The sequence below is a fragment of the Sphingomonas sp. Leaf357 genome (assembly GCF_001423845.1).
GTDB lineage: Bacteria > Pseudomonadota > Alphaproteobacteria > Sphingomonadales > Sphingomonadaceae > Sphingomonas.
Genome location: NZ_LMPM01000001.1, coordinates 1,664,540 through 1,779,882, shown reverse-complemented (window position 1 = coordinate 1,779,882; position 115,343 = coordinate 1,664,540). Strand labels below are relative to the sequence as shown.

96 protein-coding genes and 4 pseudogenes (2 of these 100 running past the window's edge) are annotated in these 115,343 nt (G+C 65.0%); 40 read left to right on the top strand and 60 right to left on the bottom strand.

Annotated features, from left to right (window positions below):
- Positions 1–424, top strand: the 3' portion of a protein-coding gene (gene rph / locus ASG11_RS08160) for a ribonuclease PH (RefSeq protein ID WP_055777561.1). It extends 293 nt beyond the left edge of the window; the window shows 424 of its 717 coding nt (coding positions 294–717); its start codon lies beyond the left edge, outside the window; it ends in the stop codon at positions 422–424.
- Entirely contained in the window at positions 421–1,059 is a 639-nt protein-coding gene (gene rdgB / locus ASG11_RS08155; RefSeq protein ID WP_055777558.1) for an RdgB/HAM1 family non-canonical purine NTP pyrophosphatase, read from the top strand. The genes rph and rdgB overlap by 4 nt, the downstream gene beginning before the upstream one ends.
- Positions 1,060–1,178: 119 nt before the next feature.
- Here rdgB and ASG11_RS08150 read toward each other — a convergent pair whose 3' ends face one another.
- From ASG11_RS08150 to ASG11_RS08140, 3 genes are read right to left on the bottom strand one after another with little or no spacing between them, the layout of a single operon-like run.
- Positions 1,179–2,396 carry an MBL fold metallo-hydrolase gene (locus ASG11_RS08150; protein ID WP_236697427.1) on the bottom strand — a complete coding sequence of 406 codons (1,218 nt, stop codon included), beginning with the start codon at positions 2,394–2,396 and terminating at the stop codon, positions 1,179–1,181.
- Positions 2,397–2,429: 33 nt separating this feature from the next.
- On the bottom strand, positions 2,430–3,350 hold the full coding sequence (locus tag ASG11_RS08145; protein WP_055777555.1) for a DMT family transporter: 921 nt from the start codon (positions 3,348–3,350) through the stop codon (positions 2,430–2,432).
- Positions 3,347–4,870, bottom strand: coding sequence for a fumarate hydratase (locus tag ASG11_RS08140; protein WP_055777552.1), 1,524 nt, complete (start codon positions 4,868–4,870; stop codon positions 3,347–3,349). The genes ASG11_RS08145 and ASG11_RS08140 overlap by 4 nt, the downstream gene beginning before the upstream one ends.
- Before the next feature lie 134 nt (positions 4,871–5,004).
- Here ASG11_RS08140 and ASG11_RS08135 point away from each other — a divergent pair, with 134 nt between their 5' ends.
- A complete protein-coding gene (locus ASG11_RS08135; protein ID WP_055777549.1) occupies positions 5,005–7,653 on the top strand; it encodes a putative bifunctional diguanylate cyclase/phosphodiesterase in 2,649 nt (882 codons plus the stop codon).
- 18 nt (positions 7,654–7,671) lie between these two features.
- Here the strand turns inward: ASG11_RS08135 and ASG11_RS08130 are convergent, their stop codons facing one another.
- The 7 genes from ASG11_RS08130 to ASG11_RS08110 form a co-directional block, all read right to left on the bottom strand.
- Positions 7,672–8,349 (bottom strand): hypothetical protein, encoded by a 678-nt coding sequence (locus ASG11_RS08130; RefSeq protein WP_055777546.1) that lies wholly within the window; start codon positions 8,347–8,349, stop codon positions 7,672–7,674.
- A gap of 72 nt (positions 8,350–8,421) precedes the next feature.
- Entirely contained in the window at positions 8,422–8,865 is a 444-nt protein-coding gene (locus ASG11_RS08125) for an ExbD/TolR family protein (RefSeq protein ID WP_055777543.1), read from the bottom strand.
- A gap of 76 nt (positions 8,866–8,941) precedes the next feature.
- Positions 8,942–9,592, bottom strand: coding sequence for a DUF4893 domain-containing protein (locus ASG11_RS08120; protein WP_082472671.1), 651 nt, complete (start codon positions 9,590–9,592; stop codon positions 8,942–8,944).
- Positions 9,593–10,430: 838 nt separating this feature from the next.
- The gene (locus tag ASG11_RS18380; protein ID WP_201781296.1) at positions 10,431–11,009 is read right to left on the bottom strand and encodes a Swt1 family HEPN domain-containing protein; all 579 of its coding nucleotides are present in this window, start codon (positions 11,007–11,009) and stop codon (positions 10,431–10,433) included.
- Positions 11,006–11,653, bottom strand: a complete 648-nt coding sequence (locus ASG11_RS18700; RefSeq protein ID WP_156363700.1) for a DUF5343 domain-containing protein — start codon at positions 11,651–11,653, stop codon at positions 11,006–11,008. Before ASG11_RS18700 ends, ASG11_RS18380 begins: the two co-directional genes overlap by 4 nt.
- A 20-nt stretch (positions 11,654–11,673) precedes the next feature.
- Entirely contained in the window at positions 11,674–12,732 is a 1,059-nt protein-coding gene (locus ASG11_RS08115; RefSeq protein WP_055777537.1) for a ribonucleotide-diphosphate reductase subunit beta, read from the bottom strand.
- Between the two features lie 51 nt (positions 12,733–12,783).
- Positions 12,784–12,984 carry a hypothetical protein gene (locus tag ASG11_RS08110; protein ID WP_055777534.1) on the bottom strand — a complete coding sequence of 67 codons (201 nt, stop codon included), beginning with the start codon at positions 12,982–12,984 and terminating at the stop codon, positions 12,784–12,786.
- 59 nt (positions 12,985–13,043) lie between these two features.
- On the opposite strand from ASG11_RS08110, the gene ASG11_RS08105 reads away from it, so the two are divergent.
- Positions 13,044–13,304: a DUF2171 domain-containing protein gene (locus tag ASG11_RS08105; RefSeq protein WP_055777530.1), complete on the top strand. Its 261-nt coding sequence runs from the start codon at positions 13,044–13,046 to the stop codon at positions 13,302–13,304.
- Between the two features lie 2 nt (positions 13,305–13,306).
- Here ASG11_RS08105 and ASG11_RS18375 read toward each other — a convergent pair whose 3' ends face one another.
- The 4 genes from ASG11_RS18375 to ASG11_RS08085 form a co-directional block, all read right to left on the bottom strand.
- Positions 13,307–13,873: an endonuclease domain-containing protein gene (locus ASG11_RS18375; protein ID WP_082472669.1), complete on the bottom strand. Its 567-nt coding sequence runs from the start codon at positions 13,871–13,873 to the stop codon at positions 13,307–13,309.
- 62 nt (positions 13,874–13,935) lie between these two features.
- The gene (locus ASG11_RS08095; protein WP_055777526.1) at positions 13,936–15,876 is read right to left on the bottom strand and encodes a ribonucleoside-diphosphate reductase subunit alpha; all 1,941 of its coding nucleotides are present in this window, start codon (positions 15,874–15,876) and stop codon (positions 13,936–13,938) included.
- Positions 15,877–16,288: 412 nt separating this feature from the next.
- A complete protein-coding gene (locus ASG11_RS08090) occupies positions 16,289–16,981 on the bottom strand; it encodes a haloacid dehalogenase type II (protein ID WP_055777523.1) in 693 nt (230 codons plus the stop codon).
- A 45-nt stretch (positions 16,982–17,026) separates the two neighbouring features.
- Positions 17,027–17,230, bottom strand: a complete 204-nt coding sequence (locus ASG11_RS08085) for a hypothetical protein (protein WP_055777521.1) — start codon at positions 17,228–17,230, stop codon at positions 17,027–17,029.
- An 86-nt stretch (positions 17,231–17,316) separates the two neighbouring features.
- On the opposite strand from ASG11_RS08085, the gene ASG11_RS08080 reads away from it, so the two are divergent.
- Together ASG11_RS08080 and ASG11_RS08075 are read left to right on the top strand one after the other, a co-directional pair.
- Positions 17,317–18,024, top strand: a complete 708-nt coding sequence (locus ASG11_RS08080; protein WP_055777518.1) for a Crp/Fnr family transcriptional regulator — start codon at positions 17,317–17,319, stop codon at positions 18,022–18,024.
- 9 nt (positions 18,025–18,033) lie between these two features.
- Entirely contained in the window at positions 18,034–19,200 is a 1,167-nt protein-coding gene (locus ASG11_RS08075) for a pepsin/retropepsin-like aspartic protease family protein (protein WP_055777515.1), read from the top strand.
- Positions 19,201–19,521: 321 nt separating this feature from the next.
- On the opposite strand, the gene ASG11_RS08070 is transcribed toward ASG11_RS08075, so the two are convergent.
- Both ASG11_RS08070 and phaR read right to left on the bottom strand, forming a co-directional pair.
- The gene (locus ASG11_RS08070; protein ID WP_055777512.1) at positions 19,522–19,707 is read right to left on the bottom strand and encodes a hypothetical protein; all 186 of its coding nucleotides are present in this window, start codon (positions 19,705–19,707) and stop codon (positions 19,522–19,524) included.
- Positions 19,708–19,732: 25 nt separating this feature from the next.
- Positions 19,733–20,329, bottom strand: coding sequence for a polyhydroxyalkanoate synthesis repressor PhaR (phaR, locus tag ASG11_RS08065; protein WP_055777509.1), 597 nt, complete (start codon positions 20,327–20,329; stop codon positions 19,733–19,735).
- 95 nt (positions 20,330–20,424) lie between these two features.
- On the opposite strand from phaR, the gene ASG11_RS08060 reads away from it, so the two are divergent.
- The 4 genes from ASG11_RS08060 (at position 20,425) to ASG11_RS18370 (ending at position 27,160) form a co-directional block, all read left to right on the top strand.
- Complete coding sequence (locus tag ASG11_RS08060) at positions 20,425–21,429, top strand: alpha/beta fold hydrolase (RefSeq protein WP_201781295.1); 1,005 nt, start codon at positions 20,425–20,427, stop codon at positions 21,427–21,429.
- Positions 21,430–21,457: 28 nt separating this feature from the next.
- Positions 21,458–22,627 carry an acetyl-CoA C-acetyltransferase gene (locus ASG11_RS08055; protein ID WP_055777503.1) on the top strand — a complete coding sequence of 390 codons (1,170 nt, stop codon included), beginning with the start codon at positions 21,458–21,460 and terminating at the stop codon, positions 22,625–22,627.
- Positions 22,628–22,788: 161 nt separating this feature from the next.
- Positions 22,789–26,112, top strand: coding sequence for a TonB-dependent receptor domain-containing protein (locus ASG11_RS08050; RefSeq protein WP_055780539.1), 3,324 nt, complete (start codon positions 22,789–22,791; stop codon positions 26,110–26,112).
- Positions 26,113–26,182: 70 nt separating this feature from the next.
- Positions 26,183–27,160, top strand: a complete 978-nt coding sequence (locus tag ASG11_RS18370; protein WP_082472668.1) for a 2OG-Fe(II) oxygenase — start codon at positions 26,183–26,185, stop codon at positions 27,158–27,160.
- 4 nt (positions 27,161–27,164) lie between these two features.
- Here the strand turns inward: ASG11_RS18370 and ASG11_RS08040 are convergent, their stop codons facing one another.
- The gene (locus tag ASG11_RS08040; protein WP_055777496.1) at positions 27,165–28,178 is read right to left on the bottom strand and encodes an alanine racemase; all 1,014 of its coding nucleotides are present in this window, start codon (positions 28,176–28,178) and stop codon (positions 27,165–27,167) included.
- 39 nt (positions 28,179–28,217) lie between these two features.
- Positions 28,218–29,837, bottom strand: coding sequence for an MFS transporter (locus ASG11_RS08035; protein ID WP_055777493.1), 1,620 nt, complete (start codon positions 29,835–29,837; stop codon positions 28,218–28,220).
- On the opposite strand from ASG11_RS08035, the pseudogene ASG11_RS08030 reads away from it, so the two are divergent.
- Positions 29,725–31,206 (top strand): annotated as a pseudogene (locus tag ASG11_RS08030) (esterase-like activity of phytase family protein); the annotation flags it as partial. The gene ASG11_RS08035 and the pseudogene ASG11_RS08030 overlap by 113 nt on opposite strands.
- A 195-nt stretch (positions 31,207–31,401) precedes the next feature.
- A pseudogene (locus tag ASG11_RS19500) lies at positions 31,402–31,542 on the top strand (PEPxxWA-CTERM sorting domain-containing protein); the annotation flags it as partial.
- Between the two features lie 185 nt (positions 31,543–31,727).
- Here ASG11_RS19500 and mmsB read toward each other — a convergent pair.
- The 7 genes from mmsB to ASG11_RS07995 all read right to left on the bottom strand — a co-directional run bounded on the left by mmsB (position 31,728) and on the right by ASG11_RS07995 (position 39,501).
- A complete protein-coding gene (gene mmsB, locus ASG11_RS08025) occupies positions 31,728–32,609 on the bottom strand; it encodes a 3-hydroxyisobutyrate dehydrogenase (protein WP_055777491.1) in 882 nt (293 codons plus the stop codon).
- Between the two features lie 132 nt (positions 32,610–32,741).
- Positions 32,742–33,515 carry an enoyl-CoA hydratase gene (locus tag ASG11_RS08020; protein WP_055777486.1) on the bottom strand — a complete coding sequence of 258 codons (774 nt, stop codon included), beginning with the start codon at positions 33,513–33,515 and terminating at the stop codon, positions 32,742–32,744.
- A gap of 100 nt (positions 33,516–33,615) precedes the next feature.
- Positions 33,616–34,656 (bottom strand): enoyl-CoA hydratase/isomerase family protein, encoded by a 1,041-nt coding sequence (locus ASG11_RS08015; protein WP_055777483.1) that lies wholly within the window; start codon positions 34,654–34,656, stop codon positions 33,616–33,618.
- A 154-nt stretch (positions 34,657–34,810) separates the two neighbouring features.
- On the bottom strand, positions 34,811–35,956 hold the full coding sequence (locus ASG11_RS08010) for an acyl-CoA dehydrogenase family protein (protein ID WP_055777480.1): 1,146 nt from the start codon (positions 35,954–35,956) through the stop codon (positions 34,811–34,813).
- 16 nt (positions 35,957–35,972) lie between these two features.
- On the bottom strand, positions 35,973–37,268 hold the full coding sequence (locus ASG11_RS08005; protein WP_082472666.1) for a polysaccharide deacetylase family protein: 1,296 nt from the start codon (positions 37,266–37,268) through the stop codon (positions 35,973–35,975).
- A gap of 67 nt (positions 37,269–37,335) precedes the next feature.
- The gene (locus ASG11_RS08000) at positions 37,336–37,827 is read right to left on the bottom strand and encodes a hypothetical protein (RefSeq protein WP_156363699.1); all 492 of its coding nucleotides are present in this window, start codon (positions 37,825–37,827) and stop codon (positions 37,336–37,338) included.
- A gap of 177 nt (positions 37,828–38,004) precedes the next feature.
- Positions 38,005–39,501, bottom strand: a complete 1,497-nt coding sequence (locus ASG11_RS07995) for a CoA-acylating methylmalonate-semialdehyde dehydrogenase (protein ID WP_055777473.1) — start codon at positions 39,499–39,501, stop codon at positions 38,005–38,007.
- A 105-nt stretch (positions 39,502–39,606) separates the two neighbouring features.
- Between ASG11_RS07995 and ASG11_RS07990 the strand changes: the two genes are divergently transcribed.
- Positions 39,607–40,473: a LysR family transcriptional regulator gene (locus tag ASG11_RS07990; protein ID WP_055777470.1), complete on the top strand. Its 867-nt coding sequence runs from the start codon at positions 39,607–39,609 to the stop codon at positions 40,471–40,473.
- 21 nt (positions 40,474–40,494) lie between these two features.
- On the opposite strand, the gene putA is transcribed toward ASG11_RS07990, so the two are convergent.
- Both putA and ASG11_RS07980 read right to left on the bottom strand, forming a co-directional pair.
- Positions 40,495–43,617, bottom strand: coding sequence for a bifunctional proline dehydrogenase/L-glutamate gamma-semialdehyde dehydrogenase PutA (gene putA / locus ASG11_RS07985; protein WP_055777467.1), 3,123 nt, complete (start codon positions 43,615–43,617; stop codon positions 40,495–40,497).
- 225 nt (positions 43,618–43,842) lie between these two features.
- Complete coding sequence (locus tag ASG11_RS07980; protein WP_055777464.1) at positions 43,843–44,850, bottom strand: aldo/keto reductase; 1,008 nt, start codon at positions 44,848–44,850, stop codon at positions 43,843–43,845.
- Positions 44,851–45,187: 337 nt separating this feature from the next.
- On the opposite strand from ASG11_RS07980, the gene ASG11_RS07975 reads away from it, so the two are divergent.
- The gene (locus tag ASG11_RS07975; RefSeq protein WP_055777461.1) at positions 45,188–45,691 is read left to right on the top strand and encodes a MucR family transcriptional regulator; all 504 of its coding nucleotides are present in this window, start codon (positions 45,188–45,190) and stop codon (positions 45,689–45,691) included.
- 360 nt (positions 45,692–46,051) lie between these two features.
- Positions 46,052–46,603, top strand: coding sequence for a CAP domain-containing protein (locus tag ASG11_RS07970; protein WP_055777458.1), 552 nt, complete (start codon positions 46,052–46,054; stop codon positions 46,601–46,603).
- A gap of 3 nt (positions 46,604–46,606) precedes the next feature.
- Here the strand turns inward: ASG11_RS07970 and ASG11_RS07965 are convergent, their stop codons facing one another.
- Positions 46,607–48,088, bottom strand: a complete 1,482-nt coding sequence (locus ASG11_RS07965; RefSeq protein ID WP_082472665.1) for a tetratricopeptide repeat-containing sulfotransferase family protein — start codon at positions 48,086–48,088, stop codon at positions 46,607–46,609.
- Between the two features lie 145 nt (positions 48,089–48,233).
- On the opposite strand from ASG11_RS07965, the pseudogene ASG11_RS19100 reads away from it, so the two are divergent.
- The 5 genes and pseudogenes from ASG11_RS19100 to ASG11_RS07945 form a co-directional block, all read left to right on the top strand.
- Positions 48,234–49,319: pseudogene (locus tag ASG11_RS19100) on the top strand (NF038122 family metalloprotease); the annotation flags it as partial.
- A gap of 78 nt (positions 49,320–49,397) precedes the next feature.
- Positions 49,398–49,508, top strand: a pseudogene (locus ASG11_RS19495) (PEPxxWA-CTERM sorting domain-containing protein); the annotation flags it as partial.
- A gap of 221 nt (positions 49,509–49,729) precedes the next feature.
- Complete coding sequence (locus ASG11_RS07955; protein WP_082472664.1) at positions 49,730–51,955, top strand: type I secretion system permease/ATPase; 2,226 nt, start codon at positions 49,730–49,732, stop codon at positions 51,953–51,955.
- Positions 51,952–53,346: an HlyD family type I secretion periplasmic adaptor subunit gene (locus tag ASG11_RS07950; protein ID WP_055777449.1), complete on the top strand. Its 1,395-nt coding sequence runs from the start codon at positions 51,952–51,954 to the stop codon at positions 53,344–53,346. The genes ASG11_RS07955 and ASG11_RS07950 overlap by 4 nt, the downstream gene beginning before the upstream one ends.
- 80 nt (positions 53,347–53,426) lie before the next feature.
- The gene (locus tag ASG11_RS07945) at positions 53,427–54,617 is read left to right on the top strand and encodes a glycosyltransferase (RefSeq protein WP_236697426.1); all 1,191 of its coding nucleotides are present in this window, start codon (positions 53,427–53,429) and stop codon (positions 54,615–54,617) included.
- Positions 54,618–54,638: 21 nt separating this feature from the next.
- On the opposite strand, the gene ASG11_RS07940 is transcribed toward ASG11_RS07945, so the two are convergent.
- On the bottom strand, positions 54,639–56,204 hold the full coding sequence (locus ASG11_RS07940) for a hypothetical protein (protein WP_055777444.1): 1,566 nt from the start codon (positions 56,202–56,204) through the stop codon (positions 54,639–54,641).
- A gap of 128 nt (positions 56,205–56,332) precedes the next feature.
- Between ASG11_RS07940 and ASG11_RS07935 the strand changes: the two genes are divergently transcribed.
- Positions 56,333–56,809 carry a serine O-acetyltransferase gene (locus ASG11_RS07935; protein WP_156363697.1) on the top strand — a complete coding sequence of 159 codons (477 nt, stop codon included), beginning with the start codon at positions 56,333–56,335 and terminating at the stop codon, positions 56,807–56,809.
- Between the two features lie 41 nt (positions 56,810–56,850).
- Positions 56,851–57,975 (top strand): acyltransferase family protein, encoded by a 1,125-nt coding sequence (locus tag ASG11_RS07930; protein ID WP_055777441.1) that lies wholly within the window; start codon positions 56,851–56,853, stop codon positions 57,973–57,975.
- Positions 57,976–57,984: 9 nt separating this feature from the next.
- On the opposite strand, the gene ASG11_RS07925 is transcribed toward ASG11_RS07930, so the two are convergent.
- Positions 57,985–61,086, bottom strand: a complete 3,102-nt coding sequence (locus ASG11_RS07925) for a calcium-binding protein (RefSeq protein WP_055777438.1) — start codon at positions 61,084–61,086, stop codon at positions 57,985–57,987.
- On the opposite strand from ASG11_RS07925, the gene ASG11_RS07920 reads away from it, so the two are divergent.
- Positions 61,085–61,588, top strand: coding sequence for a hypothetical protein (locus ASG11_RS07920; RefSeq protein WP_055777435.1), 504 nt, complete (start codon positions 61,085–61,087; stop codon positions 61,586–61,588). The two genes, ASG11_RS07925 and ASG11_RS07920, sit on opposite strands and share 2 nt — an antisense overlap.
- Positions 61,589–61,813: 225 nt before the next feature.
- Complete coding sequence (locus ASG11_RS18360) at positions 61,814–62,932, top strand: acyltransferase family protein (protein ID WP_156363696.1); 1,119 nt, start codon at positions 61,814–61,816, stop codon at positions 62,930–62,932.
- Positions 62,933–63,110: 178 nt separating this feature from the next.
- Here the strand turns inward: ASG11_RS18360 and ASG11_RS07915 are convergent, their stop codons facing one another.
- The gene (locus ASG11_RS07915) at positions 63,111–64,613 is read right to left on the bottom strand and encodes an O-antigen ligase family protein (RefSeq protein WP_156363695.1); all 1,503 of its coding nucleotides are present in this window, start codon (positions 64,611–64,613) and stop codon (positions 63,111–63,113) included.
- Positions 64,614–64,783: 170 nt separating this feature from the next.
- On the opposite strand from ASG11_RS07915, the gene ASG11_RS07910 reads away from it, so the two are divergent.
- Positions 64,784–66,352 carry a hypothetical protein gene (locus ASG11_RS07910; RefSeq protein WP_156363694.1) on the top strand — a complete coding sequence of 523 codons (1,569 nt, stop codon included), beginning with the start codon at positions 64,784–64,786 and terminating at the stop codon, positions 66,350–66,352.
- On the opposite strand, the gene ASG11_RS07905 is transcribed toward ASG11_RS07910, so the two are convergent.
- Together ASG11_RS07905 and ASG11_RS07900 are read right to left on the bottom strand one after the other, a co-directional pair.
- Positions 66,330–67,583 (bottom strand): acyltransferase family protein, encoded by a 1,254-nt coding sequence (locus ASG11_RS07905; RefSeq protein WP_168371714.1) that lies wholly within the window; start codon positions 67,581–67,583, stop codon positions 66,330–66,332. The genes ASG11_RS07910 and ASG11_RS07905 overlap by 23 nt on opposite strands.
- Positions 67,526–68,239 (bottom strand): WecB/TagA/CpsF family glycosyltransferase, encoded by a 714-nt coding sequence (locus ASG11_RS07900; protein ID WP_236697425.1) that lies wholly within the window; start codon positions 68,237–68,239, stop codon positions 67,526–67,528. Before ASG11_RS07900 ends, ASG11_RS07905 begins: the two co-directional genes overlap by 58 nt.
- A 155-nt stretch (positions 68,240–68,394) precedes the next feature.
- Between ASG11_RS07900 and ASG11_RS07895 the strand changes: the two genes are divergently transcribed.
- Genes ASG11_RS07895 through ASG11_RS07880 form a run of 4 tightly spaced genes read left to right on the top strand, consistent with a single transcriptional unit; the run spans position 68,395 to position 72,094 of the window.
- Positions 68,395–69,438 carry a glycosyltransferase gene (locus ASG11_RS07895; protein WP_055777419.1) on the top strand — a complete coding sequence of 348 codons (1,044 nt, stop codon included), beginning with the start codon at positions 68,395–68,397 and terminating at the stop codon, positions 69,436–69,438.
- Positions 69,435–69,968, top strand: coding sequence for a serine O-acetyltransferase (locus tag ASG11_RS07890; protein ID WP_055777417.1), 534 nt, complete (start codon positions 69,435–69,437; stop codon positions 69,966–69,968). Before ASG11_RS07895 ends, ASG11_RS07890 begins: the two co-directional genes overlap by 4 nt.
- Positions 69,965–71,020, top strand: a complete 1,056-nt coding sequence (locus tag ASG11_RS07885; protein WP_236697424.1) for a glycosyltransferase — start codon at positions 69,965–69,967, stop codon at positions 71,018–71,020. Before ASG11_RS07890 ends, ASG11_RS07885 begins: the two co-directional genes overlap by 4 nt.
- Positions 71,021–71,041: 21 nt before the next feature.
- Positions 71,042–72,094: a glycosyltransferase gene (locus ASG11_RS07880; protein ID WP_055777412.1), complete on the top strand. Its 1,053-nt coding sequence runs from the start codon at positions 71,042–71,044 to the stop codon at positions 72,092–72,094.
- 35 nt (positions 72,095–72,129) lie between these two features.
- On the opposite strand, the gene ASG11_RS07875 is transcribed toward ASG11_RS07880, so the two are convergent.
- The 6 genes from ASG11_RS07875 to ASG11_RS07850 form a co-directional block, all read right to left on the bottom strand.
- Positions 72,130–73,317: a glycosyltransferase family 2 protein gene (locus ASG11_RS07875; protein WP_236697423.1), complete on the bottom strand. Its 1,188-nt coding sequence runs from the start codon at positions 73,315–73,317 to the stop codon at positions 72,130–72,132.
- Complete coding sequence (locus ASG11_RS07870) at positions 73,314–74,507, bottom strand: glycosyltransferase family 4 protein (RefSeq protein WP_055777409.1); 1,194 nt, start codon at positions 74,505–74,507, stop codon at positions 73,314–73,316. Before ASG11_RS07870 ends, ASG11_RS07875 begins: the two co-directional genes overlap by 4 nt.
- A gap of 98 nt (positions 74,508–74,605) precedes the next feature.
- Complete coding sequence (locus ASG11_RS07865; protein ID WP_055777408.1) at positions 74,606–75,412, bottom strand: CpsD/CapB family tyrosine-protein kinase; 807 nt, start codon at positions 75,410–75,412, stop codon at positions 74,606–74,608.
- Positions 75,409–76,896 (bottom strand): GumC family protein, encoded by a 1,488-nt coding sequence (locus tag ASG11_RS07860; RefSeq protein ID WP_055777406.1) that lies wholly within the window; start codon positions 76,894–76,896, stop codon positions 75,409–75,411. Before ASG11_RS07860 ends, ASG11_RS07865 begins: the two co-directional genes overlap by 4 nt.
- A complete protein-coding gene (locus ASG11_RS07855; protein ID WP_055777404.1) occupies positions 76,893–78,098 on the bottom strand; it encodes a hypothetical protein in 1,206 nt (401 codons plus the stop codon). Before ASG11_RS07855 ends, ASG11_RS07860 begins: the two co-directional genes overlap by 4 nt.
- A complete protein-coding gene (locus tag ASG11_RS07850; protein ID WP_236697422.1) occupies positions 78,095–78,712 on the bottom strand; it encodes a polysaccharide biosynthesis/export family protein in 618 nt (205 codons plus the stop codon). Before ASG11_RS07850 ends, ASG11_RS07855 begins: the two co-directional genes overlap by 4 nt.
- Positions 78,713–78,958: 246 nt before the next feature.
- Between ASG11_RS07850 and ASG11_RS07845 the strand changes: the two genes are divergently transcribed.
- Entirely contained in the window at positions 78,959–80,425 is a 1,467-nt protein-coding gene (locus ASG11_RS07845; RefSeq protein ID WP_168371713.1) for a tetratricopeptide repeat protein, read from the top strand.
- Between the two features lie 75 nt (positions 80,426–80,500).
- Here the strand turns inward: ASG11_RS07845 and ASG11_RS07840 are convergent, their stop codons facing one another.
- From ASG11_RS07840 to ASG11_RS07810, 7 genes are all read right to left on the bottom strand, one after another.
- Positions 80,501–81,382, bottom strand: coding sequence for a peptidyl-prolyl cis-trans isomerase (locus ASG11_RS07840; protein WP_055777397.1), 882 nt, complete (start codon positions 81,380–81,382; stop codon positions 80,501–80,503).
- A 65-nt stretch (positions 81,383–81,447) separates the two neighbouring features.
- Complete coding sequence (gene epsI, locus ASG11_RS07835) at positions 81,448–82,170, bottom strand: exosortase-associated protein EpsI, V-type (protein WP_082472658.1); 723 nt, start codon at positions 82,168–82,170, stop codon at positions 81,448–81,450.
- A complete protein-coding gene (xrtV, locus tag ASG11_RS07830) occupies positions 82,167–83,036 on the bottom strand; it encodes an exosortase V (protein WP_055777394.1) in 870 nt (289 codons plus the stop codon). The genes epsI and xrtV overlap by 4 nt, the downstream gene beginning before the upstream one ends.
- A 188-nt stretch (positions 83,037–83,224) precedes the next feature.
- Positions 83,225–83,470 carry an XrtV sorting system accessory protein gene (locus tag ASG11_RS07825; protein ID WP_055777392.1) on the bottom strand — a complete coding sequence of 82 codons (246 nt, stop codon included), beginning with the start codon at positions 83,468–83,470 and terminating at the stop codon, positions 83,225–83,227.
- Positions 83,471–83,569: 99 nt separating this feature from the next.
- Positions 83,570–84,967, bottom strand: coding sequence for an exopolysaccharide biosynthesis polyprenyl glycosylphosphotransferase (locus ASG11_RS07820; protein ID WP_055777389.1), 1,398 nt, complete (start codon positions 84,965–84,967; stop codon positions 83,570–83,572).
- 192 nt (positions 84,968–85,159) lie between these two features.
- A complete protein-coding gene (locus ASG11_RS07815) occupies positions 85,160–85,423 on the bottom strand; it encodes a hypothetical protein (RefSeq protein ID WP_055777387.1) in 264 nt (87 codons plus the stop codon).
- A gap of 80 nt (positions 85,424–85,503) precedes the next feature.
- On the bottom strand, positions 85,504–86,226 hold the full coding sequence (locus ASG11_RS07810) for a hypothetical protein (RefSeq protein WP_156363693.1): 723 nt from the start codon (positions 86,224–86,226) through the stop codon (positions 85,504–85,506).
- A gap of 94 nt (positions 86,227–86,320) precedes the next feature.
- Between ASG11_RS07810 and ASG11_RS07805 the strand changes: the two genes are divergently transcribed.
- Positions 86,321–86,938: a PEPxxWA-CTERM sorting domain-containing protein gene (locus ASG11_RS07805; protein ID WP_156363692.1), complete on the top strand. Its 618-nt coding sequence runs from the start codon at positions 86,321–86,323 to the stop codon at positions 86,936–86,938.
- Between the two features lie 73 nt (positions 86,939–87,011).
- Here ASG11_RS07805 and ASG11_RS07800 read toward each other — a convergent pair whose 3' ends face one another.
- Complete coding sequence (locus ASG11_RS07800) at positions 87,012–87,554, bottom strand: retropepsin-like aspartic protease family protein (RefSeq protein WP_055777379.1); 543 nt, start codon at positions 87,552–87,554, stop codon at positions 87,012–87,014.
- Between the two features lie 75 nt (positions 87,555–87,629).
- Complete coding sequence (locus tag ASG11_RS07795; protein ID WP_156363691.1) at positions 87,630–88,478, bottom strand: hypothetical protein; 849 nt, start codon at positions 88,476–88,478, stop codon at positions 87,630–87,632.
- A 199-nt stretch (positions 88,479–88,677) separates the two neighbouring features.
- On the opposite strand from ASG11_RS07795, the gene ASG11_RS07790 reads away from it, so the two are divergent.
- Entirely contained in the window at positions 88,678–89,673 is a 996-nt protein-coding gene (locus ASG11_RS07790; protein ID WP_082472801.1) for a cell wall hydrolase, read from the top strand.
- Positions 89,674–89,676: 3 nt separating this feature from the next.
- Here ASG11_RS07790 and ASG11_RS07785 read toward each other — a convergent pair whose 3' ends face one another.
- A complete protein-coding gene (locus ASG11_RS07785; RefSeq protein ID WP_156363689.1) occupies positions 89,677–90,453 on the bottom strand; it encodes a glycosyltransferase in 777 nt (258 codons plus the stop codon).
- 130 nt (positions 90,454–90,583) lie between these two features.
- Here ASG11_RS07785 and ASG11_RS07780 point away from each other — a divergent pair, with 130 nt between their 5' ends.
- Entirely contained in the window at positions 90,584–92,035 is a 1,452-nt protein-coding gene (locus tag ASG11_RS07780; RefSeq protein ID WP_055777368.1) for an oligosaccharide flippase family protein, read from the top strand.
- Positions 92,036–92,049: 14 nt separating this feature from the next.
- Here the strand turns inward: ASG11_RS07780 and prsR are convergent, their stop codons facing one another.
- Both prsR and prsK read right to left on the bottom strand, forming a co-directional pair.
- Positions 92,050–93,405 (bottom strand): PEP-CTERM-box response regulator transcription factor, encoded by a 1,356-nt coding sequence (gene prsR, locus ASG11_RS07775; RefSeq protein ID WP_055777363.1) that lies wholly within the window; start codon positions 93,403–93,405, stop codon positions 92,050–92,052.
- Positions 93,402–95,477 carry an XrtA/PEP-CTERM system histidine kinase PrsK gene (gene prsK / locus ASG11_RS07770; protein WP_055777360.1) on the bottom strand — a complete coding sequence of 692 codons (2,076 nt, stop codon included), beginning with the start codon at positions 95,475–95,477 and terminating at the stop codon, positions 93,402–93,404. The genes prsR and prsK overlap by 4 nt, the downstream gene beginning before the upstream one ends.
- Before the next feature lie 529 nt (positions 95,478–96,006).
- Here prsK and ASG11_RS07765 point away from each other — a divergent pair.
- Entirely contained in the window at positions 96,007–96,498 is a 492-nt protein-coding gene (locus tag ASG11_RS07765) for a PilZ domain-containing protein (RefSeq protein WP_082472656.1), read from the top strand.
- A gap of 93 nt (positions 96,499–96,591) precedes the next feature.
- Here ASG11_RS07765 and ASG11_RS18695 read toward each other — a convergent pair whose 3' ends face one another.
- The 4 genes from ASG11_RS18695 to ASG11_RS07745 form a co-directional block, all read right to left on the bottom strand.
- Positions 96,592–97,233: a hypothetical protein gene (locus tag ASG11_RS18695; RefSeq protein ID WP_156363688.1), complete on the bottom strand. Its 642-nt coding sequence runs from the start codon at positions 97,231–97,233 to the stop codon at positions 96,592–96,594.
- A 73-nt stretch (positions 97,234–97,306) separates the two neighbouring features.
- A complete protein-coding gene (locus ASG11_RS07755) occupies positions 97,307–98,416 on the bottom strand; it encodes a glycoside hydrolase family 130 protein (protein WP_055777351.1) in 1,110 nt (369 codons plus the stop codon).
- Complete coding sequence (locus tag ASG11_RS07750; RefSeq protein WP_055777348.1) at positions 98,413–99,594, bottom strand: Gfo/Idh/MocA family protein; 1,182 nt, start codon at positions 99,592–99,594, stop codon at positions 98,413–98,415. Before ASG11_RS07750 ends, ASG11_RS07755 begins: the two co-directional genes overlap by 4 nt.
- Positions 99,591–101,048, bottom strand: coding sequence for an MFS transporter (locus ASG11_RS07745; protein ID WP_201781294.1), 1,458 nt, complete (start codon positions 101,046–101,048; stop codon positions 99,591–99,593). Before ASG11_RS07745 ends, ASG11_RS07750 begins: the two co-directional genes overlap by 4 nt.
- A gap of 207 nt (positions 101,049–101,255) precedes the next feature.
- Here ASG11_RS07745 and ASG11_RS07740 point away from each other — a divergent pair, with 207 nt between their 5' ends.
- The 5 genes from ASG11_RS07740 to ASG11_RS07720 are packed head-to-tail and all read left to right on the top strand — an operon-like array spanning position 101,256 to position 107,724.
- The gene (locus ASG11_RS07740; protein WP_201781293.1) at positions 101,256–103,577 is read left to right on the top strand and encodes a TonB-dependent receptor; all 2,322 of its coding nucleotides are present in this window, start codon (positions 101,256–101,258) and stop codon (positions 103,575–103,577) included.
- 15 nt (positions 103,578–103,592) lie between these two features.
- Positions 103,593–104,558 (top strand): alpha/beta hydrolase, encoded by a 966-nt coding sequence (locus ASG11_RS07735; RefSeq protein ID WP_055777345.1) that lies wholly within the window; start codon positions 103,593–103,595, stop codon positions 104,556–104,558.
- Positions 104,559–104,605: 47 nt separating this feature from the next.
- Positions 104,606–105,265, top strand: a complete 660-nt coding sequence (locus ASG11_RS07730; RefSeq protein WP_156363687.1) for a TetR/AcrR family transcriptional regulator — start codon at positions 104,606–104,608, stop codon at positions 105,263–105,265.
- Between the two features lie 12 nt (positions 105,266–105,277).
- Entirely contained in the window at positions 105,278–106,504 is a 1,227-nt protein-coding gene (locus ASG11_RS07725) for a glycoside hydrolase family 1 protein (RefSeq protein ID WP_236697420.1), read from the top strand.
- A complete protein-coding gene (locus ASG11_RS07720) occupies positions 106,504–107,724 on the top strand; it encodes a serine hydrolase domain-containing protein (protein ID WP_055777335.1) in 1,221 nt (406 codons plus the stop codon). Before ASG11_RS07725 ends, ASG11_RS07720 begins: the two co-directional genes overlap by 1 nt.
- A gap of 31 nt (positions 107,725–107,755) precedes the next feature.
- Here ASG11_RS07720 and ASG11_RS07715 read toward each other — a convergent pair whose 3' ends face one another.
- From ASG11_RS07715 to ASG11_RS07695, 5 genes are all read right to left on the bottom strand, one after another.
- Positions 107,756–109,066 (bottom strand): spinster family MFS transporter, encoded by a 1,311-nt coding sequence (locus ASG11_RS07715; protein ID WP_055777333.1) that lies wholly within the window; start codon positions 109,064–109,066, stop codon positions 107,756–107,758.
- 4 nt (positions 109,067–109,070) lie between these two features.
- Positions 109,071–110,717, bottom strand: a complete 1,647-nt coding sequence (locus ASG11_RS07710) for a class I adenylate-forming enzyme family protein (protein WP_055777330.1) — start codon at positions 110,715–110,717, stop codon at positions 109,071–109,073.
- Positions 110,714–111,574 (bottom strand): amidohydrolase family protein, encoded by an 861-nt coding sequence (locus ASG11_RS07705; RefSeq protein ID WP_055777327.1) that lies wholly within the window; start codon positions 111,572–111,574, stop codon positions 110,714–110,716. The genes ASG11_RS07710 and ASG11_RS07705 overlap by 4 nt, the downstream gene beginning before the upstream one ends.
- Before the next feature lie 11 nt (positions 111,575–111,585).
- Positions 111,586–113,313: a tannase/feruloyl esterase family alpha/beta hydrolase gene (locus ASG11_RS07700; RefSeq protein WP_168371712.1), complete on the bottom strand. Its 1,728-nt coding sequence runs from the start codon at positions 113,311–113,313 to the stop codon at positions 111,586–111,588.
- Positions 113,314–113,414: 101 nt separating this feature from the next.
- A complete protein-coding gene (locus tag ASG11_RS07695; RefSeq protein WP_055777321.1) occupies positions 113,415–114,200 on the bottom strand; it encodes an enoyl-CoA hydratase/isomerase family protein in 786 nt (261 codons plus the stop codon).
- A 147-nt stretch (positions 114,201–114,347) separates the two neighbouring features.
- Between ASG11_RS07695 and leuC the strand changes: the two genes are divergently transcribed.
- Positions 114,348–115,343: the 5' portion of a 3-isopropylmalate dehydratase large subunit gene (gene leuC / locus ASG11_RS07690; RefSeq protein WP_055777318.1), read on the top strand. It continues 375 nt past the right edge of the window; the window shows 996 of its 1,371 coding nt (coding positions 1–996); it begins with the start codon at positions 114,348–114,350; its stop codon lies beyond the right edge, outside the window.

Genomic DNA, 115,343 nt, shown 5'->3' with positions numbered 1-115,343 from the left:
GCGCGCCGTCACCGACATGAAGCTGCTCGGCGAACGCCAGATCGTGCTCGATTGCGATGTGATCCAGGCCGATGGCGGCACCCGCACCGCCTCGATCTCCGGCGCATGGGTTGCGCTCCGCCTCGCGATCGACGGCTTGCTCGAAAGCGGCAAGCTCACCGCCGATCCGCTGACGCAGAAGGTCGCGGCAATCAGCTGCGGCATCCACCAGGGCGCGCCGGTGCTCGATCTCGATTATATCGAGGATTCGAATGCCGATGCCGACGCCAATTTCGTGCTGCTCGAAAACGGCAACATCGCCGAGGCACAGGCCACCGCCGAGGGCGCGACCTATGACGAGGAAGCTCTTTTGCGTCTGCTGCGTTTGGCCCGTATCGGCTGCGCGGACATCTTCGCGGCACAAGCGAAGGCAGTGGCGAAATGAGTGCAGAAGGTGACCAGCCCCAGGCGATCCGCAAGCTGAAGCCCGGCAAGCTGGTCATCGCCACGCACAATGCCGGCAAGTTGCGCGAAATCCGCGACTTGCTCGGGCCGTACGGGATCGAACCGATCTCGGCGGCGGACCTCGACCTGCCCGAACCGGAAGAGACCGGCACCACCTTCGTCGCCAATGCGGAGCTGAAAGCGATGCAGGCCGCCGATCTCTCCGGCCTGCCCGCGCTTGCCGACGATAGCGGCCTGTGCGTCGATGCGCTGAACGGCGATCCCGGTGTCTACACCGCCAATTGGGCCGAGACGCCCGAGGGCACGCGCGACTGGACGATGGCGATGGGCAAGGTCGAGGACAAACTCGCCGCACTCGGCCCGGAGGTCAGCCGCCGCGCGCATTTCGTCAGCACGCTCGCGCTCGCCTGGCCGGACGGTCATGTCGAATGGTTCGAAGGGCGGATCGACGGCATGCTCACCTGGCCACCCCGTGGGCGGATGGGCTTCGGCTACGATCCGGTGTTCGTAGCCGACGGCCACGAACAGACCTTCGCCGAGATGGACCCGGCGGCCAAGGCCGCGATCAGCCACCGCACCGACGCCTTCCGGCAATTGGTGGCGGCGGTCCTCTAGGCTGCTGTAGTCGCCCTCACCCTTCGCCGCCTTCGGCGTCTTTTCCCTCTCCCGTTGGGGGAGGGAGGGAGGAGCGCAGCGACGGAAGGGTGAGGGTGACCAAAGGTGATCGAAACACTTTAACGCAGCGCGCGCACCGCCGGCGTATCGAGGCATTTGACCACCGCCGCGCGCGTCACCACCGGCGGCGCGGCGATATCGGCCAGCGCCGGAATCTCCACCGGCCGGCCGATCTGCGCGGGCGCGAACCGGCGGACAGGATCGCCCGCCTGATGGCTGCACGCCATCGCCTTGGCGAGCAATTTGGGCGGCGTCAGATACGCCTCGTAGGTCTGTCGGAAGGTGCCCCAATGGATCGGAATCGCGGTCTGCGCGCCCAGCCGGCGGAACACCTCGACGGCGTCGACCGGCCCGATATGCGCCGCCGATGCCATCTGGCCAGGCACGAAGCGGAACGCGCCGATCGGGATCAGCGCGAGCCGGATGCGGCCCAGCCGCGCCGCCTCGTCGGCCCAGGCGAGATCGCCCGCCCCGGTATCGCCACCGAAGAACAGATTGCCGGCCGGCAGTTCGATCACGAAGCTGGACCACAAGGCCCGATTGCGATCCGCCAGATACCGCGTGCCCCAATGATGGTTGCGCGTGACATGCACCTTCGCGGCATGGCCGGGCACCGGTACCACCCCGCCCCAATCCCGCGCCACCGCCTCGATCCCCTCCGCCCGCAACAGGGCATCGTTGCCCAGGCTGGTGACGATCAGCGGACGATCCCGCGTCCACAATGCCTTCAGCGTCGGCAGGTCGAAATGGTCGTAATGGTTGTGGCTCAGCACCACGACGTCGATCTTGGGCAGGTCGGCCATCCGGATGCCGGGTTCGGTGACTCGCTTCACGCCGATCCCGAACGGCCCGGTCTTCGTGCTCCACACCGGATCGGTCAGGATGTTGAGGCCCGGCACCTGCACCAGCACGCTAGAGTGCCCGATCCACGTCGCCCGCATCCGGCCCGCCGCCGCGCCCGGCGGCAAGAGCTCGGCCGGCGCGGCGGGGCGGACGAACACCCTGGCAGGCCAGGCCGGGCGCCCGTCACTTCCCGTCACCTGCCGCCACAAGAACGCCAGCCGATTGTTGCCCGGCAACCGCAGGTCGTCGTCGCTGCCATCCGCGTTGAAGAAGCGCGCGCCATCATAATGCCCGGTGCGCGGCCCCTGATAATAGATCCGGTCGAGGAATCGCGGCACGATCACCACCGCCAGACAGAAGGCGATAACGAGGAACAGGGCAGCGATCAGGACGATGCGCATCACGCGCCGAGGAGTCGATCTGGCAGACATCATCGTCCCGTCCCACAGCCGCGCCACCGCGGCAAGCTACAGCGCGCCCGCCAATGCCAGCACCACGCCGATCGCGACCAGCACCAGCCCGACGCCCTCGCTCCGCACCATGCGCTCGCCGAGATAGAAATGCGCAAACGCCATGGTGAAGGCGATCTCGATCTGCCCGACGATGCGCACCAGTGCGACCGGGGCGGAGGCGAAGGCGGTGAACCAGCAGGCCGAGCCGAGCGAGGACATCATCCCCACCTGCCCCGCGATCCGCCAGTTGGCGAACACCAAAGGCACCTGATCGCGCTCGCGCCACCACAGATAGCCACCCTGCATCAGCGTCTGCAGCGCCACCGTGGCGACCAGCGTCAGCACTCCGGCGCGAATATGGTCATCGGTGCCGATCTCCATCGTCGCGCGCCGGATGCCGATCGTGGTCACCGCGAAGAAGAAGCCCGACGCCATGCCGTAGAGCGCCGCCTTCTGCCCGAGCGCACGCAACAACTCGCTCGGCCCCATCCTTTTGCCGCCGGTCGACAGGATCATCACCCCTGCCACACCGCTGGCGATACCAAGCCACACGAGCACGGAGAGGCGATCGCCAAGCAGCACTACGGACAGCAAGGCACTCTGCACCGCCTCGGTCTTGGAATAGGCGGTGCCGACGACGAAGTTGCGCTCCTCGAACGCCATCAGCAGCAGGTTGGTGGCGACGATCTGAGCGATCCCGCCCGCTGCGCAGAACAAGAGGAAGTAGGGTCCGAGCGGCGGGAATGGTGCCGGCGCGATGCCCCATTGATACAAGGCGGCAAAGGCGAAGGCGAACGGCAGCCCATAGAGATAGCGAACCAGACCCGCCGCGTTGACCGAAAGCGCCTTGCCTACGCGCCGCTGCACCGCCGTGCGCCATGCCTGCAAGGCCCCGGCAAATAGTGTGGCGGGGATCCAGATCGGCGCGGCGATCACACGCCTTCCAGCAATCTCTCCCGGGCGATCTTTTCCTTCCACACGAGCGGTGCCAGCTGGTGCACGTTATTGCCTTCGCTATCCACCGCCACCGTCACGGGGAAATCCTGCACCTCGAACTCGTAGATCGCCTCCATGCCGAGGTCCGCGAAGCCGACGACCTTCGAGCCCTTGATCGCCCGCGCCACCAGATACGCCGCGCCTCCGACCGCCATCAGATATGCCGACTTGCCCTCGGCGATCGCCTTGGTCGCGTCCGGCCCGCGTTCGGCCTTGCCGACCATCGCGAGCAGGCCCTGGCCGAGCATCATCCGGGTAAAACTGTCCATCCGCGTCGCGGTGGTGGGGCCGGCGGGGCCGACCACTTCGTCGCCGACCGGATCGACCGGGCCGACATAATAGATCACGCGTCCCGCGAAATCGACCGGCAGCGGGTCCCCGGCATCGAGCATGTCCTTGATCCGCTTGTGCGCGGCGTCGCGACCGGTCAGCATCTTGCCGTTCAGCAGCAACCGGTCGCCCTGCTTCCACGTCGCGACGATTTCCGGTGTCAGCGTGTCGAGATCGACCCGGATCGCTGCGGCATCCGGCGTCCAATCGACCTTCGGCCATTCGTCGAGCTTCGGCGCCGCGAGGAAGGCTGGGCCGGAACCGTCGAGCGTGAAGTGCGCATGGCGTGTCGCGGCGCAATTGGGTATCATCGCCACCGGCTTGCCCGCCGCGTGGCACGGCGCATCCATGATCTTGACGTCGAGGATCGTGGAGAGGCCGCCCAGCCCCTGCGCACCGATGCCCAGCGCGTTGACCTTGTCGAATATCTCGATGCGCAGCTTCTCGATATCGGTCTTCGGCCCCCGCGCCTTGAGCGGCCCCATGTCGATCGGCTGCATCAACGCCTGCTTGGCAAGCAGCACGCAATGTTCCGCCGTACCGCCGATGCCGATGCCGAGCATGCCCGGCGGGCACCAGCCGGCACCCATCTGGGGCAGCATCTCCAGCACCCAGTCGACGATCGAGTCGCTCGGGTTCATCATCTTGAACTTCGATTTGTTCTCGCTGCCGCCGCCCTTCGCCGCGACATCGACCGACACCGTGCTCCCCGGCACCATCTCGACGTGCAGCACGCACGGCGTGTTGTCCTTGGTGTTGCGCCGCGTGAAGGCGGGATCGGCGAGTACCGATGCGCGCAGCTTGTTGTCCGGGTTCAGATAGGCCTGCCGCACGCCCTGATCGACGATCTCCTGCAGCGATCGGCTGGTTTCATCGAAACGGCAGTCCATGCCCCATTTGACGAACACGTTGACGATGCCGGTATCCTGGCAGATCGGGCGATGCCCCTCGGCGCACATCCGGCTGTTGGTCAGGATCTGCGCGATCGCATCCTTGGCGGCCGGCGACTGCTCGGCCTCATAGGCCTCGCCCAGCGCGTGGATGTAATCCATCGGGTGGAAATAGCTGATGAATTGCAGGGCGTCGGCGACGCTCTCGATCAGGTCGGCTTCGCGGATGATGGTCGTCATGAAAGGTCCTCGGGCGCACACTCGGCGCTTCCTTATGCGCGCCGTGCGCGGCGGCCAAGTATTTTGCCCGTAACCCCGGCTTAACCAAAGCCGGAAAGCAAATCCAAAACCCGCCTCGTTACGGAGGGTCGCAGATGCGCACCCCCCACCTTTCCATGTCGTCGATCCCGCCAGCCGCGCGTGGCCTGTGGCACAATCTGGTGCTCGGCGCGGACGAGGAGCGCGAGCCCGAGACGCAGTACCGCCAGTTCGAACAGCTCGCCGTCGCGTGGCCTGCCGCGCTGATGGCGCAGTTCCTCGCCGGCGCGCTGCTGGTATGGACCGCATATCGGATCGGGAGCGCCGATCTGATCGAACGCTTCGCCCTGCATTCCGCGCTGGTCCTGGTGTTCGGCGTGATCGCCCTGGGCCTAGTCAAGCTCGACGCGATGCGTGGCTTGGCGCCGCATCATCAGGTGCGCGCCACGGCGCTCTGCAGCGCCGGCCTCGGGGCCGGCCTGTTCTCGATGTTGTGGATCACCGGCGGTATCGGCAGCATCGTGCTGCAACTGGCGAACTTCGTCGCCACCTTCGGGGCGATCATCGTCACCGTCATCGCCCTGCAATCGGTCCGCGCCGGCCTCCTGGCGTTCGCCGTAGCGCTGGTGGCGAGCATCCTGGTGCTCAGCGGGGCCAGCCTGGTGAGCGGCATCGCGCTGATCTTCCTCGCCTGCCTCGCGGTGGCCATCGCAGGTCTCGCGCGGCTCGATCACCTCCAGGCCGCGGCGCGGGTGGCGAACGACAATCACGGCTCGCTGGCGCGCCGGCTGGTCCATGAGTTCGAGGATCACGGCAACGGCTGGTTCTGGCAGACCGATCGACACGGCCGCCTCGTCTACCTGTCGTCCAAGGTCGCCGCCGAGGTCGCGGCGAGCGGCGCGCCCGCCATCGGACAGATGCTGACCGCCGTGTTCAAGGTCGACAGTGCCTCGCCCGATACCGAGCGCACCTTGGGCTTTCACCTGTCGTCGCGCACGTCCTTCTCGGACTATTCCGTCCGCCCGGTCGCGGACGTCGCGGAGCGCTGGTGGTCGATCTCGGGTCGTCCGATCATGGACGGTATGAACCGTTTCCAGGGCTTCGTCGGCAGCGGCAGCGATCTGACGCAGAAGCGCCAGTCCGAAGCCGAGATCACGCGCCTCGCTCTGTTCGACGGGCTGACCGGGCTCGCCAACCGCCAGCGTATGCGCCTGTCGCTCGATCAGACGCTCGCCGCGCCGCAATCCGGGGTTCGCGCCACGTCGCTGTTCCTGCTCGATCTCGATCGCTTCAAGGCGGTCAACGATACGCTCGGCCACCAGACCGGTGACGCCTTGCTCAAGCAGGTCGGCCAGCGGCTGCAACGCAGCGTCGGCGATGCCGGCCTGGTCGGGCGCCTTGGCGGCGACGAATTCAAGGTCGTCCTGCCGCGTGAAGCCAATCGCGATCGGCTGGCCGAGCTGGCCCGCACGATCATCGCAGCGCTGTCCCAACCCTATTTCATCGACGGATCGTCGATCACCATCGGCTGTTCGATCGGCATCGCCATTGCGCCGGAGGATGGCGCGGATTCGGAAACGCTGGTCCGCAACGCCGACCTCGCACTGTACGCCGCCAAGGCCGACGGACGCGGCATCCACCGCTTCTTCCGCAGCGAATTGCTGCTCGGCGCGCAGAACCGCAAGCTGCTGGAGGACGATCTGCGCAAGGCGCTGGCGCAGGACGAGTTCCACGTCGCCTACCAGCCGGTGGTCAGCGCCCGGACGGAGCGCATCGTCGGCTACGAGGCGCTGCTGCGCTGGGATCACCCGACGCGCGGCGCGGTGTCGCCGGCCGAGTTCATCCCGGTGGCGGAGGATTGCGGGCTGATCGAAGCGATCGGCGAATGGGTGTTGCGCACCGCCTGCGACGAGGCGGCGAGCTGGCCTTACGACATTCGCGTCGCGGTCAACGTCTCGCCGATCCAGTTCGCCAACCCGGCGCTGCCGGCGATCGTCACCAGCGCGCTGGCCCGCTCCGGCATCAGCCCCGATCGGCTGGAGCTGGAGATCACCGAAGGTGTGTTCCTGAACGAAAGCGCGTCGTCGGAGAAGATGTTCAAGAGCCTGAAGCGCCTCGGCGTCCGCCTGGCGCTCGACGATTTCGGCACCGGCTATTCCTCGCTCGGCTATCTGAAGAAGGCGCCGTTCGACAAGATCAAGATCGACCAGAGCTTCGTCAAGGGCGCGGCGATCGCCGGCAACCGCAACGCGGCGATCATCAAGGCAATCGTCACGCTCGCCGATACGCTGGGTATGGAGACCACCGCCGAGGGGGTCGAGGTGCAGGACGAGATCCAGCTGATCCGCGATCTCGGCTGCACGCATATCCAGGGTTACGTCTACGGCAAGGCGGCGCGCGCCGCGGAGGTGGTCGAGCAGATGGAAGCCAAGGGCGGCATGGCGACCGCGACCGGCTATCGCGCCAGCCGTTCGCCGCGCACCACGATGCTGCGCAGCGCCCGCATCTCGTCCGAGGGCGTCGAGGGCGAGGTGCGGATCCGCAACATGTCCGCGACCGGTGCGCTGATCGACGGAATCGATATCGAGGGCGATGCGGCCGGGATCGACGTGCTGATCGAACTGCTGGAGGACCAGATGTTCCCGGCCAAGCTGCGCTGGGCGGCGGACGGCAAGGCCGGGCTGGAATTCGTGCAGAACTTCAACATGGAGCGGCTGAATCCGGCCAACGCCGCGCTGCCCGCCTCGATCCGCCGCTCCGCCTGATCCGCAGCGGCGGCCGGATCAGCGCTTCGGTCGCGGCTTAATGTCGGCGGTCTTCAGCCGCCAGGTCTGATCGGACTTGTCGTCGCTGACCCCCGGGACGACGCGGTGGAGAGTGACGCTGCCGAGCATGTAGACCGGGGTCCCGCCGGCCTTCAGCCGACCATAGACCTGCACCGGCACGGTCACCCAGCGCTGGCTCATCCCGGCATCGATCCTGCCCGGCGCGCCGACATTGGCGTGGTATTCGCTATACTTGTCGAAGCTGGCGGCGAAGGCATCGGCGGACATGCCGGAATCCTGCCCGCCATGGCCCCACAAGGCCCAGGCCTGACGATACTTTTTCTCGCCGAGCAAAGCGTAATAGGTCTGCACGACATTGGCCGCGCCCTGCGCGCTGTCGGGCGAGAACGGCGCCTCCGAGACGGGCGTGCGATCGTCGGGCAGGCCGCCGGGGGTACCGGGCGCCGGCGGATCGAGCGGGGCCAAGCCGGCAATCGGACTGGCGACCGGGCCAGGCACCGCGCTCGGCCGGGGCGTCGGCGTCGCGGCGGGGGTGGCGGCGGCGTAATTGTCGATGCTGTGCTGCGCCTGTTCGGCGGCGAAGTTGATGTCGACATTGCTGGTGTTGGTCGGCTGCGGCGAGCAGCCGGCCAGCGCGGTCATAACGATGGGAACGAGCGCGGCGGCGATGCGCATGGGGAAACCTCGATTCGGATCAGGACGCCCCCAACGCCGGGCGAACCCCGCCCGTTCCGTGCCTTCCAAGGCTCAGCGCAGATCGCCGAACTTCGCGAAACGATCGTTGCCGACGAAGCCCAGCCGGGTGACGCCGGCCCGCCGGATCGTCGCCAGCGTCCGGTCGAAGCGGTCGTAGCGGGCGTGGGGCTCGGCCGCGATCTGCAGCTGGGCGTTGTCCTCCTTCATGAACGCGGCGAGCCGGGCGGGCAGCGCGGCGTCGGGGATTGGCACGCCGTCATAGGCCAGGGTGCCCGCGGCGGAGAGATCGACGCGGTGGACGATCGTCTTCATCGGATCGCCCTTGCCCGGCTGCGGCAGATCGACCGGCACCTTGTGGTTCAGAATCGGGATCGTCAGGATCATCATCACCAGCAGCACGAGCAATACGTCGATCAGCGGCGTGATGTTCATCTCCGACACGACCCCCGTATCCTCGAAGGTGCGGCGACGGACGGCAAGCGGACGTGCGGTCATGGCAGTCTCTCCCGGATGAAGGCGGCGACTCCGCCCGGGATATGTTGTATCATTCTACGTCACGCCGGCAAGCCCGCTATTTCGCCTGCTGCTCCAGCGGCACGGGGGTGACTTCATAGACCGTGAGCAAGGCGCTGTCGTCCACGGGGGCGAGCGTCAGGCGCCAGCGGAACGGCGCGACGCGCTCGATCGTGCCGAGCGCGTTGCGCGCGCCGGGCGCGCCATAGGAAGGCGGCGTGACGCGGCCCCGGGCATAGGCGCCGAGAAAGACGTAGCGCGTATCGCCATCGGGGTAGAGCCAGCCGACCGGGCGCTCGTCGCCGGTCTGCTTCATGAACGACAGGGCCGCGCCCTCGCCGCGCACATAGCAGAAGAACGGCGGATAGGTGCGATAAGCGGGCAAGCGGCGCGGGCCGCCGAGCTTCACGACGCGGCAGGTGTACGACCCGGGCGGCAGCGCGACATGATCGAGCGCGACCGACGGATCGAGCAGCGCCCCTTCCTTGGCGAGCGCGGCGGCGAAGCGCGGGCGGACGGCGGCGAGCGCCGGGCCCCAGGCTGCGGGCAGCGCGGCGAGCCGGGTGGAGTCAGGCGGCAGGATCACGCCCTGCCAGCTCTTGTCCGGCACGATCTCGCTGGTGACGACGGGTCGCGCGCCGCCGGTGGTGGCGCAGCCGGCGAGCAGCACGAGTGCGGACGACAGCGCCAAGACGTTGCGACAACGCATGGATTTCCCCTAAAAATTTTCCGAATGCGGCATTGGTTGCCAAGTCCTTAACGGGGCTATGCCCGATACGTTAACAAAAGGTAAACGCGGATCCGGCGCTCGGAACGGCGGCGATCAACCGAGGCTGGCGCGCGCCGGATCGGTGGGGGTGGCTGGCGGCGGGGCGGTCCGAAGTTCACACAAGGTCACACGGTATCGGGGTATGCGCGGCGCGAAGTTCACGGAAGTTCACGCGGTATCGGGGTGCGCGCGGGGCGAAGTTCACGGAAGTTCACACGATATCGGGGGTGGCGGGGCGGTGGCGCGATCGCGCGCGGGCGATATGGCATCCGTTGTAGGATATACCTTCGTGGCTGGCGATGGTTGCGGCGTGTTTTCGTAAATCATGATCTGACGTCTCTGGGCGTTGTGACTATTTATCCCATTTGGTTCGTGTAGAACATTGGTTTTTGGGAAGCGGGGATCGGGCGCCTTGTCCAATCCGCTCCTGCCGAGCTGGTCGAAGCGCGTGTCCGGATCGTGCGTTTCAACCGATGGGCTTGGGCTGGGCTTCTCTTGAAGCCGTGGCTTCGTAGCTTCGTGCGAGATTTCTCGCGAAGGCGCGGAGGGATGAAGGCGCGAAGAAGATTGGTTCGCGCGGAGGCGCGGAGACGCGGAGGTGTCGCGCTTGTCGAGCGGGCGTGCGTTCGGATGGGGCGTCGTCCCTCGTGCGGTCTCGGAACTTGTGGATGGATGAGAGCTGCCTCCCTCAAGTTTTTCCGCGCCATCGGTCGAGAACTAGAAAATATCTAGACAGAAGTTTATTAGGATGCTTGTCGGACCTGACAGAAAAAGTTCGTCAAATCGATGCCTGTGAATTCCAATCACGGACAAGAGATCCTAACCGTGCCATATCCCGGTCCGATAACATTCCACTATGCATAATAACATTTCGAGATCTTTCTACTATCTCAAATATATTTCGTACCCAATCTATGTTGTGCAAGTAAGGTTCAAAATGCTCAAAATTTTGGGCAATTATATTCGCTAGATTTGGCATCATCGTAAATCTGATAGGATCGTCTCCTCGCTGCACGTGCCAACGAATTTTTTTCTCTTCCTCCATTCGTAGTTCCGCCGCCCTTCGTATTTTCTCGGAAACAGCGAGATTCCACCAATCTTCGCCGAGCGCCTCTATCAAAATACTTTTTATCAAATCTCTAACCGAATTCTCAAACGCCGCGACAGTCGTGTAGACAAATGACATCTTTTCAGCCCGAGCAACGTGCTCAGCATCTAAAACATCGATACCGAGGATCTCTCGCGCCTTCTGATGATCAAACGAGAGTGAAGCAGATGATATCCGCCCAGCACGATCAAGCGCCTCTTCACTTAATCTCGCTCGATAAATAAATTCGTATAATGACATATCCGTCAAATTAAATGATCTTTCAAGCTTCTAAAAAGAGCATCATATACTTTTGAGTCTCTGGATTCCGGTAAAATTATCTGAATATTGTAGTGAAGTCCTCCTAAAGAGCGCCGGTTCCGCTTAATCTGATCATCGTCACTACCACCACTTCCATCTAGATTGTCATCTTGATCAATCTTGATTTCGTTTTCTATCACTCGCTCCTGCTTTAATTTTCCTGCATTATTTTCGAAATCTCCAAGCTTAACTAATGCAGTAAATGTCATAGCCATTTTGTCTAAAACAGATTCGCTAATTGAACCCTGAGAAAGCGTCTTAAATTTGTTTATTACGTCTTGCTTGCTCAGCTTTTGTGCAGAAGTGTTTACCTGAAATAGATCACTGTATGCTTCGCGAACTGCATCAGCCATTATTCTGTCTGATTGACTTTGATCAAGAAATTGAAAATATCTCTCAGTTGGCTTTCCCTGATCGTCAACTAATTTAAGAGACTTTAGAACTCCTATAATTAAACGGTCACTTGTCGATTTAAATTCTAGATCTTCCAGAAACCGCTGAGTGAACCTATCAGGTGCCTTAGCTTGCTGGATAGCGCTCAAGATTCCCTGCAAGTTTTTCGTGCTTGTCAAATATGACGTTGGAAGCGCCATCGTCGTTCCCCCTTCTGGCTTTACTCCGCCGCCACGCCAGCCCGCGAGAACATGTCCCCCTCGCCGCTCGCCGGATCCTCGTTCGCGGCAGGGCCGGCCTTGGCCTTCTGGCGCTTGTCGAAGCCGTCCCATACTTCGTTCCAATTGCCCTTCGTCGCGGCCTTGGAATATTCGGTCGCGCGCTGTTCGAAGAAGTTGGCGTGTTCGACGCCGTTGAGCATCGGGGCGAGCCAGGGCAGCGGGTGTTCGTCGACCATGTAGATCGGCTTCAAACCCAGCTGGTTCAGGCGCCAGTCCGCGATGTAGCGGATGTACTTCTTGATCTCCTTGGGCGTCATGCCGTTGACCGGGCCCATCTCGAACGCGAGATCGATGAAATTGTCCTCGAGGTGCACGGTGTGCTGGCACATCTCGCGAATGTCCGACTTCACCGATTTGGTGAAGCAATCGCGCTCCTTGCAGAAGGCGTGGAACAGCTTGATGATGCCTTCGCAGTGCAGGCTCTCGTCGCGGATCGACCAGGTGACGATCTGGCCCATGCCCTTCATCTTGTTGAAGCGCGGGAAGTTCATCAGCATCGCGAAGCTGGCGAACAGCTGCAGCCCCTCGGTGAAGCCGCCGAACATGGCGAGCGTCTTGGCGATATCCTCGTCGCTGTCGACGCCGAAGGTCTGCAGGTAATCGTGCTTGTCCTTCATCTCGCTATATTCGAGGAAGGCGCCATATTCGCTTTCGGGCATGCCGATCGTGTCGAGCAGGTGGCTGTAGGCGGCGATGTGCACCGTCTCCATGTTGCTGAATGCCGCCAGCATCATCTTGATCTCGGTCGGCTTGAAGATGCGGCCGTATTTCTCGTGATAGCAATCCTGCACCTCGACGTCCGCCTGGGTGAAGAAGCGGAAGATCTGGGTGAGCAGGTTGCGTTCGTGATCGCTGAGCTTCTGCGCCCAATCACGGCAATCCTCGCCCAGCGGCACTTCCTCCGGCATCCAGTGGATCTGCTGCTGACGCTTCCAGAAATCGAACGCCCAGGGGTATTCGAATGGCTTGTACTGCTTGCGGGCTTCGGTGAGGGACATGGGGTTACTCCGGAACGAATGGGGTGAAGAAGGAATAAGGCGAAGACAGGGTCACGATACCGCGCTCCAGTCCCACATCGCGGCGGCCGACATGGCGAGCACGATGCCGCCGGACACGGCCATGATGCCGACCATGCGGTAGACATAGACCTTGGCCGGCCCGGCGGGGCGGGTGAGCGCGAGCAGCAGGCCCGCGCCGATCAGCGTCAGCACGCCGCCGACCGCGAACATGATGAGGATTTGCCAGCTCATGCGACCAACTCGGTGGTCGCGCGTTCAGCCCCCGTACCCACACTCAAGGAGCAAGTATCATGGCCGATCTGAGCGCAATCAAGGAACATATGGAAGTCATCGGCGCGGACGGCGTGCATGTCGGCACCGTCGACCATGTCGAGGGCGACCGCATCAAGCTGACCAAGAAGGACAGCGGTGCCCAGGTCTCGGAAGGATCGGGCAGCCATGAAGGGCATCACCACTATATCTCGGGCGGCCTGGTCGCCGGCGTCGAGGGCGACAAGGTCCGCCTGAGCGCGAACGCCGACGTCGCGGTGGGCCTGGAAGAAGAGGCCTGAGTTCAAAACCCCTCTCCCTTCGGGAGAGGGTGACCGAGCGTAGCGAGGTCGGGCGAGGGTGAGTTGGCGAAAGCCGGCTCGCCCTTTTCTTTTGTCTGTTGGCGGTCGCCCTCACCTTTCCCACTCCGCAGCGCCTCGCGGGGCCAGTGTTGGGTGAACGATGCCCCGCATCGTTCAGGCCATGCCGGGGGCATGGCCGACCCAACACTCCACTCCCGATGGGAGAGGGAATTGCGGATGGATTCGATCACGCCGTCCGCATTCGCCAGCACGTCGGTGTTCCAGAAGCGCAGCACGGTGTAACCTTCGTTCTCGATGAAACGCGTCCGGCGCGCATCGTACGCCGCAGCTTCGTCATGCTGGCCGCCATCGACCTCGATCACGAGTTTCGCGGCGAAACAGAGGATGTCGGCGTAATAGGGGCCGATCGGAACCTGGCGGCGCCATTTCAGATCCGGAAACGCGCCCTTCACCGCATGCAGCAGGCGCGTCTCCGCATTCGTCGCGGTGCGGCGGAGGGTACGGGCACGGTCCACCGTGCCGGCGGGTTGGTTGTCATATAAACGCATGTCACCCTCACCCTTCCGTCGCTACGCTCCTCCCTCCCTCTCCCGATGGGAGAGGGATTACATCACTGACACGCCAGACATTCGTCATAGTCGGTCGTCTCGAACTCGTATTTCGGGGCGTCGATCGTGTTGTCGTTCTCGACCCCGCCCGCGAAGCCGGCGCGCTGCACCGATTTGGAGCGGAGATAGTACAGCGACTTGATGCCGAGTTCCCAGGCGCGGAAGTGGAGCATCAGCAGATCCCATTTCTCAACGTCCGCCGGGATGAACAGGTTGAGCGACTGCGCCTGATCGATGAACGGCGTGCGATCGCCGGCCAGTTCGAGCAGCCAGCGCTGGTCGATCTCGAAGCTGGTCTTGTAGCAATCCTTCTCCTCCTGGGTGAGGAAATCGAGATGCTGGACGCTGCCGCCCTGCTCCAGGATCGAATTCCACACCGCGTCGCTGTTCTTCGATTTCTCGCTAAGCAGCTTTTCGAGATACGGGTTCTTGACCGAGAAGGAGCCGCTGAGCGTCTTGTGCGTGTAGATGTTGGCCGGGATCGGCTCGATGCACGCGCTGGTGCCGCCGCAGATGATGCTGATCGACGCGGTCGGCGCGATCGCCATCTTGCAGCTGAAACGCTCCATCACGCCCATGTCGGCGGCGTCCGGGCACGGCCCGCGCTCGTTGGCGAGGTGCATCGACGCTTCGTCGGCCTGCCCGCGAATGTGCTTGAACATGCGCATGTTCCACGATTTCGCCATCGCGCCCTCGAACGGCAGGCCGCGCGCCTGGAGGAAGGAGTGGAAGCCCATGACGCCCAAGCCTACCGAGCGTTCACGCGCGGCGGAATAGGCGGCATGCTCCATGCCCGGCTCGGCCCGGTCGATGAAATCCTGCAGCACGTTGTCGAGGAAGCGCATGACGTCCTCGATAAAGCCCTTCTGGTCCTTCCACTGATCCCAGGTTTCGAGGTTCAGCGACGACAGGCAGCAGACCGCGGTGCGATCGTTGCCAAGATGATCGCGGCCGGTGGGCAAGGTGATCTCGCTGCACAGGTTCGAGGTCGAGACCTTGAGGCCGAGATCGCGGTGGTGCTTGGGCATCGCCTTGTTCACGTGATCGGAGAAGACGATGTACGGCTCGCCGGTGGCGAGACGGGTCTCGACCAGCTTCTGGAACAGGCTGCGCGCATCGAGCGTGGCGCGGATCGACTGGTCCTTGGGGCTGCGCAGGTTCCATTCCGCGCCGTCGCGCACCGCTTCCATGAAATCGTCGGTGATCAGCACGCCGTGGTGCAGGTTCAGCGCCTTGCGGTTGAAATCGCCCGAAGGCTTGCGGATCTCGAGGAACTCCTCGATCTCCGGATGGCTGACGTCGAGATAGCAGGCGGCCGAGCCGCGACGCAGCGAACCCTGGCTGATCGCCAGCGTCAGCGAATCCATCACGCGCACGAACGGGATGATGCCGCTGGTCTTGCCGTTCAGGCCGACCGGCTCGCCGATGCCGCGCACGTTGCCCCAATAGGTGCCGATGCCGCCGCCGCGCGAGGCGAGCCAGACATTCTCGTTCCAGGTGTCGACGATGCCGTTCAGGCTGTCCGGCACCGAATTGAGGAAGCACGAGATCGGCAGGCCGCGCCCGGTGCCGCCGTTCGACAGGACCGGCGTGGCGGGCATGAACCAGAGCTGCGAGATCGCATCGTACAGGCGCTGCGCATGCGCGCCGTCATCGGCATAGGCCGAGGCGACGCGGACGAACAGATCCTGAAAGCGCTCGCCCGGCAGGAGGTAGCGATCGGTGAGCGTGTCCTTGCCGAAATCGGTCAGCAGCGCATCGCGCGAATGATCGACCTCGACCGGATACAGCTGGGCCTTCACTTCCTTCGAATCGCCGCGCGTCTCCAGCTTGCGGTCGGCGTTGCCGGACTTCGCCGCGACGCTGGCGACCATCGTTTCCACTGCGTCCATCGTATCGCTTGCCATCGTTCCGCTCGCTTCCTGGCTGTCCCTGAAATCCATCGCTCACGTCCCTCGAATCAAATCTGTCTCAAGATCGGTGTTCCCGATCCGTTCGAATCGGGGGCGAACCCCCATGCTATCATTCGGCGGCGATTCAGGAGAACGAAATATGCCCGTCGCCATCGGTCCCGCGACCGCGCGACAACGCCCCCGCTATATAGTGTCGCGAGGTGTTCTCTACCAGTTCTTGGGTTCGCCCCCGAACTCAACCCCTACAGATTGTGCCCAATCGCGTTGGGACGCAAGCCGGTAAATGACAGATTAGGGACTCGGTTCGTCGCTCGGACAAGCCGGCTGGTGGCGCCAAAGCGATGCCGTGATGCAGCGACGCGTGGTCAAAGCTGGCTTTGCGCAAACGCAAGGGCCGGGTGCCGATTTCGATATTTATTTTGCACCTCAAAACGGCCCTAAGTCAGATCCGGTCGGCCAACTCCGTCAGGCTTTCGACGCTATGATCCCAGGTCTGCGCATAATGCGCATCGGGGGCCGGCGCGCCGCCATATTCCCGTGGACGATCGACATAGGCGGCCATCAGACCAACGGCGCGGGCGGCGGCAAGATCGCTGTGATGCGCCGCGACCAGACACAGTTCCTGCGGTGCGATGCCGAGAATGTCGGCGGTGCCCAGATAGCTGCCGGGCAGCGGCTTGTAGAGGCCGGTCGATTCGGCGCCGAGGATAGCGTCCCAGGGCAGTCCGGCCCGCCTGGCCATCGCCAGCGTCAGCGCGGTGTTGCCATTGGACAGCGTGACGATCGGGAAGCGGGCCTTGAGCCGGACGAGCCCCGCGAGCGCATCGGGCCACGGATCGAGCCGGCGCCAGGCGAAGGCGAAATGGTGCAGACGATCTTCGTCGATCGATCGCGGATCGATGCCCTCCCGATCCAGCAGGATTTCCAGCGTTTCGCGGTTGAGGATGTCGAGCCGGGTATATGGCCGCCGGCCGGAGCGGCAGTCCTCCATCGCCGGCTGATACAAGGCACGCCATCGATCCGCGAAGCCGTGCGGATCGATATCGCCATGGCCGATATCGGCCAGAAAGGCGCGGGCCTCGCGCGCCACGCCGGACCGCCAATCGACGACCGTCCCGAAGACGTCGAAGGCCAATACTTTAGGCTGGATCCTGAACGAGCCGGTCACCACCCGTCCGGATCAATCATGTCCGCCATCGTGTTCATCGAACCTGGGTCGCGGGGTCTGGCGGCGCGCGACCACCGCAGCTTCGGCAATCGCGACGGCCGAGGCGGCAGCGGCGTTCGGCGTCAGCGACACGGCGAGACCGTCAGGCCCGTCCAGCATCACCTCACCATCCTCGGCGCAGGCCTGGGTCGGCGTATCATGGGGCGCTCGTGACATTCGGTTTCCCCGGTGTATTGATGAGTCTCAACGCGCTTCGCCTTCGAAGCGTTCCGGCTTTTTTCCCAAGGGGTTCGACTCGCACCATGGTCACGCGGCTATTCCTGCAAACGCATCGTACGCCGGTGCTTTCGGATGACGATGCGGCGGCCCTGCAAGCGGCGGAATCGCGCGCGATCGATTTTCCGGCGAAACGGGTGATCGTCCGCGAGAACGTACCGTTGACGCAGTGCACCCTGCTGCTCAGCGGGTTCATCGAGCGGTTTCGCGATACGCCGGAAGGGCGGCGCCAGATCCTGGCGATCCATGTTCCCGGCGACTTCGTCGATCTGCATTCCTATCCGCTCAAGCGGCTCGAACATTCGGTCGCCGCGCTGACGCCGGTGACGGTGGCGACCTTCGCGCATAGCGAGATTCGCAAGCTGACCGAGCGATCAGCGACGCTGACCGAATTGCTGTGGCGATCGACGCTGATCGATGCCGCGATCAGCCGCGAGTGGATCGTTTCGGTCGGCGCGCGCGGCGCATCGGTGCGCCTGGCGCATCTGTTGTGCGAGATGTTCGTGCGGCTGGAGCGGATCGGCATGACGCGCGGGCAGGAATACGACTTTCCGGTGACGCAGATCGACCTGGCCGACGCGACCGGGCTGACCGCCGTGCACGCCAACCGCATGCTGCGCAAATTGCGCGAACAGAATCTGGTCGAGTTCCGCCAGGGGCTGGTGCGGATCATCGACTGGCCGGCGCTGAAGGACTTCGCCGAGTTCGATCCGCGTTATCTGTTTCTCGACTGAGCCAGCGCCGTGCGTTTCGCCCTCGCGGCCCTGCTCCTCCTGACCACCGCTGCAACATCGCCGCCGGCGAAGGACGTGCTCGCGCCCGATGCGGAGGCCAGGTGGGTGCCGTTCGATCTCACCCCCGGCAACCAGATCCGCTTCACGCTCGACGTCGATGGGGCACCCGTATCCGCGATCCTCGATACCGGGGTGAGCTTCACCGTATTGTCGCGCGCCTATGTCGATGCGCAGCGGCTGAAGGTGCGCAGCGGCGGCAGCGCGAGCGCGATCGGCGGGGTCGTGCCGATCGGCTGGATCGATACCAGGACGATCCGGCTGGGGGGGCTGACGCGCAGCGGCGGCAGCATCAGCGTCGCCGCCTTGCCCGCCACCGCGACGGGCAGCGCGCGCGCGATCGAGATGCTGGTCGGGCGCGACCTGACCGAGGGCTATGCGCTCGACATCGACTATGAGGCGCGGCGCTTCCGGCTGCTGCCTTCGGGCCGGATGCCGTTCGCCGGGGCGACCGCGCCGCTGACCGTCTCGCGCGACCGATTGGTCTATACCGGCGAGATCAGCCTGAACGGCCGGCGGCTGCGCCCGCTGATCGTCGATACCGGCGACGGCAATGCGGTGACGCTGTCGGCGGAAAGCTGGGCCACGGCGCGGCTGATCCCACCGGCGCGTACCTCGACCATCTCGTTCGGACTGGGCGGTGCGATCGTCACCGATCTTGTCATTCTGGACGAGATGCAGACGGGGACGCTGACCGCCCGAAACGTGGAGTTGCAGGTCGAAAGCTCGGGCGGCTTTTCGCAGCGCATGGGCATGGCCGGGCGGATCGGATCGGGCTTCCTGCAAAAGTATCGCGTGCTGCTCGATCCCAAGGCCGGGCGGATGGTGCTGAAGCCCGGCCCCGAGGCCGATGCCGAACCGCTGAAATCGACCAGCGGCGTGCTGGTCGCAGCGGACAAGGATCGGCTGCGCGTGCTGCACGTCATGCGCGGCAGCCCGGCGGAGCGCGCGGGATGGCGCACCGGCGAGACGATCTGCATGATCGACGGCAAGGCTATACCGGGCGACTATCCCGGCAGCCCGCTGTCGACCTGGTCGATCGGCGAGACCGGGCGGGTGGTGGCATTCGACATGTGCGACGGATCGCGCCGCACGCTGACGCTGCGGCCGTTCTACTGAGGGGGCTCGCCCAGTGAGGATTGGCCCACCCCCCCATTCCGTTCGTGCCAAGCTTGTCGAAGCACATGCCCCGAACATCCCACCGCGCTTGGAACATGCCCTTCGACAGGCTCAGGGCGAACGGTGAGGGATGGAGGCTAAAGCCCGATGACATGAGGTTGAACCACGTCCTCCGTCATTCCCGCGCAGGCGGGAATCCATAATCTCGATCGTATCGGGACTCACTCGATTTAGCCGGTATGGATTCCCGCCTGCGCGGGAATGACGAGGTATCGAAGAAATCCCGACTCGGCCTGGAGTCATCATGCTCTAGAACCTGATCTAGGCGTGCCAGGCGATGATCCCGAAGATCGCCACCGCGACGAAGGCGATCATCTGCACGGTCGGCCAGTCGACCAGTCCCACGCGATCGAGATCCATCCGCCGCTTGCGCCGCCGCTCGCCCAGACCGGCCAGCACGGCGACGGCCAGCGCAATGGCGGCGGCCACCAGCCAGGGTGCCGCCACATCGCCAATCGGCCATCCGATTCCGTTACTGATTCAGCTTCTCGATCTTGTCGTTCAGCTTGGTGAGTTCGGCCTTGAGCGCGGCGATCTCGTCGTCCTTGCTCGATGCGTGACCGGACGATGCGTGGCTGGAGGCGGAGGATGCGGCACTGGCGGACGGCGCGACGCCCGGCATCGCGCTCGGCTTGAACGCGGTGGTCGCGGCTTCGAACATCGCCATGTTGCGCTTGGCGATCTCGGCGAAGGGCGAATTGGCGAACGCGCCCTCGACCGCCGACTTGAACTGTTCGTGATTGCGGCGGAAGCTGTCCATTGACGCCTCCAGATAGCCTGGGACCATCGCCTGCATCGAATCGCCGTACATCGCGATCAGCTGGCGCAGGAAATTGACCGGCAGCATCGTCTGGCCACGCGATTCCTCTTCCATGATGATCTGGGTGAGGACATTGTGCGTGATGTCCTCGTCGGTCTTGGCATCGACGACCTTGAAGTCGCGGCCCTCGCGCGTCATCGCCGCGAGGTGTTCGAGCGTGATGTAAGAGGACGTCTCGGTGTTGTAGAGACGGCGATTGGCGTATTTCTTGATGACGACCGGGCCGTCGCCCGCGCTCTGCTTCTTCACCACGAAAGGCTCCCCTGCGCTTGTTTGATCGGCCTGTACCACCGTTTCATGCCGCACCGCAACACGGCCCACGCCCCCTGCCGCTGTTTCTGGACATGCTGCGCAGCGAAACCGCAGCATCGCCCGAGCGGCGGGCGGCGGCGCTGGCGGGCTTGCGCGCCTATCAGGAGGCGCCGCGCGGGCGGGCGCGCAAGCCCGCGCCGGCACGCCATCGCAAGGGCCGGGCGCGGCTGCGCGATTACGGCGTGAAGGGAGACGGCAAGCGCCCGGTGGTATTCGTGCCGTCGCTGATCAACCCGCCCTTCATCCTCGATCTCGCGCCCGACGTGTCCCTGCTGCGTTGGATCGCGGCGCAGGGCTTTCATCCGTATCTGCTCGACTGGGGTACGCCGGGCCCGAAGGATCGCGCCATGGACGTGACGGGGCATGTCGAGACACTGTTGCTGCCGCTGATCGCCAAGCTGGACGAGCCGCCGGTGCTGGCGGGATACTGTCTTGGCGGCACGATGACACTGGCGGCGGCCTGTTCGGTGCCGCTGGCCGGGCTGGCGCTGATCGCGGCACCGTGGACGTTCGACGGGTTCGGCGAGCGGGCGCGCGCCGATATGGCGGAGCTGTGGGCGGCGGCGAAACCGGCCTGCGCGGCGATGGGGCTGGTGCCGATGGAGGTGCTGCAATCCGGTTTCTGGCGGCTCGACCCCGCGCGCACGATCGCCAAATACGAGGCGTTCGCCGGGATGGACGCGGGCAGCCGAGAGGCGGCCCTGTTCGTGGCGATGGAGGATTGGGCCAATGCCGGCGTGCCGCTGACCTATGCCGCCGGCGCGCAATTGTTCGAGGATTTCATCGCCGGCAACCTGACCGGCCGCGGCGGGTGGCGTGTCGGCGATGCGACGGTCGACCCCGCGGCGCTGCCGTGCCCGGCGATCGACTTCGTCTCGATGAGCGACCGCATCGTGCCCGCCGCCAGCGCGGCCGACCTGCCCGACCGGCGCGATCTCGGCGCGGGGCATGTCGGTATGATCGTCGGGCGTGGCGGCAGGAGCCAGCTTTGGGAACCCCTGGCGCACTGGATTAGCGCGCTGCCCCGGACTAGATAGCGCGCAACCCATCTACAGGAGCGTCTCCATGGACATCGTCATCACCGCCGCCAAGCGCACGCCCGTCGGCAGCTTCCTGGGTGCGTTCGCCGCCACGCCTGCGCACGAACTCGGCCGGATCGCGATCGAGGCGGCGCTGGCGCAGGCCGGTGTCGCGGGCGAGGACGTGTCCGAGGTGATCATGGGCCAGGTGCTGGCCGCCGCGCAGGGCCAGAATCCCGCGCGCCAGGCATCGATGGCGGCCGGCGTGCCGAAGGAGGTGCCGGCCTGGGGCGTCAACCAGGTGTGCGGATCGGGCCTGCGCGCGGTGGCGCTGGCGGCGCAGGCGATCCAGTCCGGCGACGCGACGATCGTGGTGGCGGGCGGACAGGAGAGCATGTCGCTCTCGGCGCATGCGCAGCACCTGCGCGGCGGCACCAAGATGGGCAATGTCGCGATGGTCGACACGATGATCAGCGACGGGCTGACCGACGTGTTCAACCATTATCACATGGGCATCACCGCCGAGAACCTGGCCGAGCAATATCAGATCACGCGCGGGCAGCAGGACGAATTCTCGGTCCGCTCGCAGAACCTCGCCTCCGCCGCGCGCGCGTCCGGGCGCTTCGTGGACGAGATCGCCGAAGTGACGATCAAGGGCCGCAAGGGCGATACGATCGTGGCGCAGGACGAATATATCCGCGACGGCGCGACGCTCGACAGCGTGTCCGGCCTGAAGCCCGCCTTCAAGAAGGACGGCAGCGTGACCGCCGCCAATTCGAGCGGCCTGAACGACGGCGCCGCGGCGCTGGTGATCATGAGCCGCGAGGAAGCCGAACGGCGCGGATCGCCGATCCTGGCGACGATCAGGAGCTGGGCCTCGGCCGGCGTCGACCCCTCGATCATGGGCATCGGCCCCGTCCCCGCCACCCGCCGCGCGCTCGACAAGGCCGGCTGGACGATAGGCGATCTCGACCTGATCGAAGCGAACGAAGCGTTCGCGGCGCAGGCGCTGTCGGTCGGCAAGGAACTCGGCTGGGATGCGGACAAGGTGAACGTCAACGGCGGCGCGATCGCCATCGGCCACCCGATCGGCGCGAGCGGCGCGCGCGTGCTGACGACCCTGATCTACGAGATGCAGAAGCGCGACGCGAAGAGGGGCCTGGCGACGCTGTGCATCGGCGGCGGGATGGGCATCGCGATGTGTCTGGAACGGTGATGTTTCAGCCTATTACGAGATGTTGCATTTTCGCTACATGCCGAAACAAAAAGCCCCATCGGCGCCCCTGAACGGCCGATTAACGTTGTGAAATTGTCACCCCCCCTTCATTAACTCGTCATCCGCGCACAACGTTGCGCCTGTTTTGGGGGATTTATTTCATGTTGAAGACCCGCCTTTTGGCGGCCACCGCACTCGCGGCTGGCGTTGCCATGTTTCCTGCCGGCGCTTTCGCGCAGTCAACTTCGCCTACGCCGGACACTTCCGTAACCGGTCAGCCCGTCAGCGCTGACGGCGAGGAAGCCGAAGAGGGCACGATCACCGTTACCGGATCGCGCATCCGTCGTCCCAACCTCGATTCGGCAATTCCGGTTACATCGATCGCAGGCGACGCCGTTTTCCAGCGCGGCAACACCAACATCGGCGAGGTATTGAACGATCTCCCGCAGCTTCGTAGCACCTTCTCACAGCAGAATCCGGGCTTGGGCATCGGGATCGCGGGTTTGAACCTGCTCGATCTTCGTGGTCTAGGCACGGCGCGTACGCTGGTACTCGTAAACGGGCGCCGTCACGTTCCTGCCGACATTCTCAACAATGCGGTGTCGCCTGACGTCAATACGATCCCGAACGATCTGATCGAGCGGGTCGACATCGTGACCGGCGCGCAGTCCTCGGTTTACGGTTCCGATGCTATCGCAGGCGTCGTCAACTTCATCTTACGTCGTGACTACGATGGCCTGCAGGTTCGCGGCCAAGCGGGCGTTACGGGTAAGGGCTTTGGTGGCAACCAATATGTGTCGGCCATGGCCGGCAAGAATTTCGCCGACGGCCGGGGCAATATCACGCTGCACGGCGAATATTCTCACCAGGAACGCGTATTTGGCTCGGACATCGATTCTTTTCGCCAAAATGACGCTTTGGGCGTAGTCGATGTCGATACCGCCGGTTTGCCAAACGGCAGCGACGGTTTCCCCGACCGCATTTTCATCCGTGACATTCGCAGTGCCAGCATCAACCGCTATGGCCTCGTGCCGATCACGCAATCGGGTTCCTCAGCCCTGTGCGGTACCGGCATCGGTTCGACCAACGGCGCACCGGGCATCGGTTCCGGGTCTTCGGTCGGTACGCCTTACAACTGCACTTATGTATTCGGTCAGGATGGTCGCCTGTCGCCGCAAACCGGCACGCGCTACGGCCAGGGCATCATCGGCGGTATCACGGGCGGTAACGGCCAGACCGGTCGCGAAGGCCAGCTTTTGTCGGTTCTGCCGTATCAGCAGCGCCTGAACTTCAACCTTCTCGCGCATTTCAAGGTCAGCGAAGCCTTCGAGCCGTTCATCGAAGCCAAATGGAACCGCGTCGACACGCGCGGTTCGAACGCCGGTCCCTCGTTCATCCAGGGCCAGTTCACCCAATTCGATTTGCGCGAGCGCACCCGTCTCGACAACCCATTCCTGAACCCTGCAGACCGCGCGACGATCGCAAACGCGATCCTGGCATCGGGTTGCAACACCAGCTTGTCGGCGGCATGCAACGTCACCGGCGTTGCCAGCACCTTCAACCGTGTGGCTGCATTCGGAGCCGGCACGCAAGGTACGGCGGGGCCACTCAACGCCGCCGATATCGCGGCGATCAACGCCGGCACTTACCGGTTCGTGACGGCGCGTCAGTTGGCTGACTCGGGCATCCGTGACGAAAAGTTCCGTCGCGATACCTATCGCATCGTCGGCGGTGTCCGCGGTGGGTTCAATGATGACTGGAACTACGAAGTTTCGGTGAACTACGGCAAGTTCAAGGAAGACACGACTACGTTCGGGTATCTCGATCGTCAGCGGTTCATGCTGTCGCTCGACGCCGGACGCAATCCGGTCACCGGTGCGATCCAATGTCGTGCACAGTTCGATCCCGCTTCGGCCGTCGGTTTGGCCGGCACGGGCGGCGCGGCTCGCCTCGCCAACGACATCGCAGCATGCGTGCCTTACAACCCGTTCGGCGGTTCCGATAACAGCGCGGCGTCGAACTATTTCAGCTACAATGCCCGTAACAAGGCAAGCCTTTCCCAGTTCGACGTGCAAGGCTTCGTTGGTGGCGACCTGAGCCAGTTGTTCGAACTGCCGGGCGGTCCAATCGGCTTCTCTCTCGGTGGCGAATATCGCCGTGAAAAGGCGAGCTACACGAACGATCCGTTCGTCGATAGCGGTGCGACCAACGCAGTTGCCATCGGCCAGTTCAACCCGCCGACGTTCGAAGTGAAGGAAGCATTCGGCGAAATCCGTATTCCTCTGCTCAAGAACGTTCCGTTCTTCGAAGAGTTGACTTTGAACGGTGCCGGCCGCGTTTCCGACTATAAGGGTGCGGTTGGAACGGTTTATACGTTCAACTATGGTGGTGAATGGGCGCCGGTGCGCGATATTCGCTTCCGCGCAAATTATGGTAAGTCGGTTCGCGCTCCAAACGTCTCGGAGACGGGCTTCCCGGCGGTTGCGAACTTCGCGCCTGGCTTCCTCGATCCCTGCGCTTCGGGCAACATCGCCGCCAACCCGAACCGTGCTGCAAACTGCCTCGCGGATCTTGGCCCGACGCTGCTGGCCGGCCTGCCGAACAACACGTATTCGCTGAACATCATCAGCGGCAGCAATCCAAACTTGCAGGCTGAGACGTCCAACTCGCTCACCATCGGTGCGGTCGTGCAGCCGCGCTTCATCCCTGGGTTGTCGCTGAGCGTCGATTACTACAACATCAAGGTGAACGGCGTCATCGTCTCGTTGACGGCACAGGCGATTGCCAATGGTTGCTATGACCAGCCAAGCCTGGCCAACCCGCTGTGCGCAGTCTTCACGCGTTACCGCGGCACCGGTGCTGGTCCTCTGGGCGAGGCACCCGGCCAGATTCTCGGCAACTCGCTGGTTTCGGCACCTGTGAACTTCGCCAAGCGCGTTCGTCGCGGTATCGACGTAAACTTTGCCTATCGCACGGAGATCGGCAGCAACGTGCAGTTCAGCACCAACCTGATCTACACGCATGGTTTGCAGTCGAGCAACTTCGAGAATCCATCGGTTCCCACGTTCGAAAACCGACTGCTGAGCGAACTCGGCGATCCTAAGAACGAATTCCGCCTGGACAATGATTTGACTGTCGGAGATGTTACGTTCGGTTACCGCCTGCGGTACATCGGCCCGATGTATGTAAACGCATACGAGGACTTCAACGCACTGCCAGCAGCCTGCACCGCCGCCGGTTGCCCGCCGAATAACGCGGACTATTCCGACATCCGCACCTACTCGCGGGTGTTCTACAACGATCTGCGTTTCACCTGGAACCTGAAGGATCTTGGAAACTTCGGTAAGGAGTTCCAGTTTTACCTGGGCGTCGACAACGTGCTGGACAAGCAACCGCCCTTGGGAAGCACTGGCACCGGTGCAGGCAGTTCGATCTACGACATCCGTGGCCGTAACTTCTACACTGGCATTCGCGCACGGTTCTAAATTGCGGCGAGATGCGGTATTTTTTGGGGGCTGGTGGATTTTCCACCGGCCCCTTTTTTTGGGGTGATTAATGAGCAAAGCTGTTTTGATTGCCGATCGCTTCCTCGCCCAAGGTCGAATTGAAGACGCCGTTGCGACCATAGAACGAGCAAGTGCCTCGGAAGACTCCGATGCCTCATTCCTCCTCGCGTTGTGGAAACTGGCGGGGGAGCCGTTGGCACGCGATCTGACAGGTGCACGCGGCTTACTTCGGAAGGCTACAACAGCCGGCAACGTGGATGCCGCGCTAGTTGAGGTTGCCTTGGTCGCCAATGGCACTGGCGCAGCGCCAGATTGGGCAAAAGCGCGCAACTTACTGGAACAGATGGCCAACCGAAACGATATCGCCGCGGCTCAACTCGCCTTGATTGAGCGCATGGCGATTGACGTTGACGGTATGCCAACACAACTCCCCAACAAAAAGAAAATTGCTGAAAAACCCGATGTATGGCATATCGAAGGTCTTTTCACTCCCGAAGAATGCCTTCACGTCGCCCAAAGCGCAGCCGACTTGCTGCAACCCGCAGTGGTTGTCGATCCACAAACGGGACGGAATATTGCTAATCCGGTGCGGACCTCAGACGGCGCAGTCATCGGCCCGACCAGAGCAACGATGGTTGTCCAAGCATTGACGCGCCGTATTGCTCGAATTACGAATACCGAGTGGCGCCAGAGCGAGGCAATTTCCATATTACGGTATCGTCGAGGACAACAATTTCGTCCTCATCTCGATGCCCTTCCCTCCACTCATAATCAGCGCATTCGCACCGTTCTAGTATATCTCAATGACGGCTTTAAAGGTGGGGCAACCTACTTTGTTGGGCACAAGCTGAGAATTAGCCCAAAGGCCGGTGATGCAATTATTTTCAACAACGTTACGATGGATGGTGATATCGACCACGCCGCCCAACATGCCGGCGAACCTGTCTTGGAAGGCGTAAAGTGGCTTGCGACAAGCTGGATCCGCGAGCGTCCCTTTGACGTTTGGACGGGGCCGGAATTTACGTAAATCCTCAGCCCCATTGCCTTGCAAACCGCCCGCCCAACCCGGTCAACAATTCGTATTGCGACATGCCCGACAGCGCCGCCGCCGCCGGGAGCGCATAGTCCAGCGCGACCCAGTCGCCTTCCGCCAGCGATGTGGCGGTCACGTCCAGCGCGACGAGGTCCATCGAGACCCGGCCGATCACCGGGCAAGTGCCCTGCCCGGCCGATCCCTTGTCCGAGAAGCCGCGGAAATAGCCGTCGGCATAGCCGAGGTTGATGATCGCCACGTCGGTGTCGACAGCGGCGGTCCACGTGGCGTTGTAGCCGACGGTTTCGCCGGCGCGGACCCGGCGGCGCTGGAGGATCTGCGCCTCCGGGGTGACGACCTGGCGGATCGTATCGGACAGTTCCCCGCGCGGGATGCCGCCGTAGAGCGCCAGACCGGGCCGGGTCAGGTCGAAGGCATATTCCGCGCCGAGGGCGATGCCGGCGGAGTTTGCGAGGCTCATCCGACGGGCGGAGGTGCGGCCGGCGAGCGCGGCGAACGCGGCAAGCTGGCGCGCATTCATCGCCACGTCCTCGTCGGCACAGGCGAGGTGGCTCATCAGCGTGTGGATCTCCAGCCCCGCGAGCGCGGCGAGATCGTCGGGCGACAGGCCGAGCCGGTTCATGCCGGTATCGACCATCACGTCGCACGCGCCGCCGCCGGCCGCCTGCCAGCGCGCGACCTGCGCCGGTGTGCTCAGCACCGGGCGGGCGATGCCGGACAGCGCCAGTGGCAGATCCTCGTCGCGCACGCCGTGCAGCACCGACACGGTCAGGCCGAGCGGAGCAAGTGCCTCCGCCTCCGCCCAGTTGGAGACGAAGACGTCACGGCATCCGGCCTCGGCCAGCCGCGTCGCGACGCCCGGCGCGCCGAGCCCGTAGCCGTCGGCCTTCACCGCCGCGCCGCACGCCGCGCGGCCGCTCATCCGGGCGAGCGCGCGCCAATTGCCGGTCAGCGCTTCAGTATCCAGGCGGAGGCGTAGAGGTGCGGTCACGCGGAAGCGGTTAGCCCCGCGCGCGCGCGGGCGCCAGCCTTAGTCGGCCCAGCCCGCCTCACCGTGCGCGCCGCCGCGCTTGCGTTCCGTATAGCCGATCAGCGTCACGACCAGCGCCATCGCCACCACGCACCATGTATACCACAGGCCGGCATAGGGATTGCCAGTGCGCGCGACGATATACTGGCTGATGAAGGGCAGGAAGCCGCCGAAATAGCCGGTGCCGATATGATAGGGGATCGACATCGAACTGTAGCGGATGCGCGGCGGGAACATCTCCGACAGCATCGCCGCGACCGGGCCGAACGTGCTGCCCGACAATGCGCCTAGCACGAGGATGGCGAGCAGGATCACCGCGATGTTGAGCGGCGGAGGCACGACCTTGTCGAGCGTGTAGCCCGCCTTGGTCATGGCCGCATCGAGCCCGGCGGGGCTGATGTCGCTCACCCGTTCCCCGCCGATCGCCACGATCGTCGCCGGCGTGCGGCCCTTGGTGTAGGTGACGCCCTTCTTTGAGAAATAATCGAGCAGCCGGCCGCATTCGTCGGCCTGTTTCGCGGCGAACGGGTCGTAGGCGCAGCGCGGGCCGGAGACGAACACCGGCGCGCGCCGTGCCGCCTGCGCCAGCCCCGGATTGGCCGCGCCGCCCATCGCCCAGAAGACCGGGAACAGCAGCACGAGCGTGGCGGCATAGCCGACCACGATCGGGATCTTGCGCCCGATGCGATCGGACAGGCGGCCGAACAGGACGAACCAGAACAGGCCGGAGGCGGCACCCAACCCGACGATGAGCTGCGCGGCGGTTTCCTGCACGCGCATCGTCTGTTGCAGGAACGACAAGACGGTGAACATCGCGGTGTACCAGATCACGGTCAGCCCGGCGGCGATGCCGAACAACGCGACGAACAGCCTCTTCAGGTTGCCGGGATAGGTGAAGCTTTCGACGAAGGGGTTCTTCGCCGTTTCACCTGCGGCCTTCATCGATCGGAACACCGGGCTTTCGGACAGTTTCAGGCGCATCCACAGCGATACCGCGAGCAGCACGAGCGAGAAGACGAACGGCAGGCGCCAGCCCCAGGCCTCCCATACCGAGGTCGGCAGCACGCCTTTCGTGATCAGGACGACCGCGAGGCTGAGGATGAAGCCGCCGACCACGCTGGCCTGGATGAAGCTGGTGAAATAGCCGGATTTCCCGGGCGGCGAATGCTCCGCGACATAGATCGCCGCGCCGCCATATTCGCCGCCCAGCGCAAGGCCCTGCAGGATGCGCAGCAGGATCAGGATGAAAGGTGCGGCAAGCCCGATCGACGCGGCGGAGGGGACGAAGCCCATGCCGGCGGTCGCCACGCCCATCAGCGTGATCGTGACGAGGAAGGTGTATTTGCGGCCGAGCCTGTCGCCGAGAAACCCGAACAGCACCGCGCCCAGAGGCCGGAAGCCGAAGCCGACCGCGAAGCCGGCCCAGGCGAACAGGGTCTGCAACAGTTCCGACCCGCCGGGAAAGAAGGTGCGGCCGATGATGCCGGAGGCGGCGAGCGTGCCGTAGATGAAGAAATCGTACCATTCGAACGCGGTGCCGAGCGACGACGCGGTGATGACGAGCTGGATTTCCTTGCGCGTCGGTGCCGGCGTGGCGGCGTCGGTTGCCGTGGTCATCATCGTCTCCCCTGAAGCACGAGGTTTAGCGGGATTGACCGGGGCGGCAAGCGGTCTGGTGGGGGCGACGGGGTCTTGCCGACGGATCGGCGATCGACACGGCCCGAAGATCTCGTGGCACCGTCACGGCGTCGTAACAGATCGCCGGTACCTCGGCGTTAATCAAACGGGGGAAGTCTTCATGCGTAATCTGGTATTGGCCGCGGTGTCGGCCACGAGCGTCTTTGCGTCCATGCCCGCGCGGGCGATCGAATTCGTCAATGCGCTGCGTATCCCCAATATCATCACTGGTGCCAACGATGCCAATCGCTTCGGCGGCTTCGGATCGGACCTCGTCTACAATCCCGCCGACGGCCTGTATTACGGGATGACCGATCGCGGCCCCGGCGGCGGCCTGCTCGATTATGCCCCGCGCATCCAATCCTTCTCGCTCGACGTCGCGACCAACGGCACGATCTCGAACTTCGCCGCGCGTGCACCGATCATCTTCACCCGCGACGGCGTTGCATTCAGCGGACAGAACCCGGGCCTGCTCGCCGGCGACAAAGCCGCGCTCGGCCGCTCGTTCGATCCCGAAGGTCTCGCGATCCGCAGCAACGGCAATTTCATCGTGTCCGACGAATATGGTCCGTCGATCTACGAATTCGACAGCCAGGGCCGGTACATCCGCGCCTTCACGATCCCGGCCAACCTGCTGCCCAAGCAGGCCGACGGCACGCCCAATTATGTCGATGGCCGTCCGACGATCACCAGCGGCCGCCAGGACAATCGCGGCTTCGAAGGGCTGACGCTGTCGAACGACGGCACGAAGGCCTATGCGATCCTGCAGGATCCGCTGGTCAACGATGGCCCGGTCAATGGCGGCGAAGCGCAGGGGCGTCGCGGCCAGAACCTGCGCATCGTCGAGTTCGACGTGGCGACTGGCGCGGCGACGGCGCAATTCGCCTACACGCTGGAGAGCATCGCCGACATCAACGGGCGCATTCCCGGCACCGCGAACGACTTCACCGCGACCCAACAGGGTCGCTCGATCGGCGTATCGTCGATCACGCAATTGCCCGACGGCCGCTTCCTGGTGATCGAACGCGACAATCGTGGCTGGGGCGTCGACGATACCGCCAACCGCCTGCCGATCGGATCGAAGCGGGTCTATATCGTCGACAAGACCGGCGCGACCGACATCAGCAATCTGTCGCTCGCCGGCCTGTCGGCGCTGCCGCTGGGCGTCACCGCGGTCAACAAGGGCACCCAGCCGTTCCTCGACATCCAGGCGCTGCTCGCCGCCGCCGGGGTGCCGATCGTCGAGAAGATGGAAGGCCTGGCGTTCAGCCCGATGCTGGCCGATGGCGGCCGCGCGTTGTTCATCATCAGCGACAACGATTTCTCGGTAACGCAGTTCGACGGCAGCAGCACGCAGTTCGAATATTGCAGTTCGGGGCCGGAGGCGAATGCGGTCTCGTTCACCCCGGCGCTCGGCACGCCCTGCCCCGCCGGCACCGCGCTGATCCCGACCTTCCTCTATTCGTTCAAGCTGAGCGCCACCGAAGCCGCCGCGCTCGGCTTCGCGACCTCGGCCGTGCCCGAACCGGCCAGCTGGGCGATGATGATCGGCGGGCTCGGTCTTGTCGGTGGGGCCATGCGCCGCCGCAGGGTCAAGTTCGGTTCGCGTAACGGATCGTTTTACCGCGAACGGAAAGCCGTCAGCTGACCGGCTGGCGGCTTTTCGTGTGGCTATCCCGGCGGAAGCAGAACCCGATATCGCCGATATCATGCCTGCGCCTCGTGCTCGGTAACATAACGGCGCATGACGCGGTTGCTGGGCGATCGGTCCCGACCTCAATCGGGATGACGATGTAGCCCGGCTGTTTCGGGATGGTGTCGCCCCACTCCCCGCTATTTGCCGTCCAGCATCCGGATGATGCCGGAAAAATCGACGCCGCCCTGCCCGTCCGCGTTGAACGTCTCGTAGAGTTCCGCCGCCTTAGCGCCCATCGGCGTCTGCGCGCCGGCGCCCTGCGCCGCTTCCATCGCGAGCCGCAGATCCTTGAGCATCAGTGCGGTGGCGAAGCCGCCCTGATAATCATGGTCGGCGGGCGTATCGGGGCCGACGCCGGGCAGCGGCGCATAGCTCGTCATCGACCAGCTCTGACCCGAGGATACGGAGGAGATATCGAAGAATTTCTGCGGATCGAGGCCAAGTTTCCGCGCGAGCAGGAACGCCTCGCACGTGCCGGCCATCGTGACGCCCAGGAGCATGTTGTTGACGATCTTCGCCGCCTGGCCGCTGCCGTTCGCGCCGGCGTGGATCACCGCCTTGCCCATATCGGCGAGGAACGGTTCGGCGCGATCGAAGCCCTCCGCGCTGCCGCCGACCATGAAGGTGAGCGTGCCGGCATTGGCGGCGCCGATTCCGCCCGAGACGGGGGCATCGACCGCGGTGAAGCCCCTGGCCTGGGCGGCCTCGGCGATGCGCTTGGCGGTGGCGACATCGATCGTCGAGCAATCGATCAGGATCGCGGAGGTCGGCGCGTTGGCGAACACGGCGTCGGTATAGACGCTTTCCACATGCTTGCCGGCGGGCAGCATCGTGACGACCGCCTCGGCACCGTCGAGCGCCTCGGCGGTGCTGGCGGCGGGCAGGCAACCGGCCTTCGCCGCGCGTTCCAGCGCCTCGGACGAGAGATCGAAGGCGCGAACGTCGTGGCCGTTCTTCGCGAGGTTCGCGGCCATGCCGCCGCCCATGTTGCCGAGGCCGATAAATGCTACGCGTGCCATTCTTTCTCTCCTATCTTCTGCTCCCCTCCCGCTTGCGGGAAGTGTCGGGGGAGGGCCTGATCGCAACCGTCGGATGCCGACCAGTACGGCCCCTCCCCTAGCCCCTCCCGCAAGCGGGAGGGGGATTTTAAGTCACTTCCCCGTCCAAACGCCCGGGCGCTTCTCGACGAACGCCGCCATGCCCTCCTTCTGGTCGCTGGTGCCGAACAGGCCGTGGAACAGGCGGCGTTCGAACTGCACGCCCATCGCCAGGCCGGTCTCGAACGCGGCGTCGACCATTTCCTTGTTCGCCTTGACCGCGAGCGGGGCCATGCCGGCGATCGTCGTGGCGGTCTTCACCGCATCTTCGACCAGATCGGCGGCGGGGACGATGCGGCTGACCAGGCCGGCGCGCTCGGCCTCTTCGGCACCCATCATGCGTCCGGTGAGCACCATCTCCATCGCCTTGGCCTTGCCGACCGCGCGGGTCAGGCGTTGCGAGCCGCCCATGCCGGGGGCGACCGCAAGCTTGATCTCGGGCTGGCCGAACCTGGCGGTATCGGCGGCGAGGATGAAATCGCACATCATCGCCAGTTCGCACCCGCCGCCCAAAGCAAAGCCGGCAACGGCGGCGATGATCGGCTTGCGGGTTTTCGTCAGCGTCTCATAGCCGCTGAAATGGTTGGTGCCGTACATTTCGGCGAACCCCTGCGCCTGCATCTCCTTGATGTCGGCGCCGGCGGCAAAGGCTTTCTCGCTGCCGGTGAGGACGGCACAGCCCTGGCTGTCGTCGGCGTCGAACGCGGCGAGCGCGGACAGCAGATCGGCAAGGACCTGCGCGTTGAGCGCGTTCAGCGCCTGCGGGCGATTGAGCGTGATCAGCGTGACGGGTCCGCGCTGTTCGACGAGGATGGTTTCGTAGGTCATTCTATCTCTCTCCGTCGTCCCGGCGAAGGCCGGGACCGCTGTGTTTATGTCTGGCCGGCTGCCCGTTGCGCGGCGGTCCCGGCCTCCGCCGGGACGACGTTTAACCCGGCGTCCACGCCTCTCCGTCCGGCAAGGGCGCGAAGATCTGGTCGATGACGTGATCGGCCACGCCTTCCGGCGTGGCCGGGTTCCAGTTCGGGGCATGGTCCTTGTCCACGATCACAGCGCGGACGCCCTCGAGGAAATCGTGGCGCTGGACCACGTGCGCGCCGACGGCGTATTCCTGGCGCATCTCGTCCTCGAACGTCGGCATCATCGCGCCTTCGTGGAGCAGGCGGAGCGAGACCTTCATCGTCTGGGGCGACTTGGTCTTGAGCGTGGCGAGTTGCTGCCCGGCCCATTCGCTCTCGTCCGCCGCCAGCGCGGCGAAGATGTCTTCCAGATCGTCCGACGCGAACAGCCGGTCGATCTCGGCGCGGTGCGCGAGAATGCGGGCTTCGGGAGCAGGCACGGACAGGTCATCGAGGATCGCGGCGATGGTCTGCGGATCGGCGACGATGCGGGCCTTGGCATCGTCCAGCGCGGAACTCGGGAGATAATGGGTGGCGAGGCCCAGCGCGAGGCACTCGGCTCCGTCGAGCCGGTGGCCGGTAAGCGCGAGATACTGGCCGGTGCGCCCCGGCAGGCGCGAGAGATACCAGCCGCCGCCGACATCCGGGAACAGGCCGATGCCGGTTTCGGGCATCGCAAATCTGGTGTTCTCGGTCGCGATGCGGAAATCGCAGGGCAGCGACAGGCCGACGCCGCCGCCCATCGTGATCCCGTCCATGAACGCGATCGTCGGTTTGGCGTAGGTGAACAGGCGGTGGTTCATGCGATATTCGACATGGAAGAAGGCGCGCGCCTCCGCCCCGTCCTTCGCGCCGCTTTCGGCGAGCATGCGGATGTCGCCGCCGGCGCAGAAACCCCTGCCCTCGACGTGGTCGATAAGGACCGCGGCTATGTCAGCGTCGGTGGACCAGGTGTCGAGCGCGGCGAGGATTGCCTGGCACATCGGTGTGTTGAGCGCGTGTATCGCCTTCGGACGGTTAAGCCGGATGCGCGCGATCGGGCCTTCGGTGAGGGTGAGGACGTCGCTCAAATTCCTTCTCCCATCAGGAGAGGGAGGGAGGAGCGAAGCGACGGAAGGGTAAGGGTGATGGGACGTAGGCTGTCGCCCTCACCCTTCCCACTCGGCTGCGCCTCGCGGGCCCCTTCCCTCTCCCAAAGGGAGAGGGAGATGTGCGGAATATGGGTCATTGGCGGGTCAGCTCCCGACCGATGATCATGCGCATCACCTGGTTGGTGCCCTCCAGGATCGAATGGACGCGCAGGTCGCGCCAGAAGCGCTCGATCGGGTAATCCTGCAGATAGCCGTATCCGCCATGCAGTTGCAGCGCGCGATCGACGATGCTGGAGCCGCTGTCGGTCGCGAGACGCTTGGCCATCGCCGAGAAGCGCGACTTGTCCGGCGCATCGGCACTGACCTTGGCGGCGGCGAGATAGAGCAGCGCGCGCGCCGCTTCGAGGTCGGTCGCCATGTCGGCGAGGGTGAATTGCGTGTTCTGGAAATCGGACACCGGCTGGCCGAATTGCTGGCGATCCTTGGTATAGGCGATCGATTCATCGAGGCAGCGTTGCGCGCCGCCCAGCGAACACGCACCGATGTTGAGCCGGCCGCCGTCCAGCCCGGCCATCGCAAAGCGGAAACCGTCGCCCTCCGCGCCGACGCGATTCTCGACCGGGACGCGGCAATCCTCGAAGATCACCTGCGCGGTCGGCGAGGCGTTCCAGCCGAGCTTGCGCTCGGGTGCGCCGAACGACAGGCCCGGAGTGTCCTTCTCGATCACGAGGCAGGAGATGCCCTTCGACTTCTCCTCGCTGGTGCGCACCATGCAGACATAGATGTCGTTATAGCCGGCGCCCGAGATGAACTGCTTGGTGCCGTTGAGGACGTAGTGATCGCCGTCGCGGCGTGCGCTGGCCTTCAAGGCAGCGGCATCGGAGCCGGAGCCGGGTTCGGTGAGGCAATAGCTGGCGATCTTGTCCATGCTGACGAGATCGGGGAGGAAGCGCGCCTTGATCTCCGCGCCGCCGAACCGGTCGATCATCCATGTCGCCATGTTGTGGATCGAGATGTAGGCGCTGGTCGCCGGGCAACCATAGGCCATCGCCTCCATGATCAGTGCCGCCTCCAGCCGGCCGAGGCCGATGCCGCCGCTCTCCTCGCCGACATAGATCGCGCCGAAGCCGAGTTCGCCCGCCGCCTTCCACACATCGACCGGGTAGTGGCGTTTCTCGTCCCATTCGCCGGCGAACGGGGTGATGCGATCGGCGGTGAATTTGCGCGCCAGATCCTGGATCTCGCGCTGCTCGTCGGTAAGGTCGAACTGGTTGGTCATGGTCTCTCTTTACGGATCAGGAACAGCGAATGAAGGCACGGTCGCCGGCACCACCGCCGGTCATACGCAATTGGCCGGGCAATGTGCCGAGCGCATCGGGGCCGAGGCTCAGGGTGCGCGCCAGCGTGCGGCGGCCGGTGGGCGTGGGCAACAGGAAATCGCCGTCGATGCGACGCGGCGCGACGCGCGACACGGACGCCGCCATGGCATAACGCTTGGGCGAACCGGCGATCTCGATCGTGGCGTAGCCGAGCGTGAGGCGGGCACGGGCATCGGGCGACTGCCAGCAGCCGCGCAGGGGCACCGGGATGTGCGGCAGCGCCGCCGCCTTCGCGAGGGCCGCGCCATCGGGCAGCGCCTCCGTCCCCGCGCCGTGCAGCACACGATCGGTGAACAGCGCCGTCGCGACCTTACGGTCATTGCGATCGAACCAGCGTTGGCCGGGCAGCTTGTGCGCCCAGGCGAGCTGCTCGGCGAGCGTGCCGTTGGCCCAGGGAATGTCGGGCTGGACGCGGTAGGCAGGATCGGCGAAGGCGCGGTCGGCGGTGACGATCGTCCACCCGTCGCGCCTCAGCGCCGCGACCAGATCGGCGACGAACAGCGCGGCGATATCGGTTTCGTGCAGGAGCAGCATCTGCGGCACCGCGCGGCCCAGCGTGCGGCGCATGAGATCGTCGGAGAAGTTCGCCGATTGCACCATCGTCTCGACATACAGATCGCGCAAGGCGGCCATGTCGATCGGCTTGCCCGCCTTCTTCGCGGCGATCGTCTGGCCTTCCATGAACCAGTCCGAGCCGTCGACCGAGGCATAGCCGTTGCGCAGGCCCCGCGCCTTCAGCCCGGCGCGCACCGCATCGCGCTTGGCCTTGTTCGGCCCGCCCTCGTCGAGCGCGGGGAAACGGAACCACGGGCGGAAACCGGGGCGGCCCTTAAGCCAATCGTCAGCCTTGTCGATCTGATCGACGAACGCCGCCGCGGAGATGGCCGAAAGGTGCGCGTGCAGGAAGGTGTGGTTGGCGATGACGTGCCCCGCCGCGACATAGCGGCCGATGCGCTGCTCGTCGCCGTCGCCCGGGGTGATGCGGCCGGGATTGAGGAAGAACGCGGCCTGCTCGACGCCCGCATCGCGTAACGCGGCGATCAGCTTCGTATTGCGCCGATCGACGGAGAGGAACGCGCCCGGCCCGCGCGGTGCGTCGTCGAAGCTGAGCGCGATCGTCTTGACGGGCGGCACCGGCATCACCGTGGCGACCGCGACCGGATCGGGCCGGGCCGCGACGAGGACGGCGGCGAGCAGAAGGAACGCGCGCATCCTAGCCCCGCCGCACGTGACGGGCTGCCCGATCGGAAGAGTCGATCCGCGCGTTCATCCATCCTGTTTAGCAGCGCTCATAGCGGTACGTCTTGACCGGAGATTGGCCGGTCCGCTGCAAAACTGTGCCGGCAGCGGTCAATTCCAGCGTCTCGCGCGTGCGCCATTCCCGGCCCTCGCCCTTATAGGCGAGATCGGCGACGACTTTGTAGCGCGACGGGCCACCGACCACGGTCGCGGTCGCGGTGGCCTCGTAGAAGGTCAGGGTATTGCCCTTGACGATCAGCAGCCCCTTCGTATCGGCGCGCGAAATGTCGCAATCGGCCGGGCGCATGCCCCAATGCCCTTCGAACGCGGGCGGCAGCGCGGCCGCCGCCGGAGCCTTGCCCGGTTTGGCGGCGACGACCGGCAGGCCCTTGGCGACCCTGGTGTCGGGCGAGGCCTCGACCTTGGCCATCGCGGCCTCGGCCTGCGCATCCTTGTCGGTGGTGGAGGTCTTGCCCGAACAGGCGGTGAGCGTGGCGGCGGCGAGCAGGCCGGTCAGAAGATGGCGGATCATGAAGGCGTCCTTCGCGAATGAAGCGAAAGGGAAACGCAGCGAGAGCCACGCACGATCCATCGCCCCGCACTGCCGCGCTCGATCCGCCGCGCGTGCGCCGGGCGGGGGGCCGTGCCGGATACCGATTCCATCATGCGTTTTCCCAGCTCTTCCGCCCCGAGGCACTTCGCGGCAGGTTCAGCCCATCGTCGGAATCACGAACGCGTTGCTGCCGTCCGGCGCTCCGTCCGGCCAGCGCTGGGTGATGGTCTTCACCTTGGTCCAGAACTTCACGCCTTCCATGCCGTGCTGGTTGGTGTCGCCGAACGCGCTGCGCTTCCACCCGCCGAACGTGTGATAGGCGACCGGCACCGGGATCGGCACGTTGATGCCGACCATGCCGACATTGACGCGCGCGGCGAATTCGCGCGCGGCGTGGCCGTTGCGCGTGAAGATGGCGACGCCGTTGCCGTATTGATGCTCGCCCGGCAGGCGCAGGGCATGTTCGAAATCGTCGGCGCGGACGATCTGCAGGACGGGGCCGAAGATCTCCTCCTTGTAGGATTCCATCTGCGGCGTGACGTGATCGAACAGGGAAGGCCCGATGAAGAAGCCCTTCTCGTGCCCCTGAAGCTCGAAGCCGCGGCCGTCGACGACCAGTTCGGCGCCCTCGTCGACGCCGGTCTGGATCCAGTTCTCGACGCGCTGCTTGTGCGCGGCGTTCACTACCGGGCCGTAATGCGCGTCGCTATCGGTGCTGACGCCGACGCGCAGCGCGGCGATGGCGGGGATCAGCTTCTCGCGCAGGGCGACGGCGGTTTTCTCGCCGACCGGCACGACCACCGGCAGCGCCATGCAGCGCTCGCCAGCCGAACCGAACGCCGCACCGGACAGATCGGCGACGACCTGATCGAGATCGGCATCCGGCATGACGATGCCGTGATTCTTCGCCCCGCCCATCGCCTGTACGCGCTTGCCCGCCGCGACACCGCGCTTGTAGACGTAATGCGCGATGTCGGACGATCCGACGAAGCTGACCGCGCTGATCGCCGGGTGATCGAGAATCGCGTCGACCATCTCCTTGTCGCCGTGCACGACCTGCAGAATGCCCTCCGGCAGGCCAGCTTCGAGGAACAGCTCGCCGAGGCGCACCGGCACCGACGGATCGCGCTCGCTGGGCTTCAGGATGAAGGCGTTGCCGGTGGCGATCGCGACGCCCGACATCCAGAGCGGGATCATGCCGGGGAAGTTGAACGGCGTGATGCCGGCACCGATGCCGAGCGGCTGGCGCATCGAATAGACGTCGATGCCCGGGCCGGCCCCCTGCGTGTATTCGCCCTTCAGCACATGCGGGATGCCGCAGCAGAATTCGATCACTTCGAGGCCGCGCTGAATGTCGCCCTTCGAATCCGCGATGACCTTGCCGTGTTCGGACGACAGCAGGTGCGCCAGCTCGTCCATGTTCTTCTCGACCAATGCCTTGAAGTTGAACATCACGCGGGCGCGGCGCTGCGGGTTGGTCGCGGCCCAGCCGGGCTGGGCCTTCAGCGCGGCGGCGACGGCCTGGTCGAGCAGCGCCTGATCGCCGAGATTGACGCTCGCCTGCACCTGACCGGTATTGGGATCGAACACGTCGCCGGTGCGCGTGGCTCCGCCGCCGGAATGGCCCGCGATCAGATGATCGATGACGCGCATACATGCTCTCCTGAAGAATTCTATTGGCGGCCCCTATCCCACCGGGCATTTATGCATGCAAGCCATCATCTTTGCCGGTGGCATGTGCGTTTTTGCGGGGGCGTGGTGGGAAATTGGGACGATCTGCGCATATTCCTCGCCGTCGCGCGCGCCGGGCGACTGGCGGCGGCGGCGCGGCTGTTGGGGATCGACGTGACGACAGTATCGCGCCGCCTCGCCCGGCTGGAGGCGGCGCTGGGCGCGGCCGTGTTCGAGACGGTCGGCGGCGAGCGGCAGCTGAGCGAGACGGGCCAGGCATTGCTGTTGCAGGCGGAGACGATCGAGACCGCGGTGCTGTCCGCCACCGAGGGCGATCGGGGCGCGTCGCTCGCCGGGCACGTGCGACTGAGCCTGGCCGAAGGGCTCGCCACGCATCTCGTCGCGCCCGCCGTGGCGGCGTTCCGCGCGGCGCATCCCAACGTGCGGCTCGACCTGATCACCGCGTCCGGCTTCCTCAATCCGTCCAAGCGCGAGGCGGATGTCGCGGTGATGCTGGCGCGACCGCGCAACCGGCAGTTGCGCGCGGCGAAGCTCGCCGATTACGTGCTGCGGCTGTACGCGACCGACGAGTATCTGGCGGCGCACGGTGTGCCCGAAAGCGCCGCCGCGCTGAACGGGCACACGCTCATCTCCTACGTGCCCGAGCATATCCATGCGGTGGAGCTGGATTATCTGTCGGAGATCCATGACGGGCTGGTCGCGCGGGCGCGCAGCACGAGCATCAACGTGCAGCATGCGATGATCCGCAGCGGCGCCGGGATCGGCATCCTGCCCGATTTCATCGCGCGGCGCGATCGGACGCTGACCGGCGTGCTGCCCGCCGTCGCGCTCGGCCGCAGCTTCTGGCTGGTCACGCACGAGGACACGCACGGCACGCCGCGCATTCAGGCGGTGACGGAATGGCTGCGCGAGGTCGCCACGGGAGTCGCGTGAGGTGCGTTCGGGCCCAGACCTTCAACTTGCGAGCAGGGTCGCGTTCCCGCCAGCCGCCGTCGTATCCACGCACACCGTCCGCTCGGTCGCGAACCGCGCCAGATAATGCGGTCCCCCGGCCTTCGGGCCGGTGCCGGACAAGCCCTCGCCGCCGAACGGCTGGCTGCCGACGACCGCGCCGATCTGGTTGCGGTTGACGTAGATGTTGCCGACGCGCGCGCGCGCCGTGACGCGTTCGATCGTCGTGTCGATGCGGCTGTGCACGCCTAATGTGAGACCGAAACCGGTGGCGTTGATCGCATCGATCACCGCGTCCAGGCCGTCCGCCGGGAAGCGGACGACGTGCAGCAGCGGCCCGAAATTCTCCTGGGCGAGCGCCGAGATCGCCGGGATCTCGAACACGGCCGGCGCGACGAAATCGCCCCGCCCGGCCGGGATCGGCAGCTTGCACAAGGCGGCGCACGCCAGATCGGCGCTGTGATCCTCCAGCGACTTGCGCGCGGCGGCATCGATCACCGGGCCGATATCGGTCGACAAGAGGCGCGGATCGCCGACCGTCAGCGCGCGCATCGCGCCCGCGATCATCTCCAGCATGGCGTCGGCGATATCCTCCTGCAGATACAGCACGCGCAGCGCCGAGCAGCGCTGCCCGGCGCTCTGGAAGGCGGATTGCACGACGTCGCGCGTGACCTGTTCGGGCAATGCCGAACTGTCGACGATCATCGCGTTCTGCCCGCCGGTCTCGGCGATCAGCGGCACGATCGGGCCATTGCGCTGCGCGAGCGTGAGGTTGATCGAACGCGCGGTGGCGGTCGACCCGGTGAAGACCACACCGGAAATCCCCTCATGCGCGACCAGGGCGGCGCCGACCTCGCCGCCGCCGGGCAGCAGGTGCAGGATATCGGCGGGAATGCCGGCCTCGCGCAGCAATTCCACCGCGCGCGCGGCAATCAGCGGGGTCTGGCCGGCGGGCTTGGCGATCACCGCGTTGCCGGCGGCAAGCGCGGCGGCAACCTGTCCGGTGAAGATCGCCAGCGGGAAGTTCCACGGGCTGATCGCCGCGATCACGCCGCGACCGTGCAGCGTGAGCGTGTTCGATTCCCCGGTCGGGCCGGGCAGCGGCTCGCCGGGAATGAACTGGCGGCGTGCCTCTGCCGCATAATAGCGCAGGAAATCGACCGCTTCGCGCAGTTCGAGGATCGCGTCGCCCAAGGTCTTGCCGGCCTCGCGCACGCAGAGCGACAGCAACTCGTCGCCATGCGCCTCGTAGAGATCGGCGGCGGCATCCAGCGCGTCGGCGCGGCGCTCGACCCCGGCGGCATCCCAATCGGGCTGCAGCTTCTCGGCGAGCGCGATGGCGCTGGCGACATCGTCGGGCGTGGCTTCGACGACCGTGCCGACGGCGATGCTCCGATCGAATGGCGCGGTCACCGACCTGACGGTGCCCTTCCCCGTCTTCCTGCCGATCATCGGCACGGCCTTTGGCCTGGCGCTCTCCAGCCTGGCCAAGCGCGCCATCAGCGGTTCGCGCACCAGCGGATCGGACAGGTCGATGCCCGCGCTGTTACGGCGGCTCGGCGCGAACATGTCCTTGGGCAGAGGAATGCGCGGGTTGCGCTTCGGCTCCAGCGCGCGCGTGGTTTCGACCGGATGATCGATCAGCGCATCCACCGGCAGATCGGCATCGGCCAAACGATTGACGAACGACGCGTTGGCGCCGTTTTCGAGCAGGCGACGGACGAGATAGGCGAGCAGTTCCTTGTGCCCGCCGACCGGCGCGTAGATGCGCACCGGGGTCGGCGCATTGCCCTCGCCGACGCGTAGCACGTCGTACAGATCCTCGCCCATGCCGTGCAGGCGCTGGAACTCGAACGGGGTTTCGCCCGCCATCGCCTTGATCGCGGCGACGGTGGCGGCATTGTGCGTGGCGAAGCCGGAATAGATCGTGTCGCTCGCCTCCAGCAGGCGGCGCGCGCCGGCGAGGTACGACACATCGGTGGAGGATTTGCGCGTGAACACCGGGTAATCGACGAATCCGCCGACCTGACTGGCCTTGATCTCGCTATCCCAATAGGCACCCTTGACGAGCCGGACCATGATGCGGCGATCATGCTTGCGGGCCAGCGCCACCGTCCAGTCGATCAGCGGCAGCGCGCGCTTCTGATAGGCCTGGATGACGATGCCGAAGCCGCGCCAACTCCCCCCGCCCTTCTGCTCGAACAAAGCGTCGTCGGCGACGAGCGCCTCGATCAGGTCCATCGACAGATCGAGCCGGTCGGCCTCTTCCGCATCGATCGCGAGGCAGATGTCGGCGGCGGAGGCCTGGGCGACCAGTTCGCGCAGGCGCGGCAGCATCTCGGCCATGATCCGTTCCGATTGCGACCATTCGTAGCGCGGATGCAGCGCGGAGAGCTTGACCGAGACGCCGTCCACGCTCTCGACCTCGCCGTGGCCGCGCGCCTTGCCGACGGCGGCGATCGCGCCCTTGTACGCGTCGAAATAGAAGTCGGCGTCCGCTTGCGTCCGCGCCGCCTCGCCCAGCATGTCGAACGAATGCGTCTCGCGCCCGGTGCCGCCGCGCTTCAGCGCCTCGCCGATCGTGCGGCCGAAGACGAAATGATGGCCGAGGATGCGCATCCCCTCGAACAAGGCGCGGCGGATCACCGGCTTGCCGAGGCGGGTCACGGCCTTGCGCGCGATCGTCGCCCAATCGTCCACATCGCCGAGCGTCACCACGCTGCCGGTAAGCATCAGCCCGAAGGTGGAGGCGTTGACGAACAGGGATTGCGAGCGGCCGAGATTGGCGCTCCATTCCTTGCCGCCGATCTTGTCGGCGATCAGCCGGTCGCGCGTCGCCGCATCGGGGATGCGCAGCAACGCCTCGGCCAGGCACATCAGGGCGATGCCCTCCTCGGTGGACAAGGCATAGCTCTGCAACAGGCTGTCGACCGCATTGCCCTCGCCGCGCGATCGGACGCCTTCGACCAGCGTGCGCGCAAGCGCCTGGGTCGCGGCGATTTCGTCCGCCGGTGCGATTGCCTGGGTGAGGCGTTCGGCGATGCACGCCTCCTCGTCCATGCGATAGGCGGCATGGACGGCGGCGCGGCTGACGGGTGAAAGGCTGGGGGTCGTGGTGCTGGGCATGACGCCCTCTATCGTACCAGATGATACGAAATCAAACCTCGCCTTGTCCAAAACAGGCGGCATCTGGGGTGCCTTATGCCGTTCCGACACTATCCGTCATTCCCGCGCGGGCGGGAATCCATACCGGCTTACCTATCGCTTCCCAAAACACGTCAGGACTTAGGATCCCCGCCTGCGCGGGGATGACGGTTGCCATATGTGTTCCAACAAGGCCGGGGCCGCCCATCAGGCGGCGATGTCGTCCGGCCAGCTTTCAGTATCGATCGCCGCCTGCATCGGCGGCGAATAGCGATGCCCAGCCACCGCGCCGGGCGTGAAGATCGCATCGATTTCGGCCAGCGTCGCGGCATCGAAATCGAGCCCAGCGGCGGCGAGATTTTCCTCGAGATGCGCGATGTTGCCGGTGCCGGGAATCGGGATGACGTCCTCGCCCCGCGCCAGCACCCAGCCGAGCGACAATTGCGCCGGTGTGCATCCGACGCGCGCGGCGATCGCGTCGAACCGGTCGGCGAGTGCGAGATTGCGCGTCAAATTCGGCTCCACGAAGCGCGGCATCGCGGCGCGGATGTCGCCCGCCACAAAGTCCGCATCGCGCACCGCACCGGCCAGGAAACCGCGCGCGACGGGCGAAAAGGCCACGAAGGCGATGCCGAGGTCCCGGCATGCCTCCAGCACGGCGATTTCGGGATTGCGCACCCAGGGGGAATATTCGGTCTGGAGCGCGGTGATCGGGTGCACCGCATGCGCGCGGCGCACCGTGGCGGCGGACATCTCGCTCAGCCCCAAGCTGCCGATCTTGCCCGCCTCCTTCGCGCGGACCAATGCACCGACCGAATCCTCGATCGGCACCTTCCGGTCGAGCCGGTGGAGATAATAGAGATCGATATGATCGGTACCGAGCCGTTGCAGCGCGGCATCCAGCGTGCGGGCGATGGCCGCCGGGCTGGCGTCGAGCACGCGCTCGCCATCGACCATATCGAGCACGCATTTGCTGGCCAGCGTGAACTCCTTGCGCCGGTGCATCACCGCCTTGCAGATCAGCCGCTCGCTCGCGCCGGCGCCGTAGATCGCGGCGGTATCGAGGAAGGTGCAGCCGAGATCGAGCGCGCGGTTGAGCAATCGCGCGCCCTCCGCTTCGCCCGGAGGGGTGCCGTAGGCATGGTTGAGGTTCATGCAGCCGAGGCCGATCGCGGAAACGGTGAACGGGCCGATCTGGCGGGTGGGCAGGGTCAAGGTGGTTCTCGCAGCGACGGTGGAATGTCGGGTGTCACGCTATCGTGTACGGAGCAATCGGGGAAGTCGCATGACCGGTCGGTCCGTTAATGCGCAGAATTCTTCATGCGCCAATGCCACCGGGCAATCTTCCGTTCGATTTCAGCAACGCGTATCCTATAACAGCGCTGTCGCGAGTAAGACCATAATCAGACACTCGAGAATTGCCGCGAACCAAAGCAAAGAACGAATTTTACAATTTTTCGTGTAATAAACTGTACGTCGTACATCATATCCATTATAGTACCACTTGTCGGGGGTCGACACTGCACGCTTTGCAAATGATAATGGAGTCAGAATGTCCGACGAAGCACCCTGGAACGCCGTGGAATTGGCGACCGAACTGACCATCGCTTGGCTCGGCAACGCGAACAATCGCGTTTCGGCAGACGAGGTTCCCGCTTTTCTGCGTGCGATGCATGCCACGGTGAGCGAATTGTCGGGCACCCCCGCGTCCGACCAGTCCGCGACTGCAGCAACGAGCGAAGAGCATGTACCGGCCGTTTCGGTGCGTCGTTCGCTTGCTTCGAAGGATCATATCCTGTCGATGATCGACGGCAAGCCGTACAAGGCCTTGCGTCGCCATCTGACCACCAACGGCCTGACGCCGGAACAATATCGCGAACGCTATGGCCTGCGGGCGGACTATCCGATGGTTTCGGAGAATTACTCGGCCGCGCGGCGCGACATGGCAATCCGCATCGGACTGGGATCGAAGGGTCGGAAGGCCAAGGCCGATGGGGCGTCGACCGCCGGCGCGCCGGCCAAACGCCCGGGTCGCAAGCCCAAGACCGCGGAATAAAGTCTCTTTTCTACCCAGGCAAAGCCGCTGGTCGAGAGACCGGCGGCTTTTGTCGTCGGGCTTCCGATCAGAAAACGATCAGCGGCACGATTACGATACCGGCCCACATCACGGCCGAGATCAGCGCGGCGGCAGCCAGCCCGCGCGCCATGCGCACACCCGATTTGCCGGGGATCAGTTCCAGCACGACCCGTCTCCTATCTTATCGTTATTTTTATCGTTAAGCTAAATACGCTCGAGACGCAATTTAGTTGCTTGCTGTGCCCGATGCTCCGGCTGGAGACTTGGCCGTTTCCACGCGATCGTGCATAGCGGATGCCGATGCAGGATCGGTCGGCGCAACGAACCCACGGAGCCGGGATGCTCGGCAGGTTGCTCGGATTCCTGGTGCTGGCAGGCACGGCCTCGGCCGGCGCCGGCCAGACGGTCGAGTGGCGTCGGACGATGGCGCCCGCGCCGCGCGGCGACGCGCTGCTCCGCTTCACGATGCTGAGCGAGCATAACGACGCGCGCTCCGCCGTCGGCCTGGAGCCGCTGTCGTGGGACGATCGCCTCGCCGCTTCCGCCGCCGCCTATGCCGGGAGCCTTGCCCGCGACAACCGCTTCGAACACGCACGCCAGGCCGACGGCCCGGATCGCCAGGGCGAAAATCTCTGGATGGGCACGAGGGACGCCTACACCTTTCGCGAGATGATCGACGGCTGGACCGACGAACATCGCTTCTATCGCCCGGTGCCGGTGCCCTATTCCAGCAGCACCGGCCGCTGGAGCGACGTCGCGCATTATACCCAGATCGTCTGGCACGACACGACCGCGCTGGGGTGCGCGATCGCCAGCAACCGCGCGAACGACTTCCTCGTCTGCCGGTATGCCGCACCCGGCAACGTCATGGGCGAAGTGCCGTTCGAGTGATGCTCAGACGGCAGCGGCAGACTCATTGCCGTAATACGCGTCGATGAACGGTTGCAGGAATTCGCGGTACGGTTCCGCCACGCCCAAACCGTCGCGGTTGATCGGCCGGCGCACCTGCAGCGAACTGGCGGTGGCGACCCGGCGTTCGGTCAGGTGCGGGGTATAGGCCGCCGCCTCTTCGTCCAGGCCGCAATGCGCGAGCAACCGCGCCGTCCACAGCGCCGGATCCTCGACCAACGCGCCGTACGGTACGACCAGCAGGCGGTCGCCGAGCTGCTCCTTCCAGAACGCCATCAACCGATCCTCCAGCTGGAAATGGTGGGCGATGTCTTCGAGATCGAAGCTCCACGCGACACCGTGGATGAAGAAGGTGCGGAAGCACGACCAGGCGCTGTCGAGCGGATCGCGGCGCATCCAGATCAGCGGCGCATCGGGCAAGGCGGCGGCGATCAGCCCCATGCAGCGGCTGACGTCGATCGTCTTGTCCACGATCCGGCCGGTCGGCCCGAAGCGCTCTTCCAGCAGATGCAGATAAAGGCCGCCCAAGTCATCGAGACTGCCGCCGCGCGCGACATATTGCGCGACCGCATCGCCGGAGACGCCGCCGACCGACACCGCCATATGCTGGACGAAATTGAGTTCGCCGCCGTCCAGCACCGCGCTGTGGCTGGCGAGGATCTGTTCGACCAGGGTGGTGCCCGATCGCGGCAGGCCGGTGACGAAGATCGGGCGACTGGTGTCGATCGTCTGCTTCTCGCGCATGCGATCGAAGAAATCGTGCGAATATCCGGTCATCGTCGATTCGGCGTTCGCGGCATTGGCCTCGCGGCCGTATGGCGTCAGCGACTTCAACAGCGCGGCGCCACGCGCGAACGCGGCGAAGGCCGCCGCGTGATCGCCGCGATCGACGTGCAACTTGCCGAGCGCGTAATGATAGCGCGCCAGGTCGGCCGGACCCTGTCTTTCGGCCACCGACCGTTCGGCGAGCAACTGCTCGCCGATCGGATCGGTCTTCAGATTGCCGACCATGACCAGGGAGAGCCAGGCGGGGCCCCAGCCGGGCCGATGCTTCAGCGCGGTCAGCAGATGCGCACGCGCCTCGTCGATCCGCCCGAGCGTCATCGCCGTATTGCCAAGCACATAGGCACGGCCGGCCCGGTCCGGCACGTCTTCCGGCAATTGCGTCAGCAGGTCCTGCGCCTCCTGCAACCGCTGCGCCTGGGTCAGCAACACGACCTTCGAATAGCGTGCGCGCGGCTTGTCGGCGGCGGACGCGATGAAGGCATCGATCGCACGGAGCGCCAGGTTGAACTCGCCGCTCACCTGCATCAGCTGCGAGATGGCCTGCCATTGCTCACCGAGCGGCGCGGCACCATCGAGCAATGCCGCGACGACGCGATTCGTCTCGGTGCGGTCCTTGCGCGCCAGCGCGGCCTTCATCCGGGCGACAAGCGGAAGAATTTCAGTGGCATTCAGTGCGGGCATGGTGCTCGGTTCAGTCCGTCAAGAGGGATGTTTTCGCGCGTAAATCTCATTTTGGGGCGACCATAGTGACCGCGGCGCAACATATAGTAAAAAAGGGTTCATAGCGTTTGACAGCCTCGATCCCGCTCAACAATAAGTCTGGTTAATGAGCCGTAACCGGCCATTGGGCAACAAGGGGTCTAACATGCGAATCAAGAGCTTACTTTGCTGCGGCGCAGCAATGCTTTCGTTGGGTGGCGCGGCGAACGCGACGACCATCAATCTGATCGACCAGGGCTTTGCCGGCACGGCAGCACAGCAGGCGCAGTTCCGCGCCGGCTTCCAGATCGCAGCCGCCTATTGGGGTTCGATCCTGACGAACAACGTCACGATCAACCTGGGCGTCGGCACCTCGTCGCTCGGCACCGGCATCATCGGTTCGACCGGCAGCAGCCGCAACGACATCTCCACCTCCACCTGGCTGAACGCGGTCAACTCCACCAAGAGCGGCTCCGCGATCGATTCGAGCATCGTGCTGCCGACGCTGAACGCGGCCGGCGGTGCCAGCTTCATCACCAACGGCGTGAACGCCGCCGGTAACGACGACACGACGACGCTGCGCTACGACAACGGCACGACCACGAGCGCCAAGACGCTGTATCTGAACACCTCGCTCACCAAGGCCTTGGGCCTCAACGCGAGCTACAGCACGGCCAACGCGCCGCAGCAGATCGACGGTACGGTCCGCTTCAGCACCAACTTCAACTTCGACTTCGACCCGACCGACGGCATCACCGCCAACACGTTCGACTTCATCGGCGTCGCCATCCACGAGATCGGGCACGCGCTCGGCTTCGTTTCGGGCGTCGATTTCCTCGACATCTACGGCGTTGGCACCAATCCCAGCGGCGCAACGGCGCTGGGCTACAGCCTGAACGACACCTCGATCTACAGCGCGCTGGACATGTTCCGCTACAGCGCCGATCCGACGAACATCGCACCGGGCGCAGGCGCGGCACGCGATTTGTCGGCCGGCACCGTCAGCGGCGCGAAGTTCTTCTCGATCGACGGCGGCCAGACCGCCTTGTTCGGCAACACCTTCTCGCAGGGTCGCTATCAGGGCGACGGCCAGCAGGCGTCGCACTGGAAGGACACGGCGGGCTGCCAGACCGGCAACGGCCTGCTGGATCCGACCTTCTGCTTCGGCCAGACGGGCGAAGTCACCGGTCTCGATCTCGCGGCATATGACGCGATGGGCTGGAACCTCAGCGTCAACGCGCTGACCTATGCCAACACCTCGACGGCATCCATCTACCGTCAGTTCGCCAACGCAGGCGCGGTGCCTGAGCCGGCGACGTGGGCGATGATGATCATGGGCTTCGGCCTGGTCGGTGGCGCGATGCGCCGTCGTGCCGCTCCCAAGGTATCCTTCGCGGTCTGATCCTCGACGACTCGAAACAGGAAGGCACCGCCGGTCGCGAGACCGGCGGTGTTTTTCGTTTCGGGTCAGCGATCAGTGCTTCGCGAGGCACCCGCGGGAACAGGCGGGACCGATCACGCTTTCGCCGCGACCAAATCCACGCATCTCGGCCACATCGTTACCGGATTGTTTACCTTGTTCGTGGAGAACAGGGCCGACCATCATCCGCGACGGATCGAGCCATGAAGATTCCCGACGATATCGAAAAGAAGCTGACCGACGCGTTCGGTGGCATGGGCGGCGGCCCGGGCGGCGGCACGGGGACCGACGCCGGGACCGCCGCGCCACCACCGCAGGACGATAGCGGCGTCCAGGCGCTGGCGTTGTTGCTGTCGATCCACCAGACCTCGGCCGATCCCGTCCAGTTGCGCCATGAACTCGGCCATTCCGATCCGCTCGGCGCCGGCGACATCGTGCGCCTCGCGCGCCGCCAGTCCGGCGTGCGCGCCAAGGCGGTCGATGTCGCGCCCGGGCGCCTGTCCGGCCAGCCGCTCCCGGCGCTGGCCAGCGGACCCGCGGGCTGGTTCATCATCGGCCGCCTGCTCGAGGACGGCGTACTGATCCAGAAGCCCGGCCGCCCGGTCGAGAAGGTCGATCGCGCCGGATTGGACGCGCTCTGGGACGGCGGGATCGTCCTGATCACCACCCGCGAGTCGCGCGGCGCGAGCGGCAAGCGTTTCGATCTCACCTGGTTCATCCCGCAGATGGTCCGCTATCGCCGCCTCATCGGCGAGGTGCTGCTGATCACCTTCACGCTCAACCTGCTCGGCCTCGCCGCGCCGTTGCTGTTCCAGAACGTGATCGACAAGGTGCTGGCGCACAATGCGCTGTCCACGCTCAACGTGCTGGCGTTCGGCTTCGTTGCGGTATCCCTCTGGGAAACAATGTTCGGCTGGATCCGCAGCCGGGTCTATTCCGAGACGAGCCAGAAGATCGACGTCGAACTCGGCGCGCGCCTCTTCCGTCACCTGCTCGCTCTGCCCCTGAGCTATTTCGAGAAGCGACGCGTCGGCGACACCGTCACGCGTGTGCGCCAGCTCGAGACGATTCGCGAATTCCTCACCACCGCGTCGCTCACCGTACTGGTCGATCCGCTGTTCACGGTGGTCTTCATGGTCGCGATGCTGATCTATTCGCCGTCGCTGTTCGCGATCGTCGCAGTCAGCCTGGTTGGGTATGTCGCCGTCTCGCTGTTCGTCACGCGCCCGCTGCGCGCCCGCATCGAGGAGAAGTTCGAACGCGGTGCCGCCAGCAATGCGTTGCTGGTCGAAAGCGTCACCGGCATCCAGACCGTCAAGGCCTCCGCCGTCGAACCGCAATGGCAGGATCGCTGGGAGCGTCAGCTCGCCGCGTACAGCGCCTCGGCGCTGCGCGTGACCAATCTCGGCAGCACCGGCAGCCAGGCGGTCGAACTCATTTCCAAACTGTCCTTCGCCGCGATCCTGTTCTTCGGTGCCAAGGCAGTGATCGCCGGCACGCTGACCGTCGGCGGGCTCGTCGCGTTCAACATGTTCGCGCAGCGCGTGTCCGGCCCGGTGATCCGCATGGCGCAGCTGTGGCAGGATTTCCAGCAGGTGCGCATCTCGGTGGAACGGCTGGGCGACATCCTCAATCATCCGGTCGAGCAGCAGAGCGCGTCGCGGCTGGACATGCCGGCGATGAAAGGCGCGGTGCGCTTCGAGAAAGTCCGTTTCCGCTATGCCGTGGATGGACCGCCGGCGGTCGACGAGGTGTCGCTGAACATCGCGCCGGGCCAGTCGATCGGCATCGTCGGATCGTCCGGATCGGGCAAATCGACGCTGACCAAGCTGTTGCAGCGCCTGTACATCGCCGAAAGCGGTCGCGTGCTGATCGACGGGATCGACGTTTCGCAACTCGATCCAACCTGGCTGCGCCGTCAGATTGGCGTCGTGCTGCAGGAGAATATCCTGTTCAACCGATCGATCCGCGAGAATATCGCGCTCGTCAGCCCGGCGATGCCATTCGAACGCGTGATGAAGGCCGCGCGCCTCGCCGGGGCGCACGACTTCATCCTGCAACAGCCGCAAGGGTATGACACGCCGATCGTCGAACGCGGCGTCAATCTGTCGGGCGGCCAGCGCCAGCGCATCGCCATCGCCCGTGCGCTCGTCACCGACCCGCGCATCCTGATCCTCGACGAGGCGACCTCAGCGCTGGACGCCGAAAGCGAGGAGATCATCCGCCGCAACCTGAAGGCGATCTCGAAGGGCCGCACGCTGATGGTCATCGCCCATCGCCTCTCCGCCGTGCGCGACTGCGACCGCATCGTAGCGATCGAAAAGGGCCGGATCGTCGAATCCGGCACGCATGACGAACTGCTCGCCCTTGGCGGGCGCTACGCCGAACTCCATCGTCGCCAATCCGGCGTGCAGGGAATTGCCGCATGAACGCGCTGACCACCAACTTGGCCGTGATCCGCGCGTCCCTGGCCGAAGAGAAGAAGCGCGATATCGGGCGTTTGCGGGTCGACGAGACCGGCTTCCTGCCCGCCGCGCTGGAGGTGATCGAACGCCCGGTGTCGCCGACCGCACGGCTGACCGCGAAGGTGCTGCTGGGTGGCGTTGCCGCGCTGGGATTGTGGCTGACGTTCGGTCGTACCGACATCGTCGCCTCGGCCCCAGGCAAGATCGTGCCGACCGGTGCCGTCCAGCTCGTCCAGCCCGCAGAGGCCGGCGTCGTGCGCCGCATCCTGGTGCATGACGGCGATCACGTGACCAAGGGGCAGGTGCTCGTCCTGCTCGATCCCACCGTGTCCACCGCCGAGGCGGCGCAGGCACGCAAGGCGTACGAAACCGCCGCCTTCTCCGTCGCGCGCACCCGCGCGGTGATCGATGGGCTGGACGGCAAGGGCTTCGTGTTCACGCCGCCCGCCGGGGCCGACGCCACGACGGTCGAGGCGCAGAAACTGCTGGCGCAGGCCAAGCTGGCCGATGTGCAGGCGTCGATCACGGCGCAGGTCGCCAATGGCCGCGTGGCGCAATCCGACATCGCCACGGCGCGCGTGCAGGTCGCCAAGCTGACCGAGACGCTGCCGCTGCTCGACGAACAGATCGCCGCGAACGAACAATTGCTCGCCAAGGGCTTCGTCTCGAAGCTGAAGGTGATCGAGATGCGCCGCCAGCGGCTCGGCCAGGCGCGCGACCGCGATGCCGCGATCGAATCGATCCAGCGCGCCAACGCCCAGTCGGCCGGCGCGGCGAGCACGATGGCCAAGGCCCGCACCGAAGTGCGCGCGGCGCTGTTCGACGAACTGGTCAAGGCCAATGCCGAGATGCAGTTGCGGCAGGAGGAACTCGCCAAGACGCAGCAGCGCAGCACCTTCCAGGAACTGCGCGCACCCGTCACCGGCACGATCGGCCAGCTCTCGGTCCATACCGAAGGCGGCGTGGTGGAGGCGGCGAAACCGATCATGACGGTGGTGCCCGCGGATGGCCGGATGGTCGCCGAGGTCAAATTGCTCAACCGCGACGCCGGCTTCGTGTCGGTTGGCCAGAAGGTCGATGTGAAGCTCGAGGCGTTCCCGTTCGCACGTTACGGATCGATCCCCGGCAAGGTGCTGGCGATCAGCCCGGATGCGATCGACGACGAGAAACTGGGGCCGGTCTATGTCGTGCGCGTCGCGCTGGACCGCACGCGCATCGACCGCGGCGACCGCAACGTCGCGATAACGCCGGGCATGAGCGCAGTGGCCGATATCGTGACGGGCGACCGCAGCTTCCTCAGCTACCTCACCAGCCCGGTCGACGAAGCCAAGGGCAGCGCGCTGCGAGAGCGATAGGCCAAAGGGCGGCCATTGCGGTCGATCATTCCGTATGCAACGAGCGTAGTCAGATGCCCCCCGCCCCGCCTACGTCCCTGATGCTGGTGCTGCCGCTGCCGATCTATTCGATCGGCGACGTGCTGTGGCTCGATACGCAGGCCTGCAATGGCCTGCGGCTGTGGCTAAAGAATTTCGATACGGTTGCGGTCTGTTGTCCGGTGATCGCGGCATCGGAGCCGCCAGCGATGACCAGTCCGGTCTCCGAATTGCTGCCGACCGACAAGCTTTCGATCCATTGCCTGCCCGCAGCATGGACCCCGCCCGCCTTCCTACGCCACCTACTGCGTACCGCACGCGAGCTCAAAAATCTGATCGATAAATCTACGCATCTTCAATTCGCGATCGGTGGGTTTTGGGGCGATTGGGGCGCGATCGCCGCGCTGCTGGCGGCGAAGCGCGGGCGAAAGGCTGCGATCTGGACCGACCGGGTCGAATCGCAAGTCATGGCGTTCCAAGCACAGCAATCTCGCGGCCTTCGCCGGCTGTACCGCCGGATCAATGCCGTTCTGGCCAAGCGACTGGAACGGCATGTCATCCGCCGCTCGGCAATGGGGCTGTTCCATGGCATGGACACTTACAACGCCTATGTACGCTACAGCCGCGACGGGCATTTGGTCCACGATATCCATCTTGGCGCAGAGTCTCGCATCGCTCCTCACAATTTGACCGCGAAGATCGCGCGTCCGTCCGGCCGCAAGATCGAGATCATCTATGGCGGCCGCGTTCATCCCGATAAAGGCCCGACGGACTGGATCGAAACCCTGGCTGCCCTCAAAAGGTCCGGGGCTGATTTCCACGCGACATGGTTCGGCGACGGGCCGGACCTCGCTGCATCGCGAGAGATGATCGCGCGGCTTGGCGTCGGAGACCGTATATTCTTCCCTGGACCGACCCAGGATCGCGAAGCGTTGATGCAGGCGTTTCGAGACGCGGATATATTTCTATTCTGTCACAAGACACTGGAGTCCCCGCGGTGCCTGGTCGAGGCTCTGCTCTCGGGAACGCCGATCGTGGGGTATGACAGTCCCTATCCCCGGGACCTTATCGGACACCATGGCGGTGGCGTGATGACCGCCGCCAATCCCACGGCACTGGCCGAGGCGATCGCGGCGCTGATCGCCGAACCGGATGCGTTAGCCAGACTGACCGAAGCGGCTGCAAAGGATGGCCATCCGATGATCGACGAGGAAGTGTTCCGCCATCGTTCGGATCTGATCAAATCCCTGTAGCCGGCTCCGATCATCACGGCGTTAGCGGGCGACCGATGTCAGCGTCGTAAGCTGTACATCATAATATCCAAAACGTCTGGTCGTCGCGGCCTCATGCCAGCCGCCATTGGCCAGCATCGCGTCGAGCAGCGGCGAGCGCTCGAACGGGGGGCAACGGCCTTTCAGACACTGGCCAAGATCGCTGTACCGCCGAACCCGGATATCCACGACGAGCGCCTCCTTGTAGCGGGACAGCGCCGACCAGGGCATGATCGGGCCGTCCGGCAGGCGGCGGACCCCGCTCTCCTCCGCCAGCCATTGTTCGGCGCTCCGCTGGGTCAGATAGACCGTCGGGAAGTAGCCGTAAGCATATGTGTCGGTGCCGACATAGACGATCGGCATGTCGCCGCGTCGCTCGGCCGCGATCGCCCGCGCCGGGCCGTGCACGTACCAGTCGGAATGCACGAGAAAGACGATGCCCGATACCGTCGCCCCCGCCGCCATCGCCACGATCGCCGCCTGAATGGCGCGCGCGATCCAGCGATCGCGCTGCATCGCCTGCCGCGCCCCGGACCCGATGATCAGCGCCAGCACTGGCAGCAGCCAGATGCTGTAGCTCGGCTTCAGCGTGTCGAACGAATGGATCCAGAAATGCGGCGCGACCGTCGCGACCACGCCCAATCCCGCGACGACGATCATGTGATCGACCGGTTCGGTCCGCCGTGCCATCACGCGGCCGAGCGCGGTCCAGAGGCCGATCCCGAACAAAGCGAAGCTGCCGGCGAGAAAGAGCGCACCGGCCAGCGGCACGACGAGATAGACCGAACCGGCGAACAATTGCAGGATATAGTCGACCGGGCCGGTGCCGACGACCGGGACGGCGGAAAGCGCGCTCGCCCCCATGATAAAGGGCTGGAGCGCCAGTGCCGGGACCAACGCGACCAGCCCAGCCACGATCACGCGGAACGGGCTCGCGCGCAGGAAACGCAGCAACAGCGCGCCGAAATAGGCGCAGGTCGCGACCACGCCGAAGAAATGCACGAAGTATGTCACCACGCATACCAGGGCGAAACCGGCCAGCGCGGGCCTGGTCGGCCGCGGCATCGCGACCAGCCGGAGGAAGAGCGCCGCCTGTACGCAGGCCAGTGCGAACAGCATCGGATAAGCGCGCAGTTCGACCGCGAGTTGAACCGTCTCCGGCGATACCGCGAGGAAGATCAGCCCTACGAATGCCCAGCGCCCACCGACATATCTGCGCTCCGTCCGAGCGAATAAAGCCAGCGCGGCGACGACCAAAGCGGCATGGAACAAGCGGAACGCCAGCACCGACTGCGACACGCCGTGCCACCAGGCCCAATCGAGCAGATAGCCGAGCGGCGGCATCCGGTCGCCCGGCACACCGAAGCGCTGGGCATCGGTGCCGGCGAGCCAGTGGATCAGCGCGAGCGGCGAAAGGGTAATGCCGGACAATTGGGTCGATTCGTCGATCCAGATGTCCTGACGGGTGGCGAACCAGATGCAGGACAAGGCGAAGGCCAGGATCAGAGCAGCCGCGATCCAGAGGCCGCCTGCGCCACGCGAACGATTGTCGATCACACGAAATTCCATCGAAAGCCCCGTCCGCTTCTTGGCGTCGGCGAACGATGCTGGCAAGCGCGGCCATGCGCTGTACAGTCCCGCCGGGACGCGGCGATGGTCGGCGTTCGATGCCGATCTCTTTTCCAGGACGCAAGACGATGGTTTCCGCCGACACGCCGGACTGGAGCAGGGAACAGCGCAGCGGGTGGGATCCCGGCCGCGCGTTGCTGGCCAGCATCCGCGCCTACCAACGCACCCCCACATCGCGCGCGCGCAGAAGTCTGGCGGTCATCCGCCATCGCTTCTGGTCCGCGGTGTCCGGAGCGGACATTCCGCTGACCACGCAGATCGGCGGCGGGCTGCTGCTGCCCCATCCCAACGGCATCGTCATCCATCCGGACGCAGTGATCGGTCCGAACTGCCTGATCTTCCAGCAGGTGACGCTCGGCACCAACGGCAAGGGCGTGCCGCGGATCGACGGCCATGTCGATATCGGCGCCGGGGCGAAATTGCTCGGGCCGATCCATGTCGCCGCGCATGCGAAGATCGGTGCCAATGCGGTCGTGACGTGCGACGTACCGGCCGGCGCGACGGCAGTCGGCATTCCGGCCAGGATCATCCTGTCGTCAGACTGAATATTTCTTGGCGTCGAAACACCGCTGTGCGACGAGGACGAATGACCGGGGGGAAAACACATCGCTTCGTGGCGCTCGACAGCCTGCGCGGCGTCTGCGCCTGCATGATCGTGCTGTATCACTTCGATACGCTAGGCCATATAAACCGTTCCTCCTTTGTCCAAAACGCCTTTCTTTTCGTTGATTTTTTCTTCGCCTTGAGCGGATTCGTGATTGCCGCCAGCTACAGCGATCGGATCCGGAGCGGTTATTCCATACGCAAATTCATGTTGCTGAGGTTCGGGCGAGTCTACCCTTTGCATGTCGTTGTACTGGCACTGTTCGTGGCGTTCGAATTTGCAACGATGCAAGTGGACCGTCCATCCGGACATCAGCCATTTTCCGGAGACTATAGTGTCTCAATGATAGCTGCCAATCTGGCCCTCATACAGCCCTTTGTCGGGCCTGACGCGCCGACATGGAACGGTCCCGCCTGGAGCATCGCGGTTGAAGTTTGGACTTACCTCGTCTTTGCGTTCGGTTTCCGATATCTCGGCCGTTTTCTAGTGCCCGCAGCGGTGATTTTGGCGTTTGGATGTGGGGGCTATCTAATTTTTGCCACCGACCGTTACCTGAATGTATTCCACGACGGTGCCTTTGCACGTTGCCTTTTCGGATTTTCCCTTGGCGTGGTCGCGTTTCACGTGCACCGCCGCCTGCGGCTCGCGTTGAGCACTATAGCGGCAACACTACTTGAGATCGTAGCCGTGACGGGGACGATCATTATCGTAGTCAATTCCGGTGCCACGATACTATCCCTGACAGTTCCACTAATCTTCGCACTCGTGATACTGATCTTTGCGCAGCAAGCGGGCGCTGTCAGCCGGATTCTGGCCCTCCCAGCGTTCGAATTTCTGGGCACGGTATCTTATTCGATTTACATGGTTCATCTATTCATCGTTTACCGCTTCAACAACGCGCTGGAGATCCTAGGCCGGATCACGCACTATGACGGTTGGATGACAACAATCGACGGCCGGAAGTTTGCCGGCGCGACGCCGTTGATGGGCGATATCATGTCGATCGTGGTACTCGGCATCGCCATCCTTGCCGCCACCGTCACCTACAAGCTGATCGAATTTCCGGCGAACCAATGGGTCCGCCGGAAAGTCTCTGCGATCCAGTAAGCGACGCGCTCAGAGCACGAAGTCGCGCGCGATCAACGGGGTGCTGCCCGCACTGACGGTGATCGAGAAGTCGGCGATTCCGTCGCCGTTGGTGTCGCCCAGCACATCCCAATATCCGCCGCTATATTGGATGCGCAATTCACCGGCGGTGTTGGTGAATGCCGCCTGCCCGATAAAGCTGAATGCATCGTCCACCGACGTCGCGGTCCGCGCGTCCATCCTCGACAGATCGATCAAATCGCCATCGCTGTGCGAGAAATATATCATGTCGGCGGTCGCCCGCGTCTTGCCCGTATCGCCGGTGTAGAAGATGAAGCGGTCCGCTCCGGCGCCCCCATCCATGACATCGCGTCCGATGCCGCCCCAGATCACATCGTTCCCCGCGCCACCGGTAATCAAGTCGTCGCCCATGCGGCCGTTGAGAATATCGTCGCCGTCGCCACCATCCAGCGAATCGTTTCCGTCTCCGCCGACCAAAGTGTCGTTGCCGGCACCGCCGATCAACGTATCGTCGCCGGCGCCACCCGACAGGATGTTGTCACCGCTATTGCCGAACATGATGTTGTTCAGCTCGTTGCCGGTTCCGTTGATATTGCCCGTTCCGGAAAGCATCAGATTCTCTACGTTGGCGGTCAGCGTATAATTTACCGTTGTGTAAACCGCATCGTTACCCTGACCGGGCAGTTCAACGACGATGTCACCAATGTTATCGACATCGTATCGATCATCACCCAGGCCACCGATCATCGTGTCGGCACCGACGCCGCCGATCAACACATCGTTGCCGGCACCACCGTTCAGCGTATCGTTGCCGACGTCACCCCACAGCGTGTCGTCGCCGGCACCACCCGTCATCACATTGTCCAGGGAATTGCCGAAAGCGTTGAAATTCCCCGTTCCGATGAAGGTAAGATTCTCGACTTCGCTGGCAAGCCCATAGAGATTGAGCGTGGTCCGCACCGTGTCGATGCCGCCCCCGGCCAGCTCGATGACGTTATCGCCGGCATTATCGACGATATAGACGTCATTGCCCCGGCCCCCGCGCATGATGTCGGCACCGGTCCCACCATCAAGCAGGTCCGCGCCGGTCGATCCGGTCAGGGTGTCGTTGCCGGCACCACCGTACAAGGATGCCGAGGCCCCAGCGACAGCAGCGATGATATTGTCGGAATCGTTGCCGGTCCCGGTGATGACGCCCGTCCCGATAAAGGTGAGGTTTTCGACGCTGGCGGTCAACGCATAGGTGTTCAAGGTGGTGCGGACCTCGTCCGTTCCGCCACCCGCCTGCTCGACGACCACGTCACCGATATTGTCGACCACATAGGTATCATCGCCATCGCCGCCGATCATCCGATCAGCGCCGGTGCCGCCGTCGATGATGTCGTTACGACTGCCGCCGACGATCGTGTCGTCACCGCCGCCGCCATAGAGCATGTTGAAGGAGTTGCCGCCGACGATGGTATTCGACAGGTCGTTGCCCGTACCGTTGAAGCCGCCCGAGCCGACATAGGTCAGCGTCAACTGGTTTCCGCCGAGTACATAGCTGGCCGCCGAAGTGAGGACGTTGACCTGAGTCGCATCGCCGCCGGTAAGCTGGGCCGCCTTGGCAGCCTGGGACGCCGCAACCAGCGCATCGTACCGCTCGCTGCCCTCGTCGTAGATGCTGTCGAGCGTACCCCAGGTGCCCCATTTGCTGGGTGAGCCTGCGTCGGTGAACGCGTTAAGACCGGATCCACCGCTGGCCGCGAAATCCGCAACCATCTTGGCATACATATCGCCCATGCGAGGATCGTTATCCAGCGCCTCGAAAAACGCCAGCATCGCCGACTGATCGGCGTCGGCAAAGGTGTACGCCGCCAAGCCGACGCCGCCTTCATAGGCGACGAGCGAGAGGCCGTTCCGCGCCGCGACCGCCTGCTGATAGACATAGACCCTGAGACTGTCGTTCAAGCTGGCGTTCAGACCGGCAAACGCCGCATCTATGCCGGCCTGCCCAGCATGTGCCCATGACACGAGGGTCGCCTGATCGACGCTGTCGAGTCCGAAATACGTCGTGATCGCATAATTGTCGAACAGGCTGGCGACGCTGCCCAGCGCGGCGCTTTGAACACCGTCGAAGATATAGGTTTCCAGTCCGAGATAGCCGGTCTGGGTGGAGAGCACGTTCTGAAGGCGCGCAGGGTCGCTGGAAGCGAAGACGCTATTGGCGACGGCTGCGACCTGAGCCGCGCGATAGCCGTAATATTGCAGATAGGCGGTGCCCGGTTCCTCGCTCGTGCCGCGATCTATCTGGCCATTGCCATTGAGGTCCGTGCCGAACATCTGCGCGCCCATGGTCTGGGCGTAGCTCGCCTGCTGGAATCCCCAATTCCAAACCTCGTTGGAATATTCGACCTTTACGCTCAGACCGGCGGCAAGGTTGTCCCGTACATAGGACAGGGTCTTGCGAATATAATCGTCATCCGCGGCGGCCGGAATGTTGATCCACATATCGGTGTTGGTCTTATTGGCCAACGCAACCATGATCTCGATCGGGACGCTGTGCGTCGAGGAAATGTTGCTCCACGATGCGCTGGTCAGCGTGGTGCGCTGGTCCCACGACGTGAGCGTGTTGTTGTTGGTGTTGCCCCAATCCATGTATCGCAGTTCGGACCATTGCGATGCCTTGTCGAGAAAGGCCGGATTGAAGATTTCGCCGCTTTCGTACAGCGCTACCTGATCCTGCCGCACGACGTGCATGTCCGAGAGCGGATTTGCGGGATCGATCGCGCTGACGTTGATCGCCGTAGAACTGCCTTCGCCTGTAAAACGGAAGGTGATCTTACCCGGTTCGGACGACAGGATCGTGCCGCCCAGAATATTGATGCTCGCATTACCTTTGTAGGTAATGACATAGATATCGGATGTTTCCAGCGCGACCGGATCGAGACCGACCATCGTGAAAATGTTGGTCGCGCCTGTCGGCATGGCGGTGGGATAACCGTTGGCGTCCAGCGAGAGCGCGCCGATCGGCTGTCCATTCACACCCTGAACCATCCATTCCGATGACGTCTTGAACCGATCCAGGAAGGGATATTGCGTGCCGTAATAGCTGACACCGGCCAAATTCATGCCGATGTCCATCGTGTTCGTGCTGGTATTCGCCGATGGACTGCTGTCCACCGTTGGGCTCGTGACGACCACAGGAGTGTTGGACACCGTTGGCGTTTCAACGGGTACGGCGGGGGCGATCGCTCCGGCGACCTTGCTGACCTCGCTGGTGTCCAGCGCTGGGGATGAGACGCCTATGGTAGCCCCGACCATGGCCGACGAAGTATCGATCGCGGCTACGACCTTGCCGACCTCACTGGTGCCCAGCATCGCGGAAACCGTGCTGGCGGACGTTCGAACCGTCGTGGCCGGAGCATCAATCGCGGCTGCGACTTTGCTGGCCTCGCTGGTGTCCAGCATCGCGGATACCGTCCGCGCCGTGGTGAGCACTGTAGTAGACGAAGTATCGATCGTTTCGGCGACCTCGCTGATCACGGCGATGTCCGCTTTTCCGCTTTCGACGTCGTTACCCGAATATAATCTCAAATCTTCGAAAATTTTCATGTTCGTCCCGCCTCGATAGTTGAGACGAAATTAGGGAACGAACCGCTTATCCTATCATAAGGAGAGTGGTTAGCGAGCCATAAACCAAACTCTCCGATCGGCCCGCCCTACGCGTCCTCGCCTCACACAAAACACCGCGATCGGTGAGGCTGCGTCACGGCACCCGCGCCAATTGTCGCTGCGAATAATTCTCCAAAATATCCGGCCCCTTGCCCTCGAACCCAAATTCATCACAGATGATTGGATGACGATCAAAAATCAGCAAAGTCAGAAAATACCCAACCCGGTTGCGACTACTCCGGCGGGTGGCCGGTTTGAAGCGCTTGACGCCCTACGCGGGTTATGCGCGATCGCCGTGCTTTTTTATCATGCCAGTTTTATCAGCGCTCTTAAGCTTGCACCGTCCGCGTATCTTGCCGTTGACATGTTTTTTTTGATGAGTGGATTTGTGATCGCTCACGCTTATGAAGGACGCCTTCTTGCTGGAAAATATTTTCAGACGTTCTTGATCAAACGATATGGCCGGTTCGCGCCAATGTGGCTGATCGGGGTCGGATTAGGCTTTATTGCAACGATCCCGGGTAATTTACATTCGCATGATTGGTTGGGAGGGTTCATCGCGGTCATAACCGCACTAGCCCTTATGCCAAGCCCGACATCACCGACGTTGTTTCCTTTGTCGACCCAAGGCTGGTCTCTGTTCGGTGAAATTATGATCAACTTGGCTTATGGCGCCGCCCTCGTCAGACTATCGACTCTATGGCTCGCTTTTCTAACGGCGCTTACTTTCGCAATTCTCGTTGTAGATACAGTAGCGCGCGGGAAGGGGCTTGATTTCGGCTATCGCTGGGACGAAATTGACATGACCTTCCTACGTGCAACTTTTGGATTTCTTGCCGGAGTAGTACTCTGCCGCATGGTCAGCACATTCGTTGTGCCACCACTACCGGATTCACTAGCTTGGGTCATCTTCGGCGCAGTGATTGTGATAATGCTATCACCGGTGCCGAATACCTATCGGGCAGGGTTTGATCTGACTACAATCCTAACGCTATTTCCTTTGATTGTTTTGTTGCTATCGCAGGCGAAATCATCGCATAAGTCATTCGAGGTTTTAGGCGCGATCTCGTATCCGCTTTACACAATACATCTCGGCGTATTTATGATCATTCAGACCGCTACAGGCCTCGTTACAAACTGGCGCTTAACATCGATCGACAACACATCAGCGCTATTTATCTGCATCATATTGATTAACATTGCATATATATTTGGCAAATGGATCGATCCATGGTGTCAAGGAGCAATAGCTAAAAGGCTAAGGATAACAAGGCCACATCTACCTGGTGACGGAAAATTTTAGATCAACAAAACGACGCGATCGAAATCTCTTACTCAAATATTTCTCATAATGACGTGCTCGAACGAAAAGAAAACTATTTTTTACTAATCATTCCAACATTAACTGACCTGCGACTCCAGATTGATGGTCGCGTTGGAACACTTCACCACCTTCGCTTTGTGATCGGGATTGTAAAAATTTACAGCGATACTGCTGCGTTGACTGACCGACCGCCATTATAAATTAGCGGACGAGCTTTACGATCTAGTGATTTTTGCCGCTGCCTTGCCAAGGATAGCAAGGGAGCGGTAAGGGCAAGAGCGACAACCGGCCAAAGCAATCCGCGATTTGCGGTCGAAGTAAACAAAAGCGCGACCATGCTAACCACCAGCATCGTCTCCGGCACAACCTGAAGACCGCTTGCTGGCGATTTACCGATCCGGGCACCGTGACGCCAAGTTGCAGCGAATGGTATTCCCCATATCACTAGCCAAATCACGAATCCTAGCAGCCCCCCGCTTAGTGCGACAAACAGATGAGTATTGACGAAATCGATGAGACCTTGGCCCTGAACAAGTTCGACCATCGAAACATTCAGTTCGGAAGCCGATTGTCCCAGCAATGGGTGCGCGCGAACTTGCGCTAGGCCACTTTCGAGCAATGCCCTACGATAATCCATGGTATCTACAGCGGCACCGGAACGGCCAAGACTCTCGGCAAGTCGGCCGTTTTCAGGCAATAAGAGACTAGCAACCGTATAAAGCACTGCGGCTCCGAAAAGCGCGCCCACCGCCCTGCCCCTGAGCCCACGATAGGCCCACAAGGCACAATATCCAGCAGCGCAGGCAATCCACGCGCCGCGCGACTGCGTGGCCAGCAGACCTGCCAGCAAGAGCATCATCACCGCGCGATATCCAAGCGCGTGGAAATAGGACCGAACCCCCCACAGGCCGGCTGGAAGGATCGCTAGGAAGAACGCGAATGCCGTGGGATTCAGGAACGGACCACCCGAGCGCATGAACCCTGCTCGCACGTTGAGCATCGATATACCGCGAAGGGAAACGTTCAAATGCGATGGGATGTACTCATAGAGAGCCCAGTGCCGGCTCGCCTCGAAGATAGCGATCAGTGCGGCGAGGGCACCCGCCAGGAAGAAACGCGACAGGATGACGCGCGCATCGCTCTCGCTGCCGATGCTTCGGGACACGATGATGTACGGCACGCCGACCGTCAGGAAGATATCGGCGAAGCCGCGCAGATAAGCGTTCGCCTCCCCTCCCCGCGCGTTCATGAGCGTGAACAGGAGAACGAGGACCGCCGCCGCGAAATCATACTTGCCGCTATGCAATCTGGTCGTGCGCGGCGTCCACAACAGCGCCAGCAGCGCCCCGACTGCCAGAGCCGACGTGGCCGACAAGCGCATGATGTACAGGCCCCCCAGGCTGTACTCCAGGCTCAGTTCCGGCACCATCGGCAACATCAGCAGATAGCCTGCGCACAATTCCGGTCGGTTGCGCGCCAGCATCGCGGCGACCAGCAGAACGGCATAGGCCATTTCCACCTTCGGAACGAAAATCAGCAATGCCGGCACGAGCAGGACCAGCGCGAACACGCGCGCATCGATCAGGCCCTTCATCCGATCGACCAGCGCCCAACGGAAGAACAGCAGGCCGAGCAGGAGGAGCCCATCCAGATAGAACAAGCTTTTGACGCTTAGGATCACGGGCAGCACGCTTTTGTTCGCGAATGCGCCGGCGGCGATCGCAGGGTCGGATGGGTACCAGCATGCTGGTCTAATCCCCGGCCATGATGTATGGCCGCACCTCCAAAAGCAAGACGAAAGCGGCGATCGCCGATGTGTGTAGAGCAATGATGCGAGCTGTCGGTTTCATCCTCGTGCCCGCTGCTCTGGCCGGTGCCGGCGCCGCCATGCTGCACCGGAATGGCACATCCGCGCCGATCGCCGCCACCTCGCCCGCCGGTGCGCGCGCTGCCGACACGCCGCTGACGGTGGAGCCCACCGTCGTGGGCATGAACCTCGGCGGTCTGGAATATTATGCCGGAGAATGGGCGTTCAACGATATCGTCCAGACGTCCGCCACGATCAATTTCATCGAGCCCAATGGCAGTTGGAAAGACCCGATCGGTCGCATCCAGTTCGACCCGACCGGGCACCCCATCCATATTCCCAAGACGACCCTGCTTTCGGTGATGCTGCAGAGTGGCACGGTGCGCATCCAGACCGGCAGCTTTGCCTGCACGATCGCGGACGGCTGGGACGTTTATGCCTTTGGCGACTGGAAGACGAAGGGGTCGGGCAAGCACTTCACGATGATCGTCGACAAGCCGATCCCCACTGCCGGCATCACGATGAAACTGACCGCGACCAAGGACGATGCAACGCTCAGCCCGCTGTCCTGCGTACAGCAGGGCGTCGATACCTCCACGCCGTTCAATCCCGTCTTCCTCGCCGAGAAGCGCCCCTACAAGGTGCTGCGCTTCATGGACTGGATGCAGACCAACAACGCGCCGAAGCGCATCTGGGCGGAGCGGCCGACGCCCGCGTCGTTCACGCAGGGCGGCCCCAACGGCGTGTCGATGGAATATATGGTCGCATTGGCCAACACGACCCAGTCGGACCCTTGGTTCAACATGCCGTTCGATGTCGATCCGGGGTATTACGAGAAGTTCGCGACCTATGTACGCGACCATCTCGATCCCAAGCTGAAAGCCTATGTCGAATTTTCGAACGAGGTTTGGAACGACGCTTTCCAGCAAGGCAAGACGGCGACGGAACGCGGGCGTGAACTCTATCCCAATGTCGATCCCGCCATGGCGAACGATTTCTATTATGCCGATCGCGTCCGCGACGTGATGAGCGTCTGGACACGGGTCTTTTCAGGCCAGCCGAAGCGACTGGTGCGAGTTCTGGCCAATCAGACATGGCCGGAGCGAGCCGATCGTGCGCTGGCGCACAAGGATACCTGGAGGTCGGTCGATGCTCTGGCGGTCGCGCCGTATTTCAGCACCGATCCCTACACGCTGCCCGGAACGGGTGCCGTCCGCGTCAATGCGCTGTTCGCCCGCGCTCCCGAAATCGTCGGCAATGCGATCAACCAGGCGGTCGCCGCCAAGAAGGTTGCGCACAAATACAACCTGCCGATGGTCGCGTACGAAGCGGGGCCGGGGTTCGTCGGCTACCAGAAGGAAATCGGCGAGGACATGCTGGCCGCCAATCGCGACCCGCGGATCTACGATATGTACATGACGTATCTGAAGCGCTGGCAGAAGGAGGTCGGCGGGCTGATCGTCTTGTTCACCTCGGTGGGAACGCCTGGCCCGGGCGGCCAATATGGTCATCGCGAATATACGGGCCAGCCTTTGTCCGACGCGCCCAAGGCGCGCGCGGTCAACGATTTCATGGCACAGCTAAAGCAATAGGCCGATCGGCCCCTACGCTGCGTCGCTCCGATTTGCCCAACCCGAGCCACGGCTCCAATCGGTAGATCGCGGCGACCCGTACGACGATGAGCGGTACGATCAATCCGCCGATCACGCACGCCAGCAACAGTAAGAGCGGGTGGTGCGGGCCCGTCATGCCCAAGATCGTTCGGATCGCCGCCGCGACGATGGTGTGCATGACGAAGATCGCCATCGACGCCTGCCCAAGCGTGGACAGCCAGGAGCACCGTGGCCCAATGATCCGCGCGACGACGATAATGAACGCGATCCCCGCCCAGGCCTGAACGAGCGCGGCAGCCGAAAGGGAAGCGCTATTGTCGCGCCGCACGCATACGAGGACCATGAACACGCCGAGCGCCGCCACCGCCGCCAGTATCTTCCCGCGCGTGGAACGCCGATCGGTTGGTGCCAGCAAAAAGCCGGAGGTCATCATGCCGATAACGAAGAAGGGAAACGATGCCACGAACTCGTTGATGGTCGGATTGATGAAGGGAAGCGGTGCCACCAAAAAAATCGCGGCGATGACGATGTTCGCCGGGAATGCGCGCCTGAAGATCAGCGCGACCAGCTGGCAGAAGAACAGGACGTAGAGGAACCAGTATTGCAGGATCGGCTGGTACACGATCGATATCAGGCTCCGAAAATCCATCGGTTTGTTGACATAGTGTACGGCCAGTGCGGACAGGCACCACGAGAGGATCGACCAGAGAAAATACGGGTAGGCGATACTCTTCAGCTTATCGAGAAAGGATTCCGCGAAAGGCTTGCTCCGCATGGATTTCAACGAAACCACGCCCGATATGAAGAAGAAAAGCGGCATGTGGAACGAATAGATCAGTGCATCCTGAAATGGCCCGTTCCACGCCGCCGGGAATTGACCGATCGCCGTCTGCGCCCGCATCTGGTGCGCATAGACGACCAGGATGATGCCGATACCGCGTGCGTGATCCAGCCACGCATGGCGGTTCATCCCGCCGCGCTGGGCGTCGCCCGATCGCATCAGGCCCGCAGTCCGCCGAACATCTCCGTCGATCTGCCGCAGACGACGCCGATGGCCGGCATGCGCGGGAATGGCACGCGACGCGCGGCGTGCGGCAAGGTTGATTCGCGATCCATCCGTTCGACCTGTTTTGGTTCTATCCGCCCTTTGTATCAGGCATTTGGTTTCGACCAGCGAAACGCGAGCAGAAATATTTTCGGCCCGTCCCACAAATAGCGCCGCGCGAGACGCCTGGGGTTGCCGGCAAGGCGCCAGGCCCATTCCATGCCGGCCCGTTGAACGGCACGGGGCGCGCGAACCTGCGCGCCGACGATGAAGTCGATCGCCGCGCCGATGCACAAAGCCGTGCCAGCAACCTGGCCATCTCGCGCCATCTCATGGGCGAGAATCTCCTGCTGCGGCGCGCCGACCGCGAGCAAAGTGAACCGCGCCCCGGCCTCCGCCGCGGCGCGGACGGCGGCGGCACGGGCCTGTGCGTCGGTCCGCAATCCCATCGGTGGTTGATGATGCACGAGATCGAGCGCCGGAAATTTCCGCCGCAATTTGTCGGCCAGCTCACCGCTGCCACCGACGAGACAGTAACGATCGCCCGCCACGAGCACACGATCGAACAGGGCCACGATCAAATCGCTGCCCGGCACCACCGACAGGGTCACCCCCCGCATCCTGGCCAATCGCGCCAGGATCCGGCTGTCGCACAGCCGGATCGTCGCGGCGTCGTAGATCGGGCGGAGCCGCTCGGGATCGGCGGCAATCTGCACCATATGGTCGACATTCGGCGTCACGACATATGCGAAACCGTCCGCGGCTTGGCGATGCTGCAGCCAGGCGACCATGGCCTCGAAATCGTATCGATCGAAGGCCATGTCGACAAAGACCGTCTTTCCCGGAGATGCTACGCTCATAAATCCGCCGCCCCGCCGCACGCCGATCCCCGCATCAAGAAAATGCCGCGGCGCAACCAATTGACAACCGCCTATGTGTCACACCTATGAGTGACGTCCAGCGAAAGTGATACGAATTGGCGCAGCACGAACAGGGTGGGTCCGACGGGGGCAAGCTGGGCATCGTCGTGATCGGCCGCAACGAAGGCGCGCGGCTGGTCCGTTGCCTGGAATCGCTGCCCGACGGCGTCGCGCGCGTGTATGTCGATTCCGCCTCGTCGGACGATAGCGTCGCGATGACGCGGGCGCGCGGCATCGACGCGATCGAACTGAACACCCCGCCCCGCCTTTCCGCCGCCCGCGCCCGCAATGCGGGCTTGGCGCATCTGGCGGCGCGAAATCCGGCGCTGGAATTCGTCCAGATGATCGATGGCGATTGCGAAGTCCAACCTGGCTGGCTGGACGCCGGCATAGCGGCACTGGAGGCCGATCCCGGCCTGGCCCTGGTCTTCGGACGGCGGCGTGAGCGCTATCCGGATCGATCGACCTACAACGCCTTGTGTGACGACGAGTGGGACGTGGCGGTCGGCCCGGCGACGGCGTGCGGTGGCGATGTGCTGTGCCGCGTGGCACCGTTGCAGGCGATCGGAGGCTATGATCCCGACATGATCGCGGGCGAAGACCCGGATATGGCGGTGCGGTTGCGCGGCACCGGCTGGCGGCTAGCGCGGATCGATAACGAAATGACCCTGCACGACGCCGCAATCCTGAAATTCGGGCAATGGTGGATGCGGTGCAAGCGTGCCGGCCACGCCTTCGCCGAACTGGCGAGCCGCCACCCCGATCTCCGCGCGCCGGATTATCGCCGCAGTTGCCGCAGCATCGTGATCTGGGCGGGCGTGATTCCGGCGCTGTTCGTCGCGGCGCTGCTGGCGACGGTGTTCGCCAGCCCGATCTTCGCGCTGCCGGCCGCCGCCCTGGTGCTGATCTGGCCGGCCAAGATGGCGCAGATCGCCCTGGCCAAATCCCGCACCCTGCCCCCGCGCCTGGCGATCGCCAGCGGCGTGTTCCTGATGCTGGGCAAGTTCCCCGAACTGCTCGGCCTGCTGCGCTTCCGTCGAAGTCGCGCCGGCGGGCAGCGATCCGGACTGATCGAATACAAGCAGGCGGCCGGGCGATGAGCGAAACCTCGGCGCTATGGGCAACGATCCGCGAGGACTGGCAGGCGCACGGCCGTGACTGGACGAAGCCGGGCTTCCGCGCGGTGGCGGTGCACCGCTTCGGCGTGTGGCGGATGACCGTACGCCCCAAGCTGCTGCGCGCACCGCTCAGCCTGATCTACCGCACGCTCCATCGCCGCTGTCGCAACGTCTACGGCATCGAACTGCCCTATTCGGTCAGCCTGGGGCGCCGCGTGATCGTCGAGCATCAGGGCGGCATCGTCGTCCATGGCGATACCGTGATCGGCGACGATTGCATCATCCGCCAGAATTGCACGCTCGGCATCCGCCGGCTCGACGCGCTGCACGACGCGCCCGTGCTGGGTCGTGGCGTGCAGCTCGGCGCGGGCGCGGTGGTGCTCGGCCGCGTCACGCTCGGCGACGGCGCGATCGTCGGCGCGAACGCTGTGGTGCTGGTCGACGTGCCCTCCGGCGCGCTGGCGACCGGCGTTCCGGCGACTATCCGCTTGCGCAAGGGCCAGCCGTCTTGAACATTCCCAGGACCCGCAACGTCGCCGCCGTCATGGTCAATTTCCGCACCGCCGCACTGGCGCTGGCCGCCGCGAAGGCGCTGGGCAGCGCGCGGGCGGAATTTCCCGATCTCCGGCTGGTGATCGCCGACGGCTTTTCCGACGACGGATCGGTCGAGGCGCTCACCGAGGGAGTCACCAAGGATAAGCTCGGCGACTGGGTGACGGTGCTGCCGCTGGCGGTCAACGGCGGGTTCGGCTGGGCGAACAACCAGGCGATGCTGCATCTGCTGCAATCCGATACGCCGCCAGAATACATCTACCTGCTCAACCCCGATACCGAGGTGACGCCCGGTGCGGTTTCCGCCTTGGTCGACACGCTGGACCGCGTCCCGAATTGCGCGGCGGTGGGCAGCCTGTTGCTCAACGACGACGGCAGTCCGTCGGGCTCCGCCTTCCGCTTTCCCTCGATCGGGCGCGAGTTCCTCGGCGGGTCGCATGCCGACGGCCTCGGCCGGCTGTTCGGCATCATCCCGATGGTGATCGACGATCGCCAGGAATGCGAGGCCGACTGGGTGACCGGGGCCAGCCTGATGTTCCGGGCCGCCGCGCTCAAGCAGACCGGCCTGTTCGACACCAGCTTCTTCCTTTATTTCGAAGAGGTCGAATTGATGCACCGCCTGGGCCGCGCCGGCTGGACGGTGCGTCATCAACCGGCAAGCCGGGTGCATCACATCGGCGGTGCCTCGACCGGCCTGGCCTACAACCGCAAGGATCTGGCGGTGGGCCCACCCCTGCCGCGTTACTGGTTCGCCTCCCGCCGCCGCCTCTTCGCGCTGATCGGCGGCAAGGGCACCGCCATCAGGGCTGGTCTCGCGTGGCTGGCCGGACACGCCTTATTCATGCTGCGGCGGCTGTTGGGCCGGGGCGGCGGCCATATCCCCAAGCGGCGCGAGGCGCGCGATCTGCTGCGCTACGGCCTGATTCCGAACCGGGCCGATTTCCAGCGCGACCTGACCGCCTGGGACGAACCGCCGGGCCGGACACCCGCCTGGATGCTGCAGACCAAGTGAAATCGAGCGCGAGAGACTCCATTGGCATTTCATATCGTTCTGGACAAAATCACCGACCTCGACGGGATCGCGGCGGCGGCGGCCACGGGCGATCGGCCGGGCCATGCCATGGGGCAGCTTCGCGATCGGCTCGGCGCCGAGGTTCATGCGCCCGATGGCGACGGTTCGGCCCGTTGGGACGACCGGATCCGTTCCAAGCTGATCGGATCGCCGCAGGTCTGGGCGTTGGCGCGGAAACTGGCGTCGATCACGGGCGCGGGCGACACGATCTTCTGCACCGGCGAGCATAGCGGCTTTCCCGTCGCTGCGCTGGCCGGAGGGCGGCGGGACGGCCCGCGCGTCGCCATGATGGTGCACAATATCGATCGGACGCGCGCGCGCGCCGCGCTCGGGATCTTCGGGCTGAAGAAAAGGGTCGATCTGTTCGTCAGCCCATCCCGCCCGCAGATCGAATACCTGGCCGCGGCCGGGTATCCGCCGGAGCAGCGGCAGTTCATCTTCGACCAGACCGATCTCGGATTCTTCTCACCGGGACCGGCGGGGCCGAAACGGCGCTCGCTGGTGGTCAGCGTCGGGCTGGAGCAGCGCGATTATCGCACGCTGGCGGCGGCGACGGGCGAGCTCGACCTCGACGTGAGGATCAGCGGCTTCTCGAACGATGCGGCCCTGCTCGCGGATACGTTCCCCGAGACGATGCCGGCCAATTTCGAGCGCAAATTCTACGAATGGCGCGATCTGGCGCAGCTCTATCGCGACGCCGATGTCGTCGTCGTCGCGGTGAAGCCGAACCGCTATGCCGCCGGGGTGCAGGCGCTGCTGGAAGCGATGGCCAGCGGGCGTCCGGTAATCGTGACCGCGAGCGAAGGGCTTGCCGGGTATCTGGACGACACGGATGCGCTGACGATCGTTCCGCAGCAGGATCCGGCGGCGATGCGCCGGGCGATCATGGCTATCGTGACCCAGCCCGAGACCGCCGCGGCGCGCAGGCGACGCGCGCGGGAGATTGCGGTCGAACGCTATGGATCGGACGCGTATGTCGGCGCGCTCGACAAGGCGCTGCGCCACTTGAGGTAAGCCCTGGGATCGCATGATCCCGTCAGCGTCACCCCTCAGGGGCGGTCGATCCGTTCGGTGCGCACCCAGGCGACCTTGCGCTTGCCGCCGAGGATCCTGGCGTAGAGCGCGAGTTTCCAGGCGATATAGACTGGCAGGCGCAGCAGGGTCGCGCCACTGATATGCCGCCGCCCCTCGACCATCCAGGCCGCCGCGACCGCCGCGATCAGGCAGGCGAGCAAGCCGCCGCCGATGATCGCGGGCAAGGCGATTCCGGTCGTCAGCGCGAGAATTACCGCCACTAAAGTCGCGACGACGTTCGCCAGCAGCAGCAGCGTGAGCGGCGGGACGAGCAGGTGCGCGCCCATCCAGATCTTCGCCCAGCGGCGTTGCGCCAGCCCCGCGCCGAGCAGGCGCGGCGCGACACTGCGCGCGGTGGCGAGGAAGCCGCCTTCCCAGCGGGCGCGCTGCGTTTCGGTGCCGGAATCGCCGCTGCTGTCGGACCATACCGTCGCCCCGCCTTCGAACACGGGCGGCACGCCGCGATCGATCAGTTCGATACCCATCACCAGATCCTCGACCACGTTGCCGGTGGCGAGGTCTAAGTTGGCAAAGGTGGCGTAAGGGAAGGCCATGCCCGAGCCGGTGAGGATCGCCGGGCCACCCAGGCGGGCGATGCCACGCTGACGTACTATGTTCTTGGTTGCAAAGGCGAAATTCGAGATTTGCACCGCCGCCGAGGCCTGCAATGCGGGCCGAAAAACATAGGCGGCCTGCACCACGCGACCGGTGGAAAGTGCGCGCGTGGCGATTCGGGCCAGCGCGGTGCGATCGATCGCGCAATCGGCGTCCAGAACGACGACGATCTCGGGCGGATCGAGCGCGAGGCGATCGCGTCCGAAGGCAAGCGCATAGCCCTTGCCGCGCCGTGCCGGATCGTTGCGCTCGACGACGTCGAATCCGGCCTCGCGCGCGATCGCTGCGGTACGATCGCCGCAATTGTCGGCCACCAGCAGCACGCGCGCACCGGCGGCTTTCAGATCGGCCAGCCCAGCGAGCATCGCCGGCAGGCTCGCTTCCTCGTTATGCGCCGGAATCAGCAGCGCGACCGACGGCGGCAGTTCGAGCGTGGCGCCGGTCGGGGTCGCAGCGAGGCCGAACGCGATTTCGCACAGGAACACGGCATCGACGATCGCGATCGGCAGCAGGACGATCAGGGCGAGGATTTCCAGCACGCCGATCATGCCGCGCCCTGAAACAGTGTGCCAAGCGACGCGCCGATCCTGGCCGAATCGTGGCGCGCCAGCACGCGTTCGCGACCGACCCGGCCCTTCGCCGCCAGCGTCCCCGCATCGCAATCGAGCACCGCGTCGATCGCCTCGACCAGCGCGGACACCGACCCCGCCGGGATCACCCAGCCGCAATCCCGATCGACCAATTCCGGCACGCCGGCGATGGCCGTGACGAGCACCGGTGTTTCCAGCGCGAGCGCCTCCATGATCACCACCGGCAGCCCTTCGGCGAAGCTCGGCAGCACCATCGCGCGCGACGACAGCAGAATGTCGCGCACCTCGGCCGCGCCGACGAAGCCAGTGATCGACACGATCCCGCTGAGCCCGCGTGCCGCGATCATCGCCTCCAGTTCGCCGCGCATCTCGCCATCGCCGACCAGCACCAGCCGGAAATCGGCGCGACGCCCCGCGAGTTCGGAAACGGCATCGATCAGCAGCGGGATGCCCTTCTGCGCGCTCAGGCGCGCGACGCAGCACAGCGTCTTGCCGTCATCGGCGCGCGGCGCGATGGCTTGCGTGAACACGCGGTCCACGCCGCATGGCACGATCCGGATCTTGTGCCAGTGCGCGGGATCGCTCCAGCGCATCAGCTGGCTGCGGCCATAGGAACTGATCGCCATGACGTAGCGCGCATCGGCGATCTTGCCGCGCAGATCGAGCGCGCCGGGCGCGTCGAATTCGTCCGGGCCGTGGACGGTGAAGCTGTAGGGGATGCCGGTCAGGCACGACACGAGCCGCGCGACCGCCGCCGGATTGGTCCCGAAATGCGCGTGCAGATGATCGACCCCGCCGAACTGTCGTGCGAGCCAACACGCCTCGACCAAATAGAAGATCTGCCGCCAGCCGCGACGGGGTTCATCAAGGAGCGCCTTCAGCACGATACCGAGCGCCTTGAAGAACGACGCCGGGTGCCCGAAGAGCAGCTTCAGCGTCGCGAGCAGCAGCGGTCGGGCGCCCTGGCCGAGCACGACACGGGTGCGCTCCGCCTCCGAACGGTCGGCGGGATCGGGCAGGTTCGCATCATAGGGGCGGATCGAAAAGCGCGCGACGTCGACGCCCGACGCTTCCAGCGCGAGGATCTCGCGGCGGATGAAGCTGTGGCTGACCGCTGGATAGCGATTGACGAGATACGCTATCTTCATGCCGGCATGTTCCCGCGCGCAAACCCACCGGGCGAACGACCCGGACCAGCCCGATCGACCGGGTCAGCCAAGGCTCGCCCTACGCCCGAATGGTTACGTCAGGAATAATAAGCGTCGTAATAACGCTGCGTGCCGTAGCCGAAGCCGTAATCGTCGCCGCCGATCCCGCCGCGATACATGTTGAGGATCGTCCCCAGGCAGGGTGCCGGCTTGAGCAGTTCGATCGCATCGCGCACCTGATGCGCGGTGGTCTTGCCCTCCTCGACGACGAACATATAGGCGTCGATCTCACGCAGGACGATCGCGGTATCGTCGTTGGCGAATGCCGGCGGCAGATCGCAGATGCAGATCACGTTGTCGGACAGGCCGCGCATCGCCTTGATCAGCGTCTTCAGGCGCGTGCCCGACAACAATTCGGCGGACGAATCCTCGGTCGGGAAGGACGGGAAGATCGTCAGGCCTGTCCCAAGAATGTCATAGGCGGCGGCATCGAGCGAATCGATCTCGCCCGAGAGGAACGAGTTGATCCCCGGCCCTTCGGGAATATCGAACGTCTTGGCGATCGACCCGCGCCGCAGATCGAGATCGAACAGCAAGGTCCGCGTGCCCGGAATGCGCGACAGCGACGCGGCGAGGTTGCTCGCCATGAACGACTTGCCGACGCGCGGCGTGGCCGAAGTGATGCCGATGATCTTGAAATTGTTGGAGCGCATCAGCTTGACCACCTGCGCGCGCAACAGGTTGAACGGACGCGAACGCCGATCGCGGCTGTTGAAGCCGAATACGCCACGACTCGGCGAATCGAACCGCTCCAGCGCCTCGATCGTCGAACTGCGACGCAGGATCGAGGACGGCGAAAGTGTCGGCTCGGTGATGCCCGAATCCCAATCGTTGGAAAGACTCACGCGTATTCGCCTTCATCGGTTAGCGGAGGGGTCGGCTCGGCTTTCTTCTTCCGGCGCCAGCTCCAGCGGCGGCCCGCGCGGGCACGCTTCTTGGACAGGACCGGGACCACCGCGAGCGGCGGCACGCCGGTGATGTTGGTGAGCGTCGCGACGTTGCGGATCGGCCGGTGGACCAATTCGATTAGGAAGGCGAGCGCGATGCCGACGGCCAGGCCGCCGACGATGCCGCCGATCACGAAGAGCGGACGATTGGGCTTGGTCGGCTTGTCCGGCGTGACCGGCGGATCGATCAGCGTCAGGCGTTCGCCACGCTGCTCCTCGGTCAGCTTCGCCATCGAGCGTGCGTTGAGCAGGTTCGAGGTCACCTTGCCCAGATCGGTGCGGATCTGGTCGGCACGGGCCTGGAGCTGCGACACCTGCTGCGCGACGACCGGGCCACGCGCCTGGGCGGCGGCCATCGTCGCGGCGCGACCCTGGGCCTGGCCACGGGCGCTGGTCAGTTCGGCGATCGCCTGGTTGTTCTGCGCGATCTGCTTCTGCACCGAGCTGGCGACGTTGTTGGTCTGGAACTGCGACGCGGCGGTCTTGGCGGCGGCGAGCCGGGTCTCCGCCAGCTTCACGTCGGGGTGATCGTCCGAATATTGCGCCTTGGCCGCGGCGAGCTGTGCCTCGGCCGCCACCACGCCGGCATCGCGACCGACGCCGGCTGTCCCGCTCTGCTGCTGCAATTGGAGATTCTCACGGCGCAGCGCGGCGATCTGGCTATCGAAATCGCCGCCACCGATCGTGATCATGCCCATGCCCGAGCCGCTCGAAAGAGCGGCACCGTTCTGGCCTGTCACGCGATTGACCTGGGCCTCGATCGCATCGACCTGGGCCTGCAGGCTGGTCTGCTGATCCTCGAGGAAGCGCACGTTGGTCTGCGCCTGGGATTGCGATTCGGACTGGTCAAGCTTGAGCAGGCGATCGACGAAGGTCTGCGCGACGATCTGCGCTTCGGGTGCGCGCGGATAATCGAACTTCAGCGAAAACGCGATCGATCCGGACCCGCCGGCACCCGCCGCGCCGCGCGTGATGCTGGCATCGACGGCGCTGATCTCGGTCGCGTTGCGCATCCGGTCGACCAGTTCGGACAACGGCTCCGACCGGCTCGACACGTTGTAGAGATTGTTGTTCTGGATCAGTTCGACCAGATCGGGACGCGCGAGGATCTGCTGGCGGATCTTGGCGATGCGCCGATCGATCACGTCATCGGCCGGCCCGGCAGTCGTGCCGCCGGGCAGATTCTGCGATTCGACGAGCAGCAGCGCGCTCGATTCGTAGGAGCGCGGGAGCAGGAACGCCGCCGCGGTCGCCACGAAGGCGATAATCACCGCCGGCACGATGACGAACCATTTCCGCTGCCACAGGATCAGTGGCAGGCTGCCGAGGATGCTGGAAGACTGTTCTTCCTGTCCGGCGGTGTAGCCGGAGCCGTCCGTCATTTCTTGTCCCCGAATTTGATGGCGACGCCGATCTGGCCGCCATAATCTGCCGCGCGATTGCCGTTCGCGCCGTACACGTCGCGATACCGGCCGGTCGTGATGATGCGCACCCGTTCACGAACGTACCGTTCATATCCGATCGAGGCGTTAAGATATTGATTGCGACCGGTGAGGCCGGGCAGCAAAAGTTGATTGCTGCCGTTCCGCACATAATCGGCATTGGCGAACAGCGTGCCGCGTTCCGACAGCTTGTAGGAATAATTGGCGCCGATCGCGGTTTCGGTCTGCGTGCCGGACACGCCGGTCGGCACCACCGAGCGGCTGGCCTTGATGCACAGGTTCGCGCGTTCGGCCACCCGGCACAGGTTCAGGTTGCCGGACAGCGTGCTGTTCGTCCCGCCGCGGCTGGCATCCTTGACGAACGAGACGCCGAGCGCGCCATCCGCCTTCCAGCGCGGGCCGAAATCGGTCGAGAACGAGCCGCGCACGGAATAGATCGTCGAATCGCCCTGCGGACCCTTGTAGTCGTATTTCGCGATCGACCCCTGCCCGCCGAGTTGCAGGTGATCGGAAATCTGCCGCGAATACGCGGCGGTGCCGCCGTAGCCGTCATAATCGCCGAACAGGCCGAAATTCTTGAACCGCGTGCTGACGTAATAGGCGCTGGTGGTCAGCGTATCGCGCGGCGACAGGATGAACGTCGCATCCCCGTCCGTCCGGAACGTGCGACGGCGATCGCGCGTGCCGAACAGCGACAGATCGCTGCCGGTGACCGGCGGGGGCGTCGGATCGGTCGGGTCGAACGCTCCGTTCAGGCCGTTGTTCGACCCCACGATGGAATTGTCGAAGCTGGCACCGAGGTGCGTGGTGATATGTTCGGTCGGCGTGCCGTTATAGTTGAGCGCCGCGGAATAGTTCTGCGCATTGTCGTAGCGGCGGAAATATTGCTGATATTGCGCATAGCCCGACAGCGTGAACACGCTGCGTTCGTTGACCAGCGAGACCACCGGCGTGATCTGGATATCGGCCACGCCGCTGCTGGTATCGTTGCCCGTTTCGGAAAACGGGTTGTTCGAATAGCCGATATTGGCGGATGCATCCGCACTGACGCGAATGTCGCTTTGCGCGAGAGCGACGCCCGGAACCGCCGACAGCGATGCCGCGATCAGACCATAAAGCCGCGCGCGTCCGCGCGGCATCATGGGACGATCACCGTATCGCCGCTTTCAAGCTGCGGAATGCCGGACAGATCGCGCGGGCTGGGATTGCCCTTCAGCACGTCGGTCAACCGCACCTTGATCGCGGTCAGCCGGCCACCGACCTTGCGCAGGATCGTGACTTCGGAAAGGTTGGCGAAATCGGCCGGACCGCCGGCCATGGTCAGCGCCTCGAGCACGTTGATGTAGCGACCGGGCGTGAACGCACCGGGCGTCCGCACCTTGCCGGCGACGCTGAACTGCAGGCCGGTGGGCTGACGCACCGATACGGTGACCTTGGGCACGGTATCGCGATATTGCGACTTCAGCCCGACCGCGACCGCCGCCTCGACTTCCTGCGGAAGCTTGTTCATGGCATCGACCTGACCGACCAGCGGGAACGCGAACGTCCCGTCCGGCAGCACCTTCACGGTGCGCTGCAGGCGCTCCTCACCCCAGACATAGACCTCGATCTCGTCGCCGGGGTTGATGCGATAGGCCTTGATCGGCGTGGATGGGGCCGTCACGGTGACCGAACTGGACTGGGCCGAAGCCGCCCCCCCGCTCGCGATCATTCCGAAAACGATGCCGCACGCCGCCAGCTTAGCGGATAAGCGCATTTGTAGCCCCCCAATTATTCGTCGCCGCGGTCTTAACCCAACACACGGTCGCTGTGCTAGGCGAAAAGAGAGTAAATGCGGGGAGATGCGCATTTATGTCGCCACCCCGTCCATGACCGGTGCGCGCGAATTCGGATTGCCTGATGCCCCGAAACTCGCAAAGCTATTATTTACATCGCTTCGAGTACGTATCGCATGATGAAGTACAAACGCCTCCTTATTCCAGTCTTCGCCATGGCTTTTGCTGTGACGAGTTGTTCATCGGCCGACACGACTGCCGCCAAGGCCGCCGCCGAGGCGGACATGGCGCTGCAGCAAGGCCGCATCCCCGACGCGCTGCGCGCGGCGCACGAAGCGGTGGCGGCACGCGACGATGTCAGCGACTATTGGCTGCTGCTCGGGCGGGTCAGCCTGGCCGCGAGCGATTATGGCGGCGCGTTCACGGCCTATGAGAACGTCATCCAGCTCGATCGCACCAACGTGGAGGCGATGCGGCTGATCTGCCAGCTGGGCCTTTCCGTGCGACAGCCCGACAAGGTCGACAAATATGCCGACCAGCTGCTGCTGCTGACGCCGGGCGACAATCTGCCGCTGGTGATGAAGGGCGGCGCGGCGCTGCAACGCGGCGACAAGGACGCGGCGCTGCGCTTTGCCGAACAGGTGCTGGCGAAGAATCCCGAGGACCTCGGCGCGCAGATCCTGAAGGCACGCGTCCTGGCGGCACGGGCCAATTTCAACGAGGCCGCCGCGCTGATCGAGGGATCGCTGACGGCCAGCGGTGACAATACCCCCCGGCTGACGTTCCTGAAGGATCTGTACAGTCAGGCGCTCGACCGGACGCGCTACGGCTTCACGATAAAGCGCCTCGCCGCGGCCAACCCCAAGGATCCCAACGTCCAGCTCGAATATGCCGACATCCTGTACCAGAGCGGGCAGCCGGCCGAGGCGAACACCGTCGTCCGTCAGCTCATGCTCGACCGGCCGGGCGATATCGCGCTGGCCGGGAACATCCTGGAACTGTGGCTCGCCGAGGGCCCCGACGCGGTACCGCAGAACCAGATCGCGGCGCAGGCGGCGATGATGTCGCTGGAAATGAAATCGACCTACGCCCAGTTCGCCAACGAGATCGGGCATCCGGAGATCGCGATCGCGATCATCGGCCGGGACGCGGACGGGCCGCCGACGGCGGAGAATTCCGATGCCAAGGCGGCACTCGCCTATGCGATGGGCCTGCAGGGCCGGCGGGGCGACGCGATCGGCCGGCTGAACGAGATCCTGGATTTCGATTCGGCCCAGCCCCGCGCCTTGCTCGCCCGGGCGCGGTTGTACGGCAAGAGCGGCCAATCGGCCGCCGCGATCACCGATGCGCGCCAGGCGGTGTCGGGCGACGGGCAGAACGCCACGGCGCGTCTGGCGCTGGTCGATGCGCTGATCGCGCACGGCGACGTCGATCTCGCCGCCGTCGCGCTGCGCGAAGGCGTGCGCGCGATGCCGGGCGATGCCCGACTGACCGCGCGGCTGGCCAAGACGCTGATTGCGAGCGGCCGGCGCGACGCCGCCAACGATGCCCTGCGCGACATGACCCGCGCCGCGCCGACCAGCCTGCGCGCGCAGCGGCTGCGGACGTCGATCGATCCGACCGCGGTTCCGGACAAGCCACGGCCGATGGACCCGGTTTCCCCGGCGACGGCGGGCGCCACCGCGACGCGCTGATCGACGCTTCCGAAACACGAACGCCCGGCGATGCGGAGTGCATCGCCGGGCGTCGGTCACCCGTTTATCGGGTCGTCAGATCTTCGGCGCGGCAGCCGGTGCGCCGGCCGGAGCGCCAGCGGCACCGGGCGTGCCGCCCGGCGGGGGCGCGAAGCCGGCCTGATATTCGATCTTGGCGGCCGCGCGGGCCTTGGCGACCTGCTTGCGCATCGCTTCGGCCAGCGCCTGCTGACGCAGCACGTTGAGCGCGGCGGGCTTGGCCTGATCCTCGGGCGTGGTGATCGCTTCGGCGGACTTGATCACGCTGGCCACGAGACGACCATTGTCCGGGATCAGGAACGGTTCGCCCGACGGCAACGCGGCGATCTTGGAAGCCACTTCCGGCGGCAGCATGCCCGAATCGACCTGGCCATTGCCGCGCTGGAACTGGATGCCCTTGGAGGTGAGGATCGCGGCGATCGCGTCGAGCGAGTGCGCCGGCTGAAGCTCGCGCACCAGCGTCATGTCGGAAGGCTGCGGGAAGACGATCTGGTCGAGCACGTAGCGCTTGCGCCCGGCGAACATCGTCGGGTTGCTGGCGATGAACGCCGACACCGCCGCGCTGTCCGGCACCGGCACGTTCTTGGACAATTTGCCGGCCAGCATGTTGACGATCAGCGAATCCTGCTGGCGGCGCGCCTGTTCGAGATAGGCGGGCGACTGATCGAGGCCGTCGGCCTTCGCCGCCTGGACGAGCAGCGTGCGATCGACGACGCGCTGCAACAGCTGCGCCATCACCGCCTTCTTGTCCGCGCCGGCCTGCAGCGTCGCGCCGTTCAGTTCGGCGTTGAGCTGCTGCTGCGTGATTTCCTCGCCGTTGACGACCGCGACGACCTGACCGCCGACCTTCTTCTGGCAACCGGACAGCAACACCAGGACGGCGGCGGTTCCGGCGATAAACTTCGTTTTTCTATTCACCCTTGTTTCTCCTAACCCTGTGACGCCGGCGACCTTGCCGGCGCATGACTTGTCGATGATGATCCTCAGCGAAGCCCGACGAGCACGTGTCGCATGGTGGGTCCCACCGAAGCGTAAAGATCGCGCGCAAATCCGTCGAGTTCGGCGATCCCGACGTCCGGCGAGACGCTGGATATGCGCACGAGCAGTCCGTCCGGGATCTTGCCCTCGAGATTCTGCCGGAATACCGCCCAGCGCTGTTCCGACCAACGGCGCGGGAAAGCCTGGCCCAGCCGCGTCCAGTAGATGATCTGTTCGCGGCGCAGCCCCGTCTCGGCGATGATGAAGCGCGACGGCACGTCCAGACCCGATGCCAGCGGCAGCGTATGTTCGTCGATCGTCGTCAACTTGAACCCGCCGGCCGGATAGCAGACCTCCGGCCGGTGGATCTGCACCACGCCGTCCTGCGCGCCGTTATAGGCGATCAGCAGCATCATCTGCACGCCGCGCGCATTGGTGTAGGTGCGCGTCAGCAACTGGCTGTAGAGTTGCTTTTCGAGCTGATCCTCGGGCGGCAGCACCAGTCCGCTCGCCGCGACGAAGTTCCAGCCGGCGAACCGGTTGGGCACCAGCGACTCGATCTTGTTCTTGCCGAGCATGTTGAGCGGATCGCGCGGCTTCAGCGCGAACGCCGTCGCCGCCGCCGCGAGGAAACCGCCGCCGATCAGCAGTTCGCGCCGCGACCCGACCAGCGCCGGGCGCGCCGCACCCGATGCAGTGCCCGACCGTTTCGTGGAGGTCTCGCTCATTGTACGCGCCCCTTGGCCGCCAGCCTGCGACGGAGCGGCGTGCCCAGCCAATCGAGGACGAAGATCGACAGCAAAGCCGAAGCGAACATGCTGAGGCCGGCGAGTTCATGGAAGAACCCCTGCCCCGCCGCTTCGCCGAAATGGTAGGTGATCAGCAGCAGCAGCAGCACGCGGACCAGATTGGCGACGATCGCGATCGGCAGGATGAAGCAGATCAGCACGAGCATGTAGGCGAAGTTCGAACTGTGCCGGATATAGGTATAGAACATGCCGAGCGCCGTGAGGCTGAGCAGCGAGTTCAGGCCGGCACAGGCCGCGGCGACCAGCATCTGATATTGTCCGATCTGGATCATCACGCCGGAACCGGCGATCGGATAGCCCAGGCCGTGCAGCATCGTCACCGCCGTCTGCGAGATCAGGATCTTCAGCGGCTGGGTCAGCATCGCGAACAACGTGTCCGGCGGCGGAAACACGAACAGCATGTAGACGAGTGGGAACCACACGGCGCGCAACACCGTGCCGCCCCAGATGCCGTACGCCGCGACGATCAGCGCCGCATACATCGTGAAGCCCTCGATCTCGATGATGCCGGAGATGCGGGCCAGGGTGTAGACGATCAGCAGCGGCAGCAGCAGGAGCGCCGTCAACACGGCGTTGCCGGGCCGGGGACGCGGTTTCGCGGCGCGCAGTTCGCGCACCAGCAGCCAGATGCCGGTCAGCAGGACGATCGGGCCGTGTGCACCCTGCTCGCTCGACCAGCTGTCGCGCGCGACATCGAACATCGTCGGGCCGGCCAGACACGCCGCCGCGAGCGCGATGACCAGCCCCGGCCTGGAGAATGCTGGCGAACCGACGGGTCGGTCCATGACCAGTGGACTTTGAACGTTAATCTTCCGCCTCCCACTCGCGACGGCCCACGCGCAAAAACATGGCCACCGTCCCGGCATTGTCGTGCGATGTGATCCACATCGATTGCCCTGCCACGCCCCCCATTAGCGCATCGCGACCGCGGGGAACAGCGGGCAGGTGCCGCCCCGCACCCTGCCCCTATGTGCTATTTCTTCCAATGTTCCAGCGGCTTCAGCACGTACCAGACATAGACCCCGATGGCGGCGATCGCCAACCAGGCCAGGGCCTCCTGCCCGTGATTGCCGAGATAATTGGCCACCGCGCAGCCGATCGCCGCCGGGGCATATTGCCACATCTTGTCCTTCGGCTCGTCCGCGCTGGAACGCTGAAGGAACAAGGTGATCAGCCCGCCGAAAATGGCGACGGTCAGCCAATCGTATACAGTTTCCAAAACCCCATCCCCTGACAAAACACACCGCGCGAGACAAACGCCCAAGCAGTCTTAAACGACTTTTAGTTAAGATATCCCCGACGAACAGCCGGCCCGTAATCAAAAAGCATTCGGATGTACAAGTACCCGAATCGTGGCGGCAAGGATCGCGAAGTCCCGCCATAGAGTCCATTGATTGAGATATTCGAGATCGGCCTGCAGACGGCGGACGAGATCCTCGCGTTCATGCGTCGCGCCGCGCAAACCACGCACCTGCGCCAGACCGGTGATGCCGGGCTTGAGCGAATGGCGATGCCAGTAGCGCTGATCGACCTCCCAGAAATGCTCGGCCCCGGCCAGCGAACCGAGCGCGTGCGGGCGCGGGCCGACCAGGCTCATGTCGCCGTGCAGCACGTTGAGCAGTTGCGGCAGTTCGTCGATGCTGGTCGCGCGGATCAGGCGCCCGACGCGCGTGATGCGCTTGTCGTCGCGTTGCGCGGACTGCTTGCCGTCGGCATCGGTATCCTCGACGCGCATCGAGCGGAACTTGTAGACCGAGAACAGCCGGTTGCCGCGGCCCATGCGCTGCTGCCGGAAGAAGATCGGGCCGCGACTCTCGAGCTTGATGAGCAGCGCCACGAGCACAAGCAGCGGCGAGAGGAAGACGATCGCCGGAATCGTCATCGACAGATCCATCGCGCGCTTGAGCATGCGGCTGCGCAGGTCGAGCGGCCCCGACGCGACCTGCATGACGCACTGGCCGTGATAGCGGCTGAGATGGTTCGCCCCGACCTCGTCGAATTCGGGGGCCAGCACATGACCCTGCACGTCGGTGCCCTTGAGCAGCAGCGACCAGGCCGGGCGATTCTCGACCGGGCAGCACACCAGCACGTAATCCGCCCCGCGCACGGCATTGCCCAGCCGATCGAGCATCTTGGGATCGCGCAGGTTGGGGCGCAGGCCGTAAGCCGCGGCATCGATCACGCGGGCATCGCCGACATCGGGCACGACGCAATTGTCGCAGATGACCAGTTCCGCGCGCAGATGCTGGTCACTCGTCTTGTTGACCACGCGCTTGAACAGGTAGCGACCGGCAACGAGGAAGACCGCACCGGCCATCGACCCCACGCCATAGACGACGCGCGAGAATTCGAGCGAGGAGCGGGCGTAGAACGCCACGAACAAGACGACGACGACCGCCAGAACGAAAGCCATCAGCGCCTTGCTCAGCCCCTGTTTCCAGTTGACCAGCACCTGATAGCCATAAGCCTGGCTGTTGAAGGCGAAGATGAGGAAGATCGGGGTGATCAGCGCGGCGAGATAAAAGCCGTTGGCACCGAATACCTCGCGATTACGCAGCAGGCCGGCAAGCACATAGGCGACGACTATGCTGATCGAATCCGTGATGGCCAGCAAAGCGTATAATTGAAAGCGTCGGGCTTGCTTGGACGTTGCGTAGCCGAGCGTGGAAAACCGCTGGTACGTGTCGCCTTCGCCTTCGCCGTCCACCACGTCCATACTTCAATCCCCGATGGACAAAACAGGCATCCCGACTCGCCCCCGAGGCTAGGATTACGCGACCGTAACCAAACGACGACGACTCGCGTCGTAGCTTGTTCCATGCTGCGCTGGTTAAAGATACGTTGATCGTCTTTCAATCAGACGACGCGGCCCCTACCACGCTTTGCGGCAGGCAGGCGGCGTTATTCCTTACAAAAGCAGGAATATTCCCGTGCCGGCGGCGACGAACCCGGCGAGCAGGCCGATATATCCGCAAGCGACCGAAATGGTGTGAAAGACGTCCGAAGGCGATTCGGGCGCGAAAGCGGGGGCCTGCTGCGCCGCCATCCGCGAATCGATCTCGCCGATCATCTGACCGACCAGGCCGCCATAGGACAGCGACCGCGGCTCGAATTCGATCGGTGCCGGGCCGATCGCATTGGGCTTCTTCGCTGCTGCAGTCCCGCTGGCCATGCCGAATTCCTCTGAATACCCGACGGGCTTAGAGCGGCATTGGTTTATTATTCGTCAACGCGGGCGACCCGCCGCCACCGTCAGTACAGCCAGTTGCTCCACTGCGCCCGGACCGCCCAGCCGGCCCCTTGCCGAGCCAGCGCATAGGTCGTGCCCCAATGATCCGCCGTCACCGTGACATAGGCGACGTTGCGCACCACGACGGGATTGGAGATGCGGAAGTTCGGCGTGCAGTGGAACGACACGCGATTGCGCAGCCACCACCGCGCGCGCAGGCCAGGGACCGGCCAATCGGGCGAGATCATGACCTTCCGGTTCGCCGCCAGCGACGACAGGATCCAGGCATTGCGATCGAGCTGCGCCTGCAATTCGGGCACGAGTTGCGGCGTCGCATTGTTCGGCTGATCGATATGGACCGCCGCCTGGGTCTGCGTCGTGCGGTACAATTGCCCGACGGACAACGCCGAGGTCGGCTTCAAGCCCGCCGGCACATACCAGACCGGCAGCTTCAGCCCGCGCGGCGGATTGCTCACCATCGTGCGATAGACGTCGAGCGGACGACCGGCGGTGGCGGCATCGACGCACACCGCCTGGCCCGGCACGGCGAGCAGCTTCAACGTCTCGAACACGACCTTTTCCCGATCGGTCAGCGGCTGGGCACCGCTGCCCGTACAGGCCGCGACGCCAAGGCAGGCCAGGGCGGCGATCGACAGCCGCGCATGCATGCCCGGTCGCCGATCGCGGGCCGAGGGTCGCCCATCCCGTTCCGGCGCGCCGCCCGTTTCCTGCCCGATCCGATTCATAAACAACCCCACCCTATGTGCCGTTATCGCACAGGTCGTCGGGTAACCACAACGATCTATCGCTTTTCCCCTCGAAGTGATCTATCCGAAGATCGTGGAAAACCCAGCCAGATCCAATTCGCGTGCCGAACGCTACAGCTTCACCTCCGCCGCAGTGTCGGTGGGTGCGGTCGTCCTGCTGATCGGCATAGCACCGCGCAACGAGCGCGCGCTGTTCCTGCGCGACGCGCAAGGCGATGCGCGCGCATTCGCCGCGGTCGTTCCCCCGCTCGATGCGGCGCGCGCGCAACTGGAGCGCGGCGCGCTGGACGATATCGCGCTGCGCAGCGCGCGATCGGAAGCGGCACAGCGCGAGCGCGCCGCTCGCGGCTTCGCCTCCTCGGGCACGCAATTGATGCCCGGGACGGTCCCGGCCCTGCTCTCCAACGCGCCGCGCGGGTCAGCGACCGACGGCATCGCCGATCCGGCCGCGCCCGGTGTCGCAAACGCCGCGGATCCCGGCGTTGTCGCCCCTGCACCGACCGGTGGCGAGGCTCCCGGCGGCGGGGGCGGCGGGGTCGCACCGCCGGGCGTCACGACGCCGCCGCCCGGCGGCACGGGCGCGAACGTCCTGCCCGAACCCGGCACCTGGGCGATGATGCTGCTCGGCTTCCTAGCGATCGGCGGCGTGCTGCGCCGACCGTTCGGACGGCGCGCCGGAGCGATCGCCTGACGCGACCTGTTAGGGAGTTGCGTCGGACCGGGAACGCCGCGAACCCGAAAGCGGATCGGCGCGACGCCGGTCGCTAGCGATCCTTCTGTAGCGACATCTCGTCCGCCGACAGCATGATCGGCCCGAGCTTGGCCAGCAGGTTCTGGCCCATCAGCGATACTTTCAGGCCATTGTGCATCACCGCCGCATCGACATCGGCGAGGTCGCGCCCGGCGACGGTGACACGATCGAGCGTCACGCGGCCCATGCGCGATGTTCCGCCGGCGGTCTCGATATCGCCGAGCAGATGCGCCGCCCCGGCCGCAGCGCCGACGCGCCGCGCATCCGCCGCGGTCAGCACGACGAGGTTGGCACCGGTATCGACCAAGAACCGCACTGGCGTGCCGTTGACCTTCGCCCGGACGTAGAACAGCCCGTCCGACGCCTTGGCGATGCGGATCCTGTCATCCGGTCGCGCGAGCGCCGGAAGGTCCGTCACCGCTTGGTCGGCGATCGCGGCATTGGCCTGCAAGCGCGTGCCCTCGCCATGCGGCGAATCCTCGCCGCCGAGGTTGACGCTCGCGAACAGCAGGACCGCCGTGCCCAGCGAACACAGGGAAGGAAGGGTCGAAACCATGAGACCGTGATGGCGCCGGCCGCGCTACTGCGCGGTTACGCGGCCCGGTTACCGGACCGTTAAACACGATGCGGTTCAGACGACCTCAGGCTCCACCGCTTCCGGCTCCTCCTGCAGCCGCCGCAAGCGCCGCCGGCGATAGGCGTACAGCGCCCCGACCAGGGCGATGAACAGCGCCAGCACGACGAGTTCCGCCGCCGTCACCAGATAGGAGCGCCGCATCGACGATCCCGACGCATACAAAACATAGTAACGCGGCGCGATGCGGAATCCGGCGTAGCGATAGAGGTTGATCAACTCGCCCGGCAGCCCGCCTTCGCGCAGCACCCCGCGATGGACCGAGATCAGATCCTGCCGATCGGGCAAGCCATATGCCGGCAATTCGACGAAGTAGCGGATCGCCGTGCGATCGCCCGTATCCCCGACCATCGGCGCGAAGCGCGTGTCGCTATGCCCGATGCGGAAATCCTCGTTGAACACCGCCGTGCTGTCGTAGAGGACGCGACCGCGGATTTCCGCCGGGCCGAGCGCGGGCACCGTGAGATCGTCGTTGGCGGAAATGTGATGCGGCGGTCCGTTGTCGCGCGGCAGGAACAGCGTGAAGGCGGCGATGAAGATCGCGGCCAGCACCGCCGCGACGGCAGCCCCGATCAGCGTGGCGAGCAGGCGCGAGGTCACGCGGATCGCGCGTTGCAGCGGCGACACCGGCTCGACCGGTTCGCGCCGCCGACGGCGCCGCGCCACCAGACGCAGCAACAGCAACGGCGAGCACAGGATCAGCACCAGCACCAGGAAGGTGAGCGCGGGGTGATAGAAGCCGAATTCGTTGAACTGCCATTCGGCGGCCAAGGACGACAGACCGCGATAGGTCATCGTCTGCCACAGGACGAACACAGCAGCGATGGCGATCCAGAGCCGGGGCACCCACACCAGCCACCGGGGCCGGCGGCGTGTTCTTGCGCCTTCCACCCCTTTTTTCCCTTCTCGTTATGGTTAACGTCGTGTGGACAAGTTCCGGAAGCTTGTCAAAGCGCCCGTCGCATCGGCGCGACCGGCCTGCGCGACGAACGCGATCTTAACGCGATCGATGGCAATGCGCCGCGCGATGGATCGATCGGGGCACATGGACAACAGACTGTTGGGGATCGGCGCGGCGCTCTGCGCGATCGTGGCCTGCGCCGCGATCCTTCCGGTCGAACGCGACGCGCCCAAACCGCACACGCAATCCGCGACACGAACACCCCGCACCCTCCCCGCCCCGCCGCCGGTCGTGCCGCCCGCGGCCCCGCCGGGCGCACCGGACATCACCGCCGTGACGTATCAGCCGATCGCCCCGCAGACGGCGGAGGAGATCAACCGCAACGTGCCGCTGCACAATGCCGGCCCGGCGGCGCGGCCTTTCGTGATCGCCGAGGACGCCCCCGCCCGGCAGCGCGCCACGCACTGCATCGCACAGGCGGTCTATTACGAAGCCGGATCGGAAAGCGACGCTGGGCAACGTGCCGTCGCGCAGGTGGTGCTGAACCGCGTGCGCAGCGCCGCCTTCCCCAATTCGATCTGCGGAGTCGTCTATCAGGGTTCGGAGCGGACCACCGGTTGCCAGTTCACGTTCGCGTGCGACGGATCGCTGCGACGAGAACCGAACCCCGGCGGCTGGGCGCACGCGATGGCGATCGCCACCGCGGCGCTGCGCGGCCGGGTGTATGCGCCGGTCGGCCACGCCACGCATTATCACGCCGATTACGTCGTGCCCTATTGGGCGGCGAGCATGGCCAAGATCCGCACGATCGGAATGCACGATTTCTATCGCTGGGCCGGCACCTGGCGCCCGGCGACGTACTTCTCGCAGGGTTATGCCAATGCCGAGCCGGACGTGCCCGGGATGCCGGCCACCGAGAGCGCAACCGCTGCCGCCACGACCACCGCGCAAAAGCCCGATCAACCGCTCCTGCGACCGGGCGGCACGACCAGGGCCCTGGCGATCGACCAGAAGCCGCTGGTCCTCATCACCACCGAGAAACCGCGGCTCGATCCGGCGCTGGACCGCATCGTCGTCCTGCGCGCCGATCTGGAAACGACCGCGCTGCCGCAGCCGAACCGAGCGAAGCCGCCGCGCTGATCCCTATTCGTATCCCGCCTGGCGGGCCGCCTCGACCGAATCCGCCAGCAACGTCGTCGTCCTGGCCGGTCGCGCCTTGGCACCGCGATTGGCGCGCCAGAAATCGAGCGGATTGCGCGACAGCGTGGACACCGAAGTGAAGATCGGCAGTTGGTCGCGCCATTTGCGGCGCGAGTAGCGGTACGCCTCGCCATATCCGCCATCCAGCCGGTTGACCGGCTGGTTGTTGTGGATGACCGGCAGATCGATCGCATAGGCGCTGCGACCGCTGGTCAAGGCGCTCTGCGCGATATCGGTACCGTAGAGATGGAAATGCGGCAGGCCTTCGTCGAAGCGGTAGTTCGGCTCGCGCCGGAGGATCAGCAGCAGCTCGTCGAACGATCGCACCGCCACCGGATGGCCGGACGGATGCCCCAATTCGCGGGCGAGCGACACGTCCCAGACCCGGCCGAAAGCTTCGCCGCGCGCATCGAGACCGAACGGGCCGGCGACCTGCCACTTGGGATCGAATTCGCTGAGCGCGTTCAGCGCCGCGACGGCACGCGCCTGCCAGCCCTTCGGCAGATAGACGTCCTGATGCGCGAAGAGACAGATCGTCCGATCGGTGCGCGACAGGCCCTCGTTATACGCCTTGGTCATCGACGCCGCGCCCTCCACCGTGACGACCGGCAGGGTGCCGCCCGCCACATCGGGCGACCGCATCAGGCACCGGGACAGGAAGTCGCGGTTATCGACGGCGCAGATCACGACCATATCCGCTTGTGTGATGGGGCCTTGCACCGTCAGATCCTTCGCGATTCGCGGATTCGCATGGCAATATATAGGTGAACTATCAACACTTGGTCGCTAAACCGAGGCCGAACACCATCGCCGACGGTGTTGGAGGTACGTCGCCGGACATGGAAAAAGCATGAGTACCCGCCGCTTGCTGGGCTGGGCGCTGGGTGGACAGGCGAGCAGTTTCGTCGTCACCCTGCTCGGCTCGATCATCCTGGCGCGCCTCCTGTCGCCGCGCGAGATGGGCGTGTATGCGATCGCCGTCGCGACGGTGGGCATCTTGTCGATCCTGTCCACCGCCGGCCCCGCCTCCTACGTGATCCGCGAAAAGGAGATGCCGGAGCTTCGTCTGCGCACCGCGATGACCATCACGTTCGCGCTGAACGCGCTGATCGCGATCGCGATCTACGCCGTCAGTTTTCGGGCCGGGCCGTGGCTCGGCGATCCGGGGGTCGGCCCGGTGCTGCGCTGCCTGGCGCTCATCCCGCTGATCCAGATCCTCGAATTCCGCCCCGCCGCCATGATGCAGCGGGAAATGCAGTTCCGGGCCTCCACCACGATCGCCACCTCGACCGCCTTGCTCACCTCCGCCGGCCAGGTCACGCTCGCTTGGCTCGGCTACAGCTATATGAGCATGGCCTATGCGTCGCTGGCGGCGGCGCTCTTCAGCGCGATCGCCAACAACATCGTCGGCCGGCAGCATATGGGGTTCCGGCTCAGCGTCGATAACTGGCGGCCGATCGCGATGTTTGGCGCGCGGATGCTGACGATCAGCGGCGTCGCCGCGCTGTCGTGGCGCATCTGCGAACTGGTACTGGGCAAGATGCTCGGCCTGACCGCGCTCGGCCTCTATTCGCGCGCGTCGAACATCTCGAACATGATCTTCTTCAACATCTACGGCACGGCCTCGCGCTTCGCCTTCACGAAGCTGTCGAAGGATTATCGCGAGCACGGCTCGGTCACGACGAGCTTCGTGATTTCGCTGGAAATGATCGTGTCCGTGATGTGGCCGCTGCTGGCTGGAAGCGCGATCCTGGCCGGGCCGATCATCGTCAATCTCTACGGCATCAAATGGGTCGACGCCGCGCCGGTGCTGTCGCTCCTGCTCGCGTCCCAGATCGTGGTGCTCGCCTTCGGCATGAACTGGGAATTGTTCGTCATCCATGACGAGATCAAGAAGCAGACCCGGTTCGAAGCGATCCGTGCCGCGTTCGGCACGGCGGCCTTCGCGATCGGGTGCACGTTCAGCATCTCGGCGGCGGCGACCGGACGGATCGTCGAGGCGCTGTTCGGGCTGATCCTATATCTGCCGTCGATGAGCCGGCTGTCGGGTGCCGCGCCGGCGCGGATCTTCCGCCTCTACGGCCGATCCGCCGTGCTGACCGGCGCGGCCTGCCTGCCCGCCGCGCTGCTCATGTCGTTCGAGGGTTGGAACCCGCGCACGCCGCTGCCGCTGTGCCTGGCTAGCGTCGCGCTCGGCGTCGGTCTGTGGATCGTCTCGCTTAAGCTCACGCGGCATCCGCTGCTGGACGAACTGACGCGCTTCCTCCGGCATCGCCGCAACGGATCGGTCCAGCCGGCCTGATCCCGGCGCTGGGATCAGCCCTTGGAGATGCCGTAGCTGTTCATCAGATCGTAGAGCATCGGGCGCGAGATATCGAGGTCGCGCGCGACGGCCGAAAGATTGCCGTTATTGGCGGCGATCGCCTCGGCGATGGCCAGCCGGTCGGCCCGCTCCCGCGCCACGCGCAGTTCGGCGCGCTTCACCGGCGAAGCGGCGGCGCCGAGATCGAGATCGCGCGCGGTGATCATCGCGCCATCGGCCATGATCGTCGCGCGCTTCACCCGGTTTTCGAGTTCGCGCACGTTGCCGGTCCACGGCCATTCCGCGATCGCGGCCAGCGCGTCCGGCGTGAAGCCCTTCGCCTTGGTCCGCTTGGCATCGCGCGCCAGTTGCAGGAAATGCCGCGCGAGCAACACCGCGTCGCCGTCCCGCTCGGCCAGCGTGGGCACCTTCACCACGATCTCGGCCAGGCGGAAATACAGATCCTCGCGGAACTGCCCTTCGCGCATCATCGTCGCCAGATCCTGATGCGTCGCGGTGACGACGCGCGTGTCGACCGGAATCGCCTTGCGCCCGCCGATCCGCTCGATCACGCGTTCCTGCAGGAAGCGCAGCAGCTTGACCTGGGTCTGCGCCGGGACATCGCCGATCTCGTCCAGGAACAGCGTGCCGCCCTGCGCCATCTCGATCTTGCCGACCGTCATCTTCACCGCGCCGGTAAAGGCGCCGCGTTCGTGGCCGAACAGTTCGGCTTCGAGCAAGGTATCGGGGATCGCCGCGCAGTTGATCGCGACGAAATTGCCGCGCGAGCGCGAACTCTTCGTATGGATCGCCTTGGCGAGCAATTCCTTGCCCGTGCCGGACGCGCCGAGCAGCATCACCGTGGCTTCCGCGTCGGCGACCTTGTCGATCGTCCGGAGCACTTCCATCATCTCGGCCGAGCCGGTGATGATGCCGTTGGCGGAACTGGCGGCGCGCGGCGTCTTCTGGTTCTCCGCTTCCAGCGCATGGATATGAAACGCGCGCGCGACGATCAGGCCCAGGTCGGCGATGTTGATCGGCTTGGCGTAGAAATCGTGCGCACCCAGGGCGATCGCGGTCTGTGCGCTCTCGCGCGCCTCATGGCCCGACGCGACGATGACCTTCGTCTCGGGGCTGATCGCGACGATCTCGCGCAATGTCGCCAGCCCCTCGGTCGCGCCATCCGCGTCCGGCGGCAGGCCGAGATCGAGCGTCACCACCGCCGGCTTGTGATTGCGCACCGCCGAAAGCGCCGCCTTGCGATCGGACGCGACAATCACGTCATACGCCTCGAACGCCCATTCGAGCTGGCTCTGGAGGCCGATATCGTCCTCCACGATCAATAATTTCTGCTTGGCCACCCGCGTCATTCCGATTGCAGTCTCTCTTCTTCAGGCGAACGCAGCACGGGGAACTTTAGCGCAAAACGGCTTCCCGAACCCTTAACGCTGATCACTTCCATATCGCCGCCCATGGCCAGGACCAGGGAGCGCGCCTCGGCCGCACCGATGCCGAAGCCGTTCTTCTTGGTCGAGGCGAACGGCTTGAACAATTCCTTGCGGATGAAATCGGGCGTCATCCCCTCGCCCTTATCCTCCACCGCGATGACGACCATGCCATCCCAGATCGTGAGCGACAGGGTCACCGGCGCACCCGCCGGGCTGGCCTCGATCGCATTGGTCACCAGATGTTCGATCGCGATCGACAATTGCTCTTGATCGGCGAGGATCTTGCAATGCTGCTCGATCGACAGCGTGACGACCCCGTCGGCATAGCTTTCCCGCGAGATGCGCGACAGCAGATCGGCCGGATCGACCTCGGCAAGGTTCGGTTCGGCGATCTGGCGATCGGTTGATAGGCGCGAAAGCATCGTCGTCATCTTGCCGGTGGCATTCTCCAGCGTCTTGGCCATCGCCGCCTGGAATTTCGGGTTGGCACCGTGCTGGGCGGCGTTGCTGGACACGAGCGACAATTGGGACACAACGTTCTTGAGATCGTGGATGATGAAGGCGAAGCGCCGGTTGAATTCCTCGAACCGGCGCGCCTCGTCCAGCTCGGCCTGATTCTGCGCATCGGTCAGATGCACCGTCACCTGCTGGCCGATCACACGCAACAGATCGAAATCCTCCCAGTCGAGATCGCGATCGAGCCGGGGACGGCCGAGCACGATGATGCCGACCAAGCGACCCGAGCGTGCCAACGGCACCACCACCCAGGCCTTGTGCTCGCGCAGCAGCCAGTCCGGCACGGCGGTATCTTCCGGCATCGATCCTCCGGTCGTGCGGATCTCGTCGAGCGTGAGGATGCGGGCGCTCTGCGCGAGGTCGTCGAGCCATTGCGGATCGACCGGCAGAGCGTGCGAGAAGGGATCGGGCGTGGTCCATTGCCAGCTGCCGGCCAGCGCCAGCCGATCGCCGCGCTCGGCCAGCAGGAGCGCCCCGCCGAGCGATTCCGTGACGTCGGCGACCGAGCGGATCGCGCGTTCCTCGGCCGAGAGGTTGGGCATCGTCCGGTCGGCGATCGTCGCGCTGAAGCGGAGCCATTCGCTGCGATAATCATAGCGATGTTCGAACAGATGCTTGACGAACAGCGCCTTCACGCGGGCGCGCAGTTTGGGCAGCAGGCCGATCGCCAGCACCGTCAGCGCGAGCAGTACCGCGACGATCAGCTTTGCCAGATCCGCGGCATGGCCCCCGGCCCAGATCAGCGCGCGGGTGGCGGTGGAGAGGATGACGAAATAGGTGCCGATCGCGACGAACAGCAACGAGCGGGTGGTGGCCTGTCGCGACAGGGTCACCTTCCAGCGTTCCTTGCGCCGCGCCGCCAGGGCCAGCGCCGGTACGAGCGCGAGGACGAGCAGGCCAGTCCCCTGCAGCAGCAGCACCGCGAGCGGATAGCCGAGCAGCATCAAGGTGAAGAGGTTGAGATTGTAGGCCCAGATCACCCCCAGCGCGACGACGATCAGGCGGAAGCCGGAGGCGGCCGACGATCCGGTGGCGCGGTACAGGAAATGCGCGAAGGCCAAGCCACCGAGCGCGAACAGCCAGTGCGCGGACAGCATCACGATCGTCAACGTATACGCGGCCGTGTCGCTCAGATCCCCTTGCGCGATGGCGAGCGAGAGCCCGGCCCGCACCACGACCAGCACACCAAGCGAGGCGCAATAGATCCGAATGGTCCGACGGGCATCGTCATCCTGTTCGAAGGTGCGCGTCGTCCACAGGATGTAAGTGAGCCAGCCGAGATCGCGCAGCGGTTCGCTGATCGCGAGCAGCCACGGCCATCCGATCAGCAGCGACGCGGTCCACACCGCCATGCCGGCAAAGGCAAGGCCGAGATGCAGGGCGCGCGGATGGCGGCGGGCGATCGACAACCGCCACACGGCGAGCGCCGCATAGCAGATCGTGGAAAGGACGAGGCTCCAATATACTATGAAATGCATGAGGTTGCCCGTTCGAGCGCAGGTTCACGCACAGGCCGGCGTTCAGGCGGTCGCCCACACCCTGCATCGTCCCGCCCGTTCATGATCTGCCGCCCCTCAACGCCTGCAACGCCCTATAACATAACGGGCGACGTAAAAACCCCAATCGACACTCCGCGCGAAGTTGCGCCCGAACACGGCGGGTTGCACCGGAGAGCGGGCAAGGCCCCGCGACATCCGCGGCACGATCGTGTTGCATGTGTCGGCCCATCGATCGGAACATCGGACGTTTATCGGACGGGAACGGAATCAACACTTGCCGGATCATCGAGAGAATTACGCCAAGCCGAATCATTTCGTAAAAATGCCACTTGATTTCTTGAATGTCATTCCCCATACCGAATTTCGGAGGGGTTGCACCTGGATATGCGGATATCGCGACTTTCGTTTCGCGCGAAAGCTCGTTGAGACCTTGGTATTCATTTGACGTCTTCGTGTTTCGATCTGTTGTAATACTCAAATAATTAGAAACACGCCTGGAACATGCACGATGACGATCCTGGATCGTGAAACTTCTGGTTTAAGATTGGCCGCGCAGGTCTATCTGGATAACCGAACCGCTCCGCGCATGCCCGCCGAGCGCCAGGTAACCTTGCGCACAGAGCGCGAGGAACCGATCGATGCGATGATCGAAGATCTCTCGTTGTCGGGTTTCGGCATGTCGACCCTGGCGGACCTGCCGATCGGATCGGTGGTGGGATTGAGCATCGGGGGCGCGCTGCGCCGTCGGGTGAAAATCGTGCGACGCGTCGGGCTGGCCTATGGCTGCGAATTCCTGACTCCGCTCAGCGATCTGGAAGTGAATTCCGCCTTGCGCGCCGGCGACGTGGTCGAGGCGAACTTCCTGCCCGGCCCTCAGGGCGAGAATGCTACGCGATCCTCGAACCGAAAATTGTCTTATCTGGCAAAGCTTTACATCCTGATCGGGCTGCTCGCGGCGTTGTGGGCGATCGTGATCTACACTGCCGTGCATCTCCGCTGATCGGCGGACGTTCGGTCGGTTCAGCAATATTCCGCCCGGGATTTTAGGGCGAGCGCCCGCAGGATCGCGGGTTCGGCTTTCACCCCAAACGCATCACGTGGGGATGAAATACCCGCCGGTGCGAAACTTGGACGTACCGCCACCGGCAGCGGCATAAAGCGACGATGCCTCGGCCGATAGAACTCCGACACGCAGCGCGCGGCGCACCGAAACAAAGAACATACCGATCAACTTGAAAGCATGAGTCCCGTTCAGATAAGTATTCTCAGACCTCCGTGAGAAAACAGATACGATAGTGCCAGTATTTCCGGTGACCGATGTAGTAAAAGCAGTATTGGGATGTCCTGACCGCAGAGCAGGCCGGCCCGACGCGCGGGATGCCTGGATGCCGACCGGCAGATCATGCCGATCTCGCGGTCGGTTCGCGAAAGCATTCTGGAAAAGGCGATCACATTCGAAGACGTCAGCGGCCCGATCGGGTTCAGCTACGAATTTACGGAAGCCAGCAATTGCCAACGCCAGAAAATCGCGAACGATGCGGATCACAGCCGCAAGGACTGCTCCGACGCCGATCGCGGTGGCATTCCGCCAATTCCCGGATGAATTTCCATTTCCCATATTGCACTTGCGTGACGCATGATGCGTGCCAGTTAACCAAACCGTTGAGATAGTTCGGTATTCCGCTTGACCATATACAGGGTGTAATTTTTCCCGACAGGTAAAGCGGTCTGCCATCCTCCGGCTCCAAGCCGTGCCGATCGATCGGCAGGCATCGCCTTCCGTCCCCTGCGCCCCTGAAGGACAGCACCTATCCCAGCGGAGCCGTCGCCACCCCCAGGCGAGAATCCGCCAAGCCGACATACAGCCACCAGCGATCCCGGAACGCGACCAGCCCTTCGGCGAAACAGACGTTGCCGACCTGACCCTGCGCCTCGGCCGGGTCGATGCGCAGGAACGGGTCGGTCAGCCGGGCGATGACGGCGGTGGGATCCTTGGCGTCGAGCAGCAGCTGTCCGGGCTGATAGGCACCGGGCGGAATGCCCTCCGCGCCGGCCTCGAAATGATTGGCACCGTTATAGATCAGCACGATCCCGGCCTTGGTGAGCAAGGCGGGCGGGCCGGGTTCGGTCAACATCGAATCGAAGCGGTGGCGGCGCGGGCCGGCGATATGGAGCAGGCCCTGCGGCACGGCGACGCGATCGAGCTGCCACCAGCCCGCGCCGTCGCGGGCATCCGGATCCCAGGTGAGGTAGCGATCGGGCGCGGCGTCGGTCTCGACCGGCGTCCAGCGGATCAGATCGTCGGAGGTGGCGGCGTAGACGATGCCCTCCCCCCAATACATCCAGTATCGGCCGTCGATCCGCGCCGCGACCAGTGCGCCATCCCTCAGTTCGGTGACGATCGCTCCGGCCTTGGTCGGGCGGCGGACATAGGGAGTCTGCGCAAAGGCCGGGCCGTGCTTGGTCCAGGTGCGCAGATCGTCCGAGGTAGCGACGAACAGGCAGCCGACCTTTCCGTCAAACGCGGTATAGGTGCAGACATAGCCGCCGTCCGGCGCCGCGACGACGCGCGGATCCTCGATGCCGCCGGGCCATTCCCACGCCTGCCAGCGATCGTTGCCGGGGGCGAGGACGGGTTCGGGCTCCAGCTCGAAATGGTGGCCGTCGCGACTCGTCGCCAGACCGATGCGCGAAGTGCCGGCATAGCGCCCGACATGATCCTCGCCGCGCACCAGCAGGCAGATGCGGCCATCGTGCACGATCGCGGCCGGATTGAAAACGTCCTTCGAGGCCCAGGCGACCGGCCGGCCGGAGACGGCACAGGTGAAGGTCACGTCGGCGCGGTCCTCCAGCAGGCGCCTTGGAACCGAGAACGGGCCGAGCGCCCAATCGGGCAACGGATGGGCGGGGTCGGTCACAATGCGTCTCCAGCGGGCATGGGCTCGGGGCGCTCGACGGTCGAGCGGATGCGGATGCGGCCGCCACCGTCGGCCGACGCTTCGAGCGCGAGCAGGGTTTCGAGGACGTGCACGGCAAGACGGCCGCTCGCGCGGGGCTCGCGGCCTTCGTTGATCGCAGCGACGAGATCGCGCAGGCCGAGGCCGCGCAGGTCGCCGAAGCCCAGGGTCGTAGTGGCGGAGATCGGCTCGCCGGTCAGCGGATCGATCCCCTGCCCGATCGCCTGCAGGGCCCGGACGATCGTCGCGGAATCGAGCTTGCGCCGTGGCGGCTCGTCGCCGGTCGCGATCCACTCGCCCTCGCCATCCGCGAGGCGCGGGACGCCGCCGAACTGGTTGGGATCGGGGGCCTGCATCGCACCGGTGGTTCCGTAGAGTTCGATCGGGCGGCGGCCATGCTGGGTCACGTCCCACGACATGGCGAGCGAGACGTTCGCGCCGCTTTCGAACAGGATCGCGCCGTTGACGGTGGTCGGCACCGCGACCGCGATGATCTCGCCTGCCCGGCCGGGGGCGGTGGCGGTACGCGTGGCGCGGGGTCGCGTGCCGATCGCGATCACCTCGGCGACCGGCCCGAGCAGGTTGACGAGCTGGGTCACATAATATGGCCCGATATCGAGCAGCGGTCCGCCGCCGCGCGCGTAGAAGAAGGCGGGATCGGGGTGCCAGCCTTCCATGCCGTGCGTGCCGAATGCGATCGCACCACCGGTGACGGTGCCGATCGCGCCGGCATCGATCAGTCGCCGGGCCGCCTGGTTGCCGCCCCCAAGAAAGGTGTCCGGCGCGCAGCCGATCCGCAGCCCGCGCGCTTCGGCCAAGGCGAGCAGGTCGTGCGCGTCCTCCAGCCGGGTCGCGAAGGGTTTCTCGCTGTAGAGGTGCTTGCCCGCCGCCAGCACCTGCCGCCCGATCGCATGATGCACGCCCGGTGGCGCGAGATTGACGACGACCGCAATCTCCGGATCGGCGAGCAGGTCCGCGACGCGCATCGCGGTGCCGCCGTAGCGCGCCGCCTGCGTTTCCGCCGACGCCATCGTCCGGCTGGCCAAGGCCTTCAGCCGCAATTCGGGCGCGCGCACGATCGTGCCGAGATAGGCATGGCTGACCATGCCGCAGCCGATGATGCCGATCGCGGTCGTCATGCGGCGAGCGGCGCGGCGGCGGCGACCGCGGTGGCCGAGGCGATGGCACGGCGTTGATCGAGTTCGGTCAGGATGCGGGCATGCTTCTTCGCGTCGAGGCGGTAGAACAGACAGGTGGATGCCGCCGCCAGCGCGAGCAGGCTGGCACCCGGGCCGTAGATCGCGCCGATCCAGTCGATCGTGGCGGGCGACAGCTTGGCCGCTGCCGCCGCCGCCTCGCCCCCGCTCTTGAACCCGATCGCCTGCAGCGCGATGCCGGAGACGAGCGAACCGAACCCGGCCGCCGCCTTGCTGGCGAATGCCCAGCCGGCGAAGTACAGCCCCTCACGTCGCGCGCCGAATAGATGTTCGTGCTCGTCCGCGGCGTCCGCCATCATCGAGGCGAAGGCGATGGCGGCGGCGGCCATCAGCGCGCCGCCGACCACCACGGTCGCCGACAGGATCGCGACCATCGTCGTCCCGGTGAACGGGAACAGGCCGAGCAGCCGCAGCGTCGCTGGGATCGAGAAGGCCAGAGCGAGGCCGGCCATGCCGATCAGCAATACGGTGCGCTTTTCCATGAACTTCAGGAACGGCCCGGCCAGCGGTGCGCCGAGCAGCAGACCACCGAACAGCGACAGCGTCACCGCCTGCATCTGCCCCGGCGACATGCGCCAGAAATAGGTGTTGGCGTGCAGCCCGAGCGTCGCGTGGATGCTGAGCGAGGTGAACAGCAGCAATGCGCCGACGAACAACGTGCGGAAGCTCTGGTTGCGAAACACCTCGCCCAATTCGCGCACCAGGCGGACGTGCATCGCACCATCGTTCGTCACCGGCGGATGCTGGCGGTCGCGCATCGTCAGCAACGCGCGGACGGCGATCGCGGCGCCGACCATTCCGACCAACGCGGCGCTGAGCGCGAACGGGGCATAGCTGGCGCGGCGCGACAGGCCGCCCTCCCCGCCGAGGAAGATACCGAAGCCCATGACGATCGCGATCAGCGCGCCGAGCATCGCGAAGCCCCAGCGCCACGCCGCGATCGACGAGCGTTCGGCATAATCGTCGCTCAGCTCCGCGCCGACCGCGTTGAACGGCAGCAGGAACAGCGAGATCGAGACGCGCAGCCCGATCGACAGGAAGGTGAGCCAGGCGAACAACGCCATGCCCGACAAGGCCGCGGGCAGCGAGAAGATCAGCACCATGAACAGCGCGGTGAATGGGGCCCCGACGATCATGAACGGCAGCCGCCGCCCGACGCGCGATTGCCATCCGTCAGACAGCGAACCGATCAGCGGATCGACCACCGCATCGACCACCAGACCCGCCGCCAGCGCGACGCCGGCCAATGCCCCCGGCACGCCGCATACGGCGGTGACGTAGAAGAAGATGAAGATGTTGACCGCCTGATTGGCGATCCCGTCGAGCAGGGCGCCGCTGGAATAGGCGATCTTGGTGCCGAATCGCAGCGGCGGCATGGCTCGGCCCCCGCCTGCCGCAACCGCCGCCGTCCCCGGCATGGGCATATCGCCACCGTCCTGCATGTCGCTCTCCGATTTTATCGTTCTCGTTGCGATCGTCTGTAGCACGCTTGTGCCGCCAAACAACAAAAAGGATGTACGTTCTGTAAAGTTGTGATATCGACTCGGCGATCAGGCGGCACACGACCGTCGATGGGAGGATGGATGATGAAAGTTTCTCATACGCTCGCGACGCTCGCCGCCACGACCGCGCTGACCGCGCTTGCGGCCCCCGCTTTCGCCCAGACCGCACCGGCCCCGGCCGCCGCTGCCTCGGCGGCGGACGACAACGACATCATCGTCACCGCCAACAAGCGCGAGGAACGCCTGCAGGACGTGCCGATCTCGGTCACGGTGATCAGCGGCGATCAGCTGACGAAGCAGAACATCACCCAGGTGATCGACCTGACACGCAACACGCCGTCGCTGAATTCCGCCGGCCCGTTCGGCGCGCTGTCGATCCGCGGTGTCGGGTCGCTGTCGTTCGCGCGCTCGGCGGAAGGGTCGGTCGGCATCGTCGTGGACGGCGTCGCGCTCGCCAACACATCGACCAACCCGCCGCAATTGTTCGATATCGCGCGGGTCGAAGTGCTGGAGGGGCCGCAGGGCACCCTGTTCGGCCGCAATTCCTCGGCTGGCGTGGTCAACATCGTGACGACCGCGCCGAACTTCACCAGCTTCTCGGCCTCGGGCCATGCCGACATCGCGTCGCGCAACAATTATATCGGCCAGGCGGTGATCAACGTGCCGATTGCCGGCAATGCCGGCCTGCGCGTGTCCGGCGCGTTCAGCCAGACGCCGCAAAACCAGTACAATCGCTTCGACGACAGCTATCTGCGCGTCCGGGGCAAGAGCGGTCGCGCGCGCTTCCTGTGGGAGCCGACGCCGGATATCGCGATCAACCTGATCGGCGATTACAGCAAGTTCACCAGCAAGGGTGGCGTGCCGTGGACGGTCTACAAGTCCACCGCCGGCAGCCTGCTTTCCAGCCGTCTCGCGGCGTGCGGCGTGGTGGTCGGGCCGGAGAACCAGCAGGGCTGTACCGATGGCGGCAACAGCACCGCGACGGAGGTGTACGGTTTCTCCGGCCAGTTCGACGCGACGATCGGTGGCGCGACGCTGACCTCGATCAGCGGCTATCGTTCGTACCAGTCGTTCGCTTACGGCACCGATGTCGACAGCGTTCCGGTCAACCGCCTGAACGTCAATTCCTCACCGACCAAGGTGCGCAACTTCAGCCAGGAATTCCGCCTGACCTCGCCCAAGGGCGGCTTCATCGATTATGTCGCTGGTCTCTATTATTTCGACAGCAAGCTGGACGGCACGAACACGCAGAACGGCCTGATCTTCGCCGATCTGCCGCTGGTCGGCGCCTGCCCCTACGGATCGTCGGCCACCGCCAACTTCCTGTGCACCACGCGCCCGGTCGGCCAGATCCAGACGACCAGCTCGATCACCAACAGCTATGCCGCGTTCGGCAACGCGACCGTCAACATCACGCCGGCAATCCGCATCCTGCTGGGTGCGCGGTACGGCCATGAAGATGTCAGCGCGCATACCAGCGCGGTGCTCGTCCCCGGCGCGCTGACCGGCATCCTGAGCATCGCGCCGATCAACGGCGCGATCAAAGACAGCTATTTCTCCTACCGCGTCGGTGCGCAGTTCGACGTGACGCGCGACGTGATGCTCTACGGCACCTACACGAAGGGCTATAAGGGGCCGTCGGTCAACGACCAGACCGGCAGCGGCGCGATCCCCCTGCTGGTGCAGCCGGAAATCCCGCATGCGAGCGAGATCGGGCTGAAGGCCGATCTGTTCGACCGCCGCCTGACCGCCAGCATCGCGGGCTATTACAACCGGATCGACAATTTCCAGGCGCAGTTCTTCAACCCGGCGGTCAGCGCGTTCATCTTCGGCAATGCGCCGAAGCTGACCACCAAGGGCGTGTCGCTCAGCCTGCTCGGCCGGCCGGTCACGGGTCTGACGCTGAACGGCGGGCTGCTCTACAACGATGCGAAATACGGCAACGGCTATCTCGTCGCCTGTTCGCAGGGGCAGACGACTGCGCAGGGCTGCACGACGGTGGGTACCGGACGCGTGGACGATGCCGGCGGCAATCGCCTGGTCGGCGCGCCGCGTTGGAAGGTGACCGGGTTCGGCGAATACGCACACCCCGTGTCGGGCACGATCGACGGCTTCGTGCAGGCGGAAGTGGTCTACACCTCGAAGATCAATTTCGAAGCATCGTACAGCCCGCTGGCGACCAATGCGGCCGCGGCGATCTTCGGCGGGCGGATCGGGCTGCGCACGCACGACAACCGCTATGGCCTGTCGGTGTTCGGACGGAACCTGTTCGACACGTATCGCCCGGTGGTACGCTTCGCTACGCCGACCGCGCAGCAGCAGTTGGACACGCAATCCTTCTCGCAGATTTCGGGGCCGGAATCGCGCCGCGTGATCGGCGTTTCGCTCGACGCCAAATTCTGACGCAGGGCGATCAGCATGAACATCGACGCCGCCCGCTTCCCCATCGCCGCCTCGGTCTCGCCCGAAGCGCGGATCAAGCTGGAGGGCATTCGCGCCTTCCTGTCGAACATCCCCCAGCCGCCCGTGCCCGAGACGGTGGAGGATTTCGACGCGGCGGCGGCGCGGGCGGAGGTGTTTTCGGAGCAACTCGGCAAGGCGGCGATCGACGCGCTGGGCATCGTCGCGACGGAACGCATGCTGGGTGGCGTAGCGACGCTCGATATCCTGCCGAAGGATTACGCCGATGACGGGAGCATCATTGTCTACGTGCATGGCGGCGGGTTCGTCACCGGGTCGGCGCGCGCCAATCTGTTGAGCGGCGCGCTCGCGGCGGCGACCAGCGGACGGCGCGTCGTCTCGGTCGATTACACGCTCGCCCCGCGCGGCACCTGGGACGTGATCCTCGATCAGGTCGTCGCGGTGTGGACCGCGCTGCTCGACGCCGGCGCGGACCATTCGAAAATGGGCCTGTTCGGCGATTCGGCGGGCGGCTGCATCGTCGCGGCGACCGCCTTGCTCCTGCGCGATCGGAACATCGCACCGCCGGCGGGCGTGATCATGCTGTCGCCGGTGGTCGATCTGTCGGGCGAGGGCGACACGACCGTCACGCTGGCACCGGTCGATTATCTCGATTCCACCGTGCGCCTGCTGGCGCGCAATGCCTATGCGCCGAATGCCGATCTGACCGACCCGCTCGTCTCGCCGCTGTTCGGCGATTTCGCCAAGGGCTATCCGCCGGTGCTGATTCAGGTCGGCACGCGCGAAATGCTGCTCAGCGACAGCGTGCGCCTGCATCGTGCCTTGCGTGCCGCCGGCCGATCCTCGCGGCTCGAAGTTTATGAAGGCATGCCGCACGTCTTCCAGTCGCTGCTCGCCGACGCGCCCGAAGGCCGCGAGGCGTGGGCCGAAATGGCGGCATTCTGGACGGACCACCTGACATGACCGCAGGAATGCTGGTGCCGCCGCCGCGCGTGGCTAGAGTGCGGGGCATGACCAGCCCCACACCCCGCCCGCCCCGCCGCCCTCAGGCCGAGCGCAGCGCCGACACGCGATCCAAGCTGATCGAGGCGGCGATCGCCTGCCTCCATCGCACCGGATACAGCACGACGACCGTTTCGACCGTCGCGGCCGAGGCGGGCGTCAGCCGCGGCGCGATGACTCACCAATTCCCGGCCAAGACCGACCTGATGATCGCGGTGGTCGAGCATGTGTTCGAACAGGATTCGACCTTCTACGCCCGCACGATCGAGGCGATGGACCCGGGCGCGTTCCTGCTCGGCCTGCCCGAGATGATGTGGGGCGTGATCAGCCGGCCGGCGGGCATCGCGGTGATCGAGATCATGCTCGCCTCGCGCTCCGATCCCGGCCTCGCCGAACGGTTGCGCGAATTGCAGAGCGCGATCGACGTGCGCGCGCACAAATGGAGTGGCGAGCGCGTGCGTGCTGCGGGCATCAAGCCGCATCCGGACGGCGAGGCGATCCACGAACTGTATGTCGCCGCCGTACGCGGGCTCGCGATCGAGGCGACGTTCATGAACAATAGCGACGGTGTGCACCGCGCGCTCCGCGTCCTCTCCGACATGATGCGGCGCTTCTACCCGGACCTGACCGATCCGCCCGCCATTCCCGAAACCAAATCCAAGACCTGACTGGAGAATCCCGTGCCCGTTTCCGTACCTGAAGGTTTCCTGTGGGGCACCGCGATCTCCGCGCACCAGAGCGAAGGCAACAACATCAATTCCGATGCGTGGCTGTGCGAGACGGTGACGCCTTCCCTCTATGCCGAACCGTCCGGCGACGCATGCGACAGCTACAACCGGTACGAGGAAGACATCGCGATCGCGGCGGACCTGGGCTTCAACTGCCACCGCATCGGGATCGAATGGGCACGGATCGAGCCGGAAGAGGGCGTGTTCTCGACCGCCGAACTGGACCATTATCGCCGCGTGCTGGAAGCCTGCCACAAGCGCGGGCTGAAGCCGATGGTGACGTACAACCATTTCACCGTGCCGCGCTGGTTCGCCGCGCGGGGCGGGTTCGAGGTGGCGGACGGCGCCGACCTGTTCGCGCGCTTCGCCGACAAGTCGACCGCGCGGTTGGGCGACCTGATTTCCTATGCCTCGACCTTCAACGAAGCGAACATCCAGCGCCTCGTCGGGCTGCTCAGGCGTAGTGGGCCGCAGGTCGGCGTGGCGATCGATGCGATGCTGGCGGCGTGCGCCAAGGCGTGCGGGTCGGATCGCTTCTCCTCGCTCCTGTTCGCGCCGGTCGAGACGAGCGAGCCGGTGATGCTGGATGCGCACGCCAAGGCGATGGCGGCGATGAAGGCCGGGCCGGGCGACTTCCCGGTCGGCCTGACGCTGACGATGCAGGACGTGCAGGGCGTGGGCGAAGGCAACCAGGCCGAGGCGATGATCGAGATGCTGTACGGCCCCTGGATCGAGGCGGCGCGCCATGCCGATTTCATCGGCGTGCAGACCTATACCCGCGTGCTCGTCGGCCCCGAAGGCCGCCTGCCCCCGCCCGAGGGCGCGGAGATGACCGGCGCGCATTACGAATTCTGTCCGCAGGCGCTGGGCGGCACGATCCGCTTCGCGCACGAACGGATCGGGCGGCCGATCTACGTCACCGAAAACGGCCTGTGCACCGACGACGACACGCGCCGCATCGCCTATCTCGACGCGGCCTTGGGCGAAGTACGCAAGTGCCTGGACGACGGGATCGACGTGCATTCATACATCTGCTGGTCGTTGCTCGACAATTTCGAATGGACGCGCGGATATGGCGAGCGCTTCGGGCTGGTGCATGTCGACTACGAGACGTTCGCGCGCACGCCGAAGCCGAGCGCCTATCACCTGGGCGCGATCGCCAGATCGGGGATGATCTGATGCGGCATGCAGCACCGGAGGATGTGGGCCTGTCCAGCGCCGGGCTCGATGCGGTCGAAGCCGCCGTGCAGGCGCAGATCGACGCCGGGATGATCGCCGGCGCGGTGACGCTCACCGCGCGACATGGCCGGGTCGCGCGCCTGACGACGATGGGGCTGAAGGACATCGCCGGCGGCGAGCCGATGGCGGAGGACACGATCTTCCGCATCTTCTCGATGACCAAGCCGATCACCGGCACGGCGATGATGATCCTGCACGATGCGGGGCTGTGGCATCCCGACGATCCGATCGCGAAACACCTGCCCGAACTGGCCGACGTGCAAGTGTTCGCCGGCGAGGACGAGGCAGGCCGGCCGATCCTCGTCGCGCCGGATCGCGCGCCGACCATGGCCGATCTGATGACGCATCGCGCAGGCTTTGCGTACGGCATCAATATCGGCGAACCGAGCGATCGGGTCGAGGCGATGTACCGCGCGGCCGGCGTGCAGCAATCAAGCGATCTAAATGATCTGGTCGCTCGGCTGGCGACGCTCCCCCTCGCCTATCAGCCCGGCACGCGCTGGCGCTACAGCCTGGCGATGGACGTACAGGGCGCGATCGTCGAACGGCTGAGCGGGCAGACCCTGCCCGAGTTCATGCGCACGCGGATCTTCGCGCCGCTCGGCATGATCGACACCGCCTTCTTCGTCGCGCCGGACAAGAAGCACCGGCTGGCGACCCTGTATCTCAAGGCACCCGATGCGGCGCTGACGCCGCTCCCGGGCAATCCGCTGCGGCCCGATCCGGAAGCCGAGCCGCGGTTCGCGATGGGCGGCGGCGGCCTGTTCTCGACCGCGCCGGATTATGCCCGCTACGCGCAGATGCTGCTGAACGGCGGCGAACTGGACGGCAGACGCATCGTCAGCGCGGCCGGGGTGCGCGAACAGATGACCAACCGCCTGCCCGACGATTTGCTGGAAACGCGCTTCGTCGCCGGGCACCAGAAATTCCGCCCCGGTTTCGGCTACGGATATAACGGCGTGGTCTTCACCGATCCCGATCTGGCCGGCGTGCCCGTCGGCAAAGGCACCTATCACTGGGACGGCGCGGCCGGCACCTGGTTCTGGGTCGATCCCGAAAACGACCTGCTGTTTGTAGGCATGATCCAGTTGCTGTCCTATGTCGCGCCGCCGCTTCAGGCGACGACGCAGACGCTGATGGCCGACGCGATCAAGGATTGAGGCGCCACCTCCCGCACGACCAGCCGACAGCTCATTTGAGGATGCCGGCCCGGTCCATCGCCCGCCGATAGGGCGCGAGGCACAGCATCAGCGTGACGGCCGAGAGCGAGGCGGACAGGCCGGCGACCGTCGCGATCGCCCGGCCGACGCCGAGATCGCCGCCGAACAGATGCTGCGTCGCGAGCGCCACGATCGTCGATCCCAGCCCGATGCCGGCAAGGTTGAGCCAGAACAGATAGATCGCCGACACCTGTCCGCGCATCCGATTGGGCGTGATCTCCTGGAACGCCGCCGCCGCGCCGCCGTAAGGCATCGCGCCGCAGAACAGGAAGCAGGCGACGAGCGCCAGCGACGATTCCGCCGTCGGCATCAGCGGCGCGGCAACGATGAACGGCAGCGCGGTGAGCGCCGCGATCACGCCGATGCGGATATTGGCGTCGCGCAGCCCCTTGTCGCGCATCCGCCCCGCGAGCCATCCGCCGAACACCCCGCCGCAGGTGCCGGCGATGGCGATGGCCGGGCCATAGCCCCACGCCACCTGGTTCGGCGTCCAGCCATAGCTGCGCATGAAGTGCGTCGGGATCCAGGCCGCGGCCCCGTTCCACATGACGCTCTGAAAGCACAGGCCGAGGATCAGCAGGCCGTAAGCGCCCTTGTGATCGGCGACCCGGCGCAGCACCGCGCGAAACGGCGGCGCGTCGGCCTGACCGCCGGTGCCGCGCCGGGCCGGCTCGCGCAGGGTCAGCACCAGCAGCGCCACGGCGAGACCCGGCAGGCTGACGAGAATGAAGACGAGCTGCCACGGTTCGAAATGGCCGATCGCGGTATCCAGCGGGGTCAGATGGCCGAGCAGCACGCCGCCGGCCAGCGTGGCGATCGCCGGGCCGAGATAGATCGCGCTCTGGTAGAAACTGAGCGCCCGCACCAGCCGCTTGCCCTCGAACTGGTCGGCGAGCATCGAATAGGCGGCGGGCGACAGTGCCGCCTCCCCCACCCCGACGCCGATCCGCGCCGCGAACATGGTGGCGAAACTGCCGGCGAAGCCGCACGCGGCGGTGGCGAGGCTCCACAGGCCCACGCCCACCGCGACGATGCCGGTGCGGCGGCGCTGGTCGACCAGCCGCCCGATCGGGATGCCCATGATGGTGTAGAAGATCGCGAAGGCGAGGCCGTGGAGCAGGCTCAACTGGACGTCGCTGATGTGTAGGCTCGCGCGGATCGGCGCGACCATCAGCGTCAGGATCGAGCGATCGACATAGGAGAGCGTGTAGGCGAGGATCAGGACCGCGACGACATACCAGGCGTACAGGCTCCGGGGCGGGCGCGCGCTGTCCTCGATCATGATCTCATCCCCGGTCCAGCCTGAGTTCGGTCTTCAGCACCTTACCGTTGGCGTTGCGCGGCAGGACGTCGACCAATGCGACATCCTTCGGGATCTTGTAGCCGGCGATGCGCCCGGCGCAGTGCGCCGCCAGCGTTTCGGCGGTGAAAACGGCGCCCGCTCGCGGCACGACGAAGGCCTTCAGCCGCTCGCCCCAGGTCTCGTCGGGCACGCCGATTACCGCGACATCGGCGATGTCGGGATGCGCGAACAGCACTTCCTCCACCTCGCGCGGGTAGATGTTGACCCCGCCGGAGATGACCATGTCCTTCTTGCGATCGACGATATAGAGGAACCCCTCCGCGTCGCGCCGCGCCATGTCGCCGACCGAGACCCAGCCGTCCTTCACCGCCTTCGCCGTCTCGTCCGGGCGGTTCCAATAGCCGTTGAACAGCACCGGCCCGCGTGCCCACAATTCGCCGACCTCGTCCGCCTCACAGATGCTGCCATCGTCGCGCCGCACCTCGGCCTCGACATGCGGGAAGGTCGTGCCGACGCAACTCTGCTTGCGCAGCTGGTCCTTCGGGCGGAGGTTGCAGACCAGCCCCGTCTCGGTCGCGGCGTACAGTTCGTGCAACACCGTCTTGCCGAAATAGGGGATGATCTTCTCCTTCATCGCCTGCGGCAGCGGGGCGGCGTTGGCGAGGATCGCGCGGATCGGCGGGCGTTCGTATTTCGCCAGCGTTTCGGGCGGCAGCGCGAAGATCATCTGGAAGTGCGTCGGCACCATGAACAGTCCGGTGATGCCGCCGAACTTGAGCCGCTCCAGCACCGTCTCCGGATCGAACCTGTCGAGGATCTCGATCGATCCGCCCGCCGCGAGAATACCGGTCGGGAAGCCCAGCCCGCCACCGTGATTCATCGGCGTCATCGCCAGGAAGCGGTCGTCGGGGCCGAAACAGCCGAACTCGGCGGCGCAGATCAGGCCCACCAGCATGCGGGAGCGATGCGAGAGGACGACACCCTTGGGCTTTCCGGTGGTGCCGGAGGTGTAGGGAATCGTCCAGGCCTCCCATTCCTCGATCCTAGGGCGGGCGGCTGGCGTGGGGGCGTTGGCGAGGAGGGCCTCGTATTCGGGGCCGAAGGTCACCTCCTTGATGTGCTTCCCCGGCGAAGGCCGGGGCCCAGTCGCGGAGGTGGAGGTAATAGCGGACCGCGCTTCGTTACTATGGTCTCCCGAATGGGCCCCAGCCTTCGCCGGGGAAGCGGTTTGGGTTGAGGAAGCGGTTGGAGCTGAGATAGCTTGGTCCACCAGATCGCGTGAATCCGGATCGGTGAACACGAGCCGCGCGCCGCAATCCTCCAGCGCCTGACGCACTTCCGCGGGTGCGAGGCGTGGGTTTATCGTTGCTACCGCCGCACCGGCATCCGGCAAGCCGGCGACAACCTCGATGAATTCGGTACGGTTGCGCGAGACGATCGCGACGATATCGCCCTTGGTTACGCCCAGCCCGATCGCGGCATCTCGCAAACGCCCGATACGCTCCGCCAGCGTGCGGAAGTCGGTGGTGCGCGCGCCATCGAGGATCGCCACCTTGCCCGGATCGCGCCCCGCCGCCGCGCGCAGCGCCCCGCCGAAGGTCATCGAGCGGAAGGGGTTGGGCAGGATCATCGCGGCAGCTTGGTGAAGACCGCCAGCGCATTCTCCCGCATCATCCTGGCGTGACTGGCGGGGCGCAGGCCGAGTTCGGCGACCTCGGCCACCGCGCGTTCGGGATCGATCACCGGCCAGTCGGTGCCGAACAGCACCTTGTGGCTGCCATAGCTGTCGGCATAGCGGACATATTGCTTGGGCCAATGCTTGGGCGCGTAGGCGTCGCCGGCGGTGTAGATGTTCGGATGCTTCCAGCACATCGCGATCATCTCGTCGGTCCACGGCACGCCGATATGGATGCCGATGATCGGCAGGTCGGGGAAATCGATCGCGACCTGATCGAGCAGGATCGGCCGCGCGACGGAGGGCAGGCGGCGCTCCTTGGAGTAGACGAGGTTCTGCCCGACCTGCATCATGATCGGAATATCGAGTTCGCAGCACTTCGCGTAATAAGGGTAGATCTGCGCCGCATCGGGCGCGGTCGCGAACCAGTGGGGATACCAATGCGCGCCGACGAAGCCGTAGTCCTCGACCGCCCGGGTCAGGTCGCGCAGGCCCTGCATGCCGCGCGTCTGATCGATGCCCGCGAGGCCCGAAAAGCGATCCGGATGCTGCGCGACGATGTCCGCGATCACCTTGTACGGAATCTCCCACGATCCGCGCACGTTGAGGTCGCCTGCCCGCACCGCGATCAGCAGCGACCGCTCGATCCCGGCGCGGTCCATTTTCTTCAGATACTCGTCGATCGAGACGCCGCCGAACATGTCGGCTGGCATGCGCACCTGACGCTTGAAATCGTCGTCCAGCCCGGTCCAGCCATTCTGGACCGCCTCGGGCGTGTAGATGTTGCAGACGATGTCGATGTAACCGGTCAAGAGGACGTCCTTCAATCGAGCGCGAGTTCGGCTTGCAGGCGGGCGACGGCCTCGCGCGCCAGTGGCGAGAGCGGGCCGGTGGCGACCCGGGTCAGCGCCGCGCTCTGCATCTTCGCGGTGCTGCCGCTTTTGTAGAACAGCTCCCACACCGCTTTTTCGGTGGCGTTGAGGACGCTCTGGCGCGGGAAGTTCGCCGCCGTCGCCGCGCGTTCGGCCTGCGCGACCGTCTCGGCCAACCGCACGTCGAGCGGGCGTTTATCGGTGACGACGGCGACATCATGGCCGACCGCGACGCTGCCCTTGGGCCAGGCGTAATGATCGCGTTCGAAGCCGTAATATGTGCGATCGAGATTGCGCAGGTCGACGCCGAAATAATCGAGCGGTGCCCCGGCGACCGGGTGGACGCCGCGCAGTTTTTCAGGCGCGAGCGCACCCTCGGTCCAGGCGGTGATCGCGGCCATGTAATCGATCGCGCTCGCGCCCTCGCCGCCCGCGCAATGATCCATGCCGGGGACCATGAACAGGCGCGCGAACTTTCTGGTCGCGGCCGCGCCGTCCATCGTCTTGGTCATCGTCTCGTAATAGTCGATCGTCGGCGGCGGCATGACCGAATGGTCGGACCAGCCCTGGACGAGGATCAGCTTGCCGCCGTGATCGCGGAAGGGTCGCAGATCGGGGTTGTTCGGGTTGACCATGCTTTCGATCGTCGCCGGATCGCCGCGCCCGACCGCGAGATCGAACACCGGCTTCCACGCCTCGCCGGCGAGCGGCGCGTTGCGGATGTAATTGCCGATCCAGTTGAGCTCGGATCCCTTCTCGGCCCCGCGCCAATCGTACATCTTGTGCAGCATCGCGATCTGGCCGGGCGTCAGGCAATCGCGGATGTCGCTGCCCTTGCACGCCAGATCCTCGGGCTTCCAGCCGCAGGTACGCGGATCGCCGATCAGGCCGTCGACTACGCCGTCGTTGCGGTCGCAGGCCCGCACGACCGCCTGATGCACCAGGATCGCCTTGCGATTGGGCAGGATCGGCGAATCGTCGGGCTTGGTGTTGAAGGCGTCGACATCCGAGACGGAGGCCGCCTGTTTCGAGCCATAGGGAGCGAGGCTGGCGGGGGCGATGGCGACGATGCCGTCGAAATCCTCGGGGAAGCGCTGCGCCTCGATCAGCGCCTGGCGGCCGCCGGTCGAGCAGGCGAAGAAATAGGATTTGTCGGGCGTCCTGGCGTAGAACGACTCGGCGATCGCCTTGCCCGCGAGCGTCGTGACATGCGTCGAGCGATAGCCGAAATCGACCAGCCCCTGCAGGTTGTTCTCGGTCCAATTGTTGTCGGCCAACGTCGAGCTGTGGCCCATGTCGGTGATGAGGCACGCATAGCCGTCGCGCGCGTGCAGCCCGCAGGCGAGTTCGGTCACGACCGACCCGCAGCTGCCGCCGCAGCCGCGCACCAGATAGCGGCCGTTCCAGCGGTCGATCGGTAGATACAGGCCGAAATTGTTGGCCGGATTGACGTAGCCCACGATCGAGCAGAGCGCCTGGCGCTTGTCCGTCGCGGCGACGTAGCTGGCGTGGGTGATCCAGGTGGCAGCGCCCTTCAGCTTCTGAAATCGCCCGCCTGCCAGCGCCTCGCAGCGATCCTGATCGAGCACGACTTTCGCGGCGGTGGCCAGCGGGGCGGGGTGCTGGGCAAGAGCAGGAGTAGCGAAAAGGCCGAGCGCCAGCACCAGCAAAACCCACACACTCCGTTCGCCCTGAGCCTGTCGAAGGGCGTGTCGCGAGCGCTGCGTTTGCGGCACGTGCTTAGACAGGCTCAGCACGAACGGGGAAAGGGGCATACGCATCACGCCGCTTTCCAGCTCGGCACGCGCTTCTCGCGAAACGCGGTATAGCCTTCGCGGCCGAACGGCTGCGTGCGGTTGTAATGCGCGAACGCCTCGAGTTCGAGCGCAGCGCCCTCGGCCACCGACAGGCCATGGCCGTCGCGCATGATCCGCTTCAGCGTGGCGAGCGTCGCGCGCGGCTTGTCGGTCATCGTGCGGGCATAGGCGATCGCCTCGTCGCGCAGGGTGGCCAGCGGAACCGACTTGATCGCCAGCCCGATATCGACCGCTTCCTGCCCCTTGTACCAGCGCGCGCCCCACAGGATTTCCTTGGCGCGCTGATCCCCCACGCGGCGCTTCAGCCGCAGCGTGACGGCGGCGGGAACGACCCCGGCATCGGTATGCACGTCGCCGACCTTCGCCTCGTCCGCGACGATCATGAAATCGCAGCCCAGCGAAATCTCGAACCCGCCGGCGCGGGTGAAGCCGTTGTTCGCCACGATCGTCGGGATATCCAGATTCTCCAGCCGCGTGATGATGCCATTCACCCGCGCGACGATGACGTCGAAGAAATCGAGATCGTTGAAGGTGCGGTCGAGCAGATCGAGATCGAGCCCGACGCAGAAGGCGCGCCCCTCGCCCGTCAGGATCAGCGCGCCGAGCGTTTCATCCTTTTCGCAATCGTCGAGCACCGCTTCCAGTTCGTCGAGCCGAGTTTCGGTGATGCCGTTGAGATTGTCCGGCGTCGCGAAAGTGGCGATCGCGATCCGGTCGATCTTTTCGTAGCGCAAGGTGGTGAACGGCATTCGGCTCTCCTGTCGTCACCACGCTAGACGGGCATGCCGTCCGGCCGTGTGGCAAACTTGGCCGATGCCCGGATGCCGGGTGCCCGCATGCCGGGTAGAGGCGCTCCGTGGGTTGCGGCGAAGGCGGCCGAACGTGATGGAACGGCCATGCCCACGCTCTACGACAAATTATGGTCGGCGCATGTCGTCGCTACCGAACCCGGCGGCATCGATCTGATCTACGTCGACCGGATGCTGCTGCACGAGGTGAGCAGCCCGCAGGCATTCGCCGGGCTGCGCGAGGCGGGCCGATCGCCGCGCCGCACCGCGCCGTTTCTCGCGGTGGCCGACCATGCCGTGCCGACGCACGATCGCGGTGCGCCGATCGCCGATCCGCAGGCGCGCGCGCAGGTGTCGCTGCTCGAATCGAACTGCGCAGCCAGCGGCATCGATTATCTGCCGCTGACCGATGCGCGGCAGGGCATCGTCCACGTGATCGGCCCGGAACAGGGCTTCACGCTGCCCGGCACGACGTTGGTGTGCGGCGACAGCCACACCGCGACGCACGGCGCGTTCGGCGCGCTCGCCTTCGGTATCGGCAGCAGCGAGGCGGAATGCGTACTGGCGACGCAGACGCTGCGCCAGAAGAAGGCGCGGACGATGCGCGTGACGATCGACGGGCCATTGGGCCACGGCGTGTCGGCCAAGGATCTGGCACTCGCCTTGATCGGACGGATCGGCGCGGCGGGCGCGATCGGCCATGCGATCGAATATGCCGGATCGACCGTCGCCGCGATGTCGATCGAGGCGCGGATGACCTTGTGCAACATGAGCATCGAGGCGGGATCTCGCACCGGCCTGGTCGCGCCGGACGAGACGACGTTCGCGTGGGTCGAGGGCCGCCCCCGCGCGCCGCACGGTGCCGACTGGGCGCGCGCGCTGGCCTATTGGCGCACCTTGCCCAGCGATCCGGATGCGGTGTTCGACGCCGACGTGACGATCGAAGCCCGGACGGTCGCGCCGCAGGTGAGTTGGGGGACGAGCCCGGATCAGGTCGTCGCGATCGACGGCGCGGTCCCGGCGGACGCCGATGCAAAGGCGCTCGCCTATATGGGGCTGGAGCACGGACAGCGGATCGCCGGCCTTCCGATCGACCATGTCTTC

Coding starts and splice junctions, on each gene's coding strand:
- rdgB (WP_055777558.1), top strand. CDS start 421: ATGAGTGCAGAAGGTGACCAGCCCCAGGCGATCCGCAAGCTGAAGCCC.
- ASG11_RS08150 (WP_236697427.1), bottom strand. CDS start 2,396: ATGATGTCTGCCAGATCGACTCCTCGGCGCGTGATGCGCATCGTCCTG.
- ASG11_RS08140 (WP_055777552.1), bottom strand. CDS start 4,870: ATGACGACCATCATCCGCGAAGCCGACCTGATCGAGAGCGTCGCCGAC.
- ASG11_RS08135 (WP_055777549.1), top strand. CDS start 5,005: ATGCGCACCCCCCACCTTTCCATGTCGTCGATCCCGCCAGCCGCGCGT.
- ASG11_RS08130 (WP_055777546.1), bottom strand. CDS start 8,349: ATGCGCATCGCCGCCGCGCTCGTTCCCATCGTTATGACCGCGCTGGCC.
- ASG11_RS08125 (WP_055777543.1), bottom strand. CDS start 8,865: ATGACCGCACGTCCGCTTGCCGTCCGTCGCCGCACCTTCGAGGATACG.
- ASG11_RS08120 (WP_082472671.1), bottom strand. CDS start 9,592: ATGCGTTGTCGCAACGTCTTGGCGCTGTCGTCCGCACTCGTGCTGCTC.
- ASG11_RS18700 (WP_156363700.1), bottom strand. CDS start 11,653: ATGGCGCTTCCAACGTCATATTTGACAAGCACGAAAAACTTGCAGGGA.
- ASG11_RS08115 (WP_055777537.1), bottom strand. CDS start 12,732: ATGTCCCTCACCGAAGCCCGCAAGCAGTACAAGCCATTCGAATACCCC.
- ASG11_RS08110 (WP_055777534.1), bottom strand. CDS start 12,984: ATGAGCTGGCAAATCCTCATCATGTTCGCGGTCGGCGGCGTGCTGACG.
- ASG11_RS08105 (WP_055777530.1), top strand. CDS start 13,044: ATGGCCGATCTGAGCGCAATCAAGGAACATATGGAAGTCATCGGCGCG.
- ASG11_RS18375 (WP_082472669.1), bottom strand. CDS start 13,873: ATGCGTTTATATGACAACCAACCCGCCGGCACGGTGGACCGTGCCCGT.
- ASG11_RS08095 (WP_055777526.1), bottom strand. CDS start 15,876: ATGGATTTCAGGGACAGCCAGGAAGCGAGCGGAACGATGGCAAGCGAT.
- ASG11_RS08085 (WP_055777521.1), bottom strand. CDS start 17,230: ATGTCACGAGCGCCCCATGATACGCCGACCCAGGCCTGCGCCGAGGAT.
- ASG11_RS08080 (WP_055777518.1), top strand. CDS start 17,317: ATGGTCACGCGGCTATTCCTGCAAACGCATCGTACGCCGGTGCTTTCG.
- ASG11_RS08060 (WP_201781295.1), top strand. CDS start 20,425: ATGCTGCGCAGCGAAACCGCAGCATCGCCCGAGCGGCGGGCGGCGGCG.
- ASG11_RS08055 (WP_055777503.1), top strand. CDS start 21,458: ATGGACATCGTCATCACCGCCGCCAAGCGCACGCCCGTCGGCAGCTTC.
- ASG11_RS08050 (WP_055780539.1), top strand. CDS start 22,789: ATGTTGAAGACCCGCCTTTTGGCGGCCACCGCACTCGCGGCTGGCGTT.
- ASG11_RS18370 (WP_082472668.1), top strand. CDS start 26,183: ATGAGCAAAGCTGTTTTGATTGCCGATCGCTTCCTCGCCCAAGGTCGA.
- ASG11_RS08035 (WP_055777493.1), bottom strand. CDS start 29,837: ATGATGACCACGGCAACCGACGCCGCCACGCCGGCACCGACGCGCAAG.
- mmsB (WP_055777491.1), bottom strand. CDS start 32,609: ATGGCACGCGTAGCATTTATCGGCCTCGGCAACATGGGCGGCGGCATG.
- ASG11_RS08020 (WP_055777486.1), bottom strand. CDS start 33,515: ATGACCTACGAAACCATCCTCGTCGAACAGCGCGGACCCGTCACGCTG.
- ASG11_RS08010 (WP_055777480.1), bottom strand. CDS start 35,956: ATGACCAACCAGTTCGACCTTACCGACGAGCAGCGCGAGATCCAGGAT.
- ASG11_RS08005 (WP_082472666.1), bottom strand. CDS start 37,268: ATGCGCGCGTTCCTTCTGCTCGCCGCCGTCCTCGTCGCGGCCCGGCCC.
- ASG11_RS08000 (WP_156363699.1), bottom strand. CDS start 37,827: ATGATCCGCCATCTTCTGACCGGCCTGCTCGCCGCCGCCACGCTCACC.
- ASG11_RS07995 (WP_055777473.1), bottom strand. CDS start 39,501: ATGCGCGTCATCGATCATCTGATCGCGGGCCATTCCGGCGGCGGAGCC.
- putA (WP_055777467.1), bottom strand. CDS start 43,617: ATGCCCAGCACCACGACCCCCAGCCTTTCACCCGTCAGCCGCGCCGCC.
- ASG11_RS07975 (WP_055777461.1), top strand. CDS start 45,188: ATGTCCGACGAAGCACCCTGGAACGCCGTGGAATTGGCGACCGAACTG.
- ASG11_RS07970 (WP_055777458.1), top strand. CDS start 46,052: ATGCTCGGCAGGTTGCTCGGATTCCTGGTGCTGGCAGGCACGGCCTCG.
- ASG11_RS07965 (WP_082472665.1), bottom strand. CDS start 48,088: ATGCCCGCACTGAATGCCACTGAAATTCTTCCGCTTGTCGCCCGGATG.
- ASG11_RS07955 (WP_082472664.1), top strand. CDS start 49,730: ATGAAGATTCCCGACGATATCGAAAAGAAGCTGACCGACGCGTTCGGT.
- ASG11_RS07950 (WP_055777449.1), top strand. CDS start 51,952: ATGAACGCGCTGACCACCAACTTGGCCGTGATCCGCGCGTCCCTGGCC.
- ASG11_RS07945 (WP_236697426.1), top strand. CDS start 53,427: ATGCTGGTGCTGCCGCTGCCGATCTATTCGATCGGCGACGTGCTGTGG.
- ASG11_RS07940 (WP_055777444.1), bottom strand. CDS start 56,204: ATGGAATTTCGTGTGATCGACAATCGTTCGCGTGGCGCAGGCGGCCTC.
- ASG11_RS07935 (WP_156363697.1), top strand. CDS start 56,333: ATGGTTTCCGCCGACACGCCGGACTGGAGCAGGGAACAGCGCAGCGGG.
- ASG11_RS07930 (WP_055777441.1), top strand. CDS start 56,851: ATGACCGGGGGGAAAACACATCGCTTCGTGGCGCTCGACAGCCTGCGC.
- ASG11_RS07920 (WP_055777435.1), top strand. CDS start 61,085: ATGCCGATGTCCATCGTGTTCGTGCTGGTATTCGCCGATGGACTGCTG.
- ASG11_RS07925 (WP_055777438.1), bottom strand. CDS start 61,086: ATGAATTTGGCCGGTGTCAGCTATTACGGCACGCAATATCCCTTCCTG.
- ASG11_RS18360 (WP_156363696.1), top strand. CDS start 61,814: ATGACGATCAAAAATCAGCAAAGTCAGAAAATACCCAACCCGGTTGCG.
- ASG11_RS07910 (WP_156363694.1), top strand. CDS start 64,784: ATGCGAGCTGTCGGTTTCATCCTCGTGCCCGCTGCTCTGGCCGGTGCC.
- ASG11_RS07900 (WP_236697425.1), bottom strand. CDS start 68,239: ATGGCCTTCGATCGATACGATTTCGAGGCCATGGTCGCCTGGCTGCAG.
- ASG11_RS07890 (WP_055777417.1), top strand. CDS start 69,435: ATGAGCGAAACCTCGGCGCTATGGGCAACGATCCGCGAGGACTGGCAG.
- ASG11_RS07875 (WP_236697423.1), bottom strand. CDS start 73,317: ATGATCGGCGTGCTGGAAATCCTCGCCCTGATCGTCCTGCTGCCGATC.
- ASG11_RS07870 (WP_055777409.1), bottom strand. CDS start 74,507: ATGAAGATAGCGTATCTCGTCAATCGCTATCCAGCGGTCAGCCACAGC.
- ASG11_RS07860 (WP_055777406.1), bottom strand. CDS start 76,896: ATGACGGACGGCTCCGGCTACACCGCCGGACAGGAAGAACAGTCTTCC.
- ASG11_RS07855 (WP_055777404.1), bottom strand. CDS start 78,098: ATGATGCCGCGCGGACGCGCGCGGCTTTATGGTCTGATCGCGGCATCG.
- ASG11_RS07850 (WP_236697422.1), bottom strand. CDS start 78,712: ATGCGCTTATCCGCTAAGCTGGCGGCGTGCGGCATCGTTTTCGGAATG.
- epsI (WP_082472658.1), bottom strand. CDS start 82,170: ATGAGCGAGACCTCCACGAAACGGTCGGGCACTGCATCGGGTGCGGCG.
- xrtV (WP_055777394.1), bottom strand. CDS start 83,036: ATGGACCGACCCGTCGGTTCGCCAGCATTCTCCAGGCCGGGGCTGGTC.
- ASG11_RS07820 (WP_055777389.1), bottom strand. CDS start 84,967: ATGGACGTGGTGGACGGCGAAGGCGAAGGCGACACGTACCAGCGGTTT.
- ASG11_RS07815 (WP_055777387.1), bottom strand. CDS start 85,423: ATGGCCAGCGGGACTGCAGCAGCGAAGAAGCCCAATGCGATCGGCCCG.
- ASG11_RS07810 (WP_156363693.1), bottom strand. CDS start 86,226: ATGAATCGGATCGGGCAGGAAACGGGCGGCGCGCCGGAACGGGATGGG.
- ASG11_RS07800 (WP_055777379.1), bottom strand. CDS start 87,554: ATGGTTTCGACCCTTCCTTCCCTGTGTTCGCTGGGCACGGCGGTCCTG.
- ASG11_RS07790 (WP_082472801.1), top strand. CDS start 88,678: ATGGACAACAGACTGTTGGGGATCGGCGCGGCGCTCTGCGCGATCGTG.
- ASG11_RS07780 (WP_055777368.1), top strand. CDS start 90,584: ATGAGTACCCGCCGCTTGCTGGGCTGGGCGCTGGGTGGACAGGCGAGC.
- prsR (WP_055777363.1), bottom strand. CDS start 93,405: ATGACGCGGGTGGCCAAGCAGAAATTATTGATCGTGGAGGACGATATC.
- prsK (WP_055777360.1), bottom strand. CDS start 95,477: ATGCATTTCATAGTATATTGGAGCCTCGTCCTTTCCACGATCTGCTAT.
- ASG11_RS07765 (WP_082472656.1), top strand. CDS start 96,007: ATGACGATCCTGGATCGTGAAACTTCTGGTTTAAGATTGGCCGCGCAG.
- ASG11_RS18695 (WP_156363688.1), bottom strand. CDS start 97,233: ATGGCAGACCGCTTTACCTGTCGGGAAAAATTACACCCTGTATATGGT.
- ASG11_RS07750 (WP_055777348.1), bottom strand. CDS start 99,594: ATGACGACCGCGATCGGCATCATCGGCTGCGGCATGGTCAGCCATGCC.
- ASG11_RS07745 (WP_201781294.1), bottom strand. CDS start 101,048: ATGCCGCCGCTGCGATTCGGCACCAAGATCGCCTATTCCAGCGGCGCC.
- ASG11_RS07740 (WP_201781293.1), top strand. CDS start 101,256: ATGATGAAAGTTTCTCATACGCTCGCGACGCTCGCCGCCACGACCGCG.
- ASG11_RS07735 (WP_055777345.1), top strand. CDS start 103,593: ATGAACATCGACGCCGCCCGCTTCCCCATCGCCGCCTCGGTCTCGCCC.
- ASG11_RS07730 (WP_156363687.1), top strand. CDS start 104,606: ATGACCAGCCCCACACCCCGCCCGCCCCGCCGCCCTCAGGCCGAGCGC.
- ASG11_RS07720 (WP_055777335.1), top strand. CDS start 106,504: ATGCGGCATGCAGCACCGGAGGATGTGGGCCTGTCCAGCGCCGGGCTC.
- ASG11_RS07715 (WP_055777333.1), bottom strand. CDS start 109,066: ATGATCGAGGACAGCGCGCGCCCGCCCCGGAGCCTGTACGCCTGGTAT.
- ASG11_RS07710 (WP_055777330.1), bottom strand. CDS start 110,717: ATGATCCTGCCCAACCCCTTCCGCTCGATGACCTTCGGCGGGGCGCTG.
- ASG11_RS07695 (WP_055777321.1), bottom strand. CDS start 114,200: ATGCCGTTCACCACCTTGCGCTACGAAAAGATCGACCGGATCGCGATC.